Annotated in this window: 114 protein-coding genes, 1 tRNA gene and 1 pseudogene (2 of these 116 only partly in view); 43 read left to right on the top strand and 73 right to left on the bottom strand. The window is 63.3% G+C overall.

The annotated features are described in order from the left end of the window. The 6 genes in view from HV753_RS10970 to HV753_RS10945 are tightly spaced (at most 48 nt apart) and all read right to left on the bottom strand, a layout consistent with a single transcriptional unit that may run on beyond the window. On the bottom strand, positions 1-176 hold the 5' end (the start) of the coding sequence (locus HV753_RS10970; RefSeq protein ID WP_175174461.1) for an AMP-dependent synthetase/ligase. The gene continues 1,681 nt to the left of window position 1, outside the view; only the first 176 of its 1,857 coding nucleotides appear in the window; the start codon lies at positions 174-176; its stop codon lies off the left edge, out of view. Further along, entirely contained in the window at positions 173-1,018 is an 846-nt protein-coding gene (locus tag HV753_RS10965; RefSeq protein ID WP_175174460.1) for an ABC transporter ATP-binding protein, read from the bottom strand. The genes HV753_RS10970 and HV753_RS10965 overlap by 4 nt, the downstream gene beginning before the upstream one ends. 7 nt (positions 1,019-1,025) lie before the next feature. Next, positions 1,026-2,204, bottom strand: coding sequence for an ABC transporter substrate-binding protein (locus tag HV753_RS10960; protein WP_175174459.1), 1,179 nt, complete (start codon positions 2,202-2,204; stop codon positions 1,026-1,028). Between the two features lie 48 nt (positions 2,205-2,252). Beyond that, entirely contained in the window at positions 2,253-3,290 is a 1,038-nt protein-coding gene (locus HV753_RS10955) for a branched-chain amino acid ABC transporter permease (protein ID WP_175174458.1), read from the bottom strand. A 3-nt stretch (positions 3,291-3,293) separates the two neighbouring features. Then, the gene (locus HV753_RS10950) at positions 3,294-4,172 is read right to left on the bottom strand and encodes a branched-chain amino acid ABC transporter permease (protein ID WP_175174457.1); all 879 of its coding nucleotides are present in this window, start codon (positions 4,170-4,172) and stop codon (positions 3,294-3,296) included. Further along, positions 4,172-4,996 carry an ABC transporter ATP-binding protein gene (locus tag HV753_RS10945; protein WP_175174456.1) on the bottom strand — a complete coding sequence of 275 codons (825 nt, stop codon included), beginning with the start codon at positions 4,994-4,996 and terminating at the stop codon, positions 4,172-4,174. Before HV753_RS10945 ends, HV753_RS10950 begins: the two co-directional genes overlap by 1 nt. A 266-nt stretch (positions 4,997-5,262) precedes the next feature. Here HV753_RS10945 and HV753_RS10940 point away from each other — a divergent pair, with 266 nt between their 5' ends. Continuing rightward, positions 5,263-6,066, top strand: coding sequence for an enoyl-CoA hydratase/isomerase family protein (locus HV753_RS10940; RefSeq protein ID WP_175174455.1), 804 nt, complete (start codon positions 5,263-5,265; stop codon positions 6,064-6,066). A 4-nt stretch (positions 6,067-6,070) separates the two neighbouring features. On the opposite strand, the gene HV753_RS10935 is transcribed toward HV753_RS10940, so the two are convergent. From HV753_RS10935 to HV753_RS10925, 3 genes are read right to left on the bottom strand one after another with little or no spacing between them, the layout of a single operon-like run. Further along, the gene (locus HV753_RS10935) at positions 6,071-6,850 is read right to left on the bottom strand and encodes an enoyl-CoA hydratase/isomerase family protein (RefSeq protein ID WP_175174454.1); all 780 of its coding nucleotides are present in this window, start codon (positions 6,848-6,850) and stop codon (positions 6,071-6,073) included. Next, entirely contained in the window at positions 6,847-8,091 is a 1,245-nt protein-coding gene (locus HV753_RS10930; protein WP_425485885.1) for a CaiB/BaiF CoA transferase family protein, read from the bottom strand. Before HV753_RS10930 ends, HV753_RS10935 begins: the two co-directional genes overlap by 4 nt. After that, complete coding sequence (locus HV753_RS10925; RefSeq protein WP_175174453.1) at positions 8,088-9,062, bottom strand: Bug family tripartite tricarboxylate transporter substrate binding protein; 975 nt, start codon at positions 9,060-9,062, stop codon at positions 8,088-8,090. Before HV753_RS10925 ends, HV753_RS10930 begins: the two co-directional genes overlap by 4 nt. 128 nt (positions 9,063-9,190) lie before the next feature. On the opposite strand from HV753_RS10925, the gene HV753_RS10920 reads away from it, so the two are divergent. Continuing rightward, entirely contained in the window at positions 9,191-10,126 is a 936-nt protein-coding gene (locus HV753_RS10920; RefSeq protein ID WP_175174452.1) for a LysR family transcriptional regulator, read from the top strand. A gap of 8 nt (positions 10,127-10,134) precedes the next feature. Here the strand turns inward: HV753_RS10920 and HV753_RS10915 are convergent, their stop codons facing one another. The 11 genes from HV753_RS10915 to uvrB all read right to left on the bottom strand — a co-directional run bounded on the left by HV753_RS10915 (position 10,135) and on the right by uvrB (position 19,767). Further along, a complete protein-coding gene (locus HV753_RS10915; protein ID WP_175174451.1) occupies positions 10,135-11,025 on the bottom strand; it encodes a methylglyoxal synthase in 891 nt (296 codons plus the stop codon). Positions 11,026-11,163: 138 nt separating this feature from the next. After that, the gene (iscX, locus tag HV753_RS10910; protein WP_175174450.1) at positions 11,164-11,358 is read right to left on the bottom strand and encodes a Fe-S cluster assembly protein IscX; all 195 of its coding nucleotides are present in this window, start codon (positions 11,356-11,358) and stop codon (positions 11,164-11,166) included. Then, positions 11,358-11,699, bottom strand: coding sequence for an ISC system 2Fe-2S type ferredoxin (gene fdx / locus HV753_RS10905; protein ID WP_006225293.1), 342 nt, complete (start codon positions 11,697-11,699; stop codon positions 11,358-11,360). The genes iscX and fdx overlap by 1 nt, the downstream gene beginning before the upstream one ends. A 9-nt stretch (positions 11,700-11,708) precedes the next feature. Beyond that, the gene (gene hscA / locus HV753_RS10900; RefSeq protein ID WP_175174449.1) at positions 11,709-13,571 is read right to left on the bottom strand and encodes a Fe-S protein assembly chaperone HscA; all 1,863 of its coding nucleotides are present in this window, start codon (positions 13,569-13,571) and stop codon (positions 11,709-11,711) included. 74 nt (positions 13,572-13,645) lie between these two features. Next, the gene (gene hscB / locus HV753_RS10895) at positions 13,646-14,158 is read right to left on the bottom strand and encodes a Fe-S protein assembly co-chaperone HscB (RefSeq protein ID WP_175174448.1); all 513 of its coding nucleotides are present in this window, start codon (positions 14,156-14,158) and stop codon (positions 13,646-13,648) included. A 3-nt stretch (positions 14,159-14,161) separates the two neighbouring features. Continuing rightward, the gene (gene iscA, locus HV753_RS10890) at positions 14,162-14,485 is read right to left on the bottom strand and encodes an iron-sulfur cluster assembly protein IscA (RefSeq protein WP_175174447.1); all 324 of its coding nucleotides are present in this window, start codon (positions 14,483-14,485) and stop codon (positions 14,162-14,164) included. Between the two features lie 2 nt (positions 14,486-14,487). Next, positions 14,488-14,892: a Fe-S cluster assembly scaffold IscU gene (gene iscU / locus HV753_RS10885; protein ID WP_006225297.1), complete on the bottom strand. Its 405-nt coding sequence runs from the start codon at positions 14,890-14,892 to the stop codon at positions 14,488-14,490. A 33-nt stretch (positions 14,893-14,925) separates the two neighbouring features. Beyond that, positions 14,926-16,137 (bottom strand): IscS subfamily cysteine desulfurase, encoded by a 1,212-nt coding sequence (locus tag HV753_RS10880; RefSeq protein ID WP_175174446.1) that lies wholly within the window; start codon positions 16,135-16,137, stop codon positions 14,926-14,928. A 21-nt stretch (positions 16,138-16,158) separates the two neighbouring features. Next, a complete protein-coding gene (gene iscR, locus HV753_RS10875) occupies positions 16,159-16,701 on the bottom strand; it encodes a Fe-S cluster assembly transcriptional regulator IscR (RefSeq protein ID WP_035213312.1) in 543 nt (180 codons plus the stop codon). Positions 16,702-16,894: 193 nt separating this feature from the next. Further along, positions 16,895-17,386, bottom strand: coding sequence for a low molecular weight protein-tyrosine-phosphatase (locus HV753_RS10870; RefSeq protein ID WP_006225301.1), 492 nt, complete (start codon positions 17,384-17,386; stop codon positions 16,895-16,897). Positions 17,387-17,634: 248 nt separating this feature from the next. After that, a complete protein-coding gene (gene uvrB / locus HV753_RS10865) occupies positions 17,635-19,767 on the bottom strand; it encodes an excinuclease ABC subunit UvrB (RefSeq protein WP_246288224.1) in 2,133 nt (710 codons plus the stop codon). 76 nt (positions 19,768-19,843) lie between these two features. Between uvrB and HV753_RS10860 the strand changes: the two genes are divergently transcribed. Further along, positions 19,844-21,043: an amino acid aminotransferase gene (locus HV753_RS10860; protein ID WP_175174445.1), complete on the top strand. Its 1,200-nt coding sequence runs from the start codon at positions 19,844-19,846 to the stop codon at positions 21,041-21,043. A gap of 118 nt (positions 21,044-21,161) precedes the next feature. On the opposite strand, the gene HV753_RS10855 is transcribed toward HV753_RS10860, so the two are convergent. Then, a complete protein-coding gene (locus HV753_RS10855) occupies positions 21,162-21,932 on the bottom strand; it encodes an IclR family transcriptional regulator (RefSeq protein ID WP_175174444.1) in 771 nt (256 codons plus the stop codon). A gap of 114 nt (positions 21,933-22,046) precedes the next feature. Between HV753_RS10855 and HV753_RS10850 the strand changes: the two genes are divergently transcribed. The 4 genes from HV753_RS10850 to lexA all read left to right on the top strand — a co-directional run bounded on the left by HV753_RS10850 (position 22,047) and on the right by lexA (position 26,661). After that, positions 22,047-23,294 (top strand): thiolase family protein, encoded by a 1,248-nt coding sequence (locus HV753_RS10850; RefSeq protein WP_175174443.1) that lies wholly within the window; start codon positions 22,047-22,049, stop codon positions 23,292-23,294. 1 nt (position 23,295) lies between these two features. After that, positions 23,296-24,825, top strand: a complete 1,530-nt coding sequence (locus tag HV753_RS10845) for a class I adenylate-forming enzyme family protein (RefSeq protein ID WP_175174442.1) — start codon at positions 23,296-23,298, stop codon at positions 24,823-24,825. After that, positions 24,822-25,787 (top strand): Bug family tripartite tricarboxylate transporter substrate binding protein, encoded by a 966-nt coding sequence (locus HV753_RS10840; RefSeq protein WP_175174441.1) that lies wholly within the window; start codon positions 24,822-24,824, stop codon positions 25,785-25,787. The genes HV753_RS10845 and HV753_RS10840 overlap by 4 nt, the downstream gene beginning before the upstream one ends. A gap of 223 nt (positions 25,788-26,010) precedes the next feature. Further along, the gene (lexA, locus tag HV753_RS10835) at positions 26,011-26,661 is read left to right on the top strand and encodes a transcriptional repressor LexA (protein WP_088590071.1); all 651 of its coding nucleotides are present in this window, start codon (positions 26,011-26,013) and stop codon (positions 26,659-26,661) included. A gap of 125 nt (positions 26,662-26,786) precedes the next feature. On the opposite strand, the gene lon is transcribed toward lexA, so the two are convergent. The 5 genes from lon to loiP all read right to left on the bottom strand — a co-directional run bounded on the left by lon (position 26,787) and on the right by loiP (position 33,733). Then, a complete protein-coding gene (lon, locus tag HV753_RS10830) occupies positions 26,787-29,237 on the bottom strand; it encodes an endopeptidase La (protein ID WP_175174440.1) in 2,451 nt (816 codons plus the stop codon). A 205-nt stretch (positions 29,238-29,442) separates the two neighbouring features. Beyond that, entirely contained in the window at positions 29,443-30,741 is a 1,299-nt protein-coding gene (gene clpX, locus HV753_RS10825) for an ATP-dependent Clp protease ATP-binding subunit ClpX (protein ID WP_175174439.1), read from the bottom strand. Positions 30,742-30,843: 102 nt separating this feature from the next. Beyond that, the gene (clpP, locus tag HV753_RS10820) at positions 30,844-31,497 is read right to left on the bottom strand and encodes an ATP-dependent Clp endopeptidase proteolytic subunit ClpP (RefSeq protein WP_105557678.1); all 654 of its coding nucleotides are present in this window, start codon (positions 31,495-31,497) and stop codon (positions 30,844-30,846) included. Between the two features lie 4 nt (positions 31,498-31,501). Then, positions 31,502-32,812, bottom strand: a complete 1,311-nt coding sequence (tig, locus tag HV753_RS10815) for a trigger factor (protein ID WP_175174438.1) — start codon at positions 32,810-32,812, stop codon at positions 31,502-31,504. Between the two features lie 165 nt (positions 32,813-32,977). Next, a complete protein-coding gene (gene loiP, locus HV753_RS10810) occupies positions 32,978-33,733 on the bottom strand; it encodes a metalloprotease LoiP (protein WP_175174437.1) in 756 nt (251 codons plus the stop codon). Between the two features lie 264 nt (positions 33,734-33,997). Between loiP and HV753_RS10805 the strand changes: the two genes are divergently transcribed. Continuing rightward, positions 33,998-34,543 (top strand): TIGR00645 family protein, encoded by a 546-nt coding sequence (locus tag HV753_RS10805; protein ID WP_175174436.1) that lies wholly within the window; start codon positions 33,998-34,000, stop codon positions 34,541-34,543. A gap of 95 nt (positions 34,544-34,638) precedes the next feature. Here HV753_RS10805 and HV753_RS10800 read toward each other — a convergent pair whose 3' ends face one another. The 5 genes from HV753_RS10800 to HV753_RS10780 form a co-directional block, all read right to left on the bottom strand. Beyond that, the gene (locus HV753_RS10800) at positions 34,639-34,845 is read right to left on the bottom strand and encodes a cold-shock protein (protein WP_006225311.1); all 207 of its coding nucleotides are present in this window, start codon (positions 34,843-34,845) and stop codon (positions 34,639-34,641) included. A gap of 306 nt (positions 34,846-35,151) precedes the next feature. Next, entirely contained in the window at positions 35,152-35,715 is a 564-nt protein-coding gene (locus HV753_RS10795; protein WP_175174435.1) for a DUF924 family protein, read from the bottom strand. A 127-nt stretch (positions 35,716-35,842) separates the two neighbouring features. Next, on the bottom strand, positions 35,843-36,046 hold the full coding sequence (locus HV753_RS10790; RefSeq protein WP_006220190.1) for a cold-shock protein: 204 nt from the start codon (positions 36,044-36,046) through the stop codon (positions 35,843-35,845). Between the two features lie 370 nt (positions 36,047-36,416). Next, positions 36,417-36,737 carry a hypothetical protein gene (locus tag HV753_RS10785; protein ID WP_175174434.1) on the bottom strand — a complete coding sequence of 107 codons (321 nt, stop codon included), beginning with the start codon at positions 36,735-36,737 and terminating at the stop codon, positions 36,417-36,419. A 95-nt stretch (positions 36,738-36,832) separates the two neighbouring features. After that, on the bottom strand, positions 36,833-37,231 hold the full coding sequence (locus HV753_RS10780) for a hypothetical protein (RefSeq protein WP_175174433.1): 399 nt from the start codon (positions 37,229-37,231) through the stop codon (positions 36,833-36,835). 120 nt (positions 37,232-37,351) lie between these two features. On the opposite strand from HV753_RS10780, the gene HV753_RS10775 reads away from it, so the two are divergent. Continuing rightward, on the top strand, positions 37,352-37,654 hold the full coding sequence (locus HV753_RS10775) for a DUF2513 domain-containing protein (RefSeq protein ID WP_175174432.1): 303 nt from the start codon (positions 37,352-37,354) through the stop codon (positions 37,652-37,654). 18 nt (positions 37,655-37,672) lie between these two features. Here the strand turns inward: HV753_RS10775 and HV753_RS10770 are convergent, their stop codons facing one another. The 3 genes from HV753_RS10770 to HV753_RS10760 are packed head-to-tail and all read right to left on the bottom strand — an operon-like array spanning position 37,673 to position 39,587. After that, positions 37,673-37,945, bottom strand: coding sequence for a hypothetical protein (locus HV753_RS10770; protein WP_175174431.1), 273 nt, complete (start codon positions 37,943-37,945; stop codon positions 37,673-37,675). 51 nt (positions 37,946-37,996) lie between these two features. Then, on the bottom strand, positions 37,997-38,392 hold the full coding sequence (locus HV753_RS10765) for a RidA family protein (protein WP_175174430.1): 396 nt from the start codon (positions 38,390-38,392) through the stop codon (positions 37,997-37,999). A gap of 40 nt (positions 38,393-38,432) precedes the next feature. After that, complete coding sequence (locus HV753_RS10760) at positions 38,433-39,587, bottom strand: DSD1 family PLP-dependent enzyme (protein WP_175174429.1); 1,155 nt, start codon at positions 39,585-39,587, stop codon at positions 38,433-38,435. A gap of 128 nt (positions 39,588-39,715) precedes the next feature. Between HV753_RS10760 and HV753_RS10755 the strand changes: the two genes are divergently transcribed. Then, entirely contained in the window at positions 39,716-40,627 is a 912-nt protein-coding gene (locus HV753_RS10755) for a LysR family transcriptional regulator (protein WP_175174428.1), read from the top strand. A gap of 30 nt (positions 40,628-40,657) precedes the next feature. On the opposite strand, the gene HV753_RS10750 is transcribed toward HV753_RS10755, so the two are convergent. Both HV753_RS10750 and HV753_RS10745 read right to left on the bottom strand, forming a co-directional pair. Further along, positions 40,658-41,056 (bottom strand): RidA family protein, encoded by a 399-nt coding sequence (locus tag HV753_RS10750; protein WP_175174427.1) that lies wholly within the window; start codon positions 41,054-41,056, stop codon positions 40,658-40,660. Between the two features lie 66 nt (positions 41,057-41,122). Next, positions 41,123-42,313, bottom strand: coding sequence for an MFS transporter (locus tag HV753_RS10745; protein ID WP_175174426.1), 1,191 nt, complete (start codon positions 42,311-42,313; stop codon positions 41,123-41,125). 96 nt (positions 42,314-42,409) lie between these two features. Between HV753_RS10745 and HV753_RS10740 the strand changes: the two genes are divergently transcribed. The 3 genes from HV753_RS10740 (at position 42,410) to HV753_RS10730 (ending at position 44,943) form a co-directional block, all read left to right on the top strand. Continuing rightward, positions 42,410-42,994 (top strand): TetR/AcrR family transcriptional regulator, encoded by a 585-nt coding sequence (locus tag HV753_RS10740; protein WP_175174425.1) that lies wholly within the window; start codon positions 42,410-42,412, stop codon positions 42,992-42,994. 93 nt (positions 42,995-43,087) lie between these two features. Beyond that, positions 43,088-44,521: an MFS transporter gene (locus tag HV753_RS10735; RefSeq protein ID WP_175174424.1), complete on the top strand. Its 1,434-nt coding sequence runs from the start codon at positions 43,088-43,090 to the stop codon at positions 44,519-44,521. Positions 44,522-44,634: 113 nt separating this feature from the next. Next, the gene (locus HV753_RS10730) at positions 44,635-44,943 is read left to right on the top strand and encodes a hypothetical protein (RefSeq protein WP_175174423.1); all 309 of its coding nucleotides are present in this window, start codon (positions 44,635-44,637) and stop codon (positions 44,941-44,943) included. 7 nt (positions 44,944-44,950) lie between these two features. Here the strand turns inward: HV753_RS10730 and HV753_RS10725 are convergent, their stop codons facing one another. After that, complete coding sequence (locus tag HV753_RS10725) at positions 44,951-45,208, bottom strand: hypothetical protein (protein WP_175174422.1); 258 nt, start codon at positions 45,206-45,208, stop codon at positions 44,951-44,953. Positions 45,209-45,363: 155 nt separating this feature from the next. Beyond that, entirely contained in the window at positions 45,364-47,001 is a 1,638-nt protein-coding gene (locus HV753_RS10720; RefSeq protein ID WP_175174421.1) for a PqiB family protein, read from the bottom strand. A 173-nt stretch (positions 47,002-47,174) separates the two neighbouring features. Here HV753_RS10720 and HV753_RS10715 point away from each other — a divergent pair, with 173 nt between their 5' ends. Further along, entirely contained in the window at positions 47,175-47,663 is a 489-nt protein-coding gene (locus HV753_RS10715) for a GNAT family N-acetyltransferase (RefSeq protein ID WP_175174420.1), read from the top strand. A gap of 4 nt (positions 47,664-47,667) precedes the next feature. On the opposite strand, the gene HV753_RS10710 is transcribed toward HV753_RS10715, so the two are convergent. The 4 genes from HV753_RS10710 to HV753_RS10695 all read right to left on the bottom strand — a co-directional run bounded on the left by HV753_RS10710 (position 47,668) and on the right by HV753_RS10695 (position 50,341). Next, complete coding sequence (locus tag HV753_RS10710) at positions 47,668-47,976, bottom strand: carbohydrate isomerase (RefSeq protein ID WP_175174419.1); 309 nt, start codon at positions 47,974-47,976, stop codon at positions 47,668-47,670. A 66-nt stretch (positions 47,977-48,042) separates the two neighbouring features. Beyond that, positions 48,043-48,900, bottom strand: coding sequence for a 3-deoxy-8-phosphooctulonate synthase (gene kdsA / locus HV753_RS10705; protein WP_175174418.1), 858 nt, complete (start codon positions 48,898-48,900; stop codon positions 48,043-48,045). Positions 48,901-48,995: 95 nt separating this feature from the next. Beyond that, positions 48,996-49,559 carry a cytochrome b gene (locus HV753_RS10700; RefSeq protein WP_175174417.1) on the bottom strand — a complete coding sequence of 188 codons (564 nt, stop codon included), beginning with the start codon at positions 49,557-49,559 and terminating at the stop codon, positions 48,996-48,998. 92 nt (positions 49,560-49,651) lie between these two features. Further along, complete coding sequence (locus HV753_RS10695) at positions 49,652-50,341, bottom strand: MgtC/SapB family protein (RefSeq protein ID WP_175174416.1); 690 nt, start codon at positions 50,339-50,341, stop codon at positions 49,652-49,654. A gap of 189 nt (positions 50,342-50,530) precedes the next feature. Between HV753_RS10695 and HV753_RS10690 the strand changes: the two genes are divergently transcribed. After that, a complete protein-coding gene (locus HV753_RS10690) occupies positions 50,531-51,748 on the top strand; it encodes a DUF1444 domain-containing protein (protein WP_175174415.1) in 1,218 nt (405 codons plus the stop codon). A gap of 9 nt (positions 51,749-51,757) precedes the next feature. Here the strand turns inward: HV753_RS10690 and aqpZ are convergent, their stop codons facing one another. After that, on the bottom strand, positions 51,758-52,471 hold the full coding sequence (aqpZ, locus tag HV753_RS10685) for an aquaporin Z (RefSeq protein ID WP_175174414.1): 714 nt from the start codon (positions 52,469-52,471) through the stop codon (positions 51,758-51,760). Positions 52,472-52,696: 225 nt separating this feature from the next. On the opposite strand from aqpZ, the gene HV753_RS10680 reads away from it, so the two are divergent. Continuing rightward, positions 52,697-53,326: a LysE family translocator gene (locus tag HV753_RS10680; RefSeq protein ID WP_175174413.1), complete on the top strand. Its 630-nt coding sequence runs from the start codon at positions 52,697-52,699 to the stop codon at positions 53,324-53,326. A 32-nt stretch (positions 53,327-53,358) separates the two neighbouring features. Here the strand turns inward: HV753_RS10680 and HV753_RS10675 are convergent, their stop codons facing one another. Beyond that, positions 53,359-53,751 (bottom strand): VOC family protein, encoded by a 393-nt coding sequence (locus tag HV753_RS10675; protein WP_175174412.1) that lies wholly within the window; start codon positions 53,749-53,751, stop codon positions 53,359-53,361. Between the two features lie 258 nt (positions 53,752-54,009). Here HV753_RS10675 and HV753_RS10670 point away from each other — a divergent pair, with 258 nt between their 5' ends. Further along, entirely contained in the window at positions 54,010-55,017 is a 1,008-nt protein-coding gene (locus HV753_RS10670) for a Bug family tripartite tricarboxylate transporter substrate binding protein (protein WP_175174411.1), read from the top strand. A gap of 1 nt (position 55,018) precedes the next feature. Here HV753_RS10670 and HV753_RS10665 read toward each other — a convergent pair whose 3' ends face one another. Genes HV753_RS10665 through HV753_RS10645 form a run of 5 tightly spaced genes read right to left on the bottom strand, consistent with a single transcriptional unit; the run spans position 55,019 to position 61,830 of the window. After that, positions 55,019-55,603 carry a glycerol-3-phosphate responsive antiterminator gene (locus HV753_RS10665; protein ID WP_175174410.1) on the bottom strand — a complete coding sequence of 195 codons (585 nt, stop codon included), beginning with the start codon at positions 55,601-55,603 and terminating at the stop codon, positions 55,019-55,021. A 2-nt stretch (positions 55,604-55,605) separates the two neighbouring features. Then, entirely contained in the window at positions 55,606-57,162 is a 1,557-nt protein-coding gene (locus HV753_RS10660) for an FAD-binding oxidoreductase (protein WP_175174409.1), read from the bottom strand. Continuing rightward, on the bottom strand, positions 57,159-58,838 hold the full coding sequence (locus HV753_RS10655) for a glycerol-3-phosphate dehydrogenase/oxidase (protein ID WP_175174408.1): 1,680 nt from the start codon (positions 58,836-58,838) through the stop codon (positions 57,159-57,161). The genes HV753_RS10660 and HV753_RS10655 overlap by 4 nt, the downstream gene beginning before the upstream one ends. Further along, entirely contained in the window at positions 58,835-60,376 is a 1,542-nt protein-coding gene (locus HV753_RS10650) for an FGGY family carbohydrate kinase (protein WP_175174407.1), read from the bottom strand. Before HV753_RS10650 ends, HV753_RS10655 begins: the two co-directional genes overlap by 4 nt. After that, a complete protein-coding gene (locus tag HV753_RS10645) occupies positions 60,373-61,830 on the bottom strand; it encodes an MFS transporter (protein WP_175174406.1) in 1,458 nt (485 codons plus the stop codon). Before HV753_RS10645 ends, HV753_RS10650 begins: the two co-directional genes overlap by 4 nt. Positions 61,831-62,266: 436 nt before the next feature. Here HV753_RS10645 and HV753_RS10640 point away from each other — a divergent pair, with 436 nt between their 5' ends. Then, the gene (locus HV753_RS10640; protein ID WP_175174405.1) at positions 62,267-62,503 is read left to right on the top strand and encodes a toluene tolerance protein; all 237 of its coding nucleotides are present in this window, start codon (positions 62,267-62,269) and stop codon (positions 62,501-62,503) included. 90 nt (positions 62,504-62,593) lie between these two features. Beyond that, a complete protein-coding gene (locus tag HV753_RS10635; RefSeq protein ID WP_175174404.1) occupies positions 62,594-62,965 on the top strand; it encodes a hypothetical protein in 372 nt (123 codons plus the stop codon). 267 nt (positions 62,966-63,232) lie between these two features. Here HV753_RS10635 and HV753_RS10630 read toward each other — a convergent pair. After that, positions 63,233-63,319 (bottom strand) — tRNA-Leu (locus tag HV753_RS10630). Positions 63,320-63,366: 47 nt separating this feature from the next. On the opposite strand from HV753_RS10630, the gene dapC reads away from it, so the two are divergent. From dapC to HV753_RS10585, 9 genes are all read left to right on the top strand, one after another. After that, positions 63,367-64,563 carry a succinyldiaminopimelate transaminase gene (dapC, locus tag HV753_RS10625; RefSeq protein WP_175174403.1) on the top strand — a complete coding sequence of 399 codons (1,197 nt, stop codon included), beginning with the start codon at positions 63,367-63,369 and terminating at the stop codon, positions 64,561-64,563. Positions 64,564-64,587: 24 nt separating this feature from the next. Beyond that, positions 64,588-65,409: a 2,3,4,5-tetrahydropyridine-2,6-dicarboxylate N-succinyltransferase gene (gene dapD / locus HV753_RS10620; RefSeq protein ID WP_006227943.1), complete on the top strand. Its 822-nt coding sequence runs from the start codon at positions 64,588-64,590 to the stop codon at positions 65,407-65,409. Continuing rightward, complete coding sequence (gene dapE / locus HV753_RS10615; RefSeq protein WP_246288223.1) at positions 65,409-66,626, top strand: succinyl-diaminopimelate desuccinylase; 1,218 nt, start codon at positions 65,409-65,411, stop codon at positions 66,624-66,626. Before dapD ends, dapE begins: the two co-directional genes overlap by 1 nt. A gap of 9 nt (positions 66,627-66,635) precedes the next feature. Then, complete coding sequence (prmB, locus tag HV753_RS10610; protein ID WP_175174402.1) at positions 66,636-67,532, top strand: 50S ribosomal protein L3 N(5)-glutamine methyltransferase; 897 nt, start codon at positions 66,636-66,638, stop codon at positions 67,530-67,532. Continuing rightward, positions 67,529-69,463: an ABC-F family ATP-binding cassette domain-containing protein gene (locus HV753_RS10605; RefSeq protein ID WP_175174401.1), complete on the top strand. Its 1,935-nt coding sequence runs from the start codon at positions 67,529-67,531 to the stop codon at positions 69,461-69,463. The genes prmB and HV753_RS10605 overlap by 4 nt, the downstream gene beginning before the upstream one ends. A 123-nt stretch (positions 69,464-69,586) precedes the next feature. Next, positions 69,587-70,075 carry an RNA polymerase sigma factor gene (locus HV753_RS10600; protein WP_175174400.1) on the top strand — a complete coding sequence of 163 codons (489 nt, stop codon included), beginning with the start codon at positions 69,587-69,589 and terminating at the stop codon, positions 70,073-70,075. After that, entirely contained in the window at positions 70,075-70,998 is a 924-nt protein-coding gene (locus HV753_RS10595; protein ID WP_175174399.1) for a FecR family protein, read from the top strand. The genes HV753_RS10600 and HV753_RS10595 overlap by 1 nt, the downstream gene beginning before the upstream one ends. Before the next feature lie 120 nt (positions 70,999-71,118). Continuing rightward, complete coding sequence (locus HV753_RS10590; RefSeq protein ID WP_175174398.1) at positions 71,119-73,767, top strand: TonB-dependent receptor; 2,649 nt, start codon at positions 71,119-71,121, stop codon at positions 73,765-73,767. Continuing rightward, on the top strand, positions 73,740-74,948 hold the full coding sequence (locus tag HV753_RS10585; protein ID WP_175174397.1) for a cytochrome-c peroxidase: 1,209 nt from the start codon (positions 73,740-73,742) through the stop codon (positions 74,946-74,948). Before HV753_RS10590 ends, HV753_RS10585 begins: the two co-directional genes overlap by 28 nt. 65 nt (positions 74,949-75,013) lie before the next feature. On the opposite strand, the gene HV753_RS10580 is transcribed toward HV753_RS10585, so the two are convergent. From HV753_RS10580 to HV753_RS10570, 3 genes are read right to left on the bottom strand one after another with little or no spacing between them, the layout of a single operon-like run. Then, positions 75,014-75,319 carry a chorismate mutase gene (locus HV753_RS10580; RefSeq protein WP_175174396.1) on the bottom strand — a complete coding sequence of 102 codons (306 nt, stop codon included), beginning with the start codon at positions 75,317-75,319 and terminating at the stop codon, positions 75,014-75,016. A 4-nt stretch (positions 75,320-75,323) separates the two neighbouring features. After that, the gene (locus HV753_RS10575) at positions 75,324-77,618 is read right to left on the bottom strand and encodes a UvrD-helicase domain-containing protein (protein ID WP_175174395.1); all 2,295 of its coding nucleotides are present in this window, start codon (positions 77,616-77,618) and stop codon (positions 75,324-75,326) included. Then, positions 77,615-78,823, bottom strand: coding sequence for a DesA family fatty acid desaturase (locus tag HV753_RS10570; protein WP_175174394.1), 1,209 nt, complete (start codon positions 78,821-78,823; stop codon positions 77,615-77,617). The genes HV753_RS10575 and HV753_RS10570 overlap by 4 nt, the downstream gene beginning before the upstream one ends. Positions 78,824-79,181: 358 nt before the next feature. Between HV753_RS10570 and HV753_RS10565 the strand changes: the two genes are divergently transcribed. After that, entirely contained in the window at positions 79,182-79,577 is a 396-nt protein-coding gene (locus tag HV753_RS10565; RefSeq protein WP_175174393.1) for a hypothetical protein, read from the top strand. A 22-nt stretch (positions 79,578-79,599) separates the two neighbouring features. On the opposite strand, the gene HV753_RS10560 is transcribed toward HV753_RS10565, so the two are convergent. Both HV753_RS10560 and purN read right to left on the bottom strand, forming a co-directional pair. Next, a complete protein-coding gene (locus HV753_RS10560; protein ID WP_175174663.1) occupies positions 79,600-81,057 on the bottom strand; it encodes an RsmB/NOP family class I SAM-dependent RNA methyltransferase in 1,458 nt (485 codons plus the stop codon). Positions 81,058-82,127: 1,070 nt separating this feature from the next. Further along, positions 82,128-82,793, bottom strand: a complete 666-nt coding sequence (gene purN / locus HV753_RS10555) for a phosphoribosylglycinamide formyltransferase (RefSeq protein ID WP_175174392.1) — start codon at positions 82,791-82,793, stop codon at positions 82,128-82,130. 167 nt (positions 82,794-82,960) lie between these two features. Between purN and HV753_RS10550 the strand changes: the two genes are divergently transcribed. The 4 genes from HV753_RS10550 (at position 82,961) to coaBC (ending at position 88,678) form a co-directional block, all read left to right on the top strand. Continuing rightward, positions 82,961-83,926: a bifunctional riboflavin kinase/FAD synthetase gene (locus HV753_RS10550; protein WP_175174391.1), complete on the top strand. Its 966-nt coding sequence runs from the start codon at positions 82,961-82,963 to the stop codon at positions 83,924-83,926. Then, entirely contained in the window at positions 83,916-86,777 is a 2,862-nt protein-coding gene (ileS, locus tag HV753_RS10545; protein ID WP_175174390.1) for an isoleucine--tRNA ligase, read from the top strand. Before HV753_RS10550 ends, ileS begins: the two co-directional genes overlap by 11 nt. A gap of 2 nt (positions 86,778-86,779) precedes the next feature. After that, a complete protein-coding gene (lspA, locus tag HV753_RS10540) occupies positions 86,780-87,313 on the top strand; it encodes a signal peptidase II (RefSeq protein ID WP_175174389.1) in 534 nt (177 codons plus the stop codon). Positions 87,314-87,478: 165 nt separating this feature from the next. Next, positions 87,479-88,678, top strand: a complete 1,200-nt coding sequence (gene coaBC, locus HV753_RS10535) for a bifunctional phosphopantothenoylcysteine decarboxylase/phosphopantothenate--cysteine ligase CoaBC (RefSeq protein ID WP_175174388.1) — start codon at positions 87,479-87,481, stop codon at positions 88,676-88,678. Positions 88,679-88,775: 97 nt separating this feature from the next. Here coaBC and HV753_RS10530 read toward each other — a convergent pair whose 3' ends face one another. The 7 genes from HV753_RS10530 to HV753_RS10500 form a co-directional block, all read right to left on the bottom strand. Continuing rightward, entirely contained in the window at positions 88,776-89,669 is an 894-nt protein-coding gene (locus HV753_RS10530; RefSeq protein ID WP_175174387.1) for a cation diffusion facilitator family transporter, read from the bottom strand. Beyond that, entirely contained in the window at positions 89,666-89,962 is a 297-nt protein-coding gene (locus HV753_RS31385; RefSeq protein WP_175174386.1) for a double zinc ribbon domain-containing protein, read from the bottom strand. The genes HV753_RS10530 and HV753_RS31385 overlap by 4 nt, the downstream gene beginning before the upstream one ends. Before the next feature lie 135 nt (positions 89,963-90,097). Next, positions 90,098-91,087, bottom strand: a complete 990-nt coding sequence (locus HV753_RS10520; RefSeq protein ID WP_175174385.1) for a Bug family tripartite tricarboxylate transporter substrate binding protein — start codon at positions 91,085-91,087, stop codon at positions 90,098-90,100. A gap of 115 nt (positions 91,088-91,202) precedes the next feature. After that, complete coding sequence (locus HV753_RS10515) at positions 91,203-91,892, bottom strand: AroM family protein (protein ID WP_175174384.1); 690 nt, start codon at positions 91,890-91,892, stop codon at positions 91,203-91,205. Continuing rightward, on the bottom strand, positions 91,889-92,818 hold the full coding sequence (locus HV753_RS10510; RefSeq protein ID WP_175174383.1) for a DUF1177 domain-containing protein: 930 nt from the start codon (positions 92,816-92,818) through the stop codon (positions 91,889-91,891). The genes HV753_RS10515 and HV753_RS10510 overlap by 4 nt, the downstream gene beginning before the upstream one ends. Beyond that, positions 92,815-93,519 carry a dipeptidase PepE gene (gene pepE / locus HV753_RS10505; protein WP_175174382.1) on the bottom strand — a complete coding sequence of 235 codons (705 nt, stop codon included), beginning with the start codon at positions 93,517-93,519 and terminating at the stop codon, positions 92,815-92,817. The genes HV753_RS10510 and pepE overlap by 4 nt, the downstream gene beginning before the upstream one ends. A gap of 66 nt (positions 93,520-93,585) precedes the next feature. Further along, positions 93,586-94,353: an IclR family transcriptional regulator gene (locus HV753_RS10500; RefSeq protein WP_175174381.1), complete on the bottom strand. Its 768-nt coding sequence runs from the start codon at positions 94,351-94,353 to the stop codon at positions 93,586-93,588. Between the two features lie 158 nt (positions 94,354-94,511). Between HV753_RS10500 and HV753_RS10495 the strand changes: the two genes are divergently transcribed. Both HV753_RS10495 and HV753_RS10490 read left to right on the top strand, forming a co-directional pair. Next, positions 94,512-95,768, top strand: coding sequence for a M24 family metallopeptidase (locus tag HV753_RS10495; RefSeq protein ID WP_175174380.1), 1,257 nt, complete (start codon positions 94,512-94,514; stop codon positions 95,766-95,768). Positions 95,769-95,788: 20 nt separating this feature from the next. Further along, positions 95,789-96,436, top strand: coding sequence for a CerR family C-terminal domain-containing protein (locus HV753_RS10490; protein ID WP_246288221.1), 648 nt, complete (start codon positions 95,789-95,791; stop codon positions 96,434-96,436). Between the two features lie 17 nt (positions 96,437-96,453). On the opposite strand, the gene HV753_RS10485 is transcribed toward HV753_RS10490, so the two are convergent. Further along, a complete protein-coding gene (locus tag HV753_RS10485; RefSeq protein ID WP_175174379.1) occupies positions 96,454-97,494 on the bottom strand; it encodes a metal-dependent hydrolase in 1,041 nt (346 codons plus the stop codon). A 106-nt stretch (positions 97,495-97,600) separates the two neighbouring features. Here HV753_RS10485 and HV753_RS10480 point away from each other — a divergent pair, with 106 nt between their 5' ends. The 3 genes from HV753_RS10480 (at position 97,601) to HV753_RS10470 (ending at position 99,537) form a co-directional block, all read left to right on the top strand. Continuing rightward, a complete protein-coding gene (locus HV753_RS10480) occupies positions 97,601-98,239 on the top strand; it encodes a DedA family protein (RefSeq protein WP_175174378.1) in 639 nt (212 codons plus the stop codon). A gap of 15 nt (positions 98,240-98,254) precedes the next feature. After that, positions 98,255-98,788 carry a hypothetical protein gene (locus HV753_RS10475; protein ID WP_175174377.1) on the top strand — a complete coding sequence of 178 codons (534 nt, stop codon included), beginning with the start codon at positions 98,255-98,257 and terminating at the stop codon, positions 98,786-98,788. A 98-nt stretch (positions 98,789-98,886) separates the two neighbouring features. Then, on the top strand, positions 98,887-99,537 hold the full coding sequence (locus HV753_RS10470) for a dUTPase (RefSeq protein WP_217481464.1): 651 nt from the start codon (positions 98,887-98,889) through the stop codon (positions 99,535-99,537). Between the two features lie 157 nt (positions 99,538-99,694). Here HV753_RS10470 and HV753_RS10465 read toward each other — a convergent pair whose 3' ends face one another. The 6 genes from HV753_RS10465 to HV753_RS10440 all read right to left on the bottom strand — a co-directional run bounded on the left by HV753_RS10465 (position 99,695) and on the right by HV753_RS10440 (position 105,281). Then, on the bottom strand, positions 99,695-100,807 hold the full coding sequence (locus HV753_RS10465) for an NADH:flavin oxidoreductase/NADH oxidase (RefSeq protein ID WP_175174376.1): 1,113 nt from the start codon (positions 100,805-100,807) through the stop codon (positions 99,695-99,697). A gap of 96 nt (positions 100,808-100,903) precedes the next feature. Then, a complete protein-coding gene (gene ehuA, locus HV753_RS10460) occupies positions 100,904-101,674 on the bottom strand; it encodes an ectoine/hydroxyectoine ABC transporter ATP-binding protein EhuA (RefSeq protein WP_175174375.1) in 771 nt (256 codons plus the stop codon). Next, positions 101,671-102,342: an ectoine/hydroxyectoine ABC transporter permease subunit EhuD gene (gene ehuD / locus HV753_RS10455; protein ID WP_175174374.1), complete on the bottom strand. Its 672-nt coding sequence runs from the start codon at positions 102,340-102,342 to the stop codon at positions 101,671-101,673. Before ehuD ends, ehuA begins: the two co-directional genes overlap by 4 nt. Beyond that, entirely contained in the window at positions 102,339-102,992 is a 654-nt protein-coding gene (gene ehuC, locus HV753_RS10450) for an ectoine/hydroxyectoine ABC transporter permease subunit EhuC (RefSeq protein ID WP_175174373.1), read from the bottom strand. The genes ehuD and ehuC overlap by 4 nt, the downstream gene beginning before the upstream one ends. A 9-nt stretch (positions 102,993-103,001) precedes the next feature. Further along, on the bottom strand, positions 103,002-103,916 hold the full coding sequence (ehuB, locus tag HV753_RS10445; RefSeq protein ID WP_175174372.1) for an ectoine/hydroxyectoine ABC transporter substrate-binding protein EhuB: 915 nt from the start codon (positions 103,914-103,916) through the stop codon (positions 103,002-103,004). A 210-nt stretch (positions 103,917-104,126) separates the two neighbouring features. Beyond that, positions 104,127-105,281, bottom strand: a complete 1,155-nt coding sequence (locus tag HV753_RS10440) for an ABC transporter substrate-binding protein (RefSeq protein WP_175174371.1) — start codon at positions 105,279-105,281, stop codon at positions 104,127-104,129. Positions 105,282-105,646: 365 nt separating this feature from the next. On the opposite strand from HV753_RS10440, the gene HV753_RS10435 reads away from it, so the two are divergent. Together HV753_RS10435 and HV753_RS10430 are read left to right on the top strand one after the other, a co-directional pair. After that, positions 105,647-106,072, top strand: coding sequence for an OsmC family protein (locus HV753_RS10435; protein ID WP_175174370.1), 426 nt, complete (start codon positions 105,647-105,649; stop codon positions 106,070-106,072). Between the two features lie 137 nt (positions 106,073-106,209). After that, positions 106,210-107,499, top strand: a complete 1,290-nt coding sequence (locus HV753_RS10430) for an Nramp family divalent metal transporter (RefSeq protein WP_175174369.1) — start codon at positions 106,210-106,212, stop codon at positions 107,497-107,499. 94 nt (positions 107,500-107,593) lie between these two features. On the opposite strand, the gene HV753_RS10425 is transcribed toward HV753_RS10430, so the two are convergent. After that, positions 107,594-107,815: an XRE family transcriptional regulator gene (locus tag HV753_RS10425; protein WP_175174368.1), complete on the bottom strand. Its 222-nt coding sequence runs from the start codon at positions 107,813-107,815 to the stop codon at positions 107,594-107,596. 180 nt (positions 107,816-107,995) lie between these two features. After that, positions 107,996-108,613: a TetR/AcrR family transcriptional regulator gene (locus tag HV753_RS10420; RefSeq protein WP_175174367.1), complete on the bottom strand. Its 618-nt coding sequence runs from the start codon at positions 108,611-108,613 to the stop codon at positions 107,996-107,998. 135 nt (positions 108,614-108,748) lie between these two features. Here HV753_RS10420 and HV753_RS10415 point away from each other — a divergent pair, with 135 nt between their 5' ends. After that, positions 108,749-110,035 carry an MFS transporter gene (locus HV753_RS10415; protein ID WP_175174366.1) on the top strand — a complete coding sequence of 429 codons (1,287 nt, stop codon included), beginning with the start codon at positions 108,749-108,751 and terminating at the stop codon, positions 110,033-110,035. A gap of 15 nt (positions 110,036-110,050) precedes the next feature. Here the strand turns inward: HV753_RS10415 and HV753_RS10410 are convergent, their stop codons facing one another. Further along, entirely contained in the window at positions 110,051-110,758 is a 708-nt protein-coding gene (locus tag HV753_RS10410; protein ID WP_175174365.1) for a GntR family transcriptional regulator, read from the bottom strand. Positions 110,759-110,864: 106 nt separating this feature from the next. After that, positions 110,865-111,002, bottom strand: a pseudogene (locus HV753_RS31430) (hypothetical protein); the annotation flags it as partial. Between HV753_RS31430 and HV753_RS10405 the strand changes: the two are divergent. Beyond that, entirely contained in the window at positions 110,938-111,882 is a 945-nt protein-coding gene (locus HV753_RS10405; RefSeq protein WP_484456043.1) for a Bug family tripartite tricarboxylate transporter substrate binding protein, read from the top strand. The pseudogene HV753_RS31430 and the gene HV753_RS10405 overlap by 65 nt on opposite strands. A gap of 45 nt (positions 111,883-111,927) precedes the next feature. After that, positions 111,928-112,031, top strand: partial view of an enoyl-CoA hydratase/isomerase family protein gene (locus HV753_RS10400; RefSeq protein WP_175174363.1) — the 5' portion only. Its footprint extends 697 nt past the window's final position; the window shows 104 of its 801 coding nt (coding positions 1-104); its start codon is at positions 111,928-111,930; its stop codon lies beyond the right edge, outside the window.

The following is a 112,031-nucleotide window of genomic DNA, read 5'->3' as shown; positions in this document are numbered from 1 at the left end:
CGGCTGGCTCGTTGCCAGTAGCCCGCCCACGTCAAGGGCTTCCAAATGCCGAAGTCCTTTTGCCGGATCGCGATGGCGGATGCCTGGCGCCGCGCCTGTTCGCGCAGCATCTGGGGCAAGGTCAGCTCGGGCCAAGCAGCGGTATCGATAGAGGCGATCATGGTCTTGTCCTTCATGACAGCCAGCGCTTTCGGCGCTTGTAGTGCTTGATGTCGCGGAACCCCCGGGCCTCGCCCGTCCCCCCCACGCCCAGGTAGAACTCACGCACATCCGGGTCCGCCGCCAGCTTGTCGGCGGTGCCGTCGATCACGACCTTGCCGGTCTCCATGATGTAGCCGTAATGCGCCACCGCCAGCGCCACGGACGCATTCTGTTCCACCAGCAGCATCGACACGCCTTGCTCGGCATTGATGCGCGCGATGATGGAAAAGATGTTCTCCACCAGCATCGGCGACAGGCCAAGCGATGGTTCGTCCAACAGCATCAGCCTGGGCTGCGCGATCAGCGCACGGCCAATGGCCAGCATCTGCTGTTCGCCCCCCGACAGATAGCCCGCCAGACCCCGGCGCCGTTCAAACAGACGCGGAAAATAGCCGTACACCAGGTCGAAATCCACCTTCGCGCCGGGGCGCCCGGTCAACGCATAGGTCGCTGCCACCAGATTCTCTTCAACCGTCAGGTCTTCGAACACCCGGCGCCCCTCCATCACATGCGACAACCCCGCACGCACCAGATTCTGCGGCTTGGCACCCGCCGTATCGCCACCGTTGAAGACAATGTGCCCACGCACCAGCGCACCGTCCTCCAGGTCCAGCAACCCAGACACCGCCTTCAGCGTCGTGGACTTGCCGGCGCCATTGCTGCCCAGCAGGGCCACGATGCTGCCGGCGGGCACCGATAGGGACAGGCCGCGCAACACCTGCACCGCCTTGTTGTAGACGACTTCGATATTGTTGATATCCAGTACCGCCACGGGTGGCGGCGCCGTCGCGGCCTGCGCGTCATGTCCCAGGGTCACAGGCGCCTCACTTCAACACGATCCAATCGGATGCGGGCACCATCTGCTTCTGCTTCACATCGGCGCGATAGATCCGGCCCACCGGAATGGAGTTGCCCTTGATCGAGATCGGCACGCCAATCAGGCCGCCGGTATCGAAGTCCTTGATGCCGTCCAGCGCGGCCTTCATGTTGGCGCTGGTCAGTTCCTTGCCCGCGTCCAACGTGCGCTTGGCCACCTCCGTGAACAACATCGCCGCCAGGAAGCCCTGCATATAGCCTGTGCTCTGGTACTGCGGACGCATCTCGCGGATCTTCTTCAGCATCGGCGCATCGCCTTCCGTGTCGTAGTAGTAGCGATACGGCATCACGCCCATGAAGCCTTCCGCGTCCTCGCCCATCTGCATCACGGTGGAATTGTCCATGGTCCAGAACGTGCCCATGTAGCGCGTCTTCAGCCCCATGCGCTTGCCCTGCCCCACGAATTCCGGGATGGGCGCCAGCACGTAGCCGTGGAAGATCGTGTAGTCGGGATCCGCGCGGCGCAGTTTGATCACCTCGGTCGACACGTCCACGCTGCCCGGCGCCGTCATGATTTCCGTGGCGACCTTCAAGCCCAGTTTTTCCGCCACCGCGCGTGAACTGGCAATCGGGTCGCGGCCAAATTCCGTATCGGAATACACGAACGCCACCTTCGCGCCCGGCTGCTCCTTGGCGATGTAGCGCAACAAGATGCCGAACATCTCGGTGTAGTCCGGCCCCAGCATGAACTGCGCGGGATACTTCGCGGGGTCATTCAACTCGGTCGCAAACGACGCGCCGGTCATCAGGATGTCGCCCGAACGGTTCAACTCAGCGTTAATGGTCTTTGAGAAGCCCGTCGAATCGCCGTAGTAGAAATTCACCTTGTTCTGGCTGGTGATCTTTTTGAACGCCGCCACGGATGCATCGACCTTATAGGCGGTGTCCTCGGGTACGTAGCGCAGCTTGCGCCCCTTCACGCCGCCCTGATCGTTGACGATCTTCACATAGTCGGTAATGCCGGCATGGATCCCCTGCCCTGCAAAGGCGAACACGCCGCTCAACGGAATCGATCCGCCCAGCACCAAGTCGTCCGCCGCATGCGCCACGGGCGCCGCCAATGCCGCTGCCAGGCCCAACGGGGCCAACAACCTCGATAAACCGCTGCCTATCCGGATGCGCTTCATGGTGTGTCTCCTGGGGTCTTATGGGTCTTGCAATCGGCCAATCAGCGCTTAGGTCCGGAATGGCCACAGGTGGAAGAAGCGGCGCACGCGACGCCAGATTTCCGCGAGCCCATGGGGCTCGAAGATCAGAAAGCCCACGATCAGCAGGCCGAAAACGATCGTGCGCACGGGCGACACCAGCCGCAGCGCGTCGCCGCCCACCGGCAGCCAGCCCACGATCAACTTAAGCAGTTCGGGCACCATCGTCATGAAGATGGCACCCAGGATGGAACCCAGGATCGACCCCATGCCGCCCACGATGATGGCGGCCAGGAAGAAAATCGACATGATCAGGGGGAAGCTCTCTGGCGTCACCACGCGGAAGAAGTACGCCCACAGCCCTCCCGCCACGCCGGCGTAGAACGACGACAGCCCGAACGACAGCAGTTTGTAGCGCAGCAGTCGGATACCCAGGACCTCCGCCGAGATATCGCGGTCGCGGATCGCGATGAAGGCTCGACCGATGCGCGTGCGGAACAGGTTTGCCGCACCCAGCACCATCAACACCGTCACCGGCACGATCAACCAATAAATCTTGAACGAGGTATCCAGGTCCACGCCCAGCATCCGCGCGGGTGGCACCTGCAAGCCGGTGGTCCCGCCCGTGAACTGCCAGTTCGCAAAAATGAAATGGGCGATGAACGACGCCGCGATCGTGGCGATCGCCAGGTACAGCCCCTTCACCCGCAACGAAGGAATCCCCACCAGCAGGCCGCCCAGCATCGCCACCACGCCGCCGCCCAGCAGGTTGACCAGCACCGGCGTCCCCAGCCGCAGCTCCATGACGGCCACCGTGTACGCGCCCAGGCCCATGAAGGCCGCTTGCCCCAAGCTCACCAGGCCGGTATAGCCCGTCAAGATATTCAGTCCCGTCGCGCTGGCGATATTGATGGCCACCAGGCAGGCCAGGTACAGCCAATAGGCGTCGGCCACAAACGGGAACAGGGCCAGGGACGCCGCCAGCAAGGCCAGCCACACGTGCTGAGTGCGCGTGTCGAATAGCGCCTCATCGGCCAGGTAGGTCTGTTTCGCGGTCGCGATACGCATGGGTCAGAGCCTCTCGATTTCACGGGTGCCGAACAGCCCATAGGGCCTGACCATCAACACCACCACCAGCACGATGAAGGTTGCCAGCAGCTTGTACTCGCCCCCCATGTAGGCGCCCGCCCAGGCCTCCAGCAAGCCAATGAACACGCCGCCCACCAGGGCGCCGGCCACGCTATCCAAGCCGCCCACGATCACCACGACCAACACCGACAAGCCAAAGACGCCCATCGACGACGAAATTCCCCCGATGGCGCCCACGATCACGCCCGACACCGCCGCCAGCGCGCCCGCCGCGACCCAGGACAGCGAAAACACACGCGGGACATTGATGCCCATCGCATAGGCGGCACCCTGGTCCGACGCCGTGGCACGCAGGGCCACGCCGCCGCGCCAGTAGCGAAACACCACCAGCACCAGCAAGGCCAGCACTACCGCCACCCAGAATCCGTAGAACACCTTGGGCGCCACGAACGCCTCGCCCACCATCACCGGGGCACGCGGCATGAACTCCGGCAAACGCCGCTGATCGGCGGTCCAGATCAGTTCCACGGCTCCCACCAGGATGGAAGCCAGGCCCACCGTCACCATGAAGACCGAGATCGGCGCCTCTCCCAGCATGGGCCGTATCGTCAAGCGTTCGACCACTGCCCCCAAGGCGCCAGATACCACCACCGCCCCCAGGATCGCCAGCCAGATCGGCCATTCCATGCCCGTCGCGAACGCATAAAACACATACGCGCCCAGCATCAGGAATTCACCGATGGCGATATTCACGACGCGCGTCGCCTTGTAGACGATCACGAACGCCAGCGCGGCCAAGGCATACAGTCCGCCGCTGCCCAGCCCCGCCAGCGTCACCTCAAGGAAAAACAACCAGTCCATCAGGCCGCCTCCCTCAAGCGGCGGCGCAAGTCGCCCACATCGCCCGCGCCCAGATAGGCCTTGATGACTTCCGGGTTCGCCTGCACCTGGGCCGGCGTGCCATCCGCGATCACCTGCCCAAAGTTCAGCACCACCACATGGTCCGACAGGTCCATCACCAGACCCATGTCGTGCTCCACCATCAGCACCGTCACGCCCCACTCCGTCCGCGCGTCCAGGATGAAACGCGCCATGTCGTCCGTCTCTTCGCGGTTCATGCCGGCCACGGGTTCGTCCAGCATCAGCACCTTGGGCTGCATCGCCAGCGCGCGGGCCAGCTCCACGCGCTTTTGCAGGCCATAGGACAGGGCCGACACGGGTGCGTGGCGGATGTGGTCGATCTCCAGGAAATCGATGATGCGTTCTTCGATGTCGGCCCGCAGCGCCATCTCTTCGCGGCGCGCTCGGCCCAGGTAGAACAAGGCGTCCAGCACGTTGCAGCGCAGGTGCGCGTGACGGCCCAGCTTGATGTTGTCCAGCACCGTCATGCCGCGAAACAGCGCGATGTTCTGGAAGCTGCGCGCCAGCCCCAGCTTGGCACGCTCGGGCGCCGCGACGCGCGTGATGTCGCGGCCCTCAAACCGGATCTGTCCGGCAGCCGGCTTGTAGAACCCGGAAATGGTATTGAACAACGAGGTCTTGCCGGCGCCATTCGGGCCGATGACCGTGGTGATGGAACCCGGCGCCACGCGAAAGCCCACGCCGGTCAATGCCTTGACCCCGCCGAACGCCAAGGTAACCCCATCCACCTCCAGCAAGGGAGGCTGCTCGGACTGATCCACCATTTGTCTCCTCGCTTTTTGATCGCGAAGTTTCTTGCCGCCTTGGGCGGACATTTTTATCAGCGGTGAATCAGGCGACCCGCAAGCCAGGAGATGCAACGAACCTGTCTTTACCTACGCCAGACCAGCGCCGGAAAATCGTTCTATGCCGTACTTCTATGCGTTACGCTAAGCGTGCTCGATAACAACCAAGCAAGCGCTCGGTTCAGACCATAGCATCGCGGTTTTTGGATCGACAGCTGGTATTTACCCGATAACGGAGACGCGCCATGACCCAAGGACTTCCCACATTCCAGACCGTGCTGCTAGAGGCCGAAGGCACGCTCGCCACGCTGACGCTGAACCGCGCCGACACCTTGAATGCCATCGACGTCGCCATGGCCCGCGACCTGCAACAGGCCGCCCAGTGGTTGGAAACACGCAAGGAAATTCGCGCCGTGCGCCTGCGCGCGGCGGGCAAGGCGTTCTGCGCGGGCGGCGACATCAGCATGTTCACGGGTGACCCTTCCGTGGTGCGCGACACGCTGCTGAACCTCTTTACCCCGCTCAACGATTTCATCTCGCGCATCGGGCGCATGGACAAAGTCTGGCTGGCGGAAGTCCATGGCGTGGCGGCGGGCGCGGGGCTGTCGCTGGTGCTGGCCTGCGACCTTGCCATCGCTGACGCAGGCACACGCTTCATGACTGCCTACCTCAAACTGGGCGCCACCCCGGATGCAGGCATGACGCACGGACTGGCGCGTGCCGTCGGCGTCAAACGCGCGTTGGACTTGCTGCTGCGCCACGACGCCTTCACCGCCAGCGACGCGCTGGGCTGGAGCATCATCACCCGCATCGCGCCAGCCGGCGCGCTTGCCGACGCCGCAGAAACCTATGCACAAGACATCGTGCGGCATGCGCCACACGGCATCGCAGGCGCAAAAGACCTGTTGCGCTCGGCCACGCACGCCTCGCTGGAAACCCAACTGGCGGAAGAGACCGCGCGCTTCCTGGATTCTGCCGCCCGCGCGGATTTCGCCGAAGGTGTGCAGGCATTCCGCGAAAAGCGGGCGCCCGACTTCAAGGGTCAATAAGCGGTCACGCCTGCGGCTCACCCCAAGCCGGCGCACGCTTCTGCACGAAGGCGGCCAAGCCTTCGGCCGCGTCAGGCGTCGCCGCGGCATTGCAAAACACCTCAACCGCCGTCGCCAGTTTGCGGCGGTAGTCGTTGTCATTGGCAAACACAAACGCGCGCCGCCCCATTGCCAGCACCTGGGGCGGCTTGCCGGCCAGGGATTGCGCCAGCTCCCGCGCCTGCTCCAGCAATTGCGCCTCGCGTTCCACCCGCGCCACCAAGCCCAGATCGTGCGCCTCCCGCGCGCCGAATGTCCTGCCGGTGAACAGCAGGTCAAACGCCCGATGCTTGCCGATGATGGCGGGCAGATGCGCGTAGTGGATCGCCGGCAAGACCCCCACGTCGATCTCCGGATAGCCGAAGGTGGCCGTGTCCGCGGCAACGATCATGTCGCTGGAAATGGCCACGGTCATGCCCCCGCCCCGCACGGCGCCGGACACCACCGAAATCGACGGCTTCGTCAGATTGAACTGTGCATCAAAGAGCTTGATGTAAAGCCGGGTCAGCAGCGCATGAACCTGCGCCGGCGAACTCGCCAGCAACTTCTTCATGTCCAGCCCCGCGCAGAACCTGCCAGGCAGATCGCTGGCCAACAGCACCGCGCGCACCGAGGCATCGGCATTGGCACGATCATACGCAGCAATCAGCGCATCCAGCATGTCCACATCCAGCGCATTGACCGGCGCGTGGCACAGATGGATCTCCGCAATCCTGTCGCGGACCTCATAGCGCAAGTAGGTCATGCCGATACTCCTGGTTCTGTTGCTGGTGCCGCCTGCACGCTGCCTGCGGCCAGCATCGCTTCAATCTCTTCGGACGAATAGCCCAAGTCCGCCAGTATCTCGCGGCTATGTTCGCCCAGCAGCGGCGCGGGCCGCGCCGCTTGCCGGGGCTGCCCGCCAAAGCGCACGGGCAGACCAATATTCCTCACTTCACCAAGCGTTGCATGCTGGCTGGTCACGATCAGTTCACGCGCCGCGACTTGCGGATGCGCCAAAGCCTGATCCAAGGTGTGAATGGCAGAGCATGCGATTCCTGCGGGCTTCAATGCCGCCAGCCATGCCGCCACCGTGCGCGTTTCGATGCGCGCCTGCACCAGCGCCACCGTCGCATCGAAGTTCCGCACCCGCGCGGCATTGCTGGAGAATTCGGGGGTATCGACGTAATCCTGCAAGCCGGCCACGGCACAAAAACGCTGCCATTGCGCATCATTGCCCACGCCCAGCATCAGATCGCCATCCGCCGCGCGAAACGCCTGGTAAGGGCACATCGCGGGGTGGCCAGTTCCCATCCTTCGGGGAATCTGCCCCGTACGCCAATAGTTCTGCGCCATGTATGACATCAACCCCAGCGACGTGTCCAACAACGACACGTCCAAGTACTGCCCTGCGCCCGTCTGGCTGCGTTCAAGCAGTGCCGCCAGAATCCCGCTCAACGCGAATGAGCCCGTCCCCAGGTCCACTGGCGAAAAGCTCGCGCGGGCAAAATTTCCGCCCGGCTCACCCATCGTGCTGATCATGCCGCTGAATGCTTGCAGCATCACGTCATACCCCGGCTCTTCGCCCATCGGGCCTTCGCGGCCGTAACCGGAGATCTCGCAATAGATCAGCGTTGGGTTCAGGCGGCTCAGCGTGTCGTAATCCACGCCCAGGCGCGCAGCGGTCTTGCCACCAAAGCCCTGCAACACCACGTCCGCCTGCTTGGCCAGGCGGTGTACCACCGCCCTGCCCGCTTCCGTCTTCAGGTCCACGGCCAAGCTGCGCTTGTTGTGATTCACCGCCAGAAACGTGGCCGACTGCCCGGCATCCTGCGGCAGCCAGGCGCGCGTGTCGTCGCCGGTGCCAACGGGCTCCACCTTGATCACGCGAGCGCCCAACTCACCCAGATACTGGCCGCACAAGGGCCCGGCAAGCACTTTGCTCAAATCCAGGACGGTAATGTTCTTAAGCGGCATCATGCGCGCACCGGTAGGCAGGTTCATCATTCAGCCTTCAGCCCCACCGCATTGGCAGCGTCGGTCCATTGCGCCGTTTCACGCTTGAAGAATGCGTCCAGGTCAGCCGGCGCCACCGACAAGGCTTCCGCGCCACGCTCTTGCATGGCCTTGCGGTATGTCTCGCTCGCCACCACGTTCGCCACCGCCGTGCGCAGCTTCGCCACCACGTCGGGCGGGGTGCCGGCAGGCACTTGCAACGAGAACCAGAACTTCAAATCCAGGCTGGCATAGCCCGCTTCCTTCAACGTCGGCACGTCGGGCAACATCGGCGAGCGTTGCGCCGAGGTGATCGCCAGCGCCTTGAGCCTACCGGCCTGGACTTGCCCGATGCTGGTCGACATGCTGTCGAACAGAAAATCGATCTGCCCGCCAATCACGTCAGTCACCGCGTTGGCGCTACCCTTGTAGGCCACGCCCACGGCCTCGAACTTGGCCAGCTTCTGCAACAGCGCGCCGTACACATGCGGCGAGCTTCCCGGCCCGAACGTGGCGTAGCTCAACCCGTTGGACGCCGCGCGCCCACGCTCGACAAGCTCTTCCAGCGTCTTGACCGGGGTGCGCTCGGGGTTCACGACCAGCAGATTCGGCATGGCGCCGGTGATGCCAACGGGCACGTAGTCCTGCAACGGGTGCATTTTCGCGCTGGGGTACATCAGCGGATTGATCGCCTGCATGCCCACGGTGTTGTGCATCAACGTATAGCCATCCGCGGGACCGTTCAGCACGCTTTGGTAGCCGACGTTGCCGCTGGCTCCCGGCTTGTTCTGCACGATGACCTGCTGCCCCAATTCACGCGACAGCGGCTCGGCCACCAGCCGGGCAATGAAATCGGTCGGCCCGCCCGCCGAAAACGGCACCAGCAGCGTGATGGGCTTCGAGGGCCAGGTGTCGGCCAGGGCCGGGGTGGCAATGACCGTCGTCGCCGCAAGGGCGGCAGCCAGTACTTTCATGAGCGCCATGATGTCTCCGTGTGTTTTTTCGATGGTGGCGCTGCATTATGCGAATCTGGTTGATATATTAGAAATACCGTTTATATATGCGGCCCATAATAAATTTGTGATAACCCGTTGTTCTACAGGCTTCCCTCATGTCGATGTCGATTCGAGCAATGCAGTGTTTTGTGGCCGTGGTTTCCACCGGTTCGATCAGCCGCGCCGCGGTGGCGCTACACGTGGCCCAGCCTGCGCTAAGCCTGTTGATCCGCAATCTGGAGGAAGACCTGGGCGTCGTGCTGCTGCACCGTAGCGCGCGCGGCGTCACACCCACCACGGCCGGCACCCGCCTGCTGGCGCACGCGCGCGAGATCCTCGGCCGCATCGATGCGGCGCGCGCCGATGTGCGTGAAGACCTGACGGCCCCACGCGGCACGGTATCGCTGGCGATGTCGATGTCCATGGCAAAGCTGGTGGCGGTGCCCCTGCTGCGCTTCAGCTTGGAAAACTGGCCGGACGTATATCTGAAGATCGTTGAATCCAGCACGGGATACATTCCCGGCTTTGTCAGCTCGGGCCATGCCGACCTGGGCCTGACGTTCAGCGACGAGGCCGCAGTCGATCTGCGCTTTCAGCACCTGATCGATGAAGAGCTGGTGGTGGTGTCTCCCCCGCCGCGGCATGCCCGCTCGACACCGCGCTCCGCCGAATTGGATGCGCTACCCGCCATCGGGCTGGATGCGCTGGCTGCATTGCCCCTGGTACTGCCCGGCAACCCGCACAGCTTGCGCCGGCTACTGGACCAGTATCAACAACAAGAGCGCGTGACGTTTCGCGTCATTGCCGAAGCCAACGCGATTCCTCAATTGATAGAACTGGTTCAAGCTGGCCTGGCGCACACGATCCTGTCGCATGAAGCCGTAAGAAGGGAGGCCATGCGCGGAGACGTGATGCTGCGCCGGGTCAAGCATCTCCGCATGGCCCGCCCGGTATTTCTGTGCCGCTCCGACGTGCTGCCTTTGTCCATGGCGGCATCAGCGGTGGCCGATCGGGTCAGCCGAATCATCATCGATGGCCGGCCAACCGCATAGTCAGCCCGTCAGATCAAACCGGCACGCTTTTCCACCGCCTGCGCCCAGCGACGCGCCACGGTGGGCGACGTTGCGCAGGTGGCCGATGCCGTCACCACGCGCACGGCGCGCTCCAGCAACTGGATATCGGCCTCGTGCTGACGCGCCACATGTGGATCCTCGAAGAAGATCACGCGCTGACATTGATGCTCCAGGACCAATTCGGCAATCTGCGCGTCGCCTCCCAGCGGGCCGCTCAGATAGCGGTGCACCCATGGCGTATCTTTCGGCCAGCCTCGCGACCAGGCCAAGTCATTCAAGCGGCCGCCGGTCGTGCCCGTTGCCACGCGGCGTGCGAACTGGGACAACACATCGAAGTGCTCGCTGGCAAAGGCCACCATCTCATCCTTGAGCGCATCGTGGGCGATCATCGCCAAGGTCTGGCCCGTGAAATTAAACAGGCGGGACGCCGATGCGTCCGGCGCCAGACCGGCGTGTATGCGCTCGACCTCCATCCACTCAATGGCCCCGGCCAGCGTGGAGATGAAGGGCCGGCCATGCGTGATGCACTGCCGCTTCAGCGCCAATGCCTCCGGAAAAATCGAAGACGGATCCACTGGGTCGATCAGATAGATCGCGCCATCGAACGGTGCTTGCCCATCACGCCCCTCGGTCACGCGGGCCACCAGTTTCATCAAGCCGCCTTCGCGTCCATACGGGTAGCGAATCAGGCCGCTGTACCCCTGCAACATGCCTTCGCGCACGATGGCATCGTGCGTGCGGCCGACGGTGTGCAACTGCACGCCCAGCTCGCGTATCGTGGACGAACACGCACGCAGCCAGGTAAACAGGGCGGCATCGGGGCTTTCGTGGTGCAGTCGGTTGGCGGCCAAGCCAAAACGCAATTGGGCAGCGGGCATCGGTAGACTCAGGCTAATAGGATCAACGGGCAGACCCCTGATGATACCGTGGTCATCGTGACTGCCGCACATGCTTTGCGTGCATGCGGCCCGACAACAAAAAAACGCTCCCCGAGGGGAGCGTTCTTGCTGCGTTCATCAGTCCGCTTCGTCGATCCAGGCCATCTGAATGGCTTCCAGGATCTTCTCGCCGCAATGGTCGGGATCGTCACTGAAATTCGGCAGAGCCATGACCCATTCGCGCAGCTGCGTAAACCGCAGCGTCTTGGGGTCCACGTCAGGATGCGCGTCGACCAGCGCAACGGCAATATCGTAGGTATCGGTCCACTTCATCAATGGCCCTCTTTCGCGTGGTTGATGGTGTACTTGGGAATTTCCACCGTCAGGTCAGTGTCGGTCACCAGCGCCTGGCATGACAAGCGCGACGTCGGGGTCAGGCCCCAGGCCTTGTCCAGCAAGTCCTCTTCGTCGTCGGTCGCATCTTCCAGCGCGGAATAACCCTGCTTGATCACCACGTGACAGGTCGTGCAGGCGCATGACAATTCACATGCGTGTTCGATGTCGATATGGTTGTCCAGGAGCACACGGCAGATCGACACGCCCTTGGGTGCGTCTTCAATCACGGCGCCCTCGGGGCAGTAATCGGGATGAGGCAATACAGTCAGTTTCGGCATAACGTCTTATCAGGCAATCTCATCAAGTTTGCGGCCCGCCAGCGCGGCGCGGATGCTGCGATCCATGCGGCGCGCGGCAAAGTCGTCGGTCGCGGCCGACAGGGCTTGCACCGCGTCTTTCACCGTGTCGACTTCTTCCGCGGATTGCGCACCGATGGCGGCTTGCAGGCATTCGTCCACGTGCTTGCGCTCTTCGGCGTCCAACAGGTCGCCGTCAACGGCCAATGCCGCCTGCACGGATTCCACCAGTTGCCGCGCGTCCACTTGCTGCTCGCGCAACATCCGGGCGCGGGCATCCGTATCCGCCTGCGCCACGCTGTCAGCCAGCATCTGCGCAATCTCGTCGTCGCTCAGTCCGTAGGACGGCTTGACCGACACCGCGGCTTCCACTCCGGTGCTTTGTTCGCGGGCGGTCACGCTCAGCAGGCCATCCGCATCCACCTGGAAGGTCACGCGGATACGCGCCGCACCCGCCACCATGGGCGGAATGCCACGCAGTTCAAACCGCGCCAGCGAACGCGAATCCGACACCAGGTCACGCTCGCCCTGCACCACGTGGATGCTCATGGCCGTCTGGCCATCCTTGAACGTCGTGAATTCCTGGGCGCGGGCCACGGGGATGGTGCTGTTGCGCGGAATCACACGCTCAACCAGCCCCCCCATGGTTTCCAACCCCAGCGATAGGGGAATCACGTCCAGCAGCAGCCAATCTTCGCCCGGTGCGCGATTGCCAGCCAACAGATTGGCCTGCAAGGCGGCGCCCAGCGCCACAACCTGATCCGGGTCCAAGTCAGTCAAGGGCTCGGTGCCGAAGACCTTGCCAACCGCGGCGCGCACGACAGGCATGCGCGTCGCGCCGCCCACCATCACCACCCCGCGCACATCGGCCGGCTTCAACGACGCATCGCGCAGCGCGCGGCGTGCGCAATCCAGCGTGCGTTCCACCAACGGTTGCGCCAGCGCTTCAAACTCGGCGCGCGTCAGCGTCACGTCCACGGCACGGCCATCCGACAGCGTCAGTTGCAGGCTGGCCGATTCGGCATCCGACAACGCTTCGCGCGCCACGCGGGCAGCCATCAGCAGCGCCCGGCGATCCGAGGGCGACAACTCGCCCGCTGCCAATTTGGCCACGGCGTGATCCGCGATCACGGCATCGAAGTCATCACCACCCAGCGCGGTGTCGCCACCCGTGGAAATCACTTCAAACACGCCTTGGGTCAGGCGCAGGATGGAAATATCAAACGTGCCGCCACCCAGGTCGTACACGGCGTAAACGCCTTCCGACGCATGGTCCAGACCATAGGCAATCGCCGCAGCGGTCGGTTCGTTCAGCAATCGCAGCACATTCAGACCCGCCAGGCGGGCGGCGTCGCGTGTCGCCTGGCGCTGAGCATCATCGAAGTAGGCGGGCACCGTGATGACCGCCCCCACCAGATCGTCGCCCAGGACATCTTCGGCGCGCTGGCGCAATACCGCCAGAATCTGCGCGGACACTTCAACCGGGCTCAGGTCACCCTGCGCCGTGCGGATACGCACCATGCCGGGCGCATCCACGAATTCATAAGGTGCGCGCGTGGCGCGCGCCTCTTCCAATGACCGGCCCATGAAACGCTTCACGGACACCACGGTGTTCAAGGGATCTTCCGCCTGCTGAGCCAGCGGCTCCCGGCCCGTGGTGACTTTGCCGCCCGGAAAATAACGCACCGCCGACGGCAGCAAGGCGTAGCCCTGAGCATCAGGCAACACTTCAGCGACGCTACTGCGCACCGCCGCGACTAAGGAATTGGTAGTGCCCAGGTCGATCCCGACCGCCAGCTTGCGCTGGTGCGGCGCGGGCGACTCACCAGGCTCGGATATCTGCAATAAGGCCATGATTGTATTTTTCTGCTCAGTAGGCGGCGAAATCCAGGCACCCGCTTCTCAGGTGCCCTGACGCGCGGCTTTGGCTATCCGGCGGGCTGAGCGTGCGCCAACTCTTCCGCCAGCTTTTCCACGAACATCCATTCCCGAACGCGAAGCCCGGCAGTCGCATAGTCACGCTCGTTGTCCAGCAGGCGCGTCAGCGTGGCGCGCATCGCAACGCGCGCCTCGTCCAACTCCGCCTGCAAGGCAACCAGGGCATCCGCGTCATCGCGAGCATCATCAAGCATCTCGCGCCAGGTCATCTGCTGCATCAGGAAAGCGGTGTCCATCGACGTGTTGCTCTCGGTCTGCAAGTCCACGCCGGCCTGCTCGCACAGGTAACGCGCCCGCAACAAAGGATCCCGCAGCACGCGGTAAGCCTCATTGGCACGCGCAGCCCATTGCATGGCCACGCGGCGTTCCGCGGGGCTTGCCGTGGCATAACGGTCGGGATGCACCTGCGCGGCGACAGCGCGCCACGCAGATTCCAACGCTTGCGCGTCCAGGTCGAAGCGCGCGTGCAAGCCGAACAGGCTGAAGTGATCGTCTCCAGCCAAGACTTACACCGTGAACGACTCGCCGCAGCCGCAGGTCGCCTTTTCGTTGGGGTTGCGGAACTTGAAGCCTTCGTTCAGGCCTTCGCGAGCGTAATCCAGCTCGGTGCCATCCAGATAAGCCAGGCTCTTCGGGTCAATGAAAACCTTGACGCCAAAGCTTTCGAACACGGTGTCTTCCGGCGCCGAGTCGTCCACATATTCCAACTTGTAGGCCATGCCGGAGCAGCCCGTCGTCCTAACGCCGAGCCGCAAGCCGATACCCTTTCCGCGCTTTTGCAAGTAGCGGCCGATATGGGTGGCAGCCTGTTGGGTCAGGGTAACGGACATGATCAGCCTGCCACCGCTTCGGCCGGAACCGAGTGCTTTTCTTTGTAGTTCTGCACCGCGGCCTTGATCGCGTCTTCGGCCAGGATGGAACAGTGGACCTTCACCGGCGGCAACGCCAGTTCTTCGGCGATCTGCGTGTTGCGGATGTTCATCGCCTGATCCAGCGTCTTGCCCTTGACCCATTCGGTCACGAGCGAGCTGGAAGCGATGGCCGACCCGCAGCCGTAGGTCTTGAAGCGCGCGTCTTCGATCACGCCAGCTTCGTTCACCTTGATCTGCAACTTCATGACGTCGCCACAGGCCGGTGCGCCGACCATGCCGGTGCCCACCGACTCGTCCGACTTATCGAACGAACCGACGTTGCGCGGGTTTTCGTAGTGATCCAGAACTTTGGTGCTGTAAGACATGTTATTTCTCCACGTATTTCTTGGCGCGGGCGCTTAGTGCGCGGCCCACTGCACGGTGTTCAAGTCAATGCCTTCCTTGGCCATTTCCCACAGCGGCGACATATCGCGCAGCTTGCCGACGCGGCTCTTGAGCAATTCAATGGCGAAGTCCACTTCCTTTTCGGTCGTGAAGCGGCCCAGGGTGAAACGGATCGAGCTATGCGCCAACTCGTCGTTGCGGCCCAGTGCGCGCAGCACGTAGGACGGCTCCAGGCTGGCCGACGTGCAGGCCGAACCGCTGGATACGGCCAGTTCCTTGATCGCCATGATCAGGGACTCGCCTTCGACATAGTTGAAGCTGACATTCAGGTTGTGCGGAACGCGCTGGTCCATGTCGCCGTTGAGGTAGACCTCTTCGATCTGCGACAGGCCATTCCAGAGACGGTCGCGCAGCATGCGGATGCGCTCGTTCTCGGTGCCCATTTCTTCACGAGCCAGGCGGAAGGCCTCGCCCATGCCCACGATCTGGTGCGTGGCCAGCGTGCCCGAGCGGAAACCGCGCTCGTGACCGCCACCGTGCATTTGCGCTTCGATGCGGATACGCGGCTTGCGGCGCACATACAGCGCGCCGATACCCTTCGGACCGTAAGTCTTGTGGGCCGAGAACGACATCAGGTCGACCTTGAGCTTTTGCAGGTCGATTGCCACCTTGCCGGTCGCCTGCGCGGCGTCCACGTGGAAGATGATGCCCTTTTCACGGCAGATCTCACCCAGCGCTTCGATGTCCTGGATCACGCCGATTTCGTTGTTCACCATCATCACCGACACCAGCACGGTATCGGGGCGCAGCGCGGCCTTGAAGGTGTCCAGATCAATCAGGCCATCGTCTTTCACATTCAGATACGTGACTTCGAAGCCTTGGCGCTCGAGCTCGCGACAGGTATCCAGCACCGCCTTGTGTTCGGTCTTGACGGTGATGATGTGCTTGCCGCGTTCCGCGTAGAAGTTCGCGGCACCCTTGATCGCCAGGTTGTTGGATTCCGTAGCACCGGAAGTCCAGACGATTTCACGCGGGTCGGCGTTGACCAGCTTGGCGACTTCTTCGCGGGCGCGTTCGACGGCTTCTTCGGAATCCCAACCAAACGAGTGGCTGCGCGATGCCGGGTTGCCGAAATTCTCGTACAGCCAGGGCACCATCTTGTCCACGACGCGGGGGTCGACGGGCGTCGTGGCCGAGTAGTCAAAATAAATCGGGCGGGTGGTCATATCTACAACTCCTGATACTGCTTATACGGTGGCATTGGCGGCGACGGTCGTGGTCGGGGCGTTGGCGGCAGCATTGGTGCCCCCCACCCGATTCACACGCACCGCGCAAGCCTGCGCTTGATTGTTGGCTTCCTGCAATTGGCGCACGCGCTGCTGATCAACCAGATCTTGCAGGGACACCGAATCCAGGTAATCGACCATCTTGCGATTCAACGTGGCCCAGAGCTCGTGCGTCATGCACTTGCCCGGCTTGCCGTCGTTGCCGCTCGTACAGTCCCTTTTGCCGCCACAGCTAGTGGCGTCCAGCGGTTCATCGACCGCGAAGATGATGTCGGCAACGGTGACGTTGCGCGCAAGACGCGCAAGCGAATAACCGCCACCCGGGCCACGCACGCTGTCCACGAGTTCGTGGCGACGCAGTTTCCCGAAGAGCTGTTCCAGATAGGAAAGCGAAATATTCTGACGCTGGCTGATGGCCGCAAGAGTGACCGGGCCGCTATGCTGCCGCATAGCCAGATCGATCATGGCAGTCACGGCGAAACGCCCTTTGGTAGTTAGCCGCATGGTGGGTTCCCTGTGATTCGGCAATGGCCGCCAGCGAATCCAGCGGTCAATACCCGAGTAATTGGGTCAAGTATAGCCTATTCCCGACTAATTTGGTATGGCTCCCGGCTAGAAAAAACCGCGCATTTGCGCGGTTTTTTCTTACTCCCAAGTACCCGAGAGCCGCCCTGCTGGCGGCTCTACGAAAAAGCGATCAAGCCGCCTGGTATTGGGTAGCGCGCTTACGGACCAGTTCAAGAACGCCCTGACAGGCGTCTTCCAGGTAATCGAGCACCTTGCCGAAGCCATCCGCGCCGCCATAGTACGGATCGGGCACGGTGGCCTCCTCGAACTCATTGGCGAAGCGCATCAACAGCATCAATTTGTGCTGATAAGTTTTGGGGCACTGCTGCTGCATGGCGGACAGATTGTCCCAATCCATGGCGAGGATAAGATCAAAATCGCGGAAATCCTCCGCGGTGACCTGACGCGCCTCACAGTGCGTGATCTCGTAGCCGCGCTTACGCGCCGCAGCCTGCGCCCGGGCATCAGGCGCCTCGCCGATATGAAACGCGTGCGTGCCAGCGGAGTCGATGCGAACAACGTCGCCCAAACCCGCGTCATTCACCAAATGGCGAAACACGCCCTCTGCGCTCGGCGAGCGACAGATATTGCCCATGCAAACGAAAAGTACCTTGGTCATCATGGAAGTAAGTGTGCGGGAAAACCCGAGATAAGGCAAGCTTTTTTTGCAGTTACCCAATTGGACCAAGGCCGATATCAGTCTATGCTTTATATAGAAAAATCAATAGATTATTGACGATTTTTAATGCAAAACCTGAACTTGAATTCTCAAGTTTTTCCAAGTTTGTGAATCCATCATTGCAACATCGCGGATTTTGCACATTTTCAGCAAGGTGTCAGCTAACAGACACATTTAGATACCCTGCCCGGCTATATTGCGCCATCCAGAAGCACCCGTTGCTTCAACGCCGTCAGGGCATCGCGAGCAGCGGCAGCCTGTTCAAATTCCAGATTCCGGGCATGGTCCATCATCAACTTCTCAAGACGCTTGAGTTCGCGCGCCAGGGCCTTTTCATCCTTCAGGAACTCTGCCGGGACCGCCGCCTCCAGCGCATCGTGCTTGACCGGGGCGACAATGCCGTCGATCAGCTCGCGCACCGCCTTTTGCACCCCGCGCGCGGTGATGCCGTTATCGATGTTGAATTGGAGCTGCTTCGCGCGGCGCCGGCTGGTTTCCTCCATGGCGCGCTGCATCGAATCCGTGATGCGGTCGGCATACAGGATGGCGTGCCCGTTCAGATTTCGCGCCGCTCGGCCAATGGTCTGAATCAAGCTGCGCTCGGATCGCAGGAACCCTTCCTTGTCGGCGTCAAGAATGGCCACGAGCGACACCTCGGGAATGTCCAACCCTTCGCGCAACAGGTTGATCCCGACCAGCACGTCGAACATGCCCAGGCGCAGATCGCGCAAGATTTCCACGCGCTCCACGGTGTCGATGTCGGAGTGCAAATAACGCACCTTCACCCCGTGCTCGCTCAGGAAGTCCGTCAGGTCCTCCGCCATGCGCTTGGTCAGCGTGGTGACCAGCACCCGCTCGCCCTGCGACACGCGCACCTTGATCTGACCCAGCAGATCGTCCACCTGCGTGCGGGCGGGCAACACTTCGACCAGAGGATCGACCAGGCCGGTAGGCCGCACGACCTGCTCCACCACGTTATCGGTGTGTTCTTTCTCGTAGGCCGCCGGCGTGGCCGACACAAATACGCACTGGCGCATCCGCGTCTCGAACTCTTCAAGCTTGAGCGGACGATTATCCAGCGCCGATGGCAGGCGGAAGCCGTACTGCACCAGGGTTTCCTTGCGCGAGCGGTCACCGCGATACATACCACTCAACTGCCCGATGGTGACGTGGCTCTCGTCGATGAACATCAGCGCATCCGACGGCAGATAGTCGATCAGCGTGGGCGGGGGATCCCCCGGCGCCGCGCCGGACAAATGCCGGGAGTAATTCTCGATGCCCTTGCAGAAACCCAGTTCCTGCAACATTTCCAGATCAAACCGGGTGCGTTGTTCCAGACGTTGCGCCTCGACCAGATGGCCGTCATCAATAAAGCGCTTGACGCGCTCGCGCAGCTCTTCCTTGATGGTCTCGATGGCGCGCAGAACCGTGTCGCGCGGCGTCACGTAGTGTGAACCGGGATAGACGGTGAACCGCGGCAGTTTCTGGCGGATGCGGCCCGTCAGCGGATCGAAGAGCTCCAGGCTTTCGATCTCGTCATCGAACAACGTCAGGCGCAGCGCCAGCTCGGGGCTTTCCGCCGGGAAGATATCAATGGTCTCGCCGCGTACTCGAAATACACCTCGAGTGAATTCCGCATCGTTGCGCGTGTACTGCATGGCGACCAGGCGGGCCAGGATCTCACGGCGGGAGATCTGGTCTCCGCTGCGCAAGATCAGCACCATCGCGTGGTAGTCGCCCGGATTGCCGATACCGTAGATGCAGGACACCGTGCCCACGATGATCGTGTCGCGGCGCTCCAACAGGCTCTTGGTGGCCGAAAGGCGCATTTGCTCGATATGTTCATTGATGGATGAATCCTTTTCAATGAACAGGTCGCGCGTCGGCACGTAGGCCTCGGGCTGGTAATAATCGTAATAAGACACGAAGTATTCAACCGCGTTCTTCGGGAAGAACTCCCGCATCTCGGCGTAGAGCTGCGCGGCCAGTGTCTTGTTGGGGGCCAGCACCAGCGCGGGACGCCCCATCTGGGCAATCACGTTGGCCATGGTGTAGGTCTTGCCCGACCCCGTCACGCCCAACAGCGTCTGGAACATGAGGCCGTCTTCGACCCCCTGAGTCAGCCCTTCGATGGCCGCAGGCTGATCGCCCGCCGGGGGATACGGCTGAAACAGCTGAAATGGACTGTCCGGATATTCGACGAATCGGGGCTTGATGTCCTGCCCCGCCACGGAAGCAACCGATGCCGGCGCCGCCGTCAGATCCGCAGCGAGATCATCGTTCAGATCTCCCGCGCTGCTCGGGTCTATTGGGCTCTTTGGCATGCTAGACTGTTCCAGGGTAAACCCCCCATTATCCACAGCACACCGTACTGCGTCCACCCATCCTCATCAGAGTCCCATGAGCAACCTTTTCGATTCCGTCGAACTCGCGCCGCGCGACCCCATTCTTGGTCTGAACGAACAATTCAACGCGGATACGCGCCCCGGTAAAGTCAATCTGGGCGTGGGCGTGTATTACGACGATCAGGGACGGATCCCCCTGCTGGGCGCCGTTCGCAAAGCTGAAACCGCCCGCATCGAAGCCGCCGCCGCGCGTGGCTACCTGCCGATTGAAGGCATCGCCGGCTACAACCAGGGCGCTCAGGCGCTGCTGTTGGGCAATGATTCCCCGCTGGCCGCCGCTGGCCGCGTTCTGACCACCCAAGCGCTGGGTGGCACGGGCGCGCTGAAGATCGGCGCCGATTTCCTGCGCCAGTTGCTGCCGACCTCCAAGGTCCTGATCAGCAACCCCAGCTGGGAAAACCACCGCGCGCTGTTCGAGCGCGCCGGCTTCGAAGTCGGCACGTACTCGTACTACGACGCCACCACGCGCGGCCTGAATTTCGACGCCATGCTGGCGGATCTGAAGGCGGCTCCGGCCAAGACCGTCGTCGTGCTGCACGCCTGCTGCCACAACCCGACCGGCGTGGACCCCACCGCCGAGCAGTGGAAGCAGATCGCCGCCGTCGTGAAAGAAAACCACCTGGTCCCGTTCCTCGACATCGCCTACCAGGGCTTTGGCGAAGGCCTGACGGAAGACGCCTCGGTCGTGCGCATGTTCGCCGACCTGGACATGACCATGTTCATCAGCTCGTCGTTCTCGAAGTCGTTCTCGCTTTACGGTGAGCGCGTCGGCGCACTGACGGTCGTGGCCGGCAGCAAGGAAGAAGCCACTCGCGTGCTGAGCCAGCTCAAGCGCGTGATCCGCACCAACTACTCGAACCCGCCCACCCACGGTGGCACCATCGTGTCGACGGTCCTGAACACGCCTGAACTCTTCGCCATGTGGGAAGAGGAACTGGCTGGCATGCGCGACCGCATTCGCCTGATGCGCAAGCAACTGGTCGACAAGATCAAGGAACATGGCGGCAAGCAGGACTTCAGCTTTGTCCTGCAACAACGCGGCATGTTCTCGTACTCGGGCCTGAATGCAGCGCAAGTGGACCGCCTGCGCGAAGAGCACGGCGTCTACGCCGTCTCCAGCGGCCGCATCTGCGTGGCAGCCCTGAACAGCGGCAACATCGACAAGGTTGCCGCCGGCATCGCAGCCGTGCTGTAACCCAGCAGCCGCGCGGGCCCACGGGCGCGCTCCTGCAAACGGGACCTTCGGGTCCCGTTTTCCATTTTGTGCAAGCCTGCCCGGCGGACACTCGCACCTGCGCCCGCCCGCGGCGGCTTTACTTGTCCAGGAACCGGTTCATCTCTTCGTGGATTATCTGGGCCACGGCTTCCTGGCGCTTTTGCGTCATACGATTATCCAGTGCCGCGACACTGATGCCGCCCAGCACGTCGCCTTCCTTATTCATCAGCGTCACGCCCACGCCGGTCACCTTGCTGACCGCGTGGCTGCCTATCACGGCGTAGCCGCGCTTGCGCGCGCGGGCGATGCGCATGCGCAGTTGCTCCAGCGTGAGCGACTTGTACTTGAGGAAGCGGGCCCTGTTGACCTTGAGGTAATGCTCCGTGACGTCGTCGTCGAAACTCGCCAGCATGGCCAGGCCGCCCGCGCCCACGCCGATGGGCTGGCGGTTGCCGACCGGGATGGCCAACGCCTGGATGGGATAGGCGCCCACTTCCCGGCCAATGCAGAGGGTATCGAGGTCTTGCAGGATCACCAGGAAACTGGCGTCTTCGGTGCGGTCGGAAATACGGCGCAGCAAGGGCCCATAGCGCACGGATAACGACGACTGCGCAGCCAGCGATTCCCCCAGTTTCCGGCAATAGTCGCCCAGGTAGTACTTCTTGCTGCGCGCATCGCGGGCCACCAGCCCCTGCGCCAAGAGTTCGCGCAACAGCCGCAGCGCCGTCGGTTTTTCCAGGCCCTGCTCTCGGCATACATCCGTGAGCCGCAGGCCTTCTTCGTGATGGCGCTGCACGGTCTTGAGCACTCGCAGCGCCTTCTGGATGCTGGAGGATTCCGTCATATCGTCCAGGCCCATACCGGGCATAAAAGTTTCATATGCCGGAACTTTATCCTCTTTTTCACGGGTAAGCAGGGGTTAATCCGGATCGGCCGGCCACGCAGAATAGAGCCACTTATCGACCAGCCGCCTACACCTACCATGAACGTCTATATCACCGGCATCGCCCATACTCCGCTGGGCCGCCACCCGGATCTTTCGGTCAAGCAACTGACCGAACAGGCCGTCAATACTGCCCTGGCCGACAGCGGCCATGGCCTGGAAGACATGCAAGCCGCATGGTTCTCCAACGTGCGCCAGGGCCAGATGGAAAAGCAGAATTCGATCCGCGGCCAGTGCGCGCTGAACGCGATGGGGGTGAGCGGCATCCCTGTCTTCAATAGCGAAAATGCCTGCGCCAGCAGCAGTTCCGGGCTGTTCAACGCCTGCATGGCGATCGAATCGGGCATGTTCGACACGGTACTGGTGGTCGGCGCGGAGAAGATGTTCTACCCCGACAAGAAGACCGAAATGATGAATGCGTTCTTCGGCGGCACCGACATCCATCTGCTGCGCCAGACATGGGATTTCTTCTGCCAGCAAGAGACCGACCCCGCCATCCACGAGCGGCTGAACTCTCCCGGCGCCTGGAATACGCAGAGCTTCTTCATGGACATCTATGCGGCCATGGCGCGCCAGCACATGCGCACTTACGGCACCACGCAGCGGCAGATCGCCAGCGCGGCGGCCAAGAACCACGCGCACTCGACCATGAACCCGCTGGCCCAGTACCAGAACGACATGTCCATCGACGACGTGCTTGCCACTCCGGAGATCGCCTGGCCAGTGACGCGCGCCATGTGCGCGCCCATTTCCGACGGCGCCGCGGCCATCGTGCTGTCCAGCAGCCGCGCCTTGTCCGACGCCCACAGGCAACGGGCCGTCAGGGTCGCGGGCATCGGCGCGGCCAGCACCGTGATCCGCGACATCGCCGACATGGACCGGCACTGCGTGCACCTGGCCGCCAAGCGCGCCTATGCCATGGCCGAGATCACGCCCCAGGATATCGACGTGGCCGAAGTGCATGACGCATCCAGCTTCGCGGAACTGCTGCAGATCGAAAACCTGGGTCTTTGCGCCCGCGGCCAGGGCGGCCCCTACACCGAAAGCGGCGCGACCAGCCTGGGCGGAATCACCCCCGTCAACGTATCGGGCGGCCTGGTGTCCAAGGGGCATCCGATAGCCGCGACGGGCCTGGTCCAGATCCACGAGCTCGTTACGCAACTGCGCCATGAAGCCGGAGCGCGCCAGGTCCAGGGCGCCCGCACCGCGGTGGCCGAAAACGGCGGCGGATTCCTGCATTACGAAGATGCGGCGGCCGTGGTCACGGTGCTCAGCAACAGGCTCTAGCATGCAGCCTATCGATTTTTTCCTGCATGCCGCCATGCGGTACCCGGATCGCATCGCCGCGATCGATGCGGCCACCGGCCGCACCCATACGTACGAAGCGCTGCGCGGCCAGGCGCTGGCGCTGGCCGCGGCGCTGCAACGCCTGTCGGGCAAGCCTCGTCCGGTGATCGCCACGCTGGCCGGCAATTCGCACGCAATGCTGCTGGGCATATTGGCCACTTATGCCTGCGGCGGCGTGCTGGTGCCGCTGACGCCGACCGTCGTCGAACAGGACATCGCCCGCCAACTGGCGACAGCCGCGCCCGATATCGTATTGCACGACGCGGCCTACGACGCGCTGCTGGCTTCCTACCGCGGCCCGCGCATCTGCAACGACGAGCGCCGCGACCTCCATACCGACGCGCTGGTACGTGAACACGCGGGCCAGTCGCCATCGCGCTCCAACCCGGATCCGGGCGAGACGACCGCCATCAAGTTCACGGGCGGATCGTCGGGCGTGCCTAAAGCCGTATTGCAGTCGCTGCGCTGTATCAACACCATGGTGGCGTCGCTGGCCATGGCGTATGGCTTCGACAGCAAGGAACGCTTCCTGCTCGCGCCGCCAATGACGCATGGCGCGGGCACGTTCGTGCTGCCGGTATTGCATGCCGGCGGCTGCCTGGTGATCGCCGGCCGTGCCACGGCCGAGCAACTGCATGCCTTGATGGACACCTGCGGGGTGACGTCCACCTGGGTGCCTCCCACGCTGCTCCAGCGGCTGGTGCAGGCACAGCGCGCCGCGCCGCGCCACCTGCCGGCGCTGCGCAACCTGCTGTATGGCGGCGCGCCATGCCCGGCCCCGCTGCTGTCGCAGGCAATTGCGGCGTTCGGCCCCGTGATGGGCGTTACCTATGGCCTGACGGAAGCGCCGGTCATCATCGCGGGGATGGACGGCGCCACCGGCTCCCAACCGGAAAACCACGGCAGCGCGGGCCGCGTCGGCCCCCTGACGCGGGTCGCGGTCGTCGGCGAAGACGGCCGCCCCGCCGTCAGCCCGAACACTTTGGGCGAAATCGTCGCCGGCGGCGACCTGCTGATGTCGGGCTACCTGAACATGCCCGAGCAGACTGCGGCCGTCCTGAAAGACGGCTGGTTCCACACTGGAGACATCGGCTTCATCGACGAACGCGGGTTCCTCTTCATCAAAGGCCGTTCCAAAGACGTCATCATCAGCGGCGGCTTCAATGTCTATCCCTCCGACGTCGAGAACGCCTATGCGCAACACCCGGACATTGCCGAATGCGTGGTGTTCGGCATCGCCGACGACTACTGGGGCGAACGCGTCGAAATGGCGGTCGTGCCGGTTCGGCCGGACTCGGTCAGCGCCCAGGCGCTGATCGATTACGGCAAGCAGCAGCTGGGGTCCGTGCGGACACCCAAAACTATCCACATCGTGCAGTCTTTTCCAAAAAACACACTAGGCAAACTCGACAAGCGGCGAATCATCGACGACTTGCGCGACGCGAGCCAGCAGGAGGAACATCGATCATGAAATTCAAGACCTGGATTGCCGCCACGGCTGGCGCGCTGACCATCACGCTGGGCGGCTCCGCCGCCGCGGCCTTTCCGGGCCAGCCCATCCGCTTCGTGGTCGGGTTTCCGCCGGGCGGCTCGACCGATATCGTCGCGCGCGTATTGGCCGAGGGCCTATCGCGCGAATTGGGCCAGCCCGTGATCGTCGAGAACAAGGCAGGTGCGGGCGGCACCATCGGCGCCTCGACGGTCGCGCACGCCAAGTCGGACGGCTACACCATATTCCTGGGCACCGTAGCCACCAACGTGATCAACCCGTTGCTGCGCAAGGAACTGAATTTCGACCCGATCAAGGGTTTCACCATGATCGGCGAGGTCGGCTTCTACACCAATCTGGTGCTGGTCAATGCCGATTCGAAATACCAGAACCTGGGCGCGCTGATCGCCGACGCGAAGCAGCGGCAGCTATCCTACTCCAGCCCCGGGGCCGGCACGTCGCCGCACATGACCGGCGAATACTTCAAGATTCTGACCGGCTCGAACATGCAGCACATCCCCTTCTCGGGCAGCGGCCCGGCGTTGACCGCACTGATGGGTAGCCACGTCGACCTCGGATTCGACAATCTGCCCGCCGCCCTGAGCCTGGTGCAATCGGGCAAAGTGCGGGCGCTGGCCATCACCAGCACGACGCGCATCAAGGAACTGCCCGATGTGCCCACCGCCGAGGAACTGGGCGTAAAGAACATGAGCGTGGACGCCTGGGTCAGCGTCATGGGCCCCGCCGGCATTCCGGCCGACCGGCTGTCGGTGCTGAGTTCCGCCTTGCTGAAGACGCTGGCCAAGCCCGACATCGTCCGCAAACTCGAAGACAAAGCCATCACGATCAAGGCCACGCGTCCAGAGGAATTGCAGGACTACATCGAATCCGAGACCCGCAAGTGGCGCGGCGTCATCGAGACGGCCGGTATCAAGCCGGAATAACGCGCGGCGCATCCGCCGGGCCGTCCGTGTCATGGAGCCGGGACCACATGACTTTCCCGCAGACGCGCGCGCCCGATTTCGCCGAGCGCGATCCCTTCGAGGCGTCCTGACCGGCCCCGCCGTCGCGACGCTGGGACGGCCGGCCCCAAGCTTGCTTTTTTGCGCTACGTCCCCCAGAATGGCGCTGTATATATGTACAGTCCGCTCGCACCGGATCATCGCCATGGCCAGCAAACTTACAGACCGCCAGCAACAAATCCTGGACCTCATCAGGCAAACCGTCACGCGCACCGGCTTTCCGCCGACGCGAGCCGAAATCGCCCAGGCCCTGGGTTTCCGCTCCCCCAACGCAGCGGAAGACCACCTCAAGGCATTGGCCCGCAAGGGCGCCATCGAACTCACCGCAGGCGCCTCGCGGGGCATCCGCCTGAAAGACGGCGCCTCTGCGTCCTCGCAAGCCTCCCTGCCCATCCCGTCGCTGGCGCAGCTGTTGCTGCCGCTGGTGGGCCGTGTCGCGGCCGGCAGCCCCATCCTTGCCGCTGAACACGTGGAACGCGAAGTCGGCGTGGACCCTCACCTGTTCGCGCAAGCGCCTGATTACCTCCTGAAGGTACGCGGCATGAGCATGCGCGACGCCGGCATTCTTGAGGGCGATTTGCTGGCCGTGAAAAAGGCCTCTGAAGCCCGCAACGGCCAGATCGTCGTGGCCCGCCTGGGCGACGACGTCACGGTGAAACGCCTTCAGCGCACAAATGGCCACATCGAGCTCCTGCCCGAAAACCCAGACTTCCAAACCATCGTGGTTGAAGCAGACCAGGAATTTGCACTGGAAGGCATCGCCGTTGGCCTGATCCGCACACACGCGCTGCACTAGGCCATGCCTGACTGACCCCGTGGCGCTCAGCATTCACGACGCCCTTCCGCGCAAAAGAAAACCCCGCCGTAGCGGGGTTTTTCATTGGGCGCCTTCTTTCAAAGGCGCCCTGGGACTCACACGGATCAGTGCTTCAGCACCGGATCCGTCGAACCCGGCTCAGCCGGCTTGGCCACCAAAGGCTCCTTGACCGCTTCTTCCTCGGCCAGGGGCTCCGGCAAACGTTCCAGAGCCAGTTCCAGCACCTTGTCGATCCAACGCACTGGCACGATCTCAAGGTGGTTCTTGACGTTGTCCGGAATCTCCGCCAAGTCCTTGACGTTTTCTTCCGGGATCAAGACCGTCTTGATGCCGCCACGGTGAGCCGCCAGCAGCTTTTCCTTCAAGCCACCGATCGGCAGCACTTCGCCGCGCAAGGTGATCTCACCCGTCATGGCGACATCGGCGCGCACCGGGATGCGCGACAAGGCCGACACCATGGCCGTGGTGATCGCGATACCGGCGGACGGACCATCCTTGGGCGTCGCGCCTTCCGGCACGTGCACGTGCATGTCGTGCTTCTCAAAGACGCTATCGGCAAAGCCCAGGCGGCGGGCACGCGAGCGCACCACCGTACGAGCCGCTTCAACCGACTCCTTCATCACATCGCCGAGCGAACCCGTGCGCTGAATGACGCCCTTGCCGGGCATGTCCGCAACTTCGATCGTCAGCAGGTCGCCGCCGACTTCCGTCCACGCCAAACCCGTCACCTGACCGATCTGGTTTTCCTTTTCGGCCATGCCGAAGGTGTAGCGGCGCACACCCAGGTAGTCGCTCAGGTTGTCACCCGTGACGTTGACCGGCTTGACCTCAAAGGTCTTGCCTTCGGCCTTGGCGCGATCGGTCTGAGTCAGCAATTGCTTGATGACCTTGCGGCAGATCTTGCCCACTTCGCGTTCGAGCGCACGCACACCAGCTTCGCGGGTGTAATAGCGCACGATGTCGCGCAGCGCGCTGTCGTCCACGGTCAGTTCGCTATCCTTCACGCCGTTGTTCTTCATCAGCTTGGGCAGCAGATGATCACGGCCGATATGGATCTTTTCCTCTTCCGTGTAACCGGACAGGCGGATCACTTCCATACGGTCCAACAGGGCCGGCGGAATATTCAGCGTATTGCTGGTGGCCACGAACATGACATCGGACAGATCGAAATCGACTTCGATGTAGTGGTCCTGGAACGTATGGTTCTGTTCCGGATCCAGCACTTCGAGCAGCGCCGACGAGGGATCGCCACGGAAATCCATGCCCAGCTTGTCGATTTCATCAAGCAGGAACAGCGGATTGCGCACGCCGACCTTCGACATGTTCTGAACGATCTTGCCCGGCATGGAGCCGATGTACGTCCGGCGGTGGCCACGGATCTCGGCCTCGTCGCGAACGCCGCCCAATGCCATGCGCACGAACTTGCGGTTCGTTGCCTTGGCGATGGACTGACCCAGCGACGTCTTACCGACGCCCGGAGGACCCACCAGGCACAGAATCGGCGCCTTCACCTTGTCCACGCGCTGTTGCACGGCAAGATATTCCAGGATGCGTTCTTTGACCTTTTCCAGACCATAGTGGTCGTTGTCCAGCACCGTCTCGGCGTTGGAGATCGAGTTATTGATCTTGCTCTTCTTTCTCCAGGGGAGATTGATCAGCGTATCGATGTAGTTGCGCACCACGGTGGCTTCGGCCGACATGGGCGACATGAGCTTGAGCTTCTTGAGCTCGGCATCGGCCTTCTTGCGCGCCTCTTTGGGCATGTGGGCAGCGATGATCTTCTTTTCAAGCTCTTCGATGTCCGCGCCCTCTTCGCCTTCGCCCAACTCCTTCTGAATGGCCTTGACCTGCTCATTCAGGTAGTAGTCGCGCTGGCTCTTTTCCATCTGCTTCTTCACGCGGCCGCGAATCCGCTTCTCGACTTGAAGAATGTCGATTTCGGTTTCGAGCTGGGTAAGCAGACCTTCAAGGCGCTCGGAGGTGCCAACGATCTCAAGCATCTTCTGCTTCTGCTCAAGCTTCAGCGGCAGATGCGCGGCGATCGTGTCGGCCAGGCGGCCAGCGTCATCGATGCCCGCAAGCGAGGTCAGGATCTCCGGAGGGATCTTCTTGTTGAGCTTTACGTACTGTTCAAACTGGGCAACGATCGCACGGCGCAGGGCCTCGGTCTCGGAGCCTTGCATGGCGTCCGGTTCGATTGGCGTGACCTGGCAGGTGAAATGCGAATCGGCGTCCTCGATGCTATTGATGCGGGCACGCTGGGTGCCTTCGACCAGCACCTTGACGGTGCCGTCGGGTAGCTTGAGCATTTGCAGGATGCCGGCCACGCAACCGATTTCGTAGACGTCTTCAGGGGTGGGATCATCCTTGCCGGCGGACTTTTGGGCCACCAGCATGATGCTCTTGCCCGCTTCCATCGCAACCTCGAGCGCGCGGATGGAGCGCGGACGGCCGACGAACAGCGGGATGACCATGTGCGGGAACACCACGACATCACGAAGTGGGAGCAGCGGCAGGTCGATCGGGTCGGAAGGCAGGGTCTGGCTGGCAGACATAGGAGGTTCCTCGGTATGACTCGGCGTATCGGGGACAGGAGGCCTGGGTATACCCGGAGCCATCTCTGTCGGTTACGTCTGTTATGGGAACAATAGCCGAAAATTCAAGATCCCGGCGGCCTGATAAACGAAAGGCAAAAAAAAATGCCTCTGAGGCCCCCAGGAAGGAAAAAAACCCGTTACAGGAACGGGTTTTTTTGAAATATCAGGCCGCGGCGTCGCGGACTTCTCCGCGATCCGGCTTTTCAGATTCACCGGCTTCGTCGGCGTAGATCAGCAAGGGCTTGCCTTCGCCTTCGATCGCGTTTTCGTCCACCACGACGCGCTTGACGTTGCCTTGAGAGGGCAACTCGTACATGGTGTCCAACAACGTTTGTTCGATGATCGAACGCAGGCCACGCGCGCCAGTCTTACGCTTGAGCGCCTTGCGAGCGATGGCCTTCAATGCGGCAGGCCGCAGATCCAGTTCAGCGCCTTCCATGGCAAACAGCTTCTGGAATTGCTTGAGCAAGGCATTCTTCGGTTCGGTCAGAATCTGCACCAAAGCCGCCTCGTCCAGCTCATCCAGCGTGGCAACCACGGGCAGACGGCCAACCAGTTCCGGGATCAAGCCGAACTTGATCAGATCCTCGGGTTCGACTTCGGAGAAGAGTTCGCCCACGCCACGCTCGGACTTGGCCCGCACGGACGCCGAAAAACCGATGCCCGATTTCTCGGTGCGATCACGGATGACCTTTTCCAGCCCATCAAAAGCGCCGCCGACGATGAACAGGATGTTCGTCGTGTCAACCTGGACAAAGTCCTGGTTGGGATGCTTGCGGCCACCCTGCGGGGGCACCGATGCAACCGTGCCTTCGATCAACTTCAGCAAGGCCTGTTGCACGCCCTCACCCGATACGTCGCGGGTGATGGACGGGTTGTCGGACTTGCGGGAAATCTTGTCGATTTCGTCGATGTAGATAATGGCGCGTTGCGCCTTCTCGACTTCGTAGTTGCAGTTCTGCAGCAACTTCTGAATGATGTTCTCGACGTCTTCACCCACGTAGCCCGCTTCGGTCAACGTGGTGGCATCAGCCATGACGAACGGCACATTCAGCATGCGTGCCAGCGTCTGCGCCAGGAGCGTCTTGCCCGACCCGGTGGGGCCGATCAGCATGATATTGCTCTTGGAGAGCTCGACCTCGTCACCCTTGATCTCGCCGTGACGAATGCGCTTGTAATGGTTGTAGACCGCCACTGCCAGCATGCGCTTGGGCGAATTTTGCCCAATCACGTACTGATCCAGGAAGGTCTTGATTTCGGCCGGAGTGGGCAGTTCGGAACGAATCGCCGCGCGCGCGGTCGCTTGCGCTTCCTCGCGGATGATGTCGTTGCACAGGTCTATGCATTCATCGCAGATGAATACCGACGGACCCGCGATCAGCTTGCGGACTTCGTGCTGGCTTTTATTGCAAAACGAGCAATGCAGCACTTTTGCGTCTGCCGATCCCTTTTTTTCAGGCATATTTGTTTCGTATCTCAGGTAAAGATGCGCCAGACCGGATAAAGGGTCCAGCGCATGCGCTTACTCAAACTTGATGGCAGCGGGTTCGGATCAACCGGGAAGTCAGCCTTCCGAGCGGGAGGTCATTACCTTGTCCACCAGTCCATACGATACCGCATCTTCGGCTGACATGAAGTTGTCACGCTCCGTGTCCAGGCCGATGCGCTCGATCGACTGGCCGGTATTGTCGGCCAGGATTCGGTTCAGGCGTTCGCGCAGGTCCAGGATCTCGCGAGCCTGGATCTGGATGTCGGACGCTTGGCCTTGGGCGCCGCCGGACGGTTGGTGGATCATGATCCGCGAGTTGGGCAACGTGAAACGCTTGCCCTTCTTGCCAGCCGCCAGCAGGAACGCACCCATGCTGGCCGCCAAACCGGTGCACAACGTCGAGACGTCCGGCTTGATGAACTGCATGGTGTCAAAAATGGCCATTCCCGCATACACCGACCCGCCGGGCGAGTTGATGTACAGGGAAATGTCCTTGTCAGGATTCTCCGATTCCAGGAACAGCAACTGCGCCACAACCAGATTGGCCGTTGCGTCGTTGACCGGACCCACCAGGAAAATGAGCCGTTCGCGGAGCAGACGCGAATAGATGTCGTAGGCGCGCTCGCCGCGCCCCGACTGCTCGATAACCATGGGAATGTAGCCCAGGCCGGTGGGGGTCACCGAAGACCCGCCATTCATTGCCGCATAGAAATCGGTGAATCTCTGCATAGTGTTACGCCATCCCCATCAACTGATCGAAAGGCACCTTTTCGTCGGTGACCTTGGCCTTTTCCAACACGTGCGCGACGACGTTGTCTTCCAGCACGATAGCCTCGATTTCAGCACGACGCTGGCGGTCAGCCAGGTAATAGCTGACAACCTGGGCGGGTTGTTCGTAGTTCTCGGCGAATTCTTCAATGCGCGCGCGAACTTGCTCGGGCTTGGCTTGCAACTGGGCTTGCTTGACCAGTTCCGACACCAGCAGGCCCAGACGGACACGGCGTTCGGATTCGGTCGAGAAGGCTTCGGGCGGGATCGGCACGGACTCGGCGTTCGGGATGCCACGTTGCTTCAGCTCTTCGCGAGCGGCGGCAACACGACCTTGCACGTCGTTGTCGACCAGTGCCTTCGGCACGTCGAACTTGGCGGCTTCGACCAGGGCGTCCATGACGCTGGACTTGGTGCGGCCAGCCGAACGGACCTTGACTTCGCGCTCGATGTTGCTGCGGATGTCGGCCTTCAGCTTTTCGACGTCGCCTTCGGCCTGGCCGAGGGACTTGGCGAATTCGCTGTTCAGTTCGGGCAGGACGCCTTCAGCCACTTCCTTGACGGTGATGGTGAATTCGGCGGTCTTGCCGGCGACTTCCACACCTTGGTAGTCGTCAGGGAACTTGAGTTCGAAGACCTTGGTTTCGCCAGCCTTCAGGCCGCGGGCAGCTTCTTCAAATTCCGGCAGCATGCGGCCTTGGCCGAGCACGAACGGAAAGTCTTCAGCCTTGCCGCCTTCGAACGGCACGCCGTCGATGGTACCGGCGAAGTCCAGCGTGACGCGGTCGCCGTCTTGCGAGGCGCGGCCTTCACGGGCTTCAAACGTGGCGCGCTGCTTGCGCAGAACGTCCAGGGTTTGTTGCACTTCGGCGTCAGTGACGGCGGTGTCATAGCGGGTGACGGCCAGGGCCGACAGATCCGGCACGACGACTTCGGGGTAGACCTCGAACGTGGCGCTGAACGCCAGCGTGTCGTCGGTGACGCCTTCAGTCTTGGGTTCCAGGTTCGGGGCACCAGCGACGCGCAGCTTGGCGCCGTCGATGGCTTGTTCGAACGCACGGCCAACTTGGCTATTGATCACGTCGTAGCGGATGCTGGGGCCATGGCTGCGCTCGAGCATGGCGAGCGGAGCTTTACCCGGGCGGAAGCCGGGGACCTTGGCGGTGCGAGCCACGCGCTTCAATTGCGCCTGGACTTCCTTTTCGACGTCGGCCACCGAGACGGCCAGATCAACACGGCGCTCCAGGCCGGAGAGGGTTTCAACCACAGGCTGCATTAAAAGACCTATTTTCCGAGAGATGAGATTACGGGCGGATAAACGCGGCATTTTACCGGAAACTTCCGGAACCCTAACGCAAAGGGGCCCGAGCCCCGGATTTGCCCGGATGCTCGTGCCCCGTTTTCCACCCGAAAAGGGAGGGAGAACGTCGTTCCGACGTCTTTACTTGGCCTTGGCGATGCGGTCTTCGATGTGCTGAGCACGCTTGGCCGAGGACGGATGCGAGCTCATCATATCGCTCTTGCCGCCATCCAGCTCGGCCAGCTTCTGGAATGCCGTCACCAAACCACGGGTGTTGAGCTTCTTGGCCTGCAATTGATCGAACGAATAGTCGTCCGCATCGCTTTCCTGGGATTGCGAGAATTGCGCGTTGATGAACTTCTCGGTCAAGTCGCCCAATTGCGAGGAATTCAAGGCAGCAACCGTGGCACCACCCGCAGCGCCCGCCGCATCACGCGCGGCCGACACGGTGTAGGCGGTCTGCATCGCCTTCTTGCTGTGGCCCAGCGCCACGTGGCCGATTTCGTGGCCGACCACGCCCAACACTTCGTCGTCGGTCATCATGTCCATCAAGCCGCTATAGACGCGGATGCAACCGTTGGCCATCGCCCAGGCGTTGACGTCCTTGGTGATGTAGACCTTGTAGTTGGCCTTCTGGCCATTGACGGTGCCGCCCAGCGACTTGGCGATCTTCTGCAGGCGGACGTCGTACTTGCTGCCGGGGGCAGCGATCTTTTCCTGCGAATCACTTTGGGCGCAAGCCTTGTCCGACAAGGCCTTGATTTCGGCATCGCTCAGGGTGGCAGCCTGCACGACCTTGCTGCCGGCGCCCACCAAGCCACCGATATCGAAGGCGTGCGACGCGGAGAAAGGGGCAAGCGCAACGGTCAATGCGGCAACGGTGTAGCGGATCTTCATGGGAACAAACTCCTCTTGACTGGCTCTATGCGAGTGAGGCGGCAATTCTATCCATGCCGAAAGCTCTCTAAGCGTTTCGCCACAGAGTTTCGCAAATGGCAGTTTCTCTTACACAAAAGCCCTGCACGCGGTGCCCAAGCGTGCTAGCCGGCGTCCACCAGCGTCATCTTGCGGTCATAAAAAACTGATGCCCGGCATACCCGGGCATTGATAGAATTGCCGCCGCACTTTTTATTGCCCACCATCAAACGGCTCGCACCCAACATGATTCAGAATCCCCCTCCCCGTCTAGGCCTGCTGCCCAGCCTGATCTTCAGTTCCCGCTGGCTACAGCTGCCGCTGTACCTGGGCCTGATCGTCGCTCAAGGCGTTTACGTCATGCTGTTCCTGAAGGAGCTCTGGCACCTGCTCACGCATGCCAACAGCTTCGGCGAAATGGAGATCATGCTGCTGGTCCTGGGGCTGATCGACGTGGTCATGATCTCGAACCTGCTGCTCATGGTGATCGTGGGCGGCTACGAGACCTTCGTGTCCCGCCTGCGCCTGCACAACCATCCGGACCAGCCGGAATGGCTGAGCCACGTCAATGCCAGCGTACTCAAGGTGAAGTTGGCAATGGCCATCATCGGCATCTCGTCGATCCACCTGCTGCGCACCTTCATCGAGGCCGGCACGATCGGCACGCCCAACGCGCGCTTCACCGAGGCGGGTGTCATGTGGCAGACCATCATCCATGCCCTGTTCATCCTGTCCGCGTTGGGGATCGCGCTGGTGGACAAGCTGTCGACGCCGGCGCCCCACAAGCACTGACGCACGGCGCAGAAAAAAAAGCCCCCATGCGTTGCGCATGGGGGCTTTTTTATGGGCCGAACACCGGGAATCCCCGGCGCGCTACCCGAAAAACATCAGGCGGCGACCTTGATGTTCTTGGCGCTGGGACCCTTGGGGCCAGTGCCAACCTCGAAGGTGACGCGCTGGTTTTCCTGCAGCGACTTGTAGCCTTCGCTACGGATTTCGGAGTAATGAGCGAAAAGGTCTTTGCTGCCGTCGTCGGGCATGATGAAGCCATAACCCTTTTCGGCGTTGAACCACTTAACGATGCCGGTTGCCATGGAGTGTCCTTGAACCTAGAAAAAGCGATTTCTCGCGGGGCGCCAGATCATCAAGGATGGGAGGGGAAGCAACCGCAGCACCACTGACGGCGACAAGTTAACGCAGACCGCGTCGCTTGAAAATCTCGCTGAACCCAGTGTATTGGTGAACGCCGAAAAACGTCAAATATGCGAAAGGCCGACACCTGATTGGGAATCGCATCGCGAACCGGCAGGCGCGGCATCAACCGATGTCTGCAATGCCCAAACCCTCGACATTTTCACCTTGGCATGAATAGATACATGCCGATACCGAGCCGTGCCTAGCTAACCCGAGAAGCCGCCGGCATCCAGGAATTCCTGTTCGGCCTGGGTGGTCTGACGCCCCAGCGCCCCGTTGCGATGCGGGAACCGCCCGAAGCGCTTGATGATGTCGCGGTGCAAGACCGCCCAACGCAGCGTATCGGCGTCCAGGGGCTCCATCAGCGCAACGCCACGGTTCTGCACCACCAGGCTCTCCGCGTGCTCAAACGGCATATAAAAGAACTGGCGCAATTGCGGATCCACCGCGAGGTCATGCCCCGTGGCGATTGCGCGTTCGGCGAAATACTGGGCCAGGGGATCCGTGGCGAACATGTGCGCCGTACCCCGAAACGCATTCCGGGGGAACTGGTCCAGCAGAATCATCAGTGCCAGGGCACCCTCGGCATCTTCCAGCCAGGCATCCAGCTGACGCGAGGCGGCAGCCCAGTGCGCGGATTCAAACCGCTTGCGGAATTCGGCGTCGAACGCATCGCTTTTACTGAACCACTGTTGCGGCCCCGCCTCTGTCCAGAACGCGACCACGTCTTGCGGTTGAACGGCAAGCGGCTTCGGGGAAGAGGAAGTCATAACGAGGATCCTGAAGGCATGGAGAGGCGGCGATGACCGCACAAAGCCCGCGCGGCCGGAACTTTGGAAGAATACCGCGCAAAAACAAAAAAAGCCCCCGAAGGGGCTTTTTTGAAAACTCAGACCTTTACAGGACCTGAATCTTCGTAGCTTGCGGGCCCTTGGGGCCATTGGCCGTCACAAAGCTGACGCGCTGGTTCTCTTCCAGAGACTTGAAGCCAGAACCCTGGATTTCGGAGAAGTGAGCGAACAGATCCTTACCACCCGCTTCCGGGGTGATGAAGCCATAGCCTTTTTCCGAATTGAACCACTTAACGACGCCGGTTTCCATACTGTATTTCCTAGAGATAATGGGCAAATGCCCGGAGGTCACGAATCAATCAAGGAGGGGACAGTAGAACAATAACGCTGAGCCGGAAAAGGCACGGCACTGAACGAAAATCGCAACGCTTGTGATCGTGTGCCGACACTATCGTTATGTTCCCCTCACAAGTCAACATAATCCTAAAAAATACGTGCCAATAATGCAACAAAGAGAAACTGCGTTGAAAATTTACACGTTTTCATAGGCAAAACTTGTCCCTGCATAGGTGTAAACACCCATACATCATAAAAAAACAATCAAGGCTTATATAAATGCCTTCTAAACCCGTACTACCCTCATACGCCGTTCAGATAGGCACTTTGGTTTGCCGTCAGGCTTACTCGTCGATAGGTAAACCCAACAAATCGAGCGCCGCGCCAAAAGCATCGGAACCCGAGCAAAGGAAAACCGCCACGTCGCCGGGATTCATATTTTCCAGGACTTGGTCGATTTGTTCTTGCGCATTATCAACATTGTCGACATTTGAAGCGTGTATATCCGCTCCGGCGTCGACTTTTTCAGTGGGAACGATTTCCGCGATCGCATTGAGATCGGTTACGCCCACCACGACATAGACGCTGATGGACTCGCCATCAATCGTCGTGAGCAGCTCGACGCCGCCCGCCACGTCGGCAAGGTGCCGACTTACTATTTCCATGTTCAATCTTCCTTGATCAGCAGGCCAAGCCCGCTTGGACGCACGCACCGTTCAGGTGCAATCTCACGCCCAGGCGCGACTATAACAGCCTTATGCTAATGCTTCTTGACATTCGGTCCCAGGGACTGCCTGGCGGCGCCAGACGTGGCTGCGACGCTACGGCAACGCACCCCGGCCTCGGCCAGAATGCGGATCAACGGCTTCTGGGCGGCCAGGAAAGCCGCCTTGTCGTCGCCCGTGAGCTTGCAGATGAACATCTGCGCCAGCAACTGGGTGCGGCGGGCCTTGCGGTTGCCGGATTCCTCGGCCAGCCACTCGGCCACCCAGGTGGCGGCGGCCTCGGCATCGCCTTGCAGCTTGACGTGGCCAAGCAGGTCGTACACCGTCACGCCGCCAATGCGGTCGTCTTCGCCGCGCGCAAGAAAGAGCTTGGCAGCCTGGCCCGAGTAACCGGGGATCACCGCGAGGCAATCGCGTTCAGCGGGTTTCTTCATAAAGTTCAATGTGTCTTGTTGTCGAGAACCCTGGACTGTAACCCGGCCTTGCGCACTGTCGCATTGGCACCACGGAACTCTGCTATTGTCGGCCTACACATTTTCAATACGGTGAACATCATGCAACGCGATTTCGATCTGGTCGTCACGATTCTGGGCGCCCTGCGCGACGCGCCTGGCCCCAACCTGAGCACGCACGACATCAAGAACGCCGCCCTGGCCCCGCACCCTGAAGAACAAGGCCTGCAAGTCATTGCGCACCACCTGGACCTGCTGTCCGACGCCGGACTGGTCAAGCAAGTCAGCGAGACGGCCGCCAGCGCCGCCGCGACGCGCTGGCGCATCACGTGGAAGGGCTACGACGCTCTGGAGCAGGACGAGGACGACGAAGAAGACGCCGAAGACTTCGACGCCGAAGAATAAAGCGGGTAAGCCTGGGGCTCAGCGGCGCTGCAAGATGCGCCGCGTGAGCAGCGATGCGGCGGTGCCGATCACCAGGCTGAACATGAAGGCGGCGATCGACAGCATCGCCGACAGATCGCTGAAGCCCCCGTGGCGAGACAGCAGGAAGACCGCCACGAATACCGCGGCGGCCAGCGCGACCACTCCCATCAACACGTGCTTGACCGAGCGCAAGCGGCCACACAGCGAGCCGCCGATCAGCGCGGCCGCCACCATCGCGGCCATGGACCAGAACAGGTATTCGTACTGCATGCGGACGTTCTCCCCCGAAGGCATTGAGGCGCCCGCATTATAGGCGCCGGATCATCCCTGAGCGGCGACCGCCACCACGCTGATCTCGACCAGCGCGCCGTAATGCAGTGCACCCGTGGGCACGACGGCCCGCGCGGGACGATGATTGCCGAAAGCGCGTTCGTAAACCCGGTTCACCTCGTCCCATAAGCCGATATCCGAGATGTACACCGTGACATTGGCGACCGTGGCCATTGAGGCGCCGGCAGCCTCAAGAATCGCCTTCACGCTGCGCAGAGCCTCTACGGTCTGGCCGGAGGCCCCGGCCGCCAGTTGCGGTTTGGCCCCGGCCTGCGCGGGGGGCAGGAAACCCAGTTGCCCGGAGACGAAGACAAAGCCATTCGCGCGCACCGCCTGCGAGTAGTGCCCTGCGGGCGGCGTGGCATTGGGGGTATTGATCAAATCCATGTTCCATTCCCGTTGATATGCGTAAAGCGTGGAGCGCAGGCTACCAACCGCGAAAGCGTTCCCAGCGGGCCACGACCCCTGGTTCGCCCGGGCGCACGACCTGATAGGCCTCGTGCTGCGCGCAGGTGGCGCATGCGTGATTCGGGACAATGCGCAGCTTCGTCCCCAACGGCAGATCGGGCAGGCTGGCGCCGCTGCCGGGCCGTAGCGTGATGATGCCCTGCTCCTGATTCGTCTCGGCCAACAGCAGGTCAGGATAGACACGGCCATCGGCGTCGCACACCAGGCCATACAACTGATCGACGGGTTGCTTGGCCGTGCCACGATCGCGCGACATGGCCATCCAGCCCGCGTCGACCAGGATCCAACCCTTGTCGGCTTGATGACCGATGACGGTTGTCAGCACGGTCGTCGCGATGTCCTCGACCGAGCACACACCCAGCCCCGCCATCACCAGATCGAAGAACACATACACACCGGCGCGCACCTCCGTGACACCGTCCAGGTTGCGCGCAAAGTGGGCGGTGGGCGTGGAACCGATGCTGACCACCGGGCACGGCATCCCCGCGTGGCGGATCGTCTCGGCGCAACTGACGGCGGCCCAGCGCTCTTGCTCGGCCATGTCGGCAATGGCGTCGACGCTGCGGCAGCCGTAGGATTCGCCGGCGTGCGTCATGACGCCGCGCAGGCAGCCTGCGTCGTGCAGCACGTTCGCAACCGCCAGCAGATGATCGTGATTGTCTGGCTGCACGCCCGCGCGGTGCCCGTCGCAATCAATCTCGATCAACGTGGGGATGGGGCTGCCTGCCATGGCGGCACGGGCAGCCACCGCCCTCGCCGCTTCGATGCTATCCACCACCACGGTCAGGTCCACGCCCTTTGCGCGCAACGCCAGCACGCGGTCCAGTTTCGAGGGAGACACGCCAACCGCATAGAGCAGGTCAGTGACGCCCGCGGCCGCGAACTGTTCCGCCTCCTGCAACGTGGAGACGGCTGCCGGCCCTTGGGGACTTGTCATCACGCGGCGCGCGACATCGATCGATTTGGGTGTCTTCAGGTGCGGGCGCAATTGCACGCCGTGGCCTGCCATCAGCGCATTCAGACGCTGGATGTTGCGCGTCATGCGCGTTTCGTCCAACAGCAGGCAAGGGGTTTCCAGAGAGTCCAGGGTGGGCGGCAGGCTGGGGGTCGTCATCGGGGCGGTTCTCGGCAAATCAGATCGGAAAGACGTCAGGCGGGCCTGGGTCTGGCTGCCTGTAGTATGGCGCGGCGCGGCTTGTACGTGTTTAATACGAGCTTAATTTTCAATTAAGTCATACCTGAATGATCACCACAGACGACTTGCGATTCTTCCTGAGCCTGGCCGCCACGCAATCGCTCGCGCAGGCCGCGCGCGCGCTGGACGTGACGCCCCCAGCCGTGACGCAGCGGCTGCATGCGCTGGAAAAGCGCTTGGGCGTGAGGCTGGTGAACCGGTCAGGACGCGGCACCGCGCTGACCGATGAAGGACGGCTGCTGGCGTTGCGGGCCGGGCAGATCTGCGGCGAACTGGGCGATCTGGCCGATGAACTGGCCGGACGGCGCGGGGTGGTGGCAGGACATCTGCGTGTGGTGGCGCCGCTGGGTTTCGGCCAGCGATACATCGCCGGGCTGGTGGCCGGTTTCCGCGAAAGCAGCGACAACGTCACCGCCAGCCTGACATTGTCCGACGGCCCGCCCCGGTTGGCCACCGACAACTGGGACGTCATGGTGCACATCGGCGAACTGCGCGATTCGACCTTGGTGGCCTATCCGCTGGCCCCCAACCGCCGCATCCTGTGTGCGGCGCCCTCCTATCTGGCACGCCACGGAGCGCCCGCCAAACCGGAAGACTTGCGCGACCATGACTGCATCGCCTTGCGCGAGAACGATGAAGACGTCACGTTGTGGCGCTTCAAGCGCGGCCGGGGGCCCGCTGTCGGCGTACGCATCGCGCCGGCGCTATCCAGCAATACTGGCGCCGCCGCCGTGGACTGGGCGCTGGCCGGACACGGCATCGTCGCGCGGTCGGAGTGGGATGTCGCGGAGCACTTGAAAACACGATCGCTGGTGCCGCTGCTTGCGGGATGGAACCTGCCCGACGCCAACGTGGTGGCATTGGTGAAATCACGCCAGGACCTGTCCGCCCGGACGGCCGGCTTCCTGGCGCATCTGCGTGCCGCATTCGGCTCCACACCGTGGCGCGACAAGGCCTAGGCGACAACGCTTGCCGCGCCAGACGCGCACTTAATCCAGCATCGCTTCGGCTTCGATCTCGATCAGCCATTCCGGCAACGACAGGCCACTGACGATGACCCATGATGACGGCGGTGGATCGATCGGAAAGCGGTCACGCAAGGTTTGCGCGATCGCTTCCTGATCTTCGCGGGCCGTCTCGCAGATGTAGATCCGCAGCATGATCACCTGAGCCAGCTTGCCGCCCGCCGCGGCCAGCACCCGCTCGATATTGTCCAGCGCGGCCTCGGTCTGCTCTTGCAGGCCTGGTCCGACCGTGCGTTCATGGATGTCGACGCCGACCTGACCCGACAGCAGCATCCTGCGCTGCCCCGTCACGATGACGGCTTGGCTGAATCCATACTGGACGGTGTTGAAAACGGTGTCGGGATTGACGACGGTTCTGGACATGATGTGCTCCTGTGGGCGGCGCGTCCCGCGATGCGCCGGAACCCGCATTCTATCGAGCCGCCCGCGTCAGGACGCCACGCGCCCAGACGCCCGCGTTCGCCCGCCGGGTAACGCCACCAGCAGCACGATGGCGCCCGCGGCGACCGCCGTCCAGAATCCCGCGCGCACGCCATAGTGATCGACCACCCATCCCGCCAACGCGGCACCCGCAGCCACGCCGGCACCCAGCCCCGTCACCAGCCACGTCAGCCCCTCGGTCAGACGCTGGCCCGGCACACTGCTTTCGACCAACGCCATGGCGATGATCATGGTGGGCGCGAACGACAGCCCGGCCAGCAGCACGCCCAGAGACAACGTGATCAGATCGTTCACCAGCAGCAAGGGCAAGGTCGTGAAGGCGGTGACGGCGGCGGCGATCGACAGCATCCGGGGAAGCGGCATCTGGAACTTCAGCACGCCGAAGACCAGCCCCGCCACGCACGACCCCAAGGCATAGGCCGACAGGATCAGACTGGCCCCCGCAGGCACGCCCTGCGCGCGGGCAAACGCAACGCTGAGCACGTCGATGGTGCCGACGATCACACCCATGGCCGACATCATGGCGACAAGCGATCGCATCGAGGGCATGCGCAGCACCGAAGCCTCACGGCCTGCCTCCCTGACCTGCACGGCGGGCGCGGTGCCCCGTTGCAAGACGAACGCGGTCACGCCCACCGCCAGCAACAATGCGGCGGCCAGCGGCGCAGCCTGCGGAAACAGCGCCACGCTCAAGCCTACTGAAATGGGCGGCCCCACAATGAAGCTGAGCTCATCGGCCACCGACTCCAGGGCATACGCGGTACGCAATTGCGGCTGGTCGCGATAGATTTCAGTCCAGCGCGCGCGGATCATGGCCGGCATGCTGGGCAAGGCCCCTGCCATCGCGGCGAAGACAAACAGCGTCCAATCCGGCGCTCCCCATTGGACGCAGGCGGCCAGGCCGAGCAACGCCAGGACGCAAATGCCCGCCGCCACGGGCAACACGCGGCCCTGCCCGTGCCGGTCTACCAGCCGCGAGATGCGCGGGGCAATCAAAGCCGTAGCCAGGGCAAACGTGGCCGCGACCGCCCCTGCCAGCGCGTACGCGCCGCGCACCTCGGACAGCATCGTGATGATGCCGATGCCGATCATCGGCAAGGGCAGGCGTGCGATCGCGCCCGCCAACACAAACCCGGTGGCGCCAGGCGCCTTGAACAACTCACGATACGGATTGGACACCGATAGCCTTTGATACTTGGTAGACGGCGAGATCGTATTCACATACATTGCGTATGTCAATTAACATACGCGCCGTATGTCACTGGAGATACTTGCATGTCGCGTTCCCGCGCCGAGATGATCGAAGCCACCCGGGCCAAGTTGCTGGCCACCGCCCGGCACGCCTTTCAGCATGCCGGCTATGCCGCCACGTCCATGGACGATTTCACCGCAACGGCGGGATTGACGCGAGGGGCTTTGTATCACCACTTTGGTGACAAAAAGGGGTTGCTGGCCGCAGTGGTCGAACAAATCGATGACGAAACGGATCAGCGGCTCAATGCCATCTCGGCACAGGCAACCGACGCCTGGGCCGCCTTCCGCGACCGCTGCCGCGCCTATTTGCGCATGGCGACCGAGCCCGAGATCCGCCGCATCGTGCTGCAAGATGCGCGGGCTGTGCTGGGCCCCACGCCCGACGCCGCGCAACAGCAGTGCATCACCTCGCTTGCTAGGTTGCTGCAACGCCTGATGGACGAACGCATCATCGAAACCGCCGACCCCCAGGCCCTGGCGCGACTGGTGAACGGCAGCCTGACCGAGACCGCATTCTGGATTGCCGACACGCCCGATGGCGCCTCGCGGCTGGAACAAGCATTGCACGCGCTGGACCTGCTGCTGCGCGGCCTGTTGCGGCGCTAACGCCCCGCCATGAACGCGCCCGTCGATTGTGCTTTGGTCGCCTCACACGTATTATCAAAGAATATTCTTGTTTAAATAATTTTGGAGACCGTTGTGGCTGTCAGCACCACCCCTGAGTCAGGCGCATCCTGGGCCGATCTGCTGCACGGGGCGAACGCCCTGCGCTCTATCGCCCTGGCGGGTGGCGTGGCACTGCACGCCATCAATGTCTACATCGTCACCACCATCCTGCCCAGTGTCATTCAGGACATCGGCGGCCTGGAGTACTACGCATGGAACACGACATTGTTCGTCGTGACGTCCATCATCGGGTCGGCGCTATCGGCCAAATTGATCGAAACCCTGGGTCCGCGCGCGGCCTACCTGCTGGCCGTGGCCGTGTTCACCGCGGGTGCGGTCGTCTGTGCCCTGGCCCCCACCATGCCCATGCTGCTGGCGGGCCGCTGCATCCAGGGCCTGGGGGGCGGCATTCTGTTTGCCCTGAGCTACGCGCTGATCCGGCTGGTGTTCGACGCCCCCCTCTGGTCTCGCGCCATGGCGCTGGTGTCCGGCATGTGGGGGGTGGCCACCTTGTGCGGACCCGCGATCGGCGGCATCTTCGCTCAAACCGGGCACTGGCGGCTGGCCTTTTGGGCCTTGCTGCCCGTTGCGGCGGCATTGGCCCTGATCGTGACGTTCAAGGTCGGTGACCGGTCAACGGTGCCCCCTGCCCCGCCCTCGGCTTTGCCGCTGGGCACGCTAGGCCTGTTGGTGGCTTCCGTGCTGGCCATCACGCTGGCCAGCCTGTCAACGGGCCTGGGCTGGAACCTGGCAGGCATTGGCGCAGGCCTGGCCATCGCCATGCTGATCGCTCGCGTGGATTCGCGCGCGGCAAGGCGCCTGTTGCCGACGGGCGCCTATTCCGTCGGCACCTCACTGGGCGCCCTATATGCGGTGATGTGCCTGATTGTGGCTGCCATCACGACCGAGATCTTCGTGCCCTACTTCCTGCAAGTCATCCATGGCCTGTCGCCCCTGGGCGCGGGCTACATGACGGCAGCGATGGCGGCGGGCTGGACGCTTGCGGCCATGCCCAGCGCGACACGCACCGGCAGCGCAGCGGATCGGCTGGTGCGCCTGAGCCCCATCGTGATCCTGGTCTCGTTGATTGGCCTGGCCATCATGACGCCGCTGGCGACCATATTGACGTCCGTGGCAGGACTGGCCGCCTATGTCGTTGCGCTGGCAGGCGTGGGTTTCGGCATCGGCTTGGCTTGGCCGCACTTGCTGACCAGAATCTTCAATGCCGCGCCCAAGGGCGAGGAAACGCTGACGTCGTCGTCGATCACCACCGTGCAACTCTACGCATCGGCGGTCACGGCCGCATTGGCAGGCGTTGTCACCAATAGCGCCGGACTGGCGGACCCTGGCGGCGTAGCGGGCGCGCAGCAGGCGGCGCGTTGGCTATTCGCCGCCTTCGCGCTGGCACCCATCGTGGCGTCGTTGCTGCTTCTACGGACCACGCGAACGGCGGCCGGCAAGCCTTGAGCCTGCGCGTTATGGACGAATCTTGGAAGATACGGGCTGAAATCCACCAAACGCGGTATGGAACGTCACGCAGGTCTTTGTTACGCTGACTGCACCTGAACAGGGTGACGTCCATGAGCAACAAGATCCGACTGCTTTGCGTTCAACCATCCTCGCTATCGGCGCGTTTCGCCTTCATGGCGATCGCTCTGAAGTGGTCAATGGGGGCGACGCCGCGGCCGATGCGGCTGATGATCGGCCCCCACGAACTGGAGCCGGTGGGTTCTGAATCCGCCTTCTGGCAGTTTGCGCTTCGTCACGCCGTGATCGGCCAATCCTTTCTGGTGACGCGCGGTAGCGACTGGGACGTGGCCGCCTCGGTGGATGGCGACGAAATCCGCGCATTCGGTCGAAAGTTCACCCTTAGTCAGTGCCTCTACTGAGCGGCCGCTACACGCCGAATTCGCGCTTGCGGTGAAAGGCCGCAAGCTCCTCGGCCGTCCAGCGTTGCCGAGCCTCTTCCTGACAGCAGGTGCGAAAAACAAGCGCGCCCACTTCCAGGAACCGCCCTACATCGGCATCCGATAACTTGGCCTGCACCTGCAACAGGCAATCCGCATAGGCCGAGAGTATGCCGTCCCAGCCATCCACCTTGCCCGGCGCGACGGGCTGCGAAATCATGCGCACCATCATTTCACTATGGTCCATGCGATTGTCCCCCTTTTGATACCACGCCGTCGCCTCATCAACCTGCGGTCGGTCGCGTGGTACTTGCAGCAAGTGCCGTACCCGCGCCAGTTCCGCCCGCCATCATCGTGGCGGTTCGGTCGTTACGGTAAAGACCGCTCTGTCGAATGAAGAAACTACCGTCGGGCAGGCGTGTCCGGCGCCCTTCCCCGCAACAGCGCGTCCGGATGCGCCTGGAGGTAATCGGACAGCTCCCGCAGCGATCTGGCCGCCCTGCCCAATTCGCGCAATGCGGTATCCGCGCCCTGAGGAAGGGCATCCGGCGCCAGCAAAGCAGTCACGGCCGTCAATGACCGGTTGGCTTGGCGCAGCAGCGCCTGTGCTTCGGGCGCCAACTGCGTATCCAGCCGCTTGAGCAAACCGGATGCCGCACGCAAGGCGCCGCCCAGCTCCGTCCCGATCGCGTCGAACGGCACCTTGTCGAGCTTGGTGAGAATGCTATTGACCTGCTGCTGCAACTGATCAAGATTGTTCGGCACGGTCGGAATAAAGGGCTGCTCCTCCATGGTGAACGTCACAGGTTTGGCATCGGGGAATTCGGCCATCGCCACATACAGTTGTCCGGTCAACAGATTGCCGATGCGCAGTTGCGCCCGCGTGCCGCGCGCGATGATCGCCTCCAGCAGCTTGCCGCTGGGGTGCTGCACATCGCTCCCCGCGTAGTCCTTGATCTCGCGATATGTTTTCCCGCCCAGGCGTTCGGGATACAACGTGGCCGACACGACGGCATAAAATTGCCGGGTCGTTCGATCGAAGTCCAGGTTGATCGCATCCACCTTGCCGATCGTGACGCCGTAGGCATCGACGGGCGCCCCCACCAACAAACCGCGCACCGACTGGTCAAAACGCATGCGAACGCGCAGCGGCACGCCATCTGGCTGGGCCCGAGCGGCTTCCTCATTGGGAAAGATCTCAAACGTCGCTCCGGCTGCTGCCGCCTGACGGCCGTTCGGCTCGGGCGTCTCGAACGCCACTCCGCCGACAATCACCGACAACAAGGATTGCGACCGCATCTGGAGACCCCGAGCATCCACGCTGAAATCCACGCCGCTGGCGTTCCAAAAGCGTGTGCCGTCGTTGACATGGACATCATTGGGGGCGTCGACAAATACCTGCACGTCCACCCCTTCTCCGTCCTTGGCCAAGTGGTATCCCACGACCTGACCCACCGCGATGCGACGGTAATAGACGGGTGATCCGATATCCAGCGATCCCAAATCGCGCGCGTGTAGCGTGAAGCGTTTGCCGGCACGGTCCTGTGCAACCTCTGGGGGTATCTCCAAACCGGTGAATTCGTACCGGCTCTTGGGACGTGATCCGTCTTTGCCGGAGCGCCCCGCCGGATCCAGACCGATGTAGGAACCGGACAGCAAGGTGCTCAGGCCAGACACGCCGCTCAACGTCAGGCGCGGCCTGACCACCCAGAACACCGTGCCATCCTCCAGCAGGCTGCTGGCATCCTTGTCGAGGCGGATCACCACGTCCACGCCGGATCGTTCCAGGTTCAAGGACACGCGCTCGACCAAGCCTACCGCGAGCTCCTTGTAGCGCACCTGTGTCTTGCCTGCCTCCAGCCCTTCGGCGGTCTGGAAATGGATGGTGGCCGTAGGGCCCGCGCTCAACCAGACCTGTAGCACCAGCAGTAGTCCACCTACCGCCGCGACGACCGGCACCAGCCAAATCCAGGACAGCCGCCGCCGTTTCCGCGGCAGGGGCGAAGGCGTGTTACCAGCGGCAGAACCAGGCTCAGCCATAAGGGACATCCCCTTTGAGTACACGTCCGGACGCACGGGCAGATTGCTTCGCTAGCGTCGCGTCGCGACCCGCGCGACGCATGAAGGGAGATTCCCGGTGACTCGTCCCTTGAACCGCCTGCAAACCCCGACATTAGCAGGTAGCATGGCCGTCCTGCTTGGAGGAAGTCAACGTGAATCTCACCATCCGCCCCGCCACCCTCTCGGACGCGGCCCAAATCTATGCGTTCATCACCGAATTGGCCGTCTACGAGCGCGCCGCGAACGAAGTCATTGCCAGCGCCGACGACGTCGCCCGCACCTTGTTCGCCCCGCAGGCCCCCGCCCGCGCCCTGATGTGCATGCTGGACGGGAAAGCCATCGGCTATGCCGTGTATTTCTACAGCTATTCGACCTGGTTAGGCAAGAACGGCATCTATCTGGAAGACCTGTACATCACGCCGGAACACCGCGGCATTGGGGCGGGACGCGACTTGCTACGCCATCTGGCGCAGGAAGCCGTCGCCAACGACTGCGGGCGGCTGGAATGGAGCGTGCTTGACTGGAATCAGCCGGCAATTGATTTCTATCGGTCGATCGGCGCACTGCCGATGGATGAATGGGTGCGTTACCGCCTGACCGACGACGCGCTCACCCGCTTTGCGGAAGGCCGCCGGGCGTAGCCGCCTAGAACTCGGGCAGGTCGAACAGCGTGTGCAGCGTGGAGCTGGGCGCGGGCACGGACGCCAGGTGCTCGCTTCCGTCATCATCGACCAGCACGCGAACCGGGCGCAAGGCCACGCTGGTGCCCTCGACGCTGAACGCGCTTTCAACGTTCGCCCCTTCCTTGATGACGTCAATCACTTCGGATGCCGCCGCCGTCACGGGTTCAGTGGCCCAGCCGGGCACGCCGCGCTCGGCCTGCCCCCAGCGCACATAGGCGATATGTCCGCTGACGGGTTCTTTGCGAACGGCGACGATCACATACAAAGACATCCAGGCCTCCCTAAAGTGTGGCCTGGATCGTATAACAAGTAGACGTAGGCTGGATGACAGTCCGCGTCAGGGCTCGATGTCGATAGGGGCAAAGGATTTCACCAGATCATCCAGCTGCTTGAGCTGCGTCAGGAAGGGTTCCAGCTTGTCCAGCGGCAACGCGCTGGGACCATCGCACTTGGCGTTCTTGGGATCGGGGTGCGCTTCCAGGAACAGGCCAGCCAGGCCGACCGCCATGCCGGCGCGCGCCAATTCGACAACCTGCTCACGACGGCCGCCCGATGCCGCATCAAGCGCCGAACGTTGCTGCAACGCATGCGTTACATCGAAAATCAGCGGGCGATTGCCCGTCACCTTCTTCATCACGCCGAAACCCAGCATGTCGACAACCAGATTGTCGTAGCCAAAGCTGGTGCCGCGGTCGCACAAGATCAATTTATCGTTGCCGGCCTCGGTGAATTTCTCGACGATGTTCAACATCTGGGTCGGGCTCAGGAACTGGGGCTTCTTGATGTTGACCACGCGCTGCGTTTGGGCCAGCGCCACCACCAGATCCGTTTGCCGTGCCAGGAAAGCCGGCAATTGCAGGATGTCGGCCACTTCGGCAACTGGCGCGGCCTGCCAGGGTTCATGCACATCGGTGATGACCGGCACGCCGAACTCTTTCTTGACCGCCTCGAAAATCTTCATTCCTTCTTCCAGCCCCGGGCCGCGATAGGAATGGATGGACGAGCGGTTGGCCTTGTCGAACGACGCCTTGAAGACGTAGGGAATACCCAGTTTGCGGGTCACGCGCTGGTATTCCTCGCCAGCGCGCAATGCCAGATCCAGGGATTCCAACACATTGATGCCGCCGAACAGCACAAAGGGGCGATCATTGGCGCAACGGATCGACGGGGAAATAACGACTTCAGGGGCGGTCATGATGGGTGAAATCCTGTAGAGATAAGGCAGATGACAGTGCGTAATGTACAACCTGCCCTGCCCGCTTTTCACCCCCCAGGCCCTTTTTCCCCCTGTTACCGGCTGCCCAGCATGCGGCGCAGCACGCCGTCGCGCAGCACATAGTGGTGGAACAGGGCCGCGAATGCGTGCAACAGGGCAAGAATGATGATGGTCCACGCCACCGTATCATGCAGCCCGCCGATGAAGCGGCGCTGCTCGTGGTCAATGGCGATCAGCGTGGGCACATCGAACAGGCCGAAGAAGGCGAAAGGCTCGCCTTGCGCCCAGCGGAACAGGAATCCCAGCACGATCTGCGTGGCCATCAACAGGTACAGCAACCCGTGTACGCCCGTACTGGCCACCCGGAGCAAGCCGCTGGATGCCGGCGGCAGGCGTCTGCCCCCAAAACAGCGCCAGACGACGCGCAGGACGAAAACAGCGGCAAACGTCAGGCCGAACGAAATATGCAGCGATTGGAGCAAGCGGCGAGTGGGCGTGCCGCGCGGCAGGAAACCCCAGATTTCTGCCAACGCGAACAGGCCCACGACCAACAGGACCGTCAACCAATGAAAGGTGATCGTGACACGGTCATAGCGTGCACGATCCGGTTGGGCGGCGGGGAAAGGGGACGTCGTCATCAGCAGGGCTCGTGGTCTGACCATGAACAGGCAAGCGTAAGGATTTCCAACTTACGGCGTCCTGAGCGCCCCGCGAGCGACACGCTGACGGATCAGGCGTTGCCCGTATCCGACGTCCAGCTGGCTGAATACGTCTGCGGCAACAGGCTGAGGCTGCCCACCAGCTTCTCCACCCGCTCGTCTTCCTGATGCGTGGTGTAGACGACGGCATGCACTTCCGAACGCCCGCCGTCACGTTGCTGGCTTTCGACGCCACGCAGGCGCAGATTGTGCTTGCCCAGTGCGTTCAGCAATTCGGCGCGCATCATGGCCTCGTCCGAGGACGAGCAAGTCAGCGCAATGTTGTAGTAGCGCTCTTCGGTCTCAGCCTCGGGGACATGGCGGTCCACCAACTTGGCGCCCCGGCGCAGCAGCATGTTCGTGATCAGGATCAAGCCCGTGACCACGCTGGCCTCAGCAAGGAAACCGTAGCCCGCCAATACGCCCACCGCTCCCGTGGCCCAGATGGTGGCTGCCGCGCTTAGCCCGCGAATGGTGAGGCCATCGCGCATGATCAGGCCAGCGCCCAGAAAGCCGATGCCCGTCACTACCTGGCTGCCCAGGCGCATGTCCGAGCCGGCGTCCAGCAAGGCAGGCAGCGAAGCGTAGGCCGCCGCCCCCAGCGAGACCAACGCATGTGTCACAACGCCCGCGTAATTCAGCCGCCACTGGCGTTCGACGCCCACGACGCCGCCCAGCAGCATGGCCAGCACCAGATTGATTGCAATGGAGAATTCACTCATGGATGACTATCCGTACTTCCTATTATTCTTAAATGCGTCCACCAGGAACAAGGGCTGACAGTCGGGCGGTATTATCGCCCGCCCATGCAACTCCCGGCTTTATCGCTGGACGCGAGGGGGTTCACTGGCCACAATGGTCCGTCGCTGGCCGGCCAACGCGCGGCCCGGCAGTTGAATCAAAGGTGGCACATGGGGTTTTTCGATTCTCTCTTTCGGCGCAAGCCCTCGCCGGACCAGTTCGCCAAGCTCTTCATCGCCGCAGCGCGGCGCGACGGCTTCGAGAACGCGCTGACCTACAAGGCCGATGAATTCCGGTTGCTGCTGGGTGAAGGGTCATTCTTCAATCTGCACAACGCCTATCACGCCTATTGCAACACGCGCGGCGCCGAACAAAAGCGCGCCTTGCGGGGTTTCTTGTCCGCGCTTGCCAGCAGCACGCAAAGCACGCCGCAACAAGCGTCCGTGGCCCGGCCGATGCTCAGGGCGGTCATTCGCGGCCGCAGCGCGCTGGAAGACGTGCGGCTGCACCACGTTCGCACCGAAGGCAACGACTCGGCCTTCCATCCCGCTTTCCATCCCTTCGGCGATGATTGCGTGGTGCTGCTGGCGTTGGATCACCCCGACGCCATTTCCACCCTGACCAATGGCCCCGAGGCCGCGTGGAATCTGACGTTTGACCAAGCGTTGGCCATCGCCATCGACAACCTGCGCAATGCGCCCGACCACTTTTCCGAACTTGCCCCGGGCGTCTATCGAGGTGACTGGGCGGACGGTTACGACATCAGCCGCGCCTTGCTGCCCGACATGCTTGAACGGGTGCCGGTGCGCGGCCGCCCGGTGTTCATGATGCCCACGCGCGACGTGCTGCTTGTCACCGGGGACAACGATGACCATGGCCTGGTCGCCATGGTGGAGTTCTGCTATCAGGCGCTGCAAAACGGCCGTGTGGTCAGCGCCCACATGTACCACTACGAAGACCGGCTGCCCACGCGCTACCAGCCCGTCAGCCCCGCATTGACGCACCGTCTGGCGCATCTGGCGCGCTTACTGGACAAGTCTGAATACGACGCGCAAAAAGAGGCGTTGGACCATATCCACGAAGAACAGGGCATGGATATCTTCGTGGCCAACTATAACCTCTTCACCCAGGACGACGACCCGGCCACCTCGTTCTCGCTGGCGTCATGGACGCGAGGCGTGGATACATCGCTACCCAAAGTGGACCGCCTGGCGCTGGTCCGCCCGGATGCGGAGGATGCTCTGGGCGAAGTCCGGGTTGTCTCGTGGGAACAGGCTGCACGCTTGCTGGCGCCCTTGCTGGCGCAAGAAGCCGGCTACCCCGTCAGATACCGCACGTTGGGGTTCCCTGAAGACACCCAACTCGCGCAATTGGACGAGGTACCCTAGGTTCTTGGACTAGCCGCGATCTGCCGCGGGATCGCTGATCATGCGATAGGCAATCGCGCCAATGATGGCCCCGGCAATCGGCGCGACCCAGAACAACCATAGCTGTTCCACCGCCCATCCACCCACGAACAGGGCCGGCCCGGTCGAACGCGCCGGATTCACCGACGTATTGGTGACCGGGATGCTGATCAGGTGGATCAGCGTCAAGGCCAACCCGATCGGAATCGCCGCAAACCCGGCGGGCGCCCGCTTGGACGTGGCGCCAAGGATCACGAACAAAAAGCCCGCCGTCATCACCACTTCCGTCAACAACGCGGATAACAGCGAGTACTTGCCGGGCGAATAAGCGCCGTAGCCGTTAGCCGCGAAATGGCTGCCTTTCAGATCGAAACCCAGCTTGCCGCTGGCAATGCACGCCAAGACAGCCGCCGCCACGATCGCGCCCAACACCTGCGCCACCACGTAGGGCACGATTTCCTTGGCGGGAAAGCGCCCGCCTGCCACCAACCCGATCGTGACCGCCGGGTTGAAATGCCCGCCAGAGATATGGCCCACCGCGAACGCCATCGTCAGAACCGTCAAGCCGAATGCCAACGCGACGCCCGCAAAACCAATCCCCAACTCCGGGAATCCGGCCGCCAGCACTGCGGCTCCGCACCCTCCCAGCACGAGCCAGAACGTACCAAAAAACTCTGCGCCGCAACGCTTTGAAAGCGAGAACATATCAACTCTCCGAATACGAAAAGCTCACGGTATCGCGCAGTCGCGATCACGACTTTAAAGAACTGAAAATCTTGACAGTTCTTGTTCTGGCGCCGGGCCGCGCGGGGCCTGTCGTGACGGTACGGCTCGCGGAGAGAGACGGGGATCGTGCAAATGGACGATGCTGAAAAGCCCCTGCATTTCGCGCTATTCTGATGACCGCCTTCGCGCGGAGCCCATCGGAACATGAACGCGACAACCTTTTTTCTTTATATGGTCGCGGTCAGCGCCGTGATGATCACCCCCGGCCCGTCGATGCTGCTGGCGCTGAACAATGGCGCCTGCCACGGCATGCGCGTGGCACGTTGCGGCATCGCCGGCGCGGCGTTGTCGGACCTGATTCTGATCGGCGCGGTGGGATGCGGACTGGGTGCGCTACTGCAAGCGTCCGAACAACTTTTCTTGATCGTCAAATGGGGCGGCGCAGCCTATCTGCTGTATCTGGCGTGGGCCATCTGGCGCACGCCCGCGCAAGCCTTGCGCGCGCACGCCGCGCAGGGTTCCGTCAGCGGACGCTCAGCATTCTTCAGAGCATTGGTGGTTGGGCTGTCGAACCCAAAGGGCGTTTTGTTCTTTTCGGCGTTCCTGCCGCAATTCATCCAGCCAGCCGCGCCCGTCGCCCAGCAATACCTGGTGCTGGCACTGACCAGTGCCGCCATTGACTGCGTGATGATGAGCCTCTACGCCATGGGCGGACGCCACGCCATGCGGACGTTTTCCGCCCGAGTGATGACGTGGGTCAACCGTGGCTGCGCCGGCATCCTTGCTGTGCTGGCGCTGGGCCTGACGCTATATCGGCGCAGCGATTTACGCTGACCCACGGATTTACGCTGATCCACGAATAGGGATCAGCCCTGCACAGGCGTGCAGAGTTCCACCAAGGTGCCATCGGGGCAACGCAGATAAGACACCACCTGCCCCCACGGCTTGGCCACCGGCGGGCTCAATTCCGTTGCCCCCAGCGAAACCGCCTGCGCATGGGCAGCGGCGACGTCATCCGTCACGAAAGCCAATTCCATGCCCAGGGGCTTGACCGAGGACGAGGCCTCGACGTGCCCGCCGCTGAAATTCATATCGCCCAGTTCGTGCGCGGCAAACGACAAGGTGGTTTCCCCGGTGTCGAGTTCGCCATAGGTTTGGGATTCATGCAGGAAGCGGCGTGAGAATCCAAAGGCACGTTCAAAGAACGTCAGGGATGCTGCGACGTCGGGCACATAGACGATGGTGTAGCCAAATTTCATGATTCGCCTTGCAGAAGGGAAACCGGGCGCGGGCCATGCCTGTATGCGCCCGATGGAACGGGAGATTGAATCATGAAACTGTATATATATCCAGTATATGAACATCTTACCCATAGGATAGTCAAATTATTTTTGACACGATGTCAACTCAACGCAGCATTGTCAAAGAAACATCCGAAGGCAAGAATCGCCAGATAAGCGCGATGCCGTCCGGGGCCCTCCCGCGCGGTGAAACGCGCAACTTCTGGAGACAAACCCATGACCGCGTACTCCCCGCGCCTGTCGCGCCGCCAGTGGTTCCAGCAAACGGCATGCGGCCTGGCCGCGCTGAATCTGCCCCAAGCCGTTTTCGCCCAAGACGCATGGCCATCCAGACCGGTGAAAATCGTCGTGCCCTACAACGCCGGAGGTGCCACCGACATCGTGGCCCGCCTGGTCGCCGAACGGCTGTCCGCGGCGGTTGGGCAACCGGTGCTGGTTGAGAACCGGGGCGGTGCTTCCGGCATCATGGGCACCGACGCCGTGGCCAAAGCACCGCCAGACGGCTATGCGCTGACGGTCTCGCTCAGTTCGTCGCTGCTATTGAACCAATTCCTGTACAAGAACCTGCCTTATGACACGTCCCGCGACCTGATCCTGATTTCGCAGATCGCCATGGCGCCGGTCACCCTTACCGTGCACCCCAGCGTGCCCGCCCGCAACGGCCCCGAACTGCTCGACTACGTGCGCCGCAACCCGGGCAAGCTGGCGTATGGCTCGTGGGGCGTCGGTTCCTATGCGCATTTGGGCGGCGCCTACCTGAGCGAAACGCAAAACGGCGACATGACGCACATTGCCTACAAGGGCGAATCGCCCATGCTGCAAGACCTGATCGGCGGACGAATCCAAATGGCTTTCGCCAGCGCACTGGGCGCCAAGCCCTATATCGACAACGGCAGGCTGGCGCTGATCGGCGTCACAGGCAAGCAGCGCATGCAAGTCCTGCCCGACGCCCCGACCCTGGCGGAGCAAGGCCTGGAGGACGACGCCTACCGCGTGGTCGGCTGGGTGGCGTTGGCAGCGCCCATTCAAACGCCGCAGCCCGTCGTGGCACGCCTGGCCGGCTTGATGCAGGCCATGACGCGCACGCAGGACATGCAAGAGCGCCTGAGCGCGATGGGCTTCATCGCACTGGGCAACACCCCCGAGGCATTCGCCTCGAACTATCGAGGCGAATACGCGGTGTGGCAGGAGCTGGTGCGGAAATCCGGCGCGCAGCTGGATTGAGTCAGACCTTCAGCTGACGGGGATCCAGGCTCCACAAGGCGTGGTCGCTGGTCGACACGCCCACCGCCCCGTGCTTCATGGCGATGCCGATATCCGTCTGATTGCAGACGAACCCCGACGCGACAATCGGCGGCAGGGCCTTCAGGTCCTGTTCCGCCATGTGCGTCAACATGGGCGCAGGCATCAGTTGGACCAGATTGGGGTCGCTCTGCTCCAGCGCCTTGACGCTGCGCGGCCAGGTCGAACGGTCGGTCACGAACACCTTCTGCATCGTGACCATACCCGCCCGATTGGCGCGCTGGATCGTAGCCACCCGGGTGGACACCAGGCTGGCGACGCCGATATCGGCCAGGTATTCGACCCCGCCCTTGTCTTGCGACAGGCCTTCGCAGCTATCTATGTTGACGATCGCGAACTTGCCCGCCCGGTTCAAGGCCGCGATCACGGGCGCCAACTTGCGCAGCTCGACGTTGGCGACGATGCCGATCTCGGCCACGCTGCCCACGAAGGTGTTGATCTGCTCAAGCCCGTACATCGTCGCAATGACCGGATGACGCGCCAGACATGCCCCGAATGACCTATCCATGGTTATCGATTTTCCTGACCATAAGAACGCTGATCGCTCAACCCCAGCTTGCCGGGATTAAGGATATTCTGCGGATCCAGCGTGCGCTTGATCGTGCGCAGCACCTCGAACGCGCTGCCCAGCGATTCCTGCATGTACGGCGCGCGCAACAGGCCCACTCCGTGGTGGTGGCTAAGCGCGGCATTATATTTAATCAGCACCGCGTTGGCGGCATCCCAGGCGGCGCGATACCACTGGGCACGCCGCTCGACCTCGACCTCACCGCGCAATGAAAAGTACAAGCAAGCGCCATCAACATAGGCATGGGATTGGTGTGCCGAACCGGCCAGCGTTCCGGGCACGGCATTGACCGCCGCCACCACTTCATCATAGATGGCGGGCAAATCGCTCCAGCGTCCGGCCATTTCCAGCGTGTCGGCCACGAAACCCGGGCTGCGCTTGAAGCCTTCGGCGCTCTTGCCAGTCAGGTAGCGCGTTTCAAGCCAGCGTTCAAAGACCGCGTCGCCATCCAGCTTTTCGCCCAGTTCCTCGCAGACGCCCTGGCTGATGTCCATCACCGCGTTCACGATCTGGCGCGCGCCCTCGTCGGCCACCAGCAGCACATTCAGATCCGGCCGGTTGAACTGCACCCCGCTTTCCAGTTCGTCATACAGCCGCAGTGCCGCCGGATTGGCGCCGCGCTGCATGATTTCGCGGCATGCCTCCAGGCCGATGGCGAATGTCTTGAAGCCATAGGCGATGGCTCGGCCATAGTCCGGCAGGCGATGCAGTTTCAAGCGCAGGCGCACAATCACGCCCAGCGTGCCCTCCGACCCGATGAAGACCTGTTGTAGATCGGACCCCACCGCCGCGCGCGAATAGCCGCCCACCGTGATCAGGCTGCCATCGGCCAGCACCACGTCCATGCCGAAGACCATGTCTTCAATCTTGCCGTAGCGCGTGGACAACTGGCCCGCCCCCCGGCAGGCCGCCCAACCGCCCACGGTGCTGATACCGAACGACGACGGCCAATGCCCCATCGTCAGTCCGTATTCGCCCTGTACCGTCTGCTCGAACACGTCGCCGAACATGCCGGCCTCGACGTCGACGATCTGGCTTTCGCGGTCCACACTGATCAGCTTGTTCAACTGGCACACGTCCAATACGATGCCGCCGCGCACGGGCAAGGCGGCGCCCGTGACGTTGCTGCGCCCGGCCGATACGGTGACGGGGATGGCATCCGCGTTGGCGATGCGCATGACCGCCTGCACTTGTGCCACCGTGGACACCTTGACGATCACCGCCTGCGGCGTGGCGGGCTTGCCGCCGGTTTCCGACACCATGGTGGCTGCCCACCAATCGCGCGTCCACGCCACGACATTGGCCGTATCGGTCAGCACATCGTCTGCCACATGGCGCAGGGCATCGATCTGCGCGTCGGACACGCGCACGGGATCGCGCTGCATGCCGGGTTCCGATCCTGTCGACGTCAAGCCGGCCGCATAGCTCGGCGGGGTATGTGCGCCCACGACATAGTTGCCACGGTTGTACCCGCGCTTGATGGCTTCTTTGCTGATCATTGTCTTTCTCCCAAGAGTATGGATTTTTCGTGCTTGATGGCAGCCAGGTAGTCACTGACCTGCTGCGCGATGATGGCGGGCGGCAATCCCAGCTCCGCCTGCAAAATCTGTCCCACGCGCGGAGCCGCGCGCGCCGAGGCGTCGCGCGCCATCAGGCGGGTGCGCATGCGGCGCGACAGCACGTCCTCGACGGTGCTCGCCAATTCATGGCGTATCGCGTACACGACTTCGGCTTCGGTGTAGGGCAAGCCGTCAACGACGGGCGCCAGCAACTCGGGCGACGCCTGCATCAGGTCGCTGACGAAACGCGCCTCGGTGCCGTAGCGTTCGCCCAGATGCGCGGACATGCCGCCCGAGGCCACGATGGCCTGCGGGTCGTAGCCCGCCGCGCCCAGCAGATAGGCCTTCTTGGTCTGGCAGGCGTTGCGCTGCCCCAGGACCTGCTGCGCGGCGTCGATGGTCTGCTCGGCCATGTGCCGGGACGTGGTGAGCTTGCCCCCCACGATCGTGACCAACCCGTCGTCGGCCACGCGGATTTCGTGATTGCGCTTGATCTCCAGTGTCTTGCCACCGGGCGGCGCCACCAGCGGCCGGCATCCCGCGATGCTGCCCACCACATCTTCGGCCCGCAGATCGGTTTTCAGCGCGGAGCGCGCGCCTTCCAGCAGGAAGTCCAGTTCTCGACGGGTGCAGTAGACGTCGTCCAGATCGCCTTCGTAATCTTCATCGGTCGTACCCAGGTAGGACACGTTGCCCCAGCGCGTGATGGTGGCGCGGCGGCTACGGCCGGGCACCGGTATGGTCACGGTGCAATCGTTGCGCACCTTCAGCCAAGGCACGGCCACATGCACCCCCTTGGCCGGGCGTACATGCAGCGTGGGCTGCTCGCCTTTCTTCGCCCCCGTCCAGTCGCGCAACCAGACGCCGGTCGCCATGACGACCACGCGGGCGCGGACGCGGATTTCCTGGTCGCCCGCCAAGACGATGGCGCCGTCCACCTTGCCATGCGCAGTGCGCGTCACCTCGATGGCCTTGGCGTGATTCACGACGGCAGCGCCATGAAAGGCCGCGGTGCGCGCCACCGCCAGCGTCAGCCGCGCGTCGTCCACGCGAGCGTCAAAGTACAGGAAGCCGCCCAGCAGGCCGTCTTCCTTGAACGTCGGGCAATGCGACAGGACTTCGGCCGCCGTCAGCTTCTGATGCAGGATGCCTTCGCGCCATCCGCCCGCCAGGTCGTAGGTCCACAGCAGGCTTTCAAAGGCTTTGGACAGGCGCTTGTCGAATACTCCGTCCCGCTCCAGGATCGGAAACAGGAACGGCAGGCGCTGCACCAGGTGCCGCGCATTGCGCCGCAACCGCTGACGCTCATGAAGGGAATGGCGCACCAAGCCCAGATTGCCCTGTTCGATGTAGCGCAATCCGCCATGCACCATCTTCGATGACTTTGACGACGTGCCCGACGCGAAATCATCTTTCTCGATCACGGCCACGCGGTAGCCGCGCAAGCTGGCGTCCAGCGCCGCATAGGCGCCCGTAATGCCGCCCCCCACGATGAGAATGTCAAACTGCTCACTGCCCAACCTGTCCAATTGCTCCTGCCGTATCAGGCGTAATGGCTCGGTGCTGGTCATGTCGGCCCGGTCTCTTCTGGGCTTTCTGGATAGCCACCCGATCATTTGTGCAATGCCTCCTCGTCGTTCTGCTTGAATTGCTTTACATGGCCCAGCTCCGACCCGACACGGGCGTGCCACAAGGCGCGGCGCCGGCCACGTTCGTCCGCGCTCACGGTGGGCTCGAACACGGCCTCGGCCGCGATGGTTTTCCTGGCTTCCTGCAACGACGGCCACAACAGGCCCGACGAGCCCGCCAGATACGCGATACCCCGCAAGCTGGCGCGATCCGCTTCCTCCATCCGGCGGATCGGGATGCCGATCAGGTCCGCCTGGATCTGTAGCAAGGGATCGCTACGCGACAGGCCGCCGCCCACCACCAGTTCGGATACCCGCACGCCAGATGCTTCCTCATCCGCTTCGATGCAACTGGCCACGGAATGCGCGATGCCTTCCAGAATGGCGTAAGCCACTTCGGCCTGCGTCGTGGCCATCGACACGCCGGTCAGCGAGGCGCGCGCGCCCGCCTCCATCCGCGGCACGCGCAACCCTGTCAACGCGGGCACGAACGTCACGCCCTGCGACGAGGCCACGGTCTGGGCCAGCGCGCTGATCTCATGCGCGTCCTGAAACCACTTCAGCTTTTCGCAGACCCAATTCAGCGCCGAACCGGTCGTCGCCACGAAGGTCTCGACCGCGAAGTGCGACACCCCGTTGTGGCGCCGGGCCGTCATCGTCAGCGATCCGTCGGACATGCCGGGATTCATGGGCGGTTCCGTGCCGACGATCAGGTCCACAAAGCTGCCCGTGCCATGCACGCACATCGCCTGCCCCCGGTCCAGGCACCCCAGCCCGATCGCGCCAGCGTGCTGGTCCCCCGCCGACGCCAGGATCGGCACATCGATGCCCAGCACCTCGGGCCGAGTCCGTCCAAAATCGTCCGCATCCTGACGCAACGCGGGCAATAGCTCGAACGGGAAACCCAGCGCTTCCACCCACTCCTGGTAATAGCGGTGATCGGCCAGCACATAGGCCCCGGCGGAGGTCGCGTTCGTGGGCGTGGTCACGCACTCGCGCCGCTGCGAAAAATGCCACAGCAGCCACGTGTCCACGGTGCCGAACGCCAGGCGCCGGTCTCGCCACGCCTGTGCCACTTCAGGCGTATCGCGCAGATGGCGAGCCGCCCACAGGTACAGCGACCGCACGCCGACGGGACGCCCCACCCGCTCGCGCAGCCGCGCATCCCAATCGGGTGCCAAGGTATCCAGCTCATCCACAAAACGGGTGTCCTGCCAGACCATCGCGGGCACCAGCGCACGCCCGGTCTGCGTGTCCCACAACACGGCCGTCGCACGCTGCGTGGCCAGGGCCAGCGCGACAATGTCCTGCCCTGCGCGCCGGGCCTGGGCGATGGTGCCGCGGCAAACTTCGATCGTCCTTTCCAGGATGTCATTGGCGTCCTGCTCCACCACGCCCGGCCTGGGCGATTCGACATGCAGCGTCTGGTATTCCAGGCAGGACACGTGGCCGTCGGCCGACACCGTGGCCGCCCGGGTCCCGGACGTGCCTTCGTCTATGGCCAGAATCACGGAATTTTTTGTCATCGAGCAGCCTTCCCTATGGCGGGATTCAGCGCAGCCAGCGCATCATCACTCTTGAATTGCGGAGCGCCCGCCTCGGTATCGGGGTTGATGGTGGTGCGGGTGGGGTCCCACTTGATCACGAAGCAGATGATGCTGGCGACAAGCGGCACCACCGACAAGATCAGGAAGGTATTTTCCAAACCGTAGTTCTCACGGAAGATCGGAAACACCAGCAGGCCGATCGCCGCGCCCGTCGAACCCAGCGCGCCGATGATGCCGTTGGCGCCGGCCCGCAATTCGCTGCGGAACGACAGCGACGACAGGCTCTTGCCATTGGCGCCTGGACCGCCCGAGTGGAACAGGATGAACAGCGACGGCACCACCACAGCCAGCCACAACGGCATCTTGCCGTGGAACGTACCCAGGATCAGCAGCATCAGGAACACCGCCGCGAAGCCGAAGGCCGATGCGCGCCGCAAGCCCAGCTTGCGGCCGATATACGGCGACAAGAAGCCGCCGAATATGCCGAACACGTTGAACACCAGCGCCCCGATCGTGGCGTAGATAAAGTCCTTGCCGAACAGCGCGGCGCTGATCAGCGGCAGGTACCAGCCCACGGCGAAGTACTGGATCGCCTGCCCGATCTGCACGGTGGCCGCCAGAATCGTGCGAGGCAGATACACACCGCGGAAAATCAGCAAGACGTTGGCAAGGCCCCGCTTGGCCATGTTCGTCACCGGCAAACGCTCATTCAACGGTGCGGCGACGAAGGGTTGCCCGTAGATCCGGGTCATGGCCTGCGCCGCCTGCTCGACGCGCTCCTTGCGCGCCAGCCAGATCGGGCTTTCCACCATGTAGCTCAGTTGCAGCACCAGGATGACGACGGCAAAGATGGCCGTGGCCGCCACCGAGTAGCGCCAGATGGAGTCGCCCACATCCCAGGAGAAGAACAGCATCGCCAGCAGCAGGTTCGTGCACACCGCCGTGTACCACATGCCCTGCCAGGTATTCAGGCGGCTCTTGAACTTGACGGGTGTGAACTCGGCCAGCACCGCCATCGCAATGGCGAAGTCGATGCCATAGGCCGCACCGACAAAGAAGCGCCCCGCCAAAATGACTTCAAAGCTGGGCGCGAACATCACCAGCACCGCACCGATGACCGCCAGGAACTTGGCGATGATCAGAGGCCGGATGCGGCCCCAGCGGTCGGCCATCCATCCGCCAATGGGATTGAAAGCGATGGCCACCCAGGCGGCAAACGACGTCATCAACGCCACCTGCCCCGCCTTCAGGCCAAGGTCGCGCGTCATGGGGCCCAAGCCGGCGCTTAAAGCGGAGTTCGCGAATGCGTCCAGAAATAGCCCGCCCAGCGCCAGCCACCAAATCAGGCCAGCCCGGCCAGCGATGCCGGGGCGTGAATCGATAAAAGCGATGACATCTTCGATGCCACGTATTTTCACGGTCGATGATTGCACAGTCGTCTCCTCTTGGAATTATTTCTGTAAGAGGTCGACGCAAACTGCACGCGATAAAAGACCACCCTACAGATGGTCTTTTATCTAAATCTGTGCGGTGACTTTATGGGTTGCGCGAAGACGTGTCAAGCCGCTGGAGCATCAGGACAAACCCTGTTTCCTCCCAATTTTCACGCCCCCAAAAAAAGTATCCAAAGCCACATAAAAGTATATGGAAAACATGATTCTTATACTTTTTTCTCTTTATTTTTCAATGACTTGCAATAACCCTACAAACTGGCAAACTACGGCCGCACCTGCATCCAGTGCCAGGGCATTTCACAAAAACAATCCACGTTGGCGGCGCTGCATTGATGCGCGCCGCGCACGTGTTCGTCATCAAAACCCGCAAAGAGGCGATCACCCGATCACACAACCCGCTTGAAAAGGAATTCACATGCGATTAATCACCGATCAAGAACTCAGCAACATGTCGACCGAAAACAAGCGTCGCCGCCATCAGGAGCTGGACAAGAAACTATCGGTGGCCGCCGACCGGGGCTGGGCTTGCGCGCACCGCATTGAAGCCAGCCGGGCAAAGGTGCATGCCGCGATCGTGATGGACGTGCAACTGGGCCGCGACGTCGAACCCAGGACCGAAAAGCGGCGCGACCGCATCAAGATCAAGAACTGACCGAGGCCGGCCTGAGCGGAATCAAGGCTTGTACCGGTCAGAAGGTTCTGGATAAATTCCATGTAGCCCGACAACACGGAAAGCCAGCCCATGACGATTGTTGTACATACCCCAAACGCCAAAGGCCTCTGGATGACGATCCAGAACGATCTGAAGCGCACCGATGACGCCTCCGCAAGAGGCGTCAGCGCCTGGCGCAAGGACGACACCGGTCGCGCGGTCAAGATCTACCACGCGCCACCTGCGGGCGGCCTGGACGAACGGGCGTATTTCGTGGGCACCGTGCGCACCGGCCAGTTGCTGCTGCTGGATCTGCTGCCGGGCAGCGAACCGCTGAACTGGACCCGCTTCGGACTGCTGCATGGCCACCTGGTGGGCATGCTGATGACGGAATATGAAAGCGACATCATGTCGCTGAACGTATTCCCGAACCGCCCGGCGCCGGAGACGGAAGGCGGTTGATCTGGTCAGCCTGGTTTGCCTGGTCAGCCTGGTTTGCCTGATTAACCAGGGCCGGATCTGACGGAGGGTGAATCCGACGACAATGCTGGCAGCCCAAGAGAAAAAGCCCCTTGGCACGGGTGCCAAGGGGCTTTTGGTACTACTGCAAGGGTTCCGAAGGCACAATCATGAAGGGGCAAATCCAATCTGCCATGCATTTGCCATGCATCTGCCATGCATTTGCCATGCATTTGCCACTCATTTACTGCTCTCGGCCCCTAAATAGGGTGGTGCGAAGGAGGGGACTCGAACCCCTACACCTGTTACGGCGTCAGGACCTAAACCTGGTGCGTCTACCAATTTCGCCACCTTCGCTAAAGGTCAAGCCCGCTATTGTAGCTTGCTTGTTAAAATCTTGCGTCATGAATCCGCGCCTCGATGCTTTACACCCCTATCCGTTCGAAAAACTGCGGGCGTTGCTGGCCTCGGCCAGCGCCCAGCCGGACGGCCTGACGCCTATCAATTTGTCGATTGGCGAGCCCAAGCACGCCGCGCCGGAGCGCGTCGCGCAGGCGATCCGCGACCATCTGGGCGGACTGTCCGTGTACCCGTCCACGAAGGGCGACCCGGCGCTGCGCCAGGCGATCTCGGGCTGGCTGGCACGCCGCTACAGCATCCCTGCCCCTGATGCGGACACGCAGGTGCTGCCAGCGCTGGGGTCGCGTGAAGCCTTGTTCGCCTTCACGCAGACGGTGATCGACCCGTCGGCAGGCGCGATAGTCATCTGCCCCAACCCGTTCTACCAAATCTACGAAGGCGCCACCCTGCTGGCCGGGGCCACGCCCTACTACGTCAACGCCGATCCGTTGCGCAACTTTTCCAGTGACTGGAATCAGGTGCCGGATGCGGTCTGGAAGAAGACCCGGCTGGTATTCGTGTGTTCGCCGGGGAATCCGGCGGGCAACGTCATGTCGCTGGACGAATGGGAAACGCTGTTCGAGCTTTCCGATCGTCATGGTTTTGTCATTGCGTCGGACGAGTGCTATTCCGAAATCTACCTGGACGAAGGCAACCCGCCGCTGGGCAGCTTGCAGGCGGCGCGGCGGCTGGGGCGCGACGACTACCGCAACCTGGTGGCGTTCTCCAGCCTGTCCAAGCGGTCCAATGTGCCTGGCCTGCGTTCGGGCTTTGTGGCGGGTGACGCGGCGCTGATTGGCCGCTTCCTGCTGTATCGCACGTATCATGGCAGTGCGATGAGCCCGCTGGTTTCAGCGGCCAGCGTCGCGGCCTGGACGGACGAGGCGCATGTGAAGGACAACCGGCGCCTGTACCGCGAGAAATTCGATGCGGTCGTGCCCATTCTGGAAAAAGTGCTGGATGTGTCACGCCCGCAAGCCTCTTTCTACCTCTGGGCGGCCACGCCTGGGGCGGATACGGCCTTCGTGCGCGACCTTTACGGCCGCACCGGTGTTACCGTTCTGCCGGGCAGTTATCTGGCGCGGGAAGCACATGGCGTGAATCCCGGCCACGGCCGCATCCGTATTGCGTTGGTGGCGCCCTTGGCTGACTGCGTGCAGGCAGCCGAGCGCATCGCCCATTTTGTACATACTTCTGTTTGATCAACCTTTAAAAGCTGAGCCGCTATGACTCTCGACTTGCAGACCACCATCGAAAAAGCCTGGGACGACCGGGCCAACCTGTCGCCCGCCGACGCCAGCGCCGAAGTGCGCGAAGCGGTGGAGCACACCATCGACGGCCTGGATCTGGGCCGCTTGCGCGTGGCCGAGAAAATCAATGACGACTGGGTCGTTCACCAGTGGATCAAGAAGGCCGTGCTGCTGTCGTTCCGCCTGAGCGAAAACGCCATCATGGGCCAGGCGCCGCTACAGTTCTACGACAAGGTGCCGCTCAAGTTCTCGGAGTACGGCGACAACGCCTTCAAGCAAGGCGGCTACCGCGTGGTGCCGCCCGCTGTCGCCCGCCGTGGCGCCTTCATCGGCCGCAACGTGGTGCTGATGCCCTCCTACGTGAACATCGGCGCCTACGTCGACGAAGGCACGATGGTTGACACCTGGGCCACCGTCGGTTCGTGCGCCCAGATCGGCAAGAACGTCCACCTGTCGGGTGGCGTGGGCATTGGCGGCGTGCTGGAACCGCTGCAAGCCAACCCCACCATCATCGAAGACAACTGCTTCATCGGCGCCCGTTCGGAAGTGGTGGAAGGCGTGGTCGTGGAAGAGAACTCCGTGCTGGCCATGGGCGTGTTCCTGTCGCAAAGCACCAAGATTTTTGACCGTGCCACCGGCAAGATCACCTACGGCCGCGTGCCCTCGGGTTCGGTCGTGGTTCCGGGTTCGCTGCCGTCGGCCGATGGCTCGCACAGCCTGGCTTGCGCCGTCATCGTCAAGCGGGTCGACGCCCAAACGCGCGCCAAGACCAGCATCAATGATCTGCTGAGGGCCTGATGAGCAGCACGACCGCACAGCCGCCCGAAGGGCGTGCCCCCTCCCTTGGGGAGGCTGCCGCAACGCGGCAGCAGGGCCAACCATCCGGTGCCGTACTGGATCTGGTCAAGGACCTGATCGCCCGCCCGTCGGTCACGCCGGCGGATGAAGACTGCCAGGCGGCGCTTGCCGCCCGGCTGGAACGCATCGGCTTCACGTGCGAGACCATCGCACAGGGCGGCGTCACCAATCTGTGGGCGCGACGCGGAAGCACCGCGCCGCTGACCGTGTTTGCCGGTCACACCGACGTGGTTCCTCCGGGTCCGCGCGAGAAGTGGGAAAGCGACCCGTTCGTGCCCACCGAACGCGACGGCTGGCTGTACGGCCGTGGTGCGGCCGACATGAAGAGCTCGATCGCCGCCTTCGTGGTGGCGGCCGAGGAATTCGTGGCGGCCCATCCGCAACATGAAGGCTCGATTGCCCTGCTGATCACATCCGACGAGGAAGGCCCGTCCATCGACGGCACCGCCATCGTCTGCGACGCGCTGAAGGCGCGCGGCGAACAGTTGGACTACTGCATCGTGGGCGAACCGACCTCCGGTGATGTGCTGGGCGACACCTGCAAGAACGGCCGCCGTGGCTCCCTGTCGGGCAAGTTGACGGTCAAGGGCATCCAAGGCCACGTGGCCTACCCGCACCTGGCGCGCAACCCGGTGCATCAGCTGTCCCCGGCGCTGGCGGAAATCGTCGGCATCGAATGGGATCAGGGCAACGAGTACTTCCCGCCCACGACGTTCCAGGTGTCGAACCTGAACTCGGGCACCGGTGCCACCAACGTGGTCCCGGGCGAAGCCGTGGCGCTGTTCAACTTCCGTTTCTCGACGGCCAGCACGCCGGAAAGCCTGAAGACCCGCGTGCATGCGGTGCTGGACAAGCACGGCCTGGAATATGACCTGGATTGGGAGTTGGGCGGCGAGCCTTTCCTGACGCCGCGCGGATCCTTGACCGATGCGCTGGTGCAGGCGATTCACGCCGAAACCGGCGTCACCGCCGAACTGTCCACCACTGGTGGCACGTCCGACGGCCGCTTCATCGCCAAGATCTGTCCGCAGGTGATCGAGTTTGGTCCCGGCAACGCCACGATCCACAAGGTCAACGAGCGCGTTGAAGTGGCCTCGCTGGACCCGCTGAAGAACATTTATCGGCGCACGCTGGAAAACCTTCTGGTGCCCAAGTAAGAAGACCCTATGTATCAATCCGCCCGCCAAGAACTGCTGACCCTGCGCGACCTCATCCGTTATGGGGTGTCGCGCCTGAACGGCGCCCAGGTGGCGCTGGGACACGGCAGCGACAATGCCTGGGACGAGGCGGTCTATCTGACGCTGCATGCCCTGCACCTGCCGCTGGACACGCTGGAACCGTTCCTGGATGCCCGCGTGGTGCGCGAAGAGCGCGACCGCGTGCTGGACTTGCTGGAACGGCGCGTGACCGAGCGCGTGCCCGCCGCCTATCTCACCAACGAAGCCTGGCTGCGTGGCCATCGCTTCTACGTGGACAAGCGCGTCATCGTGCCGCGCTCGCCCATCGCTGAATTGCTGGATCAGGGGCTGTCGCCGTGGGTGCAGGATGTCCTGGCCGTGGAAAACGTGCTGGACATGTGCACGGGTTCGGGCTGCCTGGCCATCCTGTCCGCCATGGCCTTCCCCTACGCCCATGTAGACGCGGTGGATGTGTCGCCCGATGCGCTGGAAGTCGCCCGCCGCAATGTGGATGACTACGGTCTGGCTGACCGCCTGGACCTGCATGAGAGCAATCTGTTTGATGCGCTGCCCGCGCGTCAGTACGACGTGATCATCTGCAATCCGCCCTATGTGAACAGCGGTTCCATGAATGTGCTGCCGCAGGAATACCGCCACGAACCGCAACTGGCCCTGGCCGGCGGCGAGGACGGCATGGACCTGGTGCGCCGCATTCTGGCAGCCGCGCCGCAATACCTGACGCAAGACGGCGTGATCGTTCTGGAAATCGGCCATGAGCGCGATTTCTTTGAAGCCGCCTTCCCGCAGCTGTCGCCCGTCTGGCTGGACACGGAAGAGGCATCGGACCAGCTTCTGCTGCTTACCCGAGAGCAACTTACCCTGTGATACGCGCTACTGGATTGACCCTGCGCCGCGGTACGAAAGTACTGCTGGACGGCGCTGAATTCGTCGTGCATCCGGGCGAGCGCGTGGGCATCGTGGGCAAGAACGGCGCGGGCAAGTCCTCGCTGTTCGCGCTGTTGACCGGCGCCCTGGACCTGGACGCCGGTACGGTGAACCTGCCTGTCGGCTGGCGCATTGCCAGCGTCAAGCAGGAACTGGATGCCGACGACCGCCCTGCCCGCGAATTCGTCATCGACGGTGATACGCATCTGCGTGAATTGCAGGCCCGTCGCGCCACGCTGACGGACGAGCAAGGCACGCAGATCGCGGAAGTGGAGGCAGCGCTGGTGGAAGCCGGCGCCTGGAGCGCTGCGTCACGCGCGGAACAGCTGCTGGCCGGCCTGGGCTTCAAGCCCAACGAATGGATGATGCCGGTCGAGAGCTTTTCGGGGGGCTGGCGCATGCGCCTGGCCTTGGCAAGCGCGCTGATGGCGCCGTCCGAACTGCTGCTGCTTGACGAGCCCACCAACCACCTGGATCTGGACGCGATGCTGTGGCTGGAGAAATGGCTGGGCGCCTATCCGGGCACCGTCATGCTGATCTCGCACGACACCGAATTCCTGGATGCGGTGGCCAAGTCCATCCTGCACTTCGACCATGCCAAGCTGGTGCGCTACCGCGGCGGCTATGGCGACTTCCTGACGCAACGCGCCGAGCGCCTGCGCCAGACCAATATCGCCTACGAACGCCAGACGCGCGAATCGGCCCGGCTGCAAGGCTTCATCGACCGCTTCAAGGCCAAGGCCTCCAAGGCCAAGCAGGCGCAAAGCCGCGTCAAGGCGCTGGCTCGCATGCAGGTGCTGGCGCCTTTGCACGCCGAAGCCGGCATCGACATCCGGATCCCATCGCCGGACCAGGTGCCCGACCCGTTGCTGACGTTGGAGCATTTATCCGCCGGCTACACGGATGCCGAGGGCAATGCCGTCCCCATCCTGCGCGATGTGACCTTGATGGTGCGCGCAGGCAGCCGCGTTGGCGTCCTGGGCGCCAATGGCGCGGGCAAGAGCACGCTGATCAAGACCCTGGCGGAAGAGATTCCCGTCCAGGCAGGCGAACGCCGCGCCTCGCGCGGGCTGGCGATTGGCTACTTCCACCAGCACCAGTTGGACATGCTGGACGTGGATAGCACCCCGATCGCGCATCTGGCGCGGCTGGCGCCCGAGACCCGCGAGCAGGAGTTGCGCAACTACCTGGGCGGTTTCGGTTTTTCGGGCGATACCGTGACCAGCAAGGTGGGCCCCATGTCCGGGGGTGAAAAAGCGCGTCTGGCGCTGTCCTTGATCGTCTGGCAAAAGCCCAACCTGCTGCTGCTGGATGAACCCAGCAACCACTTGGACGTCGAAACCCGCGAAGCCCTGGCCACCGCGCTGGCCGACTTCGGGGGCAGCATGCTGCTGGTCTCGCACGACCGCCATCTGCTGCGTACCACCGTGGACAGCTTCTGGATCGTGGCGGACGGCGCGGTGCGCGAGTTCGACGGCGACCTTGAGGACTACCGCGACTGGCTGGCTGCCCGCAATGCCGGGGAACGCGCCGAAGCTGCGCGCGAAAATGCCGAAGGCAGCGAACCGGTCGTGGACCGCAAGGCGCAACGCCGGGCCGAAGCCGAACAGCGCCAGCGCGTGTCTGCCCTGCGCAAACCGCTGGAAGCCAAGCTGGCCAAGGTCGAAACAGAAATGGACAAGCTTCGGACCAAGCTCCACGCCCTGGACTCGGTGATCGCCGATCCTGACCTGTATTCGGACGCCCGCCGCGCGGAGCGCCAGAAAGTCATGGCTGAGCACGGTGAACATGGCAAGCGCATCGACGAACTGGAAGAACAATGGCTTGAGATCCAGGGCTCCCTGGAAGAAATCGACCAAAGCGAAGCCTAGCGCGATGCTTGGGTGGCGGGCTTGCCCCGCCTCCCAAGCGTGCTGCGCCATCTATTAATAATAACCATTATCATTTATACTCCGTCGCGAAATTGACTCCATCTGGCGCCAGGCGCCAGCGACATGTCTACGCTTACGGACGTATTCCTCCGCCACTACCGCGAACTGCTTGGCTTTCTCTCGATGCGCACGGGCTCGCGCGACGTGGCCCAGGATTGCGCGCAGGACACGTGGATCAAGCTGGCGGAATTCAATGACCGCACCCGCCCCGACAATGACAGGGCATATGTGTTCCGGGTGGCGGCAAACATCGCAACCGATTGGCACCGCCGCCGCACGCGCGAACTGTCGGCCACCGCCGACTACGCCGCCGCGCAACCCGTTGCCCATGCCGCCGACACCTTCGACGTGGCCGCCGCGCACCAAACGCTGCGCCGCCTGGAATCCGCCCTGCTTGCCCAACCGCGTCGCAGCCTGGATGTTTTCGTGTTGCATCGTCACGAAGGCCTGACCTACCGCGACATTGCCGCGCGCTTCGCGATATCGGTCAGCGCGGTCGAAAAGCACATGATGCGCATCCTGCTGGCCTGCGACCTGGCACTGACAGACTGATGGCCACGCGCGCACGCCCCGCTGACCCCGTGGAAGAAGCCTCGCGCTGGGTGATCCGGCAAAGCGGCCAACGCCTGGATGCCAAGGCACACGCCGCATTTGAAGCGTGGTACCGGGCTGATGTCCGGCACGCGGCGGCTTATGACCGGTTGTCGCGCCTGTGGCGCCGCATGGGTGAGATCGACCGTGGAAAACTTGCCAAGCGCCCCGCCCGCAAGCTTCGGGTCACCGCCATGCTGGTGCTGCTGACGGCTGCGTTCGCCGGTTGGTTCGGATCAACGGACCCCAGGTCTCGGGCGGACTACACCGCGGACGCGAGCGTGCGCCGCATCACCCTGCCTGACGGCTCGATGGTGGTGCTGGATGCCCAAAGCGCCCTGGCGCTGAACTACGCCAATGGCCAGCGCCAGGTGCGCTTGCTGCAAGGTCGCGCCCAGTTTGAACCCGTGCCGCGACAGCCCGGCATGGCGCCGTTCTCCGTGATCACACGGGATGCGTCGGCCACCGCGCTGGGCACGCGCTTCACGGTGGATCTACTGAACGATGGCACCCGGGTCGCGGTTCAGGCACACCAGGTTGCCGTGCGTTGCCTGCCCTGCGCCGATGACCAAGGCTTGACCTTGTCCGCTGGCGAAGCCGTTGAGGTCTCTGCCGCTGGCGTCAAGCGCGACGCCGTGGCCGACACGACGCCGCCCGGCTGGACCCGGGGCCTGCTCAGCTTCGACGACGTGCCGCTGCAAGTCGCGGCGGACACATTGGCGCGCTACACCGGCAAACACATCCTGGTGATGGGCGAGGCGGCCAAGGCGCAACACGTGTCGGGCACGGCCAACGTCGCCAATCCGTTGCGGGCGCTGGAACTGCTGCTGGCGCAGACACCCGTGCGCGTGACGGAACTGCCCGGATTGCTGATCCTGCGTTGAGGCAATTCGCCGCACCCAATCTGTAAATGAGAATCGATATAAATTATTCATCACGATTTTGATGAGGGGTTTGCGCAGTGCCGACGTCCTACGGCTGACATTGCTGCTTAGGACTTACGCATGGCTTCCCGCGCTTTCACCGGCCGCCTTCCTACCCGCCGCCTCCCCGCCGTAGCGCTTGCCTTGAGCGCCGCACTGGCGCTGTGCAGCCCGGCGCCCTCATGGGCCCAGACCCACGCCAAGCCGGCAGACTTCGACATTCCCGCCCAGGCGCTCGGCCCCGCCCTGCTTGCCCTGGGTCAGCAGGCCAACATCGAAATCTCTTTCGTGCCCGCCGTGGTCGCCGGAAGAACCGCGCCCGCATTGCGCGGCACCTTGTCACCGCTGGACGCGCTGGATCAGCTACTGCGCGGGTCGGGCCTGACCCTGCGCGCGGACGGCCCCGGCCGCTACATCATCTATGTGGACAAGGCGAACCCGTTTTCCGCAACCCGGCTCGATGCGGTGAAGGTGTATGGCGGACAGATCGGCGAACGGGTCTACACCCAGGAAGACATTACGAACACACCGAGTTCCAACCGGGATCTGAGCACCTTGGTCGCGACCCACCCGGCCGTGCGCACCAATCCCGGCGCGAACAGTTCGCAGAACCGCGGATCGCTCAACGTCGAGGACATTTCATTTCACGGGTCCAGCCCGTATCAGAACCTGTTCCAGATCGACGGCATGGACGCGACCAATCGCGTGGACCCCGCCAGCAAGAACCTGAATTTGCAGGTTGGCAATATTCCCAGCAATCCGCAGTCGTACTTCGTGGACACGAGCCTGCTTGACGAGGTGCGCGTGCACGACAGTTTCGTACCGGTGGAGTATGGCCGCTTCACAGGGGGCGTCGTCGATGCCCGGTTGCGGCGGTTTTCCGGAGAAAACCACCTGAACCTGGACTATCGCTGGAACACCTCAAAAATGACCCAGCAACAAGTCAGCGAAGGCGACGAGAACAGCTGGGCGCAGGGCAAGCCGGGCTATTCACCTGAATGGAAGAAGCGCTTCTATTCCGCAGTCGGCGATATCGCCTTCAATGAAAAATCCGGCGCCGTGCTGGCCATGTCGCGTCGGGAATCGAACATCACGCGCTGGAACATGGGCGTGGACGACAAGGGACAACCGTCCCCGGGCCAGGACACCTATAACGACAGGATTGACAATTTCCTGGGCAAGTTCAGTGTGCGCGCCAGCGCCGACACCATCGCCGACCTGACGCTCAAATACAGCGACCGCAGCGAGACCCTGGCCAGCGATCTGTTTCGACACACCCGCTGGGATAACAACCACGCCGCGCGCGGCGTCAGCGGCAATGTTGACCATCTCTTCCAAGGCGGGCGATTTTCGGTGCAAGCAGGCTGGGACCGCTCGCTGAGCAACCGCGAATCGGTCGGTGACGAGCTGGTGACTTACCAGCCCTACCGGCTGCCGCTGTATACGGCGGGCGGCTTTGGCAAGGAACAAAAGCGGCAAGATACCTGGACCCTGAAAGGCCGGATCGATCTGGACCCCATCCGCACGGGGGTCTTCACGCACAGCCCATATGCGGGCGCCGAGGTCTCCCGCGTGCAGGCCAATTTCGAGCGTTTCCAGGAGAGCCATTCATACCGACGCGCATATAGCCCGGATGGCAGCTACAAGGACTTCAGCAAGGTCCGGTACCTGCCCGGCACCGTAGACGTGAACTACAACATGGCTAGCCTGTATCTGTCCGACCGCATCGAATGGGAACGGCTGGCCCTGGACGCGGGCCTGCGTTATGACCGGGAGACCTTCCTGGGCAACAACAATGTCTCGCCACGCACCCGGCTGGACTGGGACATGTTCGGTTCGGGCGACACGCTGCTTAGCGCGGGCTGGTCGCGCTACTACGGCTCGCAAGTGCTGGAGACCGCACTGAGAGAGGAAATGAGCCGCTTGCGCCGGCAGGTGCTGGACAGCAAAGGCAACCCCGTTGCAAACGGCAGCAAGGAGTATTTCGTCGAATACCAGGGGCTGCGCATGCCTTATGACGACGAATGGGCCGTCTCGCTGCGCCAGCGCATGGCAGGCGTGGAAGGCGTGCTGAGCTACGTGCGGCGCAACGGCCGAGATCAGTGGACTCAGACCGGCAACGAAACGGAGGGGTACCGCTACACCAACGAGGGCCTGTCCACCACCGACGGCGTAAGCCTGTCGCTGCGCACCCTGGAACCCTGGCGGCTAGGTGAAACGCGCTGGAACATGCAGGCGTCCTGGAGCTGGCAAAAGCGCAAGACCAACGTGGATCTGGTCGACGGCTACAGCGGCGACGCGCGGGCGCCAGACGAGTATGTGTTCTACAACGGATCGCGGACGCGCGCCATCGACCTGCCGCCCAGCACCTTCTACCAGCCGCAGACCGCCTCGCTCGGCCTGATCGGCGCATGGCCACGCACCGGGCTGACCTGGAGCAACATGCTGAACTGGCGCAGCAAGCGCGACGCGACCATCTACGTGGGCCTGGGTCCCAGGCCCGACTATCTGGAACGCTTCGAGTCCGGCGAGATTCCGTCCTACTGGACCTGGGACACCAAACTGACCTGGCAGCCTACCTTTGCGCGCAGCCTGGAGTTCACCGTCGAGGTCCTGAACGTGCTGAACCGCATGCCAGCGGTGACGGCCAGCAACCCGAACCTGAAAACCAATCGCAGCACCTACCAATCGGGACGCGAGCTATGGCTGCAAGTCGGTTACCGCTTCTGATCCTGGGCGCGGTGCTGGCGATGGCGATGGCGGGCGCGGCCAGCGCGCAAGCCCCGGCCAGCCCAGCCGCCACGCGATCCCCGTCCGAGGCGCGCGCTTGCCACGGCCCGGCGGGCTGGGATGCCGCCTGCCTGCGCCGGCTGTACAGCGGCACCAGCCCGACGTGGCCTGCTCCCACGCTGGATCCCGGGGTCAGCTGGACAGAGTGGACGGCAGTGCCGCCCGCGTCCAGTCCCCCACTGAGCTGGCTGGCTGCCAACGCGGGACGCCCGCAACTGGCGGCCGATGCCGCACGCCCCGAGATCGTGACGCTGGGACAGATGCTGTTCTTCGATAGCCGCGTATCGCGCAAGGGCCAGGTGTCTTGCGCGTCCTGTCATCTGCCCCAGCGGGCATTCACGGATGGCCGTGCCTTGGCCGTGGGGGAAGATCAATTGATGGGCAGGCGGCGTTCAACGCCGCTGTATGCGGCGCCGTTTGCGCCCGTCCTGTTCTGGGATGGCCGGGCCGCCACCCTGAAAGAACAGGTACTGGGCCCCATCCATGATCCTCGCGAAATGAACCACGATGCGGCTGGCGTCGTCGCGCGGCTGCGGGAGACGAACCCCTACCCCACCGAATTCCTGCGCGCATTCGGCGCACCTGCCCCGGTGCAGCCCTCCGCGGTGGATGCTGACCGGGTGGCGCGCGCGCTGGCCACCTACGTGGCCACGCTACGCCCCGAACCCACGCGCTTCGATGCGTTTCTTGACGGCAGCAAAACGGCTTTGGACGACACCGAGCTTCTGGGGATGCACCTTTTCCGCACGCAAGCGCGTTGCATGAACTGCCACAGTGGAGCGCTGCTGACAGACAACCAGTTCCACAATATCGGACTGTCCTTCTATGGCCGTCGCAATCAGGATCTGGGCCGTTTCGAGGTCACGCGCGACTTGGCCGATTTGGGTAAATTCCGCACGCCCAGCCTGCGCAACGTGTCGCTGGCCGGACCATGGATGCACAACGGATTGTTCCCGGACTTGAAGGGCCTGCTGCGGATGTACAACGCCGGCATGGGCCGGGATGCGGCCCCGGCGAACCCACCCGATCCCTATGCGCCGCGCAAGTCCGAACACATCCGATCGCTGGATCTCAGCGCGGACGAGATCGACGCCTTGTTGGCGTTCATGAAGGTCTTGTAGGGAAAGGGGAAGGCGGCGCCAGGTGGCTTTGCTGATGCAAGCTGCCGGGCACCGCCAGCCTGGCATTACGAGTACGGGCGCTCGCGCAGGCGGGTGTGGTGGTCAACCACGGTATCGATCACTTCGCGCAGGATGGTTTCAGCCAGCGCGGGCGGAACGCCCGCTTCTTCGGCCAATCGGCGGATGCGTTCGACCTGCTGGGATTCCCGCTGAGGGTCCACCAGATCCATGCCGTGGTTGGTCTTGAGCTCACCGATCATGTCCGTGCAACGGAACCGCACACCCAGCAGCAACATGATCTGCTGATCGATTTCATCGACTTCGGCGCGCAGCGACGCCAACTCGGCTTTCGGAGAATCGTTGTTGGCCATGTCTTCAACCCTGAACAATGTCAAGTTTGGCGATGCCCAGCGCCAAGGTCTTGGCGCCGACGTCGCGGAACTGGATTTCTGCCTGGGCGTCCTGTCCCGCACCGCTCAAGCCAATGATCGTGCCATCGCCAAACCGCGCGTGATGCACGCCCTGACCCACACGATACTGCTTGTCTCCCACCGTGACACCGCTGGCGATGCCGCGCGGTTGACGCGGCGCAATGGTATTGGTGGGCTTGCGTCCGAATGCATCGCCGCGATTGCCCCCGCCCCAGCCAGCACCGGTACTGCTGACCGGTGCCAGGCCAGCTTTGGGTGACAGCCACTTCAGGTGCTCTTCCGGAATCTCGTCCAGGAACCGCGACCGCATGGCGTAGCGGGTCTGGCCATGCAGCATCCGGCTTTGGGCCAGGCTGATGTACAGACGTTGCCGCGCGCGGGTGATCGCGACATACATCAGGCGGCGCTCTTCTTCCAGCCCGGATTGCTCCAGGATGCTGTTCTCATGCGGGAACAGCCCTTCTTCCAGGCCAGTAATGAAGACGGCGTCGAACTCCAAGCCTTTGGCGGCGTGCACCGTCATCAGTTGCACGGCATCCTGGCCTTGCTGGGCCTGGTTGTCGCCGGCTTCCAGCGCCGCGTGCGACAAGAACCCCGCAAGCGGCGTCAGGCCGTCGGACGCCACGATGGGCGCGTCGACCACGCCCGGCATCAACGTCGATGAGGACGCCTGTTCAGGCACCACGCCGGCAGGCATGCCGTCGTAGTTCTCTTCGGAAGCGAACACGGCCGCAGCCGTGATCAGTTCGTTCAAGTTTTCCAGACGCTCGGCGCCTTCGCGCTCGGCCTTGTAGTGGGCATTCAGGCCGCTGGCCTCAAGCATGTGCTCGACCATTTCCGGCAACGGCAGGCCGCGCGTTTCTTCGATCAGGCGGTGGATCAATTGCGCGAACTGGGCCAGATTGGACCCGCCCTTGCCACCCACCAACGCCACCGCCGCATACAGGCTGGTGTCATGCGCGCGGGCCGCGTCGGCCAGTTGTTCCAGCGTGCGCGCGCCAATGCCGCGCGTCGGGAAGTTGACGACCCGCATCCACGACGTGTCGTCGTTGGGGTTGGCCATCAGCCGCAAATACGCCAGCGCGTGCTTGATTTCCTGGCGCTCGAAAAAGCGCAGGCCGCCATAGACCTTGTACGGAATGCCGGCCGAGAAGATGGCATGTTCCAGCACGCGCGATTGCGCGTTGCTGCGATACAGGACGGCAATCTCGCGGCGCAGGCTGCCGTCATGGATCAACGAACGGATTTCGTCCACGATCCACTGGGCTTCCATGCCGTCGGAAGGCTGTTCGATGACACGCACCGGTTCGCCTTCGCCTTGATCGGTCCATAGATTCTTGCCCAAGCGGCCACTGTTGTGACCGATCAGCGCGTTGGCGGAATCCAGGATGTGGCCGAACGAGCGGTAGTTCTGTTCCAGCCGGATCACCGTGCCGTGCGCGTAATCGCGCTCGAAGTCGGACATGTTGCCGACATTCGCGCCGCGGAAGGCATAGATGGACTGGTCATCGTCGCCCACGGCGAAGATGGCCGCGCCGCCGCCGCCCAACAAACGCAGCCACTTGTACTGCAAGGTGTTGGTGTCCTGGAACTCGTCGACCAGGATGTGGCGGAAACGGCGTTGATAGTGTTCACGCACCGGTGCGTTGCGCGACAGCAATTCGTAGGCGCGCAGCAGCAGCTCGGCGAAGTCGACCACGCCTTCGCGCTGGCACTGGGCTTCGTACAGCTGATAGATCTCGATCAGGCGGCGGCGATGGGCGTCGTAGGCCTCGACGTCTTGCGGACGCAGGCCCTCTTCCTTGGCGCCATTGATGAAGCGTTGCACATCGCGCGGCGGGTACTTTTCGTCGTCGACGCCGTTGGCCTTCATCAAGCGCTTGATGGCCGCAAGCTGGTCGGTGACGTCCAGGATCTGGAAGCTCTGCGGCAAGCCGGCGTCGCGGTGGTGCGCGCGCAGCATGCGATTGCACAGGCCGTGGAAGGTGCCGATCCAAAGGCCGCGCGTATCGATCGGCAGGATCGCCGACATACGCGCCAGCATTTCGCGGGCAGCCTTATTGGTGAACGTGACCGCCAGAAGCCCAAAAGGCGAAGCCTGGCCGGTTTGAATCAGCCAGGCCATGCGGGTAGTGAGTACCCGGGTCTTCCCGCTGCCCGCCCCGGCCAAGACCAGGGCGTGCTGCGGTTCTAACGTTACTGCGGCGCGTTGTTCAGGGTTGAGCTTCTCTAGCATCATGCCGCGTAGCGGCGCAGATGTTGAGCAAATTGCTCGAGCCCGGCGATGCCGCTTTGCTGGGCGCGCTGGCACCAGGCCTGCAAGTCATGAAGGAGCTGTTCGCTGCTGGCGCTGGAGCTTTCCCAGATGCGGCCGAGTTCGCGGCGCATCTGCACCAGGGTCGACAGCGACTTGTTCTGGGCGATTGCCTTGTCCACGGCGGCAAGCTGTTCAGGCTGGAGGATGTCCTCGTTGCGGTGGATGGCGCGGCGCACTTGATGCAGCTTGGTGTAGCCGCACTCAGCGTTGCCTTCCTGGCGCGAGGCCTTCAGCTTGCTTAGCTCTTCGCGAGCGGCGCTCTTGATCACGTCCGCATAGCGGGCCATGACTTCGTAGCGGTGCGTGATCACGCCTTGCAGCGTGCGCAGGTCGATACCGGTGCGGGTGTCGTCCAGCTTCAGCTTGGGCGCAACCTTCTTGATCTTGGCCAGGCCAAGGAACTTCAAGATGTTGATGTAGCACCAGCCGATGTCGAATTCGTACCACTTGGCCGAGAACTTGGCCGACGTGCCGTGGGCGTGGTGGTTGTTGTGCAGCTCTTCGCCGCCAATCACGATGCCCCAGGGGAACACGTTGGTGCTGGTGTCCGGGCTGTTGTAGTTGCGGTAGCCCCAGTAGTGGCCGATACCGTTGACAACGCCGGCCGCCCAGAAGGGAATCCAAGCCATCTGCACCGCCCAGACCGTCACGCCGACGGCGCCGAACAGGGCAACGTCGATAGCCAGCATGGACAGCACGCCCCACAAGCTGTGCTTGCTGTAGACGTTGCGTTCAAGCCAGTCGTCCGGGGTGCCGTGGCCGAACTTGGCCATGGTTTCGGTGTTGTTCGATTCTTCGCGATACAGTTCCGCGCCGCGGAACAGCACCTTCCAGATGCCGAACAGCATGGGCGAGTGAGGATCGCCTTCCTTTTCGCACTTGGCGTGATGCTTGCGGTGAATGGCAACCCATTCTTTGGTGACCATGCCGGTCGTCATCCAGAGCCAGAAGCGGAAGAAGTGCATGACAGCCGGATGCAAATCCAGACCGCGGTGCGCTTGGCTGCGATGGAGAAAAACCGTGACCGCAACAATCGTGATGTGCGTCACGACAAGGGTGAATACGACAACCTGCCACCAAGAGGCTTGGGTCAGACCGCCGGCAATGAAGGAGAGGATGTAATCCATAAAGCTGTTATGAGCCTCGCTTGAGAAGTGCCTGAAGTTTAGCTTACCTTTGTCGTCTTATGACAAGGGAGTTTCAAAATAGTTTTTGAGCGAAATCAAGGACTAAGCCCCAGTTTTAGCGCACAAAAACCCTCTCTCGCGGCCGCTTGGGCTGATCGCGAGGCCGAGCCTTGCGGACATCCGGCGCCTGGGCCGGCTACCCCATGAAGGTGGGGGGTATTCGCAATGGCACTAGGTTTTGGCTACATTTCGCTACTAAAGTTCCTGTCAGCAAGGGAATTGGGTCTTGAGAACGCCATTTTCCCGGCGCAAACTTTCCGCCCTTCCCTGTGACCAAACTGTCTCTTTTGCCCAACTGATGTTGCCGAAAAAAATCCGTCCCTATTTGTTTTCAACCCTGGCGTCGCTGGGAATGGCGCTGTCCGTGCCCGCCGCGGCGCAGACGATGAAGTCGGGCGACGTCGTCGTGCTGGCCTCTTATTACGAGATTCGCGGGTCGGATTGCTTGGCGCTGAGGGCTCCGCGCGTACAGATCACGCAGAACCCCACGCTGGGCAAGGCCAGCATCATGCAGACACGCGGCCAGTCCAGTGATTCCGGCCGTTGCGCCTATCGGCCAGTGGCCGTGTCGCAGGTGATCTACCAAGCGGACAAGCCGGGTTCCGACACCTTGGCCTGGGAAGTGAAATACCAGAACAAGACGCTGGGCACCCGTCGCTTCAGCGCAACGGTCGGCGTCACGCCGGCTCCCTGAGCCGGCGTGATCCGGGCGGGGCTCAGGCCGGCTTGTCTTCCTTGGCCGGTTCGGCCTTGGGAGCCGATTCAGCCACGGGGTCGGCCAGGGGCTTCACCTCGGCCTCATCATCGGCAGGCGCCTCGGCGTCGGCCGCGATGTCGGCAGTGATATCGGCTGAGCTATCGGCCGATGCATCAGCATCCAGATCCAGGTTGGTATCCGTCATGTCGGCGGTGTCACCCGTATCAGCGGCAGCCTCTGTCGCGCCCTTCTTTTTGCGTTCAAACACTGCGGCAAAGAACCCGTCCGTGCCGTGCACGTCGGGGCGCAGTTGCACGTAGGGGCCTTCCAGCTTCAGGGTTTCACAACGCGCGGCCAGAATCTCAGCCGCGTCCACCCGTTCAAAATCGGGGTGGCTGGCCAGGAAACGCTCGGCCTGCACCTCGTTTTCCTCGGCCAGCAGGCTGCACGTGGCATACACCAGGCGGCCACCGGGTGCCACGCAACGCGCGGCGCTGTTCAGGATGCGTTCCTGTAGTTGGCCGAGTTCGGCCAGCGCCTCAGGGTGCTGACGCCACTTCAGGTCGGGGTTGCGGCGCAGAGTACCGATGCCGCTGCAAGGCGCATCGACCAGCACGCGCTGCGCCTTGCCAGCCAAGCGTTTCACGCGGGTATCGTTCTCGCTGTCGATCACGACAGGCACAACGTTCGACAGGCCGCTGCGCGCAAAGCGGGGCTTGGCGCGGGCCAGGCGGGCGGCCGACACGTCAAATGCGTACAGGCGGCCGGTGGAGCGCATCAAGGCGCCCAGCAACAGGGTCTTGCCACCCGCGCCAGCGCAGAAATCGATGACCATTTCGCCACGGCGCGGTGCCACGAGCAAGGCCAGCAACTGGCTGCCTTCGTCCTGCACTTCGATACTGCCGTTTTCAAACTGCGGCCAACGGTTGATGGCCGGGCGGCCTTCCATGCGGATGCCCCAAGGCGAGAACGGCATTGCCACGGGTTCGTAGCGGCCCGCGCTTTGTTGCAATTCGGTCAGCATGGCGTCGCGCTCGGCCTTCAGCGGATTGACGCGCAAATCCAGGCTGGCCTGGCGGTTCAGCGCTTCGACCAGGGTTTCCGGGCTGTCCATCTGGCTGAGGCGTTCGTCCAGCCAGTCAGGGATGCTGCCGCGCACCGCGCGGGGCAAGGTGGCCAGATCGATCTGCGACACGCGCTTGAGCCATTCCGCTTCAGCGGCGTCCAGCCCTTCTTCCAGCGCCTCGGCGCCCAGCGTCGCGTTCAGACCCAGGATGGCCAGTCGGCGCGACGCGGGACCCACGCCGCTTTCGCCAAACTGGCGGTAGCGGCGCAGATGGCGCAGCACGTCATAGACGGCTTCGGCAACTTCGGAGCGATCGCGCGCACCCAGGTTCGGGTGATGGCGCAGCCAGTGCGACAGCGCGGAGTCGGCCGGATAGGTCCATTGCAGGATTTCGCCCAGGACACGCTGCACCTGATCGATGCGGATGGCCGCATAGGATTGGCGCGGACGGTTGAATTGGGGCTTTTGCGGCGCTTGCTCGCGATTGCCGCGGTCTTCGCCACGCGGGCCGTCATAGGACGGGCGCGAATCCGGACGGCCTTGGCCTTCTTGACGTTCCGAGCCGTAGGACGGACGATCGCCGCCACGGCTGTCACCGCGCGGGCCGTTGCCGTAGGACGGACGCGAATCCGGGCGGCCTTGGCCCTCACGGCGTTCCGAACCATAGGAAGGACGGTCGCCGCCACGGCTGTCACCGCGCGGGCCGTTGCCGTAGGACGGACGTGAGTCCGGGCGGCCTTGGCCCTCACGGCGTTCCGAGCCGTAGGAAGGACGGTCACCGCCACGGCTGTCGCCACGCGGGCCATTGCCGTAGGACGGACGCGAATCCGGACGGCCTTGGCCCTCACGACGTTCCGAACCATAGGAAGGACGGTCACCGCCACGGCTGTCGCCACGCGGGCCATTGCCGTAGGACGGACGCGAGTCCGGACGGCCTTGGCCTTCACGGCGTTCCGAACCGTAGGAAGCGCGCTCACCGCCACGGCTGTCGCCACGCGGGCCATTGCCGTAGGACGGACGCGAATCCGGACGGCCTTGGCCTTCACGGCGTTCCGAACCATAGGAAGGACGGTCACCGCCACGGCTGTCGCCACGTTGGCCGCCACCACGATTCTCGCCACGCGGCGCGTCAAAGGACGGGCGCGGACCCGGGCGGCCTTGGCCTTCGCGGCGATCGCCGCCGAAGGAGCCACGCTCGCGGTTGTCGCCACGCGGGGCGTCGAACGACGGACGCGGGGCCGGACGGGCGCCATCGCGGCTGGGGCGTTCGTCGCGTACGCGCTCGCCGCGCTCACGCTGCGGGGTTTCGCGGGCGTCGCCCTTGGGACGCGAGAAAAAGGACCGACCGTCGCGCCCTTCGGAGGCTGCCCTCGGGGTGCCTGCCGGACGAGAACGCGGAGATTGGGGTTTAGTCATGGTGTGTTCCAGTGGGGCGGAGGAGTTCCGCCCGGTAAAAGCGATTCAGTGCAATTCGGGGCCGCTCAGGCGGCCGGCGACCAGGTGAACAAGCGCGCGGGGTCACCCTGCACGTCCACCCGGTGGTCATTTGTCAGCGTAACCCGGCCTTCAGCCAGCCAGCGCACCGCGGCCGGAAAAGCCTGATGTTCCACTGCCAGCACGCGATTAGCCAGCAGTTCCGGCGTATCGCCGGCCAGGACCGGGACACAGCCCTGGGCGATGATGGGGCCATGGTCCAGCACCGGCGTCACGAAATGCACCGTGCAACCGTGGACCCGCACGCCAGTCGCCAGCGCCTGGGCATGCGTGTGCAGCCCGGGAAACGCCGGCAGCAGCGACGGATGGATATTGACCAGGCGGCCGGCATAGTGATTGACGAAGCCGGGAGTCAGGACGCGCATGAAGCCGGCAAGAATGACGTAATCAGGCGCGTAACGGTCGATTTCCGCAGCCAGGGCGGCGTCGAAGGCGTCACGGCTGGCGTAGTCCTTATGGTACAGCGCGGCCGTGGGGATGCCTTGGGCGGCGGCCCATTCCAAGCCGCCGGCATCCGGCCGGCTGGCGATGACGGCCGCAATGTCGGCCGGCCAGGCCTCATTGCGGCAGGCTTCTGCCAATGCCTGCATGTTGCTGCCCCGACCAGAGATCAGGATGACGAGGCGGCGTTTGAATAGTTGTGTTTCCGGCAAGATAGAAGAATCCAAAGATTTAGCCCCCCGCGCGCCTGGCACGGGCGCGTGTTGCTTGGCGCAAAGGGCTTGTCCGCCACCATGGTTTGCCCCGGAATGACCGCTGGCAAACGAATGATTGGGGGGATTAGAACAAACCCGGAATCCAAAATTGTAAACTCTCGCTCGTGAAACCATCGCTGCGTATCTACCGATCCCTGCCTCCGCCCGACCGGCGCGCTCCTTGCGCGCTGACGATCGGCAATTTTGACGGCGTCCATCGCGGACACCAGGCCATGCTGGCGCGCGTCTGCCAAGTCGCCCGTGAGCGCGGCTTGGAGCCCGCCGTCATGACCTTCGAGCCACATCCGCGAGAGTATTTCGCCACCTCGAACCAGCGCCCGGAATTGGCACCCACCCGGATTTCCGGGCTGCGCGACAAACTGGCGGCGCTGGCGCGCTACGGCGTGTCCCAGGTCGTGGTGGAACGCTTCAATGCCCGGCTGGCGGAAATGTCGGCCAACGCCTTCATCGAAAACCTGCTGGTGCAGGGGCTGCGGACCAAATGGCTGCTGGTGGGCGAGGACTTCCGTTTTGGCCACAAGCGCAGTGGCGACATCGACCTGCTGCGCGAAGCCGGCATGCGCCATGGCTTCGAGGTGCAGACGCTGGCGGACGTGACCGATCAGCAAGGCCACCGGATTTCCAGTTCCGAGGTTCGCACGGCGTTGGCCGTGGGTGACCTGGAGCGCGCCCGTCACTTGCTGGGTCATCCGTACCACATCAGCGGCCACGTGATCCACGGCCAGAAGCTGGGCCGCACCCTGGGTTTCCCGACGATGAACCTGCGCGTGGCCGAGCGTTGTGCCGCCCGTTCGGGCATTTACGTCGTCCAGGTCTACGGCCTGGCCGACCGCCCCCTGCCCGCCGTGGCCAGCCTGGGCGTGCGCCCGACGGTCGAAGACCGTGGCCGCGTGCTGCTTGAGTCACACCTGCTGGACGATACCGTCGACGCTTACGGTAAACTCGTACGAGTCGAATTCCTGCACAAGCTGCGGGACGAAGAAAAATTTCCTGACCTCCCTTCCCTGACTGCCGCCATCGCCGAAGACGCGCGAAACGCGCGCGCCTATTTTGCCGTTCATGGACTATAAAAAGACCCTCAACCTGCCCGATACCCCCTTCCCCATGCGGGGCGACCTTGCCAAGCGCGAGCCCGCCTGGATTTCGCAATGGGAGGAAAACCACGTCTACCAGGCGATCCGTGCAGCCAGCCGCGGCCGGCCGCGTTTCGTGCTGCACGACGGCCCGCCTTACGCGAACGGCGACATTCACATCGGCCACGCGGTCAACAAGATCCTGAAGGACATCATCGTCAAGAGCCGCAACATGGCCGGCTATGACGCGCATTACGTGCCGGGCTGGGACTGTCACGGCATGCCGATCGAGATTCAGATCGAAAAGAAGTACGGCAAGCACCTGCCCGTGGCGGAAGTGCAATCGAAGGCTCGCGCCTACGCGCTGGAGCAGATCGACCGCCAGCGCAAGGACTTCAAGCGCCTGGGCGTGTTGGGCGGCTGGGATCGTCCGTACATGACGATGAACTTCAGCAATGAAGCCGACGAAATTCGCGCGCTGGGCCGCATCCTGGACAAGGGTTATGTATTCCGCGGCCTGAAGCCCGTGAACTGGTGTTTTGACTGTGGTTCGGCCCTGGCCGAAGCCGAAGTCGAGTACGCCGACCGCGTGGATCCGGCCGTGGACGTGGCCTTCCCGTTTGCCGAACACGCGAAGCTGGCACGCGCCTTTGGCCTGGATTCGGTGGACGACGGCGCCATCGTCATCTGGACGACCACGCCCTGGACCATCCCGTCCAACCAGGCGCTGAACCTGCATCCGGAAATCGAATACGCGCTGGTGCGCGTGTCGCCGGCGCCCAAGTTCGGCCCGCTGCTGCTGATCGCCAAGGACCGCGTTGAAGACTGCCTGAAGGCCTGGCACCTGGAAGGCGACATCATCGCCACCGCTCCCGGTGAAGCCCTGTCCGGCATTGAATTCCGCCATCCGCTGGCCCAATTCAACGCCGCCTACGACCGCCGCGCCCCGGTGTACCTGGGCGACTATGTCACGGCCGATTCCGGCACGGGCGTGGTGCACTCGGCCCCCGCCTATGGCATCGAAGACTTCGTGTCGTGCAAAGAGCACGGCATGAAAGACACCGATTTCATCAGCCCGGTCATGGGCGACGGCAAGTACGTGGACAGCCTGGCGCTGTTTGGCGGCCTGTCCATCTGGGACGCCAACCCCAAGATCGTCGAGGCGCTGACGGAAGCCGGCGCGCTGATGCACGTCGAAAAGCACAAGCACAGCTACATGCATTGCTGGCGCCACAAGACGCCGATCATCTACCGCGCCACCAGCCAATGGTTCGCCGGCATGGACGTGGCCCCGAAGGACGGCGGCCCGACCCTGCGCGAATCGGCCTTGGCCGGCATCGATGCCACGGCCTTCTACCCGGCCTGGGGCCGCGCCCGCCTGCACGCCATGATCGCCAACCGTCCGGACTGGACGTTGTCGCGCCAGCGCCAATGGGGCGTGCCGATGGCCTTCTTCATCCACAAGGAAACGGGCGAGCTGCATCCGCGCACGTCCGAATTGCTGGAGCAAGTGGCGCTGCGCGTCGAGCAAGGCGGCATCGAAGCCTGGCAGGCGATTGAACCCCGCGATCTGCTGGGTGATGAGGCCGACCAATACGAAAAGAACCGCGACACGCTGGACGTGTGGTTCGATTCGGGCAGCACGCACGCCACGGTGCTGGGCGGCAAGGACGGCGAATTCGCCGGCTCGCACGGCGCCGAGCTCGCCTGGCCCGCCGACCTGTACCTGGAAGGCTCGGACCAGCATCGCGGCTGGTTCCACTCTTCGCTGCTGACCGGTTGCATGCTGTATGGCCAGCCGCCCTACAAGGCATTGCTGACGCACGGCTTCGTGGTGGACGGCCAGGGCCGCAAGATGAGCAAGTCCGTGGGCAACGTGATTGCCCCGCAAAAGGTGTCGGACTCCCTGGGCGCGGAAATCCTGCGCTTGTGGGTGGCTTCCACCGATTACTCGGGCGAACTGTCCATTTCGGACGAGATCCTGAAGCGCGTCGTGGAAGGCTATCGCCGCATCCGCAATACGCTGCGCTTCCTGCTGGCCAATGTGGCGGACTTCGACGCGGTGTCGCAATCGGTGCCTTACGGCGAACTCTTCGAGATCGACCGCTACGCGCTGGCCATGACGGCGCAGATGCAGTCCGAGGTGCAGGCCAACTACGAACGCTACGACTTCCACCCGGCTGTCTCGCGCTTGCAGACGTTCTGCTCGGAAGACCTGGGCGCGTTCTACCTGGACATCCTGAAAGACCGCCTGTACACGTCGGCTCCTGGCAGCGTGGCACGCCGCTCGGCGCAGACGGCGCTGCTGGACATCACGCAGACGCTGCTGAAGTTGATGGCGCCGATCCTGTCGTTCACGGCCGAAGAAGCGTGGAAGGAACTGGTGGGCTCTGCCCTGAAGCATCAGGCCGACGCCGCCCGCACGACGATCTTCACCGAGGTCTACCACGCGCTGCCGCCGTTTGCCGACGCCGATGCGCTGTCGGCCAAGTGGACGCGCCTGCGCGCCATCCGGGCTGAAGTCCAGCGCAAGCTGGAGGAAGTTCGCACGGCAGGCGCCATCGGTTCGTCGCTGCAAGCCGAAGTCGATCTGTACGCCAATGGCGCAGACCAGCAACTGCTGGCCAGCCTGGGCGACGATCTGCGCTTTGTGCTGATCGTGTCGCGTGCCACCGTGCATGCGGGCGAAGGCGAGACCCGCATTGAAGTCACGCCGTCGACGCACAAGAAGTGCGAACGCTGCTGGCACTGGCGCCTGGACGTGGGCCAGGACGCGGATCACCCCGAGATCTGCGGCCGTTGCGTGTCCAACCTGTTCGGCTCGGGCGAAGCCCGCGACAAGGCTTGAACATGGCCCGCCCCTCCGATACGGGAGTGACGGGCGCTGCCCCCACCCGCGCCGCACCGGCGCGCGTGGGCGGCTGGCTGGCCTTGGCGTTGTTGATCATCGTGCTGGACCAACTGACCAAGGTGTACTTCAACACCTCGTTCCAGTATGGCGAACGGGTCAACGTGTTGCCGGTGTTCGATTTCACGCTGATGTACAACCGCGGAGCCGCGTTCAGCTTCCTGGCGTCCGAGGAAGGCTGGCAACGCTGGCTGTTCACCGGACTGGGCATCGTGGCGGCGGTGGTCATCACGATCATCCTTCGCCGCACGCATGGACAGCCGCGCTTCTGCCTGGCGCTGACGCTGATCCTGGGCGGCGCCATCGGCAACGTCATTGACCGTGTGGTGTATGGCCACGTGGTGGACTTTCTGTTGTTCTACTGGAACAACTCGTACTTCCCCGCCTTCAACCTGGCGGATGTGGGCATCAGCTGCGGAGCCGTGCTGCTGGTGCTGGACGAGCTTCTGCGTGCCCGCAAAAAGCCGCAAGCCTGACGGCCGCCGCCGGGGCATCACGCCCCGGCGCCCACCTTGCCCCCCAAGGCTTTTGCCTCATTTGATCCCCCCTGAATGCATCGCGAACGGCGCAATGCCGCAATGCGGAATAAAATCATTCTCCATTCCTCGTTTACACGGCGCTGAACCCGCCGCCCAGCCCTCATGCTCGATCTCGCCCGCAAACGCATCGTCCTCGGTCTGACCGGGGGCATCGCCTGCTACAAAATCGCCGAGCTGGTACGGCGCATGACCGAACAAGGCGCCACCGTTGACGTGGTGATGACCGAAGCGGCCACGCACTTCATCACCCCCGTGACCATGCAGGCCCTGTCGGGCCGGCCGGTATTCGTGGATGCCTGGGATGCCCGTGTGCCCAACAACATGGCGCACATCGACCTGACGCGCGGCGCGGATGCCGTGCTGATCGCCCCGGCCAGTGCCGACTTCATGGCGAAGCTGGCGCACGGCATGGCCGACGACCTGCTGTCGACGCTGTGCCTGGCGCGCGCCTGTCCGCTTCTGGTGGCGCCCGCCATGAACCGCGAGATGTGGGCCAACCCGGCCACGCAACGCAATGTGGAAACCTTGCGCGCTGACGGCATCAGCGTGCTGGGTCCGTCTGCCGGCGAACAGGCGTGCGGTGAGACCGGTGACGGCCGCATGCTGGAATCGCATGAACTGCTGACCGACCTGATCGCCTTCTTCCAACCCAAGCTGCTGGCCGGCCGCCACGTGTTGTTGACCGCGGGCCCTACGTCCGAGCCGGTGGACCCCGTGCGCGTGCTGAGCAACCGGTCGTCGGGCAAGACCGGCTACGCGCTGGCGCGCGCCGCCCGCGAAGCCGGCGCCCGTGTCACGCTGATTACCGGCGCCACTTTCCTGCCGATTCCGCGCGGCGTCACCGCGCTGTCGGTCACCACCGCGCGCCAGATGCACGATGCCGTGATGGCCAGCGCCGCCGATGCGGACATTTTCATCGCGGTCGCTGCCGTGGCAGATTGGCGCGTGAAGAACGTCAGCGCTCAAAAACTGAAGAAAACCAGTGAAGGCGGCGGAGCGCCGTTGATGGAGTTCGAGCCGAATCCGGACATCCTGGCTGAAGTGGCCAAGCTGGAAAACGGCCCATGGTGTGTGGGCTTTGCGGCCGAAACCGAAAAACTTGCCGAACATGCTGAAGCCAAGCGCGCGCGCAAGGGCATTCCGCTATTGGTGGGCAACCTGGCGCACAAGGTCATGGACGCGGACACCACTGAACTGGTGCTGTTCGATGAGCAAGGCGCCCATCCCCTGCCCGCTGCCGACAAGCTGGATGCGGCACGGCGCCTGATCGCGGAGATCGCGGCAAGGGTGCCCGGCCTCTGAAGCCAGGCCTCGCGGTGTAACTTGACCGTGGATGAACCCCTGTTTCCGGACAGGGGTTTTTCTTTGCTCGGGAGCTCGCCAAGCCCCCCCGCCCCGCTCAATGTATGTGTTCCTTTTCAGAGCGGTCATCGCGCTCCATCTGTAGGGTCGTGTGGTGCAGGTCGAAATCCGCCTGCAACCGGGTTTCGATGGCGCGACGCACCTGTTCGGCGTCCGACCCGGCCGCCAACACCACGTGGCCTGTCAGCATCGGGTTGCTCTGCGTCACCGCCCACAGGTGTAGGTCGTGGATGGAGGCCACGCCGGCCGTGCCGGCGATGGCGTCGCGCACGGCCTGCAAGCTCATGCCTGGCGGCACGCCTTCGAGCAGGATGTTCACGCATTCGCGCAGCAGCGTCCAGGTGCGCGGGAACACCATGAAACCGATGCCCACCGCTAGCGCCGAATCCACCCAGCGCCAGCCTGTGAACCAGATGAGCACGGCGCCGACGATCACCCCGATCGACCCCAGCATGTCGGCCCATACCTCCAGGTAGGCGCCCTTCACGTTCAGGCTCTCGTCCTTGGCGCTTGCCAGCATGCGCATCGAAATCAGATTGACGACCAACCCGACCACGGCGACGGCCAGCATCCCCAGCGACTGGATATCCTGCGGCGCCGACAAGCGCTGGTAGGCCTCGTACAGAATGTAGAACGCGACGCCCAGCAGCACCAGCGCGTTGACCGCCGCCGCCAGAATCTCGAAGCGGGCGTATCCGTAGGTGCGCATCAGGTCCGCCGCCTTGCGGCCCGCACGTATCGCCACCAGCGCCAGCAGCAGCGCCATGGCGTCGGTCAGCATGTGCATGGCATCTGAAATCAATGCCAGGCTGCCTGTGATCATTCCGCCGGCGATCTCCACCAGCATGAAGGTGCCGGTCAGGGCAAAGGCGATCCAGAGACGGGATTCGGGCAAGACGCGCACGTCACCGTGCTGATGGCTGTCGCTCATGGCTGAACCGCACGCGCGACAGCCGCGCCGCACTGTGCGCAAAAGCTCGTTCCCGCAACGATGGGGGCTCGGCACTGAGGACATGCGGCCGCCGCAAGCGAGGCGCCGCATTGCGAACAATATCGACCGCCCGCCGCCTGCGCTGCGCCGCAACGGTTGCAGGCAACGCCTGTGGCCTGCAAGGGCGCGCCTTGCTGCGGATTCCCGTAAGTGCCGCCTCGATGCCCATCATGGCCATGCCCGCCCCCATGGCGGCTGGCCTGTCCACCCAGCAGATGCTTCAATATGCCCATTCCAGACTCCGAATCGCCGTTCCGGCGTATTGCCAGGCCTCATGAAAAAGCCTGAAGTAGCTTCAGAGTCAAGCGCGGTATCTTGCGGCATGAAAAAACCCTCCGTTTTACGGGAGGGCTTGTCGGCAACCTGTCTTACTGCTCCAGGCTGATATTCGCGGCCTTCACGATATCGGCCCATTGCTTGCGGTCATTTTCCAGGAACTGGTTGGTCTTTTCCGGCGTCATGCCAGTGACCGGTTCAGACCCCAGGCCTGCCATCTTTTCAATGACGGACGGCTGCTTGAGCACGTCTTGCAGCGCGGCGTAATAGGCCGCCAGCACGTCGGCCGGCAACCCTGCGGGCGCGAACACGCCCTGCCACGTTGGCATGTCAAAGCCCTTCAAGCCCTGTTCGTCCAGCGTCGGCACGTTGGGCAATTGCGGCGAACGCTTGATTGATGCCACGGCAATGGCTTTGACCTTGCCTTGGGAGGCCAACGGCGCCGCCGTCGAGATGTTGTCCATCGTCATCGCGATGTGGCCGCCCAACAGGTCGGTGATGACCGGCGCCGCGCCACGGTAGGCGGCATGCGGCACCTTCACGCCCATCTTGTACAGCATCGTCTCGGCGATCAGGTGGTTGGAAATGCCCACGCCAGCGGTGCCATAGGTAGCCGTCGGCGTCTTCTGGAAGTATTCCTTGAGCTCGGCCAGGTTATTGGCCGGTACGTCCTTGTTCACGATGACGACGTTGGGCTGCACGGCAGCCAGCGTGATGGGCGTGAAGTCCGAGGGCTTGTAGTTCGTGCCCTTGGGATTCAGAACATGGGTGATGGCCATGGAGCCGGCCGCGGCGATGCCGATGGTGTAGCCGTCGGCCGGTGACTGCGACAGGCGGTACGCCATGATGTTGCCACCCGCGCCTGCCAGGTTTTCAACGACGACGGTCTGGCCCAGCCGCTGGGACAGCGGTTCGGCCAGCAAACGAGCCAGCGTATCGGCCGAGCCGCCGGGCGCGAAGCCCACCAGCAGCCGCACGGGCTTGGTGGGTTTCCACGCATCGGCGGCGAGCGCGGGCGTGGCCGTCAGGGCGGTGACGGTGAACAGAGCGCCTGCGGCGCGATGCAAAGTACGGCTGAACATGAAAAGACACTCCCAACAATGAATTGACGAAGAACGCTTCGTCTCCCCTCGCCGCTCGTTCGGCCACGCTGCGAACAGACGGCCCGCAGCGTGGCATCGGACAGCTTCGGCGGCGTTATTCCAATAGCTGCGCCAACGCCTGGGCGACCAGGCGGTTGGACAGCAGCACCGGCCGGCCAGACGCTTGCGCGACGGCCTGGCGCATGCGGTCGGCGTAGCCCATGCAATGCATGACGATCAGGTCGCACGAAGCCAACGCCTGCCCGGCTTGCGCAAAGTTGCGCGCGGCTTGATCGGCGTCGGCTTCATACGGCGAGGCGTGCTCGACCTGGGTCTCGCACGACAAGGGCACAGCCATGTGAAAGAAATCGACCTGCTCGGCCAAGGGCACGATCAAACCCACCTTGCGGCAGTGCTGCGACAGACCGGCAACCAGGTGGTCAACGACTTGCTGGGGTTCAACGACCAGCGTGCGCATCGGCGCAATGGCCGTGCCGGTGCATAGCGGCACCAACACGTCATACCCTGCCCCGTCCGCCTGTCGCATGACCTCGGCCAGCCGCGCCTCGGCGGCAGCGGCATCCAATTCGATCTGCGCGCCATCACGCAAGCGCGTGGCGAAGCGGTATTCACCCGCGCGCGGCGCCAGGGCGGCAAGCGCCGCCTCGTCCAGGCCGTCCAATGCGCCGAACTCGTCGATGCGGACCTGTTCGCCCAGCAGGCGCGACATCTCGGGCACGACATCGCTGCGCGGCGACTGGCCGATCGTGAAGAAGGCCACGCGGCGCGATTGCGGCGCGCTCATGCCGTGCCGCCGGTATCGCGGCCCACGGTTTGCAGATGCGCCATCGACCCATAGCGGCTTTGCAGCGCGTGCCACTCCGCCTCATCGAAGAAAGTCATTGTGCGCTGGCCGTACAGCTTGGCGATTTCGATGCAGAAGCGCATCGCGACGTCGGCATCCACGGCGTTGGTGACACCCGTTGCGCAACCCGGCACGGTGGTCTGCGCGGTCAACGCCACGCCCACGACCGGCGCATCGGTGACGATGGCCGGCTGCATCAGCGAATTCACGTGCCACAAGCCATTTTCATAAGGCGTGATGTCTTGCGTGGTCAGCGGCAGGGTCACGGGCAATTCGCCGCTGACCCACCCCATCACGTCCAGCATGGTTTCCGGAATGCGCAGCAGATAGCCTTGCTTGGCGACCGGCGTCAGCGCCACGCCGCGCTTGTTGACCAGGCGATTGCCGCGCGTGGTATCGACGGACAGGATCGCGTCCATGCGCGGGTCCACTTCATGCGACATCATTTCGCGCATGGGGAACGGCGAACGCATCATCGGCACCGGATGGTGCGGGCGCGTGCCCGCGCGCGGGCAGATGTGCGTGCGGATGCGCACCGTGCCGGGCAGGACGTCGCCTTGCCGTGCCATCGCCATCAGCTTGAGCGCCGTCGCAATGGCCACCACCGCACCGTCGCTGTCGGACACCAGGCCCGTGACCGCGGGGCGTGCGCCGATGCCGCCCAGGCGGCCGACGATGCCCAATTGCGGCGCCGAGTCGTCCGCGCCGGGGATGACGATGGACAGGAACTCCGTCGCCGCGCCGTCGCGTTCAAGGCGGGTCACTTCCACATCGCATTGGCCGGCCTGACGCAGCACCTGCGCCACCGCTTCGCCCGTGATGTGCGCGGACGACAGCAGTTCGATGGTATCGATCACCTGCTTCATGCCGGGATCTCCAGCGGGCCAGGGCGGAACACGCGCGGCTCGTCGTGCCCCAGGAACAGCGGAGCATCATGCGGGCCAACCAGCGCGACCTTATCGCCCCGCACGCGCAACGCGGCCCCTTCGGGCAGGCCCAGCACGGGCATGTCCGGGTTCAGCGTGCAGAACTCGGTCAGGCGCTGGGCGCGCGTTTCACCGCGATGTCCGGGCGGATGGGCATTGGTGTAGTGCGGGTTGATCTGGAACGACAGCAGACCCAAGGCATCAAACCCTTCCGGATCGACGATGGGCATGTCGTTGGTGGTGCAGATGCTGGGGCAAGTCAGGTTGGAACCGGCGCTCCAGCCCAGGTAGGCGGCGCCTTCGCGCACGCGGCGAGCCACAACGTCCAGCAAGCCCTGGCGGCGCAACTGGCCCAGCAGATTGAACGTGTTGCCGCCGCCGACGATGATGACTTGGGCGCTTTCCAGCGCCGCCACGGGGTCCTCGGCGCGATGCAGGCCCTGGATGGCCAGGCCGGTGTCCGCCAGCGCGGACACCACCAGGGCGGTGTAGTCGTCCCAGTCACGGGTGACGCCAGCGTACGGCACGAACACGGCGGCCGCGCCTTGCGGCAGGGTGTCGATCAGTTCACGGATGTCCGGCATGGCGTGGACCAGATAACCGGCGTCGCTGCTGGAATTGCTGAGTAGCAAGAGGTTCATGGGAAAGATTCCGTCAAGGGATGTTCTGGATCGCGCCCGCGCGGACGCATCGAAAAAGGAAGAGGTTCAGCCTAGCCAATAGGGATCGTTCAACTCACGGCCCAGCGCCGCCACCTGCTGCAAGACCGAATCGCGCAAGCGCGCGACCCGGGCCGCGTCGGCCTGGAACGAGACGAATGACAGGCACAGGCCACGCAATTCACCGGTGGCCGGGTCACGTACCGCGGCCGCCACGGCGCCGATGCCGGGCATGGCCTGATCGATGGCGACGCCGCAATGGTCGGCGCGCGTCTGTTCCACCAGGCGGACCAGATCCCCCACGGTGGCGGGGCAATCACGGCCTTCCATCGGCAAGGGTTGGGCGGGGTCGGTGCCATACAAGGTTTGGAATTCGACATCGCTCAGGCGCGACAGCAGGGCTCGGCCCATCGCCGTGCCCGAGGCATTGCGGCGCGATCCGGGCGGCGACAGCACTTGCACCGGATGCGAACCATTCAGCCGTTGCAGCACCACCGTTTCACGTTGATTCAGCGTGGATAGATAGGCCGTCAAGCCGCTGTCGTCCGACAAGCGGGCCAGCACGGCGCGGCAACATTCGTCCAGCGGCGTGGCGGCCATGCCGGCACGTACCGCCTGAGCCAGCAAGGCGCCCGTGCGATAGCGCCGCGTGGCCGCATCCTGATCCAGCATGCCGTAATGCTGCATCTGATTCAAGAGGCGTGACGCCGTGCTTTTGGGCATCGCCAGGCGCGCGGCGACTTCGGTAAAGCTCAGGTCCGCCGCGCCTTCCGCATACAGCGCGAGGACACGTTGAACGCCATCTAGAATGCTCATTCTTGTTCCATAAAACGGAACTTAAGTTCCTTAATATCGAACAAGAATAATCCACAGCACAAGGCATGGTCAATACGGGCACACCCCTGGCCAATATTGATTCATTCATTTGAATGAATTATATTTGCGGCCCATTCCTTCCACTTCAGGACCGAGCCATGCCCATGCCCCCTTCTTCCTTGTCCCTGCTTGAACGCGACCGCCGCTGGCAGCTTGCCCGCGAGCTCATGGCCGCCGAGCGCCTGGAAGCCTTGATCGTGTATGGCGACCGGGAGGCCGCAGCGCCGGCCGGCTTTGCGCAGGACTGCTATTTCACCAATGACCGGCCCGGGTCGATGGTGGTCTTCGTCGGTGACGAAACGCCGCGGGTGTACACGTTTGCGTCGTTGATGGTGGCGGACCACATGCAAGCGGCGCTACGCGGCGACCTGCAATGGATCACGCCCGAACAGTTGTTCATCGGCAAGACTGGACGTGACGTTGGCGCTTGGCTGGCAAGCCGCGGCATGAACGGAACCCGAATCGGCGTGATCGGGCTGGAGCCTTACCCGCCCTTCTATTTCGATGGGGCGATGCCCGCGCGGACCCTTCAGGATTTGGCCCAGGCCATGCCGGACGCGGCGTTCATCCCGGTATTCCGGCCATTTTTCCAGCGCGCGTCCATCAAGAGCGACGAGGAAATTGCCTTGCTGCGCTACGCCGCGCATATCGGCGAAGCCATGAGCGAGACCTTGCGGGCAACCGCCAAGCCGGGCGTGTCGGAAGCGGACTTGGTGGCGGCGGTCACGGCAACGTGCTTTTCGATGGGCGGCTACACGGCTGAAATCCTGCTAGGGTCCGGGCCGGAGTACATAGGATGGGGGCCGGCGGCATGGCAGTACCGTGCCCAGGCGCCCCGGATATTGCGCGAGGGCGACCTGGTGTTGTCGGAGATCTTCGCCCTGTACGGCATGATGGAGACGCAGCATCAGGCCGCCGTGGCGATCGGCGAGGTGCATCCCGATATCCTGCGCGCGGCGGACGTTGCCCGCGCCAGCTACGAGGCGGGCGTGCAGTCACTGCGTGTCGGCAGCACCTTCGGCGATGTCGTCGATGCCATGGAGGAGCCGCTGCTGGCGGCCGGCGGCTGGCACGTCCATCCCCTGATCCACAGCCTGAATCCCTACGGCCCGGTGGGATTCGGCACCGCACCTGGCATAGAATCACTGCCCGAAGCCGCCCGTTATCCTGACATCAAGCGCCTCCCCACCGTTGGGCGGGAACTGCCTTTGCAGGAGGGCATGTGCTTTGCCTTTGAACCGAATTGCGCCTTTGGCCGCCACATGGCGAACATCGGCGGCACCGTGCTTGTCGGCCCAACCGCCGGCATCGAGTTGAACGAAAACTCCACGTGGCTGATGCGCGCTGATACCTAGCAAGGCGAGACCGCCAGGACATGATGACTTCGATGCACGACCCAGACACGCTCAATGCCCGCAGCCGCGACACCCGCGACCGGCTGATCCGTGCCGGGCTGGCGCTATTCAGCCGCTTGGGAATCGACGGCGTGCGCACGCGGCAACTGGTGGAGGAAGCTGGCGTGAACCAGTCCGCCATCCCCTACCACTTCGGTGGCAAGGAAGGCGTGTATGCCGCTGTGCTGGAACACGTGGCCGCAAGCATCGTCGAACGCCTGGACCTGCCGCGCGCGGCGGCGGCATCTCCGCAAGCCGCGCGTGCGGCCCTCAAATCAGTCATGCGGGACTTCACCTGCACCCTGCTGGACTCCGAGGCATCGGCGGCGGGCAGCCTGCTGCTGGCGCGCGAACAGATCCGGCCCACGGGAAAGTTCGACGCGCTGTATACGCGGCTGTTCCTGCCCCTGCACGAGACCATCGCGGACCTGGTGGCCCAGGCGCGCAGCGAGGAGCGCGGTCGCCGGGAGCAGGTGCTTCGCGCCCACGCGATCCTGGGCCAGGCGCTTGCATTTGCCGTCGCGCGCGAAGCGCTGCTGCGCCGGCTCGGCGTACCGGCCTTATCGCAGCAGGACATCGCGGATATTGCCGACATGATCGGCGACATGGCCATCGCTGCCTGCGCCTGACCCGCGCAGGCAGCCGGTCATTGCGTCGACAGCACCGACCATTCCGCCAACGGCAACGGCGGCTCCGCATGCAGGATGCGAGCCAGCACCAACTTCAGTTCGGGCCAGCCGCCACGCTCGCTGGGCCAGACCGACGGCGTGACCGGCTTCCAGCTACCGTCCGCCGCGCGTTCAGCCATCTTGAAGCGGAAGCTGTAGTGGCCCGCCATGCCCATGCGCAGATCGCTCACGACCAGCGCGTCGCCGATTGCGTCGTAGCGCAGCCAGTCATCCGTGAACCAGCGCAGGCGCTCGTGCAGCGGGACCTCCGCCAGCGCGCGGCCCAGGTCCAGGTTCAACGGCTGGCGCAGCCACTCCGGCGGCCCGCTGTCAAACAGGCTGCTGACCGATTCGTAGTAGTTCCCATCCGCCGTCTTGGCGATCACGCGCCAAACCAGGGTGTTGAACGGCATCGATACGGCCCGCAATTCCGTGACCGCGATGCCCTGCTTCCGCATGGCGTCGTGCACGCGGTCTTCCGCGACCATGCGGCTGGCCAAGCCAAAGCCCAGATACGCCGTGCTGAAGACCAGCGCGGCGGCCAGCAGGCGGCGCGCGCGATCCGTCATGCCAACCACGATGGCGAACAGCACGCCCGCCAACAACGGCACGGTGTAGACCGGATCAATGATGAAAATGGCCGACCAGCTTTCAGGAATGGTCGTCAAGGGCCAGAAGAGCTGCGTGCCATAGACCGTGAAGGCGTCCAGCACCGGGTGCGTCACCAGCACCAGCCATAAGGTCAGGAACAACCTTCGCCCGCCATAGGGGGCCTGTGGCCAGTATTTGCGTATCAACCAGGTCAGCAACAGCGCCAAACCGGTCAGCACGAACACCGAATGGGAAAACCCCCGGTGATAGGTCATCAGGGAAACCGGGTCCGGATAGCGCATCAGCACGTCCAGGTCTGGCACCGTGGCCAGCGCGGCGCCGTAAATAAGCGCCCGGCGTCCCTGGAAGCGTCCCAGCAGCACGCCTTGTATCCCTGCGCCCAGCACGGCTTGTGTCACCGAATCCATAAATCCTCGATACGTCGCATCATTCAGATAGCCTAGTTAACATTTAGCCACTCAGGCAGGCGTTAAGATACTCGATTGCTTTCAGCTAATTTTCAGATTTCGCCCCATGGACCAATACATAGACAAAATCGGCCTATTCATCGAGGCCAACCAGATGTGGGCGGGCCCAATCACGTTCCTGCTGACCCTGGGCGAATCCATGGTGTTGCTGGGTCTGTTCATCCCCGCCACCGCCTTGATGCTACTGACTGGCGGCCTGATCGGCGCAGGCACGCTGGACCCCTGGAACGTGATCATCTGGGGCATCGCGGGCGCCATCGTGGGTGACGCCCTGTCCTACTGGCTGGGACGCTGGGCGGGCCCGGGCGTGTTGCGCCGCTGGCCGCTCAAGCAGCAACGCACCGGAGTGGCGCGCGCCCGGCTGTTCTTCTACCGCTATGGGTTCGCCTCGGTACTGATCGGCCGCTTCCTGGGCCCGATCCGGTCCACCATTCCGACCGTGGCGGGCGTGATGGGCATGGCGCAAAGCCGCTTCCAACTGGCCAACGTGCTGTCCGCCCTGTTGTGGATGCCGCTGATGCTGGCGCCCGGCTATATCACTGCACGCAGCCTGGGCACTGCGGAAAACGCGCAACAGATTGCCATGATGATCGGCGCAGGCCTCTCTGTACTGCTAGGATGCGGACTTCTGCTGGCCATGGTCCGCAAGCGCCGTCAGCCGGCGCGCGTACGGCGCGGCAATTGAACCGATGAGGGAGTCATGGCGATAGATTCAGAGCCAAAAAATGGCGATTTCGCGCGCTACGTCGAAAACCTGACGAACGCGGGCGGCGCCACGCCCGGCCGGGTCAGCGCCAAGCGCGATGCTGCACGGCAAACTACCGCCCCGGCGAGGGTGCCTGCGCCGGCTTCCGATTCGCTATCCACCGCCCCCTGGGGCAAAACGGCCACGCCGCCGTTGCGGCCACAACCTGACACCCGCGCGCCTGGCTCCACCACGCCCGCCCAAGCGGATGAAGGCGCCGCGTCTCTGGCCCGGCGTGCGCGCCAGCGCAAGATTGGCGCCGTGCTGACGATTGTCGGCATTCTGGCCGGTTGGGCCGCCGTGAACATCGGATTCCGAGCGTTCCGCAGTCCGCAGTTCAATCTTGATGATCTGGTGCCCGCCGTCTTCCTGGGGTTTTTTGCGTTCATGCTGATCAAGGCGGCCGGCGCCGCGCGCAATCCCCGCAAGACGCCACTGGGAAATCTGCCCCCCCTGAAAACGTCGTCCCATCGCAAGGATGGCGACTAGCGGCAAGGCCTACCGGCCAGGAAGCGAAGTGCTAACATTTCCGCCGCAATTGACCAGACCTATGGAACCACGGAGTGAAAGTGAATAACGTTGTCGGATTGAACCAGGCCCAAGCGGCCACGATGCTGAAGTTGCAGGACCACTTGAACAGCATGATCAATCCCGACTGGGTCAACGGCGGAGCCCGCTTCCTGCGCGCCGCCTTCGTCGAGTCCGCCGAAGCCCTGGAACATTACGGCTGGAAGTGGTGGAAGAAGCAGACCATCGACCTGCCCCAGGTACAGATGGAGCTGGTGGACATCCTGCACTTCTACCTGTCCCACACCATCGTCGAATCCCGTGGCCAGCTGGATGGCGCCGCCAGCGCGCTGGTGGCTGACCTGGCCACGCCCGCCTCGGTCGTGCTGGACGGCAAGACCTATGCGCTGGACACCCTGCCGGTGCCGGAGCTGCTGGAACTGATCGGCGGCCTGGCCGTCTGCGGCCGCGCCAGCTACAAGGTGCTGGAACAGACCATGACCGCGTGCGAGATGAGCTGGAACGACGCCTACACGCAGTATGTGTCGAAGAACGTGCTGAACATCTTCCGCCAGCAACATGGCTACAAGGAAGGCACCTACATCAAGATCTGGAACGGCGAAGAAGACAATGTGGTGCTGGCCCGACTGCTGTCGCAGCTGGATCCGGCCAGCGCGGACTTTGCCGATGCGATGCACCGCGAACTGGAACAGGCCTATTCGCGCCTGTAGGCCGCGCCTGGGCTGGAATGAAAAGCGCCGCTTGATCCAAGCGGCGTTTTTTTGTGCACTCGCGGCGGGGTGATGGGTTTCGCGCGTTGGGGGTCTGCGTTCCTTTGGTGATTGTCGCGCGCTACACCCATCCTACGTTTCTGGATCCCGCGGTGGGTCAACGCTGGCCGAAGCGCGTTTCGCCGAACAGGTTTTTCTGCTCGCGCGGTTGCGAACGCCAGTACTGATGCGGCGCGACGACCTGGCCGCCCAATTGAGCCGCCGCGTGCCACGGCCAGCGCGGGTCGTAGAGCATGCCGCGCGCCAGCGCCACCATGTCGGCCTGCCCTTGCGCCAGGATGTCTTCGGCCTGCTGCGCCTCGGTGATCAAGCCGACGGTGATGGTGGGCATCCCGACACGACGCTTGATCTCTTGCGCAAACGGCACCTGGTAATTCGGGCCGACCGGGATCTTCTGCTGCGACGACACGCCGCCGCTGGACACGTCGATGAATTCGCAGCCGCGCTCCTTCAATTGCTGCGCGAACACCAGGGTCTGCTCAAGATCCCAGCCGCCTTCCACCCAATCCGTGGCCGACACGCGCACGCCCAACGCCACGTTGGACGGCGTGACTTCGCGCAGCGCCTGGAAGACTTCCAGCGGAAACCGCATGCGGTTTTCCAGCGAACCGCCATAAGCGTCCTGGCGCTGATTCGACAAGGGCGACAGGAACTGGTGCAGCAGATATCCGTGGGCGGCGTGCAGTTCGATGGCATCGAAGCCCAGGCGGATGGCGCGGCGGGCGCTGGCCACGAATGCGTCGCGCACCCGTGCCAGGCCGGCCTCATCCAGGGCGTGCGGCGGCGGTTCAACCGCGTTGTGGGCAATCGCCGATGGCGCCCAGCCTTGCCAGCCACCGGCGCTTTCCGGCACCAGCTGGCCGCCGTTCCAGGGCGCATCGCTGGATGCCTTGCGGCCCGCGTGCCCCAATTGGATGCCCAGCTTGATGGGGGAATAGCGGCGCACGGCCGCCACCACGCGACCCAAGGCGGCCTCAGTGTCGTCCGACCACAGGCCCAGGTCTCCCGGAGTGATGCGGCCATCGGGTTCGACGGCCGTGGCTTCGACGAACAGCAGCGCCGCGCCCGACAACGCCAGATGACCCAGATGAATCATGTGCCAATCGGTGGCACAGCCCGCTTCGGCCGAGTATTCGCACATGGGCGCGATGATGATGCGATTGGCCAAGGGGACGTTACCGACCGTCGTGGGACTGAACAGATGACTCATGCTGGGGACTCCGGGGCATTGGAGGCGACAGCATAGCGCCCGCCGCCTGGCATCCAGGCCAATCCCAACGCCCCCGTCAGGGTTAAATCCCGCGTGCTATTGACCTTCGATGACGGAATCCAGGAACTGGCGCGTGCGCGCCTCCTTGGGTTCGCCGAACAACACAGGGGACTCGGCGTCTTCGACGATATTGCCTTCATCGAAGAACAGCGTGCGGTCTGAACTACGTTCGGCGAACTTCATCTGATGGGTGACGATGATCATCGTCATGCTCCGGCGCGCGGACAGATCCCGCAGGATCTGCAAGATGCCCCCCACCAGCTCCGGGTCCAACGCGGACGTCACTTCGTCAAACAGCATGATGTCGGGGCACATGGCCAGTGCGCGGGCGATCCCCACGCGCTGCTTCTGGCCGCCGGACAATTGCGCGGGGTAAACGTCCAGCTTGTCGCCCAGGCCCACCATGTCCAGGTATTCCACGGCACGCTCACGAGCCTGGCCTTTCGACATGCCCAACACATGCACGGGCGCTTCCATCGCATTGCCCAGCGCCGTCATGTGCGGGAACAGGTTGAAATGCTGGAACACCATGCCGATCTTGCCGCGCACGCGGCGCAGGTGTTCAGAGTTGGAGCCCACGGGCCGACCTTGCTCATCCTTCCACATCGACTGCCCATCGATTTCGATGTCACCGCTGGTGGGCTGGTCCAACGTCATCAGCACGCGCAGCAAGGTGGACTTGCCCGAGCCCGACGGGCCGATCACCGCCACCGTCTGGCCGGCCGGAATTTCCAGATTGATGCCGCGCAACACCTCCAGCTCTCCGTATTGCTTGTGCAGATTCTTGATGGTCAAGCTGGCGCTCATCGCTTTCCTCCATATCGTTGCAGCCGGGCCTCCAGGCCACGCACGCCCCACGCCGCCACCAGGCTCAAGGCCAGGAACAGCACGCCCACGAGCGTCAGGGGTTCGGTGTAGCGGAACGTGGCGGATCCGATCATCTTGCTTTGTTGAAGCAGTTCCACCACGGTGATGGCCGACAACAGCGGCGTGTCCTTGAACATCGCCACCAGATAGTTGCCCAGGGCCGGCACCACGGGCGGGATCGCCTGCGGCAGCACCACCGCGACGGCGGTGCGCCAACGCGACATGTTCAGCGCGCAAGCCGCTTCCCATTGCCCGCGTGGCACCGCCTCGATGCCTGCGCGGTAGACCTCGGCGCAGTACGTGGCGTAGTGCAGCCCCAGCGCCACGATGCCGGTGGTGAGCGGCGACATCTGCGCCCCCGTCAGCGGCAGCACGTAGAACAGGAAATACATCTGCACCAGCAACGGCGTACTACGCACGAACTCGATCAAGAACGCGGTAGGCAGTGACACGATGCGCAGCCGCGACCGGCGCAGCATCGCCAGCGCCAACCCCAACGTGACCGCCACCAGCATGCCCAGTACCGTCGCCTGAATGGTGATGACCAAGGCGGAACCCAGCGTGGGCAGAATTTCCAGCGCGAAAGACCAATCGAATATCGGTGTCATCGGACGCGGACCCTCCGCTCAAGCAGGCGCACGCCCGCCGTGATCAACAAGGCCACGGCAAAGTACATCAGCAGCATCAGGGTGAAGATCTCGGTGGTGCGCAGGGTTTCGCTGCGCAGCAGCTGCCCTCGGAACGTCAGGTCGGTGATGGTGATCAACGACACCAGCGCCGTGTTCTTCATCAATTCAATCAACAGGTTGCCGGCTGGCGGCAACATCGCGGGCACCGCCTGCGGCACCACGATGCGACGCAGGATCTGCCCGCGGGTCAGGTTCAACGCCACGCCCGCTTCGCGTTGGCCGGGCGGCACGGCACGGATTGCGCCGCGCACCACTTCGGCTCCGTAGGCGCCGGCATTCAGCGCCAGCACCACGATCCCCACCAGCATGGCCGGCAGTTGGACGCCGAAAAGCGGCAGCACGAAATAGAACCAGAACAACTGCACCAGCGCTGACGTGCCTCGGAAGACCTCGACATAGACCGATGCCAGCCAGCGCACGGGCCGCAGGGGCGACAAGCGCCCGATGCCCGAGGCCAGCGCCAGCGGCACCGCCAGCACGACGGCCCCCGCCATGATTTGAAGCGTGACGGCCAAGCCCTCAAGCAGGGGCGGCACCAGCTCCGCGATGTGCTCTGAAATCAGCTGCATCGGCGCCCCTTACTGTCCGGCGCAAAGCTTGGCGGCGGTGATCCCCTGGGGTAGCTCCTGGTCGGTAAAGCCGAAGGGCGCCACCAGTTTCTTGTGCTCGTCCGTGCCGATGTACTTGGCCAATTCCGCGTTGAAGGCGTCGGCGAAGGCCTTGTCATCCGTGCGGAACGCATAAGCGCCATAGCCACGCACGCCCTTGCCGTCGATCACCGGGTCGGTGAACGGATCTGCCTTTTCCAGGCCGCTGCCGTCCTGGGTCTTGCCCATCAGGTCGTTGATCGTCAAGGCGGTGGCGGCATAAGCGTCGGCTCGTCCGGCCTGCACGCCCGACAAGGCGCTGACGGCATCCGGAAACACCACTACCTGACCAGCCGGAATCTTTACTTTTTGGGCGTAATCGCCCTCGATGGCGCCTACCACCACGCCCAGCTTGGCGTCGGGATTCTTCACCACGTCTTCGTAGCTATGCAGATTCTTCGGGTTGCCCTGCTTCACCAGAAAGGCCTCGCCCACCCCATACGTCGGGTCCGAGAATGCCACCTGCTGGCAACGCTCAGGCGTCACGTACATGCCGGCGGCGATGATGTCGAAACGTTTTGCGGCAAGGCCGGGAATCAGCGAACCGAACTCCGTCAGCACGCCTTCCACCTCGTTGATACCCATGCGCTTGAGCACGACGCGAGCGATCTCGACGGATTCCCCCGTGACCTTGGCTTCCTTGCTGTCCATGTAGGCAAACGGCGCCTCATTGGCGTATCCGATGCGGATCTTGCCGGCGGCTTTGGCCGCGTCCAGGGTGCTGGTGGCGCCTGCGGGCGCACCACCGGCCACCGGGGCGGCCTTATCGGCGCCCGAGTCGGAACATGCGGCCAACACGCCCAGGCTCAAGGCCAACAGCATGCGTCTGGATCGAAGCAAGGTCATGGATATTTTCTCCCGTATTTATTTCTAGGTGCATGGCTTCACTAAAAATAATACGCTATTAAATGATTTCGACACGAATCATATAGGCGTAAAAAAGCAGGCCTTAAGCCTGCTTTTGGGGGTGTTGCCCTATGGAACGTTAGAACACGTTACGAACAGTAGTAATTTATGTCAGCGCCTGATCAGCGCGGAAAGCCCACCCCGATTTCCTTACTGCGCATACGAGAACCGGCCGTTCTTGACGACCCCCATGACCCGTGCGCGTTCGTCGAAACCCTGATGATTGTCCTTCGAGATATTCAGCACGCCATTGGGCACAACCAGGTCCTGAGTCGTTTCCAAGGCGTCGCGCAAGGCCAGGCGGAATTCCGGCGTACCGGGCTTTGCCCCCGTCTTCAGCGCCCGAGCCACGGCGGAATCCAGCAACATCCAGGCGCCATAGGCATCACCCGCGAATTGCGTCAGGGTGTTGGCGCCGTATTGCCCTTCGTATTTGTCGGCAAACGCCACGGCCACTTTCTTGACGGGGTTGCTGTCCGGAAGTTCGCGCGCCACCACGCCCGGGCCGGTCGGGAACAGGGTGCCTTCCACGTCCCTGCCGCCCACTTGCAGGAACTCCAGCGTGCCAATGCCGTGCGTTTGGTAGATGGCCCCGGTGTAGCCGCGTTCCAGCAGCGTCTTCTGCGGCAAGGCGGACGGCGTGCCCGCTCCGGCGATCAGCACCGCGTCCGGCTTGGCCGCAATGATCTTCAGCGCCTGGCCCACCACCGATGCATCGGTGCGTTGAAAACGCTCTTGCGCCACGATCTTCAGATCGTTGCCCGCGGCGGCCGTGAATTCCTTCCACCAGCTGTCGCCATACGAATCCGCGAATCCAATAAAGGCCACGTTCTTCAGGCCCTTCTTCTTCATGTCTTCCACCAGGACGGCCGCCATCAGCGAATCGTTCTGCGGCATCTTGAAGGCCCAGGCGCGCTTGGGATCGGACAAGGGCTCCACGATGACGCTGGAGGCCGCAAGCGCGATCATCGGCGTCTTGGTTTCGGCCAGCACGTCCAGCCCGGCCAGCGCCGCCGCCGTGGTGTTGGGGCCGACGATGGCGTCGACATTGTCTTCGGACGTCAGCTTGCGCATGTTCTTCACGGCACGGCTGACATCGGTGCCGTCGTCCAGCACCACGTATCGCGCCGGTTCGCCGCCCAGCGTGTTCGGCCACAGACGGATCGCGTTATTGGTCTGGATGCCGATGGCGGCGGCGGGCCCCGTGGTGGACACGTCCACGCCGATCACGACTTCGGCTTGAACGGACAAAACGGGAAAGACCAGCGCGGCGGCGCAGGCGTAACGAAGGAAATGGCGAGGCATGACGACGGCTCTTGGAGAGAAATGAAAAGAGATGCCGCTATTTTGCCTGATGGAAACCGAGCGCTTCGGCTTACCTGCTGCCATTTGCTGCGCGCCGTCCCTTACCTGCCGTCCCTTACCTGCCGTCCCTTGCCCGCCTCTCTTGCCTGCATCTCTTGCCTGCATCTCATGCCCACCTCTCGTGCCTGCATCCCGTGCCGTTACATCGGCTTGCCGTTGCGCACCGGTGGATTCTGCGCCTGCCCCCCGGCCCCGCCGTATCATCAATGATGCCGCCTTCGGCAACATGCACCGCCCGTCGCGGCGGATCGCATCCCCGCACCGGACGCGCTCGCAACGAGCGCGCCCCCTCAACAGGAGTCCTTATGAAGAAAACCGCATCCGCCGCCTGGTCGGGCGATCTGAAGACTGGCAAGGGCACGATCTCCACCCAAAGCGGTGCGCTTAAAAGCCAGCCTTACGGCTTCAACACCCGCTTTGGCGACACCCCGGGCACCAATCCCGAAGAACTGCTGGGCGCGGCCCACGCCGGCTGCTTCACCATGGCCTTGTCCAATATCCTGGCCGAATCCGGCATGGTCGCGACCAGCCTGGACACCAAGGCCGAAGTCACGCTGGACAAGGTGGACGATGGCTTTTCCATCACCGCCGTTCATCTGACCGTGGAAGCCGTCATCCCCGGCGCCACCGCCCAGGCCTTTGAAGACGCTGCCCGCAAGGCCGAAACCGGTTGCCCGGTGTCCAAGGTACTCAAAGCCAAGATCACCATGGACGCCAAGCTCAAGTCCTGACCCCCTGCTTCCAATGGCGTGTCCGCCGGGCACGCCATTGAAGCGTCATTGGGCGGCCCTATCCCGGGCTTGCTCAAAATCAATTTGACGGCCGGCGTTCACTTCTAGACAATGAGAATCATTCTCAGGAGTGTCGCATGACCCGATTCATCTACGCGATATCAGGCGGCAAGACCGCCTTTGCGCAAGACGCCCAGGTGTCGGCGAACCTGCGGCGCATGGTCGGCTCCGGCATCCTGGTGGCCGTGGGCTACATCGACCCCGGCAATTGGGCCACCGATATCGCCGGCGGCAGCGGCTTCGGGTACGGGCTGCTGATGGTCGTCATTGTCTCGGCCTTTCTGGCGCTGGGTTTCCAGATCCTGGTCTCGCGACTGGCGCTGGCCACCGGCCAGGACCTGGCATCGCTGACCGCCCAGCACCTATCGCCACGTTGGTCCAAGACCGCATGGCTGGCCGGTGAAGCGGCCATCCTGGCAACCGCCCTGGCTGAATTGATCGGCGGCGCGATTGCGCTGCGGCTGCTGTTCGACCTGCCCCTGATTGCCGGCGTGGCCGTGACTGGCGTCGGCACCTTCGCCGTGTTGGCACTGACTCGCGGCAACGCTGACCGCCACGAGCGCGTCATCGCGGTGCTGCTGGCGGTGGTGGCTGCGTCGTTCGTGTTCCTGCTGTTCAAGGCGAACCCGGCCTGGACCGAAGTTGCACATGGCGTCACGCAAACCGGCCGCGCCCTGCGCGATCCACAAGGCTTCCTGATTGCACTGGGCATCTTGGGCGCCACCCTGATGCCTCACAACCTGTACCTGCATTCAGGCTCGTTGGCCGAGCGCGCCAAAGCGTTGCCGCCGACCGCTCGCGACATGGCGATGCGCGTGGCCCGCAACGACACCATCGTGTCGTTGGGCGTTGCCATGTTGATCAACTCCGCCATCATGATCGTGGCGGCGGCGTCGCTGTCGGGTTCCGGGCTGATCGTGTCCAGCCTGGACGACGCCCACGCCGTGATCGGCCAGACCCTGGGTGTCGGCGCCGCCATCGTCTTTGCCGTGGCGCTGTATGCGGCCGGCCAAAGCTCCACGATCACGGGCGTGCTGGCTGGACGCATCCTGTCCAAGGGTTTCCAGATCCGCAGCAATTGGTCGGATCGCCGCCGCGCCCTGATGACGCGGCTGGTCGCGGGAGCCGCCGCCGTGGGCCTGTTGATTTTCACGGGTGGCAAGGATCCCGACGAACTGCTGGTGTTGAGCCAGGTCATCCTGAGCCTGGCTCTGCCCTTCGCGCTGGGTCCACTGGTGCTGCTGGCTTGCCGTAAACGGCTGATGGGCCAGTACGCGCTGCGCGGCGCCTGGGCCTGGGCGGCCGTCGGCGCGACGGTCGGCATCGTCATCCTGGACGGGTACCTGCTCGTGGATATGGTGGTCTGACCCAACACGGTTGGCGTCATCGCGCCGCCTGGGCGCACCCCAAAGAAAAAACGCCAGCAAATGCTGGCGCTTTTTTCTGGCTGACCGCTTGTGCTCAGTGGTGGGCGGAGATCACCGGGTGCTGCTGGCGGCCGGCATCCATGTCATGCAGGACTTCACCGACGGCACCGCCCCAGGAGGCCAGGCGCACTTTCAGGCGCAGCCAGCTGCTGCGATTGAACGGGCCGGACAGGGTTTCCGCTTTGACGGCCTCGCGGATCAAGGACCGCTCCAGCGCATCCGACATACGGGCATTTTTCAACGCGGTATCGCTCATGATTCTCTCCTTGAGAAAGCGCGATGTGGGACAACACGAATTCATGTTAGACCCGCGTTTGCTGCGTTGCAATGGAAATATCAACCATTATTTTGATCGTTGCGCAATGGGTACAAACACCACCATAACGGTGCATGCGGCACCACATTAAGCACTGATTTTGTGCAGCGCAATATGCCGTCAGGCGGATAGATATGCCTGGATCAGCCTGTCGGCCGTGTCAGCCACCCTTCCAGCAGGCCCGTCCTCGCCAAACAGCTGACTGGAGACGAAGGCGCCCTCGATCACCAGCAGCAATCCATCGGCGAGCGCCTCGGGGTCACGCGCCCCCATGCCTGCCGCCATCTCGTTCAGCCTGCGGCGCAAGACCTGCTTGTGCTCGACGGCGACCGCGCGGGCCGGATGCTCGGCCTCGGGATACTCGACCGCCGCATTGGTCAGCCCGCATCCCCGATACCCGCACTGCACGGCGCGCTGGCTCAGCCCCGACAGATACTCCAGCAACTGGGCGCGTGGATTGCCGGGATGGGCGGCGCACGCGGCGTCGAACCGGGCCCAGAACTCGGCGTCGTAATCGCGCAGATAGGTGGCCGCCAACTCGTCCTTGGACGAAAAGCTGCGGTACAGGCTGGGTTTGGTGACACCGGCCTGATTGACGATGGCGTCCACGCCGACGGCGCGGATACCGTCGCGATAGAACATTTCGCGCGCGGTCTTGCGGATGCGGTCAGCCGCCAACAACGGCTTGACCGTGGCTGCATCCGCCGTGTGCATTGAGGAAGATGTCTTGCTGGCCATACAGAGGCTCCTTTTCCTGAGAACGGCTCCGCTAGCGATGAAGCCGCCCTGAAACAGGGTCGCCAAAAAACTGCTTGACGATGTTACTGACCGGTACGTACTATTCGCAAATCCCAATACGTACCGGTCAGTAACATGAGTATAGCCCACCCTCCTTATCCGTTCCGGCACACCGGCCAAAAATACGCATTCGTCGTGGTCGCGGTGATCTTTGTCTCCCTGCTGGTATCCGCTGGTTTGCGCTCGTCGCCCAGCGTCTTGCTGGTGCCACTGGAAGAGGCGTTCGGCTGGAGCCGAAGCTCGATCTCGTTCGCGGCAGCGGTTGGGATATTCCTGTATGGGCTGGTGGGTCCGTTTGCCGCGGCCGCGATGGAACGCTTCGGGCTGCGCCGCGTTCTGATCAGTGCGCTAGTCCTGATGTCTGCCTCCAGCGCCGTCAGCGCCTACATGACCGAACCCTGGCATCTGCTGATGACCTGGGGTGTGTTCTCGGGCCTTAGCTCCGGTGCCGTGGCCTCCGTGTTGGGCGCCACGATCGTGAACCGCTGGTTCACCAAGAATCGCGGCCTGATGATGGGTCTTCTGACCGCCAGCACCGCCAGCGGCACGTTGGTCTTCCTGCCCGTCTTGGCCAAGCTTGCCTCATCTGGCGATTGGACGCTGGTCGTCTGGACCGTGGCGGCCGCCGCTGCCGCCTTGGTACCGCTGGCCTGGTGGCTGGTGCCTGACCGCCCGTCCAGCGTGGGTCTCGTTCCCTACGGCAGCGATCCGCATGCCGTGCCCGCCCCCGTCGCACCGCGCACCGGCATGGTGGCGGCCACCTTCGGCGCCCTGGCGCGTGCCTCCAAGACCCCCACATTCTGGTTCTTGTTCGGGACCTTCTTCATCTGCGGCTTCACCACCAATGGCTTGGTCGGCACCCACCTGATCGCGTTGTGCGGAGACCACGGCATGATTGAAGTGCAAGCGGCCGGGTTGTTGGCGCTGATGGGCATTTTCGATCTGGTGGGCACGACGGCTTCGGGCTGGCTGACTGACCGCTACGATCCGCGCAAGCTGCTCTTCGTCTACTACGCGCTGCGCGGCCTATCGTTGATCTACCTGCCCTATTCTGACTTCTCGTTCTTCAGCCTGTCGATCTTCGCGATCTTCTTCGGTCTGGACTGGATCGCCACCGTGCCGCCCACGCTGCGCCTGACGACGGAAGCCTTCGGCGAGCGCGACTCGGCGATTGTGTTCGGCTGGATCGTCGCCGGCCACCAATTGGGCGCCGCCAGCGCCGCCTGGATGGCTGGCGCCATCCGCGAAGCGCAAGGCAGCTACCTGATGGCCTTCGTGATTTCCGGCGCCACCGGCCTGATCGCCGCCGTGATGGCACTCAGGATCGGCAGGAAGCCCGCCGTGGTGGCGCAACCTGCCTGAACGGGGCGAGCTTGTTCAGGGTTTGACCGCGGCGCCCGGGCGGCCACGAAGGTTGTACGCCTTCTTGCCGCCCACATGCTTGCGGATCAGCGTTTCGGCGCGTTTGCCGTCGCGCGCCATCAGTGCCTGCACGAAAGCCTCGTGATCCGCGACTGCGGTCGTCCATTCGTCGAGGTCAAAGTTGGACTTGTACCGCAAGGCCTGGACCTGTAGGTTCAACCGGTCATACGACTGCGTCAGCGCCGGATTATGCGCCGCGCGGTTGATCGCGATATGCGTGCCCATGCTGGCCGCGAAGTACGCGCGGATATCCCGCTTCTCGTAGTTTTCAAGCATCTGCGCATGCAAGTGCGCAATCTGGCCAAGCTCGGCCTCGGATGCGCGCTCGGCGGCGCTACGCACCGCCAATCCCTCCAGCACGGACAGCACATCGAAAATATTCTCGATGTCTTCGGCCGACAGCTCAATCACCATCGCCCCGCGCTTGGGTTGCAGCGCCACCAAGCCATCCGAGGCCAACATCCGGTAGGCCTCGCGCAGCGGCGTGCGCGAAATCTTCAACTGATCGCATAGATCCCGCTCATTGAGCCAGGTGCCGGGCTTCAGCGTGCCGTCGATGATCAGTTGCCGCAGCCGCTCGGCGACGACCGCAGGAAGGGTCGGATGGTGGATCGCCAAATCAGGGACGGACGCATCCGGTATCGGGCTTTCAGGGTTAGCCATGGGTTGTTCACGCTCGCGACATCGATTATTTTTGTATCTGGTATACCAAACACCAAAGGAATACCAACCTGACCCAATCATAAATCAAGCAACACCTGGGCAGGCCTCATCCACCAAGGAGACTCCATATGAACAAGCATGCTCGCGCCTGGACGGGCGCGCTGGCGATAGCCGCCAGCCTGACCGCCGCCAGCCCCGCCGTGGCGCAAGACCCGGCCAAGTGGCCGGAACGCCCCATCCGCCTGGTTGTCGGTTTCGTGCCGGGCGGCGGCACCGACGTATCGGCCCGCATCCTTTCCGTGCGCCTGTCCACCTTGCTGGGCCAGCAGGTCGTGGTCGAGAACAAGCCGGGCGCGTCCGGCCTGATTGCCGCTGACTTCGTGGCAAAGGCCGAGCCCGACGGCTACACGCTGCTGCTCGCCAATATGCAGTCCACGGTGGCGGCGCCCTATGTCGTGCAATCCAGCATCGACCCCATCCGGGATTTCACCGCGGTGCGCTACATCGGTTCGGTGCCCAATGTGCTGGTCGTGAACCCCGCCAAGCACCGCTACGCCACCGTCCAGAACCTGGTGGACGACGCCCGCGCCAAACCCAAGCAATTGCTCTACGCCTCGTCAGGCATGGGCAGCCCTCAACACCTGAGCGCGGCGCGTTTTTCGCAGATCGCCGGTGTTTCCATGGAACACGTTCCCTACAAAGGCAGCGGCCAGGCCATGACCGATCTGCTGGGCGGCAGCGTGGACATGAACTTCGACACGCTGCCCGGCGCGATCAACCAGATCCAGGCCGGCAAGCTGCGTCCTCTTGCGGTGACCAGCGCCGAACGCAGCAAGCGGCTGCCCGACGTGCCAACCCTGGCCGAATCCGGCATCAAGGGCCTGGATATCGTGCAGTGGTACGCCGTGCTGGCCCCGGCCAAGCTGCCCCGCCCGATCATGGACAAGCTGGACCGGGCCCTGGCCCAAACCCTGGCTGACCCCGAGATCGCCTCCAAGCTGGCCGACCAGGGCATGGACCTGGGCGGCGGGCCGCAAACCCCAGCGGCGTTCGCTGCCTACGTGCAGGACGAATGGACCAAGTACGGCAAGCTCACCGCCAGCCTGGGGCTGACGAAACAGTAATCCCCGGCGGGAGGAACGCCTCCCGCACCTGACCAAAGGAACACCATGAGCGCTACCTCTACCTCCGACTCCTCGCCCATCCTGCTGCAACGCGACGACGATATCGTGACCGTGGTGCTGAACCGGCCCGAAAAGCTCAATGCCTTCAC

It is taken from the genome of Achromobacter pestifer (assembly GCF_902859625.1).
GTDB lineage: Bacteria > Pseudomonadota > Gammaproteobacteria > Burkholderiales > Burkholderiaceae_B > Achromobacter > Achromobacter pestifer.
The sequence above is the reverse complement of the archived record's forward strand: the minus strand, read 5'-3'. Positions and strand labels throughout refer to the sequence as shown.

Excerpts from the sequence above, each read along its gene's own strand:
- iscX (WP_175174450.1), bottom strand. The coding sequence starts at position 11,358 with ATGAAGTGGACCGATACCTACGATATTGCCGTTGCGCTGGTCGACGCG.
- HV753_RS10575 (WP_175174395.1), bottom strand. The coding sequence starts at position 77,618 with ATGATGCTAGAGAAGCTCAACCCTGAACAACGCGCCGCAGTAACGTTA.
- HV753_RS10670 (WP_175174411.1), top strand. The coding sequence starts at position 54,010 with ATGACCGCGTACTCCCCGCGCCTGTCGCGCCGCCAGTGGTTCCAGCAA.
- HV753_RS10655 (WP_175174408.1), bottom strand. The coding sequence starts at position 58,838 with ATGATCGGGTGGCTATCCAGAAAGCCCAGAAGAGACCGGGCCGACATG.
- HV753_RS10940 (WP_175174455.1), top strand. The coding sequence starts at position 5,263 with ATGACCCAAGGACTTCCCACATTCCAGACCGTGCTGCTAGAGGCCGAA.
- clpX (WP_175174439.1), bottom strand. The coding sequence starts at position 30,741 with ATGCCTGAAAAAAAGGGATCGGCAGACGCAAAAGTGCTGCATTGCTCG.
- HV753_RS10720 (WP_175174421.1), bottom strand. The coding sequence starts at position 47,001 with ATGGCTGAGCCTGGTTCTGCCGCTGGTAACACGCCTTCGCCCCTGCCG.
- HV753_RS10725 (WP_175174422.1), bottom strand. The coding sequence starts at position 45,208 with ATGGACCATAGTGAAATGATGGTGCGCATGATTTCGCAGCCCGTCGCG.
- HV753_RS10880 (WP_175174446.1), bottom strand. The coding sequence starts at position 16,137 with ATGACCACCCGCCCGATTTATTTTGACTACTCGGCCACGACGCCCGTC.
- coaBC (WP_175174388.1), top strand. The coding sequence starts at position 87,479 with ATGCTCGATCTCGCCCGCAAACGCATCGTCCTCGGTCTGACCGGGGGC.
- dapD (WP_006227943.1), top strand. The coding sequence starts at position 64,588 with ATGACTCTCGACTTGCAGACCACCATCGAAAAAGCCTGGGACGACCGG.
- lon (WP_175174440.1), bottom strand. The coding sequence starts at position 29,237 with ATGTCTGCCAGCCAGACCCTGCCTTCCGACCCGATCGACCTGCCGCTG.
- HV753_RS10595 (WP_175174399.1), top strand. The coding sequence starts at position 70,075 with ATGGCCACGCGCGCACGCCCCGCTGACCCCGTGGAAGAAGCCTCGCGC.
- HV753_RS10800 (WP_006225311.1), bottom strand. The coding sequence starts at position 34,845 with ATGGCAACCGGCATCGTTAAGTGGTTCAACGCCGAAAAGGGTTATGGC.
- HV753_RS10690 (WP_175174415.1), top strand. The coding sequence starts at position 50,531 with ATGGGGTTTTTCGATTCTCTCTTTCGGCGCAAGCCCTCGCCGGACCAG.
- HV753_RS10680 (WP_175174413.1), top strand. The coding sequence starts at position 52,697 with ATGAACGCGACAACCTTTTTTCTTTATATGGTCGCGGTCAGCGCCGTG.
- HV753_RS10675 (WP_175174412.1), bottom strand. The coding sequence starts at position 53,751 with ATGAAATTTGGCTACACCATCGTCTATGTGCCCGACGTCGCAGCATCC.
- HV753_RS10495 (WP_175174380.1), top strand. The coding sequence starts at position 94,512 with ATGCCCATGCCCCCTTCTTCCTTGTCCCTGCTTGAACGCGACCGCCGC.
- HV753_RS10435 (WP_175174370.1), top strand. The coding sequence starts at position 105,647 with ATGAAGAAAACCGCATCCGCCGCCTGGTCGGGCGATCTGAAGACTGGC.
- hscA (WP_175174449.1), bottom strand. The coding sequence starts at position 13,571 with ATGGCCTTATTGCAGATATCCGAGCCTGGTGAGTCGCCCGCGCCGCAC.
- HV753_RS10475 (WP_175174377.1), top strand. The coding sequence starts at position 98,255 with ATGGCGATAGATTCAGAGCCAAAAAATGGCGATTTCGCGCGCTACGTC.
- pepE (WP_175174382.1), bottom strand. The coding sequence starts at position 93,519 with ATGAACCTCTTGCTACTCAGCAATTCCAGCAGCGACGCCGGTTATCTG.
- HV753_RS10490 (WP_246288221.1), top strand. The coding sequence starts at position 95,789 with ATGATGACTTCGATGCACGACCCAGACACGCTCAATGCCCGCAGCCGC.
- ileS (WP_175174390.1), top strand. The coding sequence starts at position 83,916 with ATGGACTATAAAAAGACCCTCAACCTGCCCGATACCCCCTTCCCCATG.
- HV753_RS10570 (WP_175174394.1), bottom strand. The coding sequence starts at position 78,823 with ATGGATTACATCCTCTCCTTCATTGCCGGCGGTCTGACCCAAGCCTCT.
- dapC (WP_175174403.1), top strand. The coding sequence starts at position 63,367 with ATGAATCCGCGCCTCGATGCTTTACACCCCTATCCGTTCGAAAAACTG.
- lspA (WP_175174389.1), top strand. The coding sequence starts at position 86,780 with ATGGCCCGCCCCTCCGATACGGGAGTGACGGGCGCTGCCCCCACCCGC.
- HV753_RS10870 (WP_006225301.1), bottom strand. The coding sequence starts at position 17,386 with ATGATGACCAAGGTACTTTTCGTTTGCATGGGCAATATCTGTCGCTCG.
- HV753_RS10500 (WP_175174381.1), bottom strand. The coding sequence starts at position 94,353 with ATGAGCATTCTAGATGGCGTTCAACGTGTCCTCGCGCTGTATGCGGAA.
- HV753_RS10920 (WP_175174452.1), top strand. The coding sequence starts at position 9,191 with ATGTCGATGTCGATTCGAGCAATGCAGTGTTTTGTGGCCGTGGTTTCC.
- HV753_RS10790 (WP_006220190.1), bottom strand. The coding sequence starts at position 36,046 with ATGGAAACCGGCGTCGTTAAGTGGTTCAATTCGGAAAAAGGCTATGGC.
- prmB (WP_175174402.1), top strand. The coding sequence starts at position 66,636 with ATGTATCAATCCGCCCGCCAAGAACTGCTGACCCTGCGCGACCTCATC.
- HV753_RS10765 (WP_175174430.1), bottom strand. The coding sequence starts at position 38,392 with ATGGATTTGATCAATACCCCCAATGCCACGCCGCCCGCAGGGCACTAC.
- HV753_RS10650 (WP_175174407.1), bottom strand. The coding sequence starts at position 60,376 with ATGACAAAAAATTCCGTGATTCTGGCCATAGACGAAGGCACGTCCGGG.
- tig (WP_175174438.1), bottom strand. The coding sequence starts at position 32,812 with ATGCAGCCTGTGGTTGAAACCCTCTCCGGCCTGGAGCGCCGTGTTGAT.
- HV753_RS10700 (WP_175174417.1), bottom strand. The coding sequence starts at position 49,559 with ATGACGACGTCCCCTTTCCCCGCCGCCCAACCGGATCGTGCACGCTAT.
- HV753_RS10430 (WP_175174369.1), top strand. The coding sequence starts at position 106,210 with ATGACCCGATTCATCTACGCGATATCAGGCGGCAAGACCGCCTTTGCG.
- HV753_RS10520 (WP_175174385.1), bottom strand. The coding sequence starts at position 91,087 with ATGTTCAGCCGTACTTTGCATCGCGCCGCAGGCGCTCTGTTCACCGTC.
- HV753_RS31385 (WP_175174386.1), bottom strand. The coding sequence starts at position 89,962 with ATGGGCATATTGAAGCATCTGCTGGGTGGACAGGCCAGCCGCCATGGG.
- clpP (WP_105557678.1), bottom strand. The coding sequence starts at position 31,497 with ATGCAGAGATTCACCGATTTCTATGCGGCAATGAATGGCGGGTCTTCG.
- HV753_RS10530 (WP_175174387.1), bottom strand. The coding sequence starts at position 89,669 with ATGAGCGACAGCCATCAGCACGGTGACGTGCGCGTCTTGCCCGAATCC.
- ehuA (WP_175174375.1), bottom strand. The coding sequence starts at position 101,674 with ATGAGCGCCAGCTTGACCATCAAGAATCTGCACAAGCAATACGGAGAG.
- HV753_RS10515 (WP_175174384.1), bottom strand. The coding sequence starts at position 91,892 with ATGAGCGCGCCGCAATCGCGCCGCGTGGCCTTCTTCACGATCGGCCAG.
- HV753_RS10805 (WP_175174436.1), top strand. The coding sequence starts at position 33,998 with ATGATTCAGAATCCCCCTCCCCGTCTAGGCCTGCTGCCCAGCCTGATC.
- HV753_RS10780 (WP_175174433.1), bottom strand. The coding sequence starts at position 37,231 with ATGAAGAAACCCGCTGAACGCGATTGCCTCGCGGTGATCCCCGGTTAC.
- iscR (WP_035213312.1), bottom strand. The coding sequence starts at position 16,701 with ATGCGGCTAACTACCAAAGGGCGTTTCGCCGTGACTGCCATGATCGAT.
- HV753_RS10930 (WP_425485885.1), bottom strand. The coding sequence starts at position 8,091 with ATGATGAACCTGCCTACCGGTGCGCGCATGATGCCGCTTAAGAACATT.
- HV753_RS10755 (WP_175174428.1), top strand. The coding sequence starts at position 39,716 with ATGATCACCACAGACGACTTGCGATTCTTCCTGAGCCTGGCCGCCACG.
- kdsA (WP_175174418.1), bottom strand. The coding sequence starts at position 48,900 with ATGACCGCCCCTGAAGTCGTTATTTCCCCGTCGATCCGTTGCGCCAAT.
- HV753_RS10945 (WP_175174456.1), bottom strand. The coding sequence starts at position 4,996 with ATGGTGGATCAGTCCGAGCAGCCTCCCTTGCTGGAGGTGGATGGGGTT.
- HV753_RS10510 (WP_175174383.1), bottom strand. The coding sequence starts at position 92,818 with ATGAAGCAGGTGATCGATACCATCGAACTGCTGTCGTCCGCGCACATC.
- HV753_RS10950 (WP_175174457.1), bottom strand. The coding sequence starts at position 4,172 with ATGGACTGGTTGTTTTTCCTTGAGGTGACGCTGGCGGGGCTGGGCAGC.
- HV753_RS10640 (WP_175174405.1), top strand. The coding sequence starts at position 62,267 with ATGCGATTAATCACCGATCAAGAACTCAGCAACATGTCGACCGAAAAC.
- HV753_RS10960 (WP_175174459.1), bottom strand. The coding sequence starts at position 2,204 with ATGAAGCGCATCCGGATAGGCAGCGGTTTATCGAGGTTGTTGGCCCCG.
- lexA (WP_088590071.1), top strand. The coding sequence starts at position 26,011 with ATGGCCAGCAAACTTACAGACCGCCAGCAACAAATCCTGGACCTCATC.
- loiP (WP_175174437.1), bottom strand. The coding sequence starts at position 33,733 with ATGAAGATCCGCTACACCGTTGCCGCATTGACCGTTGCGCTTGCCCCT.
- HV753_RS10410 (WP_175174365.1), bottom strand. The coding sequence starts at position 110,758 with ATGGCTAACCCTGAAAGCCCGATACCGGATGCGTCCGTCCCTGATTTG.
- HV753_RS10485 (WP_175174379.1), bottom strand. The coding sequence starts at position 97,494 with ATGGATTCGGTGACACAAGCCGTGCTGGGCGCAGGGATACAAGGCGTG.
- HV753_RS10710 (WP_175174419.1), bottom strand. The coding sequence starts at position 47,976 with ATGTCTTTGTATGTGATCGTCGCCGTTCGCAAAGAACCCGTCAGCGGA.
- HV753_RS10785 (WP_175174434.1), bottom strand. The coding sequence starts at position 36,737 with ATGGAAATAGTAAGTCGGCACCTTGCCGACGTGGCGGGCGGCGTCGAG.
- HV753_RS10935 (WP_175174454.1), bottom strand. The coding sequence starts at position 6,850 with ATGACCTACTTGCGCTATGAGGTCCGCGACAGGATTGCGGAGATCCAT.
- HV753_RS10695 (WP_175174416.1), bottom strand. The coding sequence starts at position 50,341 with ATGAGTGAATTCTCCATTGCAATCAATCTGGTGCTGGCCATGCTGCTG.
- HV753_RS10740 (WP_175174425.1), top strand. The coding sequence starts at position 42,410 with ATGTCGCGTTCCCGCGCCGAGATGATCGAAGCCACCCGGGCCAAGTTG.
- HV753_RS10565 (WP_175174393.1), top strand. The coding sequence starts at position 79,182 with ATGTTGCCGAAAAAAATCCGTCCCTATTTGTTTTCAACCCTGGCGTCG.
- dapE (WP_246288223.1), top strand. The coding sequence starts at position 65,409 with ATGAGCAGCACGACCGCACAGCCGCCCGAAGGGCGTGCCCCCTCCCTT.
- ehuB (WP_175174372.1), bottom strand. The coding sequence starts at position 103,916 with ATGACCTTGCTTCGATCCAGACGCATGCTGTTGGCCTTGAGCCTGGGC.
- HV753_RS10600 (WP_175174400.1), top strand. The coding sequence starts at position 69,587 with ATGTCTACGCTTACGGACGTATTCCTCCGCCACTACCGCGAACTGCTT.
- HV753_RS10860 (WP_175174445.1), top strand. The coding sequence starts at position 19,844 with ATGAGCAACCTTTTCGATTCCGTCGAACTCGCGCCGCGCGACCCCATT.
- HV753_RS10855 (WP_175174444.1), bottom strand. The coding sequence starts at position 21,932 with ATGCCCGGTATGGGCCTGGACGATATGACGGAATCCTCCAGCATCCAG.
- HV753_RS10845 (WP_175174442.1), top strand. The coding sequence starts at position 23,296 with ATGCAGCCTATCGATTTTTTCCTGCATGCCGCCATGCGGTACCCGGAT.
- HV753_RS10850 (WP_175174443.1), top strand. The coding sequence starts at position 22,047 with ATGAACGTCTATATCACCGGCATCGCCCATACTCCGCTGGGCCGCCAC.
- HV753_RS10770 (WP_175174431.1), bottom strand. The coding sequence starts at position 37,945 with ATGCAGTACGAATACCTGTTCTGGTCCATGGCCGCGATGGTGGCGGCC.
- HV753_RS10665 (WP_175174410.1), bottom strand. The coding sequence starts at position 55,603 with ATGGATAGGTCATTCGGGGCATGTCTGGCGCGTCATCCGGTCATTGCG.
- HV753_RS10750 (WP_175174427.1), bottom strand. The coding sequence starts at position 41,056 with ATGTCCAGAACCGTCGTCAATCCCGACACCGTTTTCAACACCGTCCAG.
- iscA (WP_175174447.1), bottom strand. The coding sequence starts at position 14,485 with ATGTCCGTTACCCTGACCCAACAGGCTGCCACCCATATCGGCCGCTAC.
- aqpZ (WP_175174414.1), bottom strand. The coding sequence starts at position 52,471 with ATGTTCTCGCTTTCAAAGCGTTGCGGCGCAGAGTTTTTTGGTACGTTC.
- HV753_RS10660 (WP_175174409.1), bottom strand. The coding sequence starts at position 57,162 with ATGATCAGCAAAGAAGCCATCAAGCGCGGGTACAACCGTGGCAACTAT.
- HV753_RS10480 (WP_175174378.1), top strand. The coding sequence starts at position 97,601 with ATGGACCAATACATAGACAAAATCGGCCTATTCATCGAGGCCAACCAG.
- HV753_RS10590 (WP_175174398.1), top strand. The coding sequence starts at position 71,119 with ATGGCTTCCCGCGCTTTCACCGGCCGCCTTCCTACCCGCCGCCTCCCC.
- HV753_RS10955 (WP_175174458.1), bottom strand. The coding sequence starts at position 3,290 with ATGCGTATCGCGACCGCGAAACAGACCTACCTGGCCGATGAGGCGCTA.
- HV753_RS10925 (WP_175174453.1), bottom strand. The coding sequence starts at position 9,062 with ATGGCGCTCATGAAAGTACTGGCTGCCGCCCTTGCGGCGACGACGGTC.
- HV753_RS10760 (WP_175174429.1), bottom strand. The coding sequence starts at position 39,587 with ATGACGACCCCCAGCCTGCCGCCCACCCTGGACTCTCTGGAAACCCCT.
- HV753_RS10425 (WP_175174368.1), bottom strand. The coding sequence starts at position 107,815 with ATGAGCGATACCGCGTTGAAAAATGCCCGTATGTCGGATGCGCTGGAG.
- HV753_RS10635 (WP_175174404.1), top strand. The coding sequence starts at position 62,594 with ATGACGATTGTTGTACATACCCCAAACGCCAAAGGCCTCTGGATGACG.
- HV753_RS10415 (WP_175174366.1), top strand. The coding sequence starts at position 108,749 with ATGAGTATAGCCCACCCTCCTTATCCGTTCCGGCACACCGGCCAAAAA.
- HV753_RS10440 (WP_175174371.1), bottom strand. The coding sequence starts at position 105,281 with ATGCCTCGCCATTTCCTTCGTTACGCCTGCGCCGCCGCGCTGGTCTTT.
- HV753_RS10915 (WP_175174451.1), bottom strand. The coding sequence starts at position 11,025 with ATGCCCGCTGCCCAATTGCGTTTTGGCTTGGCCGCCAACCGACTGCAC.
- HV753_RS10465 (WP_175174376.1), bottom strand. The coding sequence starts at position 100,807 with ATGAGTCATCTGTTCAGTCCCACGACGGTCGGTAACGTCCCCTTGGCC.
- iscU (WP_006225297.1), bottom strand. The coding sequence starts at position 14,892 with ATGTCTTACAGCACCAAAGTTCTGGATCACTACGAAAACCCGCGCAAC.
- HV753_RS10775 (WP_175174432.1), top strand. The coding sequence starts at position 37,352 with ATGCAACGCGATTTCGATCTGGTCGTCACGATTCTGGGCGCCCTGCGC.
- HV753_RS10795 (WP_175174435.1), bottom strand. The coding sequence starts at position 35,715 with ATGACTTCCTCTTCCCCGAAGCCGCTTGCCGTTCAACCGCAAGACGTG.
- fdx (WP_006225293.1), bottom strand. The coding sequence starts at position 11,699 with ATGCCGAAACTGACTGTATTGCCTCATCCCGATTACTGCCCCGAGGGC.
- HV753_RS10420 (WP_175174367.1), bottom strand. The coding sequence starts at position 108,613 with ATGGCCAGCAAGACATCTTCCTCAATGCACACGGCGGATGCAGCCACG.
- HV753_RS10840 (WP_175174441.1), top strand. The coding sequence starts at position 24,822 with ATGAAATTCAAGACCTGGATTGCCGCCACGGCTGGCGCGCTGACCATC.
- HV753_RS10730 (WP_175174423.1), top strand. The coding sequence starts at position 44,635 with ATGAGCAACAAGATCCGACTGCTTTGCGTTCAACCATCCTCGCTATCG.
- ehuC (WP_175174373.1), bottom strand. The coding sequence starts at position 102,992 with ATGCAGCTGATTTCAGAGCACATCGCGGAGCTGGTGCCGCCCCTGCTT.
- HV753_RS10585 (WP_175174397.1), top strand. The coding sequence starts at position 73,740 with ATGGCTGCAAGTCGGTTACCGCTTCTGATCCTGGGCGCGGTGCTGGCG.
- HV753_RS10580 (WP_175174396.1), bottom strand. The coding sequence starts at position 75,319 with ATGGCCAACAACGATTCTCCGAAAGCCGAGTTGGCGTCGCTGCGCGCC.
- uvrB (WP_246288224.1), bottom strand. The coding sequence starts at position 19,767 with ATGCCAAAGAGCCCAATAGACCCGAGCAGCGCGGGAGATCTGAACGAT.
- ehuD (WP_175174374.1), bottom strand. The coding sequence starts at position 102,342 with ATGACACCGATATTCGATTGGTCTTTCGCGCTGGAAATTCTGCCCACG.